We start from the raw sequence: 112,237 nt of genomic DNA, 5'->3' as shown, positions 1-112,237 counted from the left end.
ATTCGGGGTTCGGGACAAGCTTTGCCAGCTTTCGTGCCGCGGCGGCGCCGGCCATCACGCTCGCCACGGTCGGCGTCGCGCTAACGGCGGGACTATTGGGTCTGGCAGCATACCATGTGCTGGGCTTCAACTGGCTCGAAAGCTTTCTCCTCGGCGCGATTGTCGCTTCGACCGATGCTGCCGCCGTGTTCTTCCTGCTGCGCGTTGGAAACATATTCGTGCGGGACCGGGTGCGCTCGACGCTCGAAGTCGAATCCGGATCCAACGATCCGATGGCGATCTTCCTCACACTTACCTTGATCAGTCTGATCACCGCGGGCGCACCGCTGAATGCGGGTGAACTGGCCGAGGATGTCGTCTTCGGGTTCATGAGACAGATGGGAATCGGGTTTGCCGCGGGGATCGCCGGGGGATATCTGATTGTGCGGCTGGTAACCCGGCTGGATTTGGAAACCGGTCTTCTCCCGATTTTCGTGCTAGCGCTTTCCTTACTCGTCTTTGCCCTTGCGGGCGCGATCGGCGGCTCCGGCTTTCTGGCCGTCTATGTCGCCGGGTTGGTTGCAGGAAATGCGCAGATGCGTTCAACCAGCATGCTGAAGCGCTTCCAGGACGGTGTTACCTGGCTGGCGCAGATCATCATGTTTCTGGTGCTCGGCCTGTTCGCCACGCCCTCACAGTTCATCGATATTGCGCCGCATGCGCTGTTTCTCGGGCTATTTCTCATCTTTATCGCGCGCCCGGCAGCGGTCGCCATTTGCCTCGCCCCATTTCGTTTCTCACGGTCGGAGACCGCCTTCATCTCATGGGTGGGCTTGCGCGGCGCGGTCTCCATCCTGCTGGCGATCCTGCCTCTCATGGATACGCTGGAGCATGGCCGCGACATCTTCAATATCGTTTTCATTATTGTGCTTGTGTCCCTGATGATCCAGGGCTGGAGCATTCGCTCGATCGCGCGGCGGCTCAATATGATCGTTCCGGCGCGAACGGGGCCGGTGGACAAGGTGGAGTTGGAGTTGCCGGGCTCGGCCCACCACGAGCTTCTCGCCTATCGCGTCGTCGCGGGCAGCCCGGTGGAGCGAGGGGAACGGATTCCGCGGTGGGCGCGGCCATCGCTCGTCGTCCGCGACGGACGCTCCATGACCTATCAATATGCCGGCCGGCTCATGGCTGGTGACCGGGTCTATATCTTTGTGCCGGACCGCTATCCGGGGCTGCTCGACCGCCTCTTCGCCAGTCCGGCGCGGGTGGACCCCGAGGACGCGGAGTTCTTCGGGGCCTTTGCCGTCGATCCGGGTCGACCCGCCGCGGATATTGAGGCCGCCTATGCGCTTGATCTCAGCGACGAGGAGCAGGCACTCTCCATAGCCGATTTGGTGCGGAAGCGGCTGGGCGGCCGCGCCGAGCAGGGGGACCGCGTGCACATCGGAAGCATCGAGCTCATCGTGCGGGATGTGGAGAAGGGCGGGTGGATCACGGGTATCGGGCTCTCAGTCGATCCGCCGTCGCGTCCCTATGAGGTGCCGGTCTACATCAGCGCGGGCGAAGCATTGAGCCGGCTTTGGGCGTTCCTTCGCCGCTGGCGGGAAGAACGCCGCAAACGCGCAGCGCAAAAGGAGGATGAGATTGCCGGGGAATGAAGAAATTGACGCCCTTGTCTCCAAGGTCCGGCCCTGTATGTTCGCGGACACAAAGCGGATGAAGGAGCGGGAGCATGGCTGATCTAAAGACCCTCGACAATCTGTCGGATATTACGGGAAAGCGTGTGCTCGTGCGGGTCGACCTGAACGTGCCGGTCAAGGATGGCATCGTCACCGATTCGACGCGCATCGAGCGCGTTGCTCCGACAATCGCCGAATTGTCCGACAAGGGTGCGAAGGTCATCCTGCTCGCTCATTTCGGTCGTCCCAAGGGAAAGCCGGTTCCGGAAGCCTCGCTCCAGCCGGTTGCCAATGCAGTGGAGACGACACTCGACCGGCGCGTCTATTTTGCTCCGGATTGCGTGGGGGAAGCGGCTCGAAACGCGATTTCGGAAATGGCGGACGGCGATATCCTCTTGCTCGAAAATACCCGCTTTCATGCTGGTGAAGAGAAGAATGATCCCGCGTTCGCAAGATCGCTGGCTGACAACGGCGACATTTACGTGAACGACGCTTTTTCCGCCGCACATCGTGCCCACGCCTCCACCGAAGGATTGGCGCATTTGCTTCCCGCCTATGTGGGACGCACGATGCAGGCTGAGCTCGATGCGCTGGAGAAGGGGTTGGGCAATCCGAAGCGACCGGTTCTGGCCATAGTGGGCGGAGCCAAGGTTTCGACCAAGATCGACCTGCTTTTCAACCTGGTCCGGAAGGTCGACGCGCTGGTGATCGGCGGTGGTATGGCGAACACCTTTCTTGCCGCACGTGGCACGGAGGTTGGAAGCTCGCTTTGCGAGCACGACCTGTCAGAGACCGCCAAAAAGATCATGATCGAAGCGGCATCGAGCGGCTGCGCGATCGTCTTGCCCGTCGATGCGGTGGTGGCAGAGAAATTTGAGGCCGGCGCCGATAACCAGACGGTCGACATTTCAGCCGTTCCCGGCAATGCCATGATTCTCGACGTCGGGCCGGCCTCTCTTAAGAAGGTGGAAGAGGCGATCGATCGCGCCGATACGCTGGTCTGGAACGGGCCGCTGGGGGCGTTTGAGATACCGCCTTTCGACAAAGCGACAGTTGCTGCCGCCCGATATGCGGCGCGCGCTACGCGGGAAGGACGCCTCGTCTCTGTCGCTGGAGGCGGCGATACCGTCGCTGCGCTCAACATGGCTGGCGTTGCAGACGATTTCACCTATGTATCCACTGCAGGTGGCGCTTTTCTGGAGTGGATGGAAGGAAAGGAACTGCCCGGTGTGACGGCGCTTCGGCGCTAAAGCTGTTTTTTGTTACATTTCAATCGATTAGGGACTATTTGCCCACATTCCGTTTTGTTCTTTCTTCTGCTACGGAATTTGTAAATGAAACAGGAGGCAGGCAGAATGAGCGAGCGACTTGAAGATATCGCAGCCCGCATAGTGGCTGACGGCAAGGGCATTCTGGCAGCGGACGAAAGCACCGGCACCATCAAGAAGCGGCTGGACTCGATCGGTATCGAAGCCACCGAGGAGACCCGGCGCGATTACCGCGAGATGCTTTTCAGCGCCGAAGAGGCGATGCGAAACTATATTTCCGGCGTCATTCTCTTCGATGAAACCATTCGTCAGAAGGCAAAGGACGGCACACCGCTGGTGGACCTCATACGCCGCTCCGGTGCGGTGCCGGGAATCAAGGTCGATAAGGGCGCCAAGCCGCTGGCAGGGTTCCCGGACGAGAAGATCACCGAGGGCCTGGACGGTCTGCGCGAGCGGCTGAACGAGTATTACGAGCTTGGAGCGCGGTTTTCCAAATGGCGCGCTGTCATTGCCATTTCCGGATCTCTACCCAGTTGGGGTGCGGTGAAACAGAATGCGCAGGCCCTGGCCCGTTACGCGGCCCTTTGCCAGGAGGCCGGGATCGTGCCGATTGTCGAGCCCGAGGTGGTGATGGACGGGGCACCGGGCGACCATTCGATCAACCGCTGCTACGAGGTGACCGAATGGGTGCTGAACACCGTCTTCCACGAACTTTACGATGCGCGTGTCGCGTTGGAAGGCATGGTGCTGAAGCCCAACATGGTGATCGACGGCAAGGACGCGCGGAAGGCTTCTCGCGAAGAGGTGGCGGAGAAGACCGTACGCTGTTTGAAGGCGACGGTTCCATCCGCGGTTCCCGGCATTGCCTTTCTCTCAGGTGGCCAGTCGGACGAGGAGGCGACAGCGCACCTTTCTATTATGAACGCCACCTATGACATGCCCTGGGCGCTCACCTTCTCCTATGGCCGCGCGCTGCAGGCGCCGGCGCTGAAGGCTTGGGGTGGAAAGTCCGAAAACGTTGCCGCGGGGCAGCGCGCCTTCGCCCACAGGGCGAAGATGAACGGGCTTGCCACGCGCGGCGACTGGAAGGAAGAGCTGGAAAAGGCCGCTTGAGGCGAGCGTTCAGAACCGGTTCATCGGCCAGCTTCAGTTCCAGCCATGGCTGAGGCCGGCCGTCAGTCCGATCGCGACAAATGCCACGAGGGCCAGTTTCCAGAAGTCACTGCGTTTCTTGAGGCCGGGAAGTCCCAACGGCCTAATGAGATGCAGGACCATGGTGGCCAGGATCAGAAATGAGAAAATTTTGGTCATGGCCCACCGAGGATGTATCTTTTCATCGGTTTGGCGAATTTCCCGTCCCCTGTCAAAGTCTCTGCCTTGCGCTTTCTACGGAAAAGGTGTTCGCGGCCTTGACCTCGTCGGGGCGTCGGCTCAGTTTCCGATCAACGAAACTGGTGAGGTGAGACATGGCACTGGACGGAAAAACCGCGATCGTAACCGGCGCAGCGACAGGGATCGGTTATGCCGTTGCCGAGCGCTTCCTGCGCGAGGGCATGCGCGTCGTGGCCGCAGATATCAATGCAGAGAAGGGCGAAAAGGCAGCCTCGGATCTGGAGAAGCTGGGTGATGTCCGTTTCGTCAAGGCGGATGTCGGGAAAAGCCTCGACGTGCACAATCTCGTCGCATCCACCATCAACCTGCTGGGGGATATCGATGTACTCGTCAATAATGCAGGGATCGTGCACGGGGCGGACTTCCTGGACCTCAAGGAAGAGGATTTCGACCGTGTGCTTCAGGTCAATCTGAAGGGGACGTTCCTGGTCGGCCAAGCGGTCGCCCGTTACATGAAGGAAAAGGTGGACAATGGCGGGCCGGCGGGCGCCATCATCAACATGTCCTCAATCAATGCGGTCTTCGCCATCGCCAATCAGGTGCCTTATTCGGTGTCGAAAGGTGGTGTGAACCAGCTGACGAAAACCATGGCGCTCTCCCTTGCACCGCACGGGATTCGCGTGAACGCGATCGGGCCGGGTTCCATCATGACCGACATGCTGGCGAGCGTGAATGCGGATCCCGCCGCCCGGAACCGTATTCTGTCGCGCACGCCGATGGGCCGTATCGGCGACCCGCAGGAAATCGCTTCCATCGCCGCGTTCCTGGCCTCGGATGATGCCAGCTATATCACCGGCCAGACGATCTATGCCGATGGCGGACGCCTGCCACTCAACTATACAGTCGATGTGCCATCGGAAGAGTAGGAAATGCGGGACGTCCTGACAGCACGCTGTCATGGCCCTGTGAGATGATCCTCCGGCAATTTCGTCGGAGGATAGGATATGACTTTTCCTGTTTCAGCTACGCATGCGCTGAAAGGTTGGGTGTTGGCATTCCACAAAAATCGGCGCCGCAGAGTGGGCGAACGAATCATGAGCGAATTGCCGCCAGGCCTGCAGAAAGATATTGGATGGGAGCCGGGCGGAAGGGCACGCGGACGCTGAAAGGCATAAACGCGCTTTGCCGGGCCCGAGTGATGCGATTATCCAGATGCGTACCCTGTTTGCGCGCGAATATGGCGAGCTCTCCTTTTCGAGCATCCCGCTCCTGCTCCTGACATAGTGGTGTCAGGAGCAGTGTGGCATCCTTGCTCTTGTTCTGGATAAGGAGCCAGCGTATGTCGCATTTTGCGCCTGGGCATGCAGCCGCATGGTTTGAGATCCCGGCGACGGGTAGAAACAGGTCCAAGAAACTCTACGGCGCTGTGCCGCAGAACGAGCTTGCCGACGAGAACGCGCCGAATCCCATGGCGTTGTTCGCCGTGAAAGATAGTAAGACGGGGGGCACCGGTCATATTCATCCTGGGAAACCCGCGCCCGAAGGCACGGGGAACACGGTGCACCTTGCTGCTCCGGCACCGCTCGATGATGCTATGAATTGGGTGGAGGAAAATGGTGGAAAAGTCGTATCCTCCATCATAACGATTTCTGCAGGACGATTCGACCCTGGCGGCAACAGCATTGGACTGTTTGCGTGAGGAGCAAGCACCATGCGGCGCGCGGACCGACTTTTTCAGATTGTACAGCACTTGCGTGGCGGCCGGCTGGTTACTGCGCGGCTGCTTTCGGAGCGGCTCGAAGTTTCAGAACGCACCATCTATCGCGACATCGCCGATCTTCAATCGACGGGCGTGCCAGTCGATGGCGAAGCAGGTGTCGGATACTTGATGCGCGAAGGCTTCGAGCTGCCTCCGCTCATGTTCACGCGTGATGAAATCGTCGCGCTCGTCGCCGGGGCGCGTATGGTGCGCGCCTTTGGCGGGGCCACCATGGCGCGCGCAGCACAGGAAGCGCTGATCAAGATCGGTACTGTGCTGCCCGAAAGCGAGCGCGAACGCATTTCGCGAACCGAGATTCATACGCCGGACTGGGTCATCAACGAGGCCGACCGGCAGGCCATCGACGCGCTGGAGCAGGCCACGGAACAGCGCCGGGTCTTAACGCTTAACTATCGTGACGAGGCGGGCAGCGCGACCAAGCGGAACGTGCGGCCGCTCGGGCTGTGGTTCTGGGGCAAGGTTTGGACCCTTGTTGCGTGGTGCGAGTTGCGCAATGACTTTCGTACCTTTCGGATCGATAGGATTACGGTCATGGAGGATGCCGGCCGAACCTTCAAGCCGGAGCGCGGCAAGCAGTTGGCCGATTTTTATCGGCGGGTTGAGTTGCGCGAGGGATTGGGGAACGGGCATGAGTAACCCCGTCTGCTGTGGGTAGGCCGCTCGATTGAGGGGAGAGTGCTGATGGAACGAAAGTGGCGTCGGTTGGACGAGCCTGGTCTGGAGGTTTTTCAGATCATGCCGGAGGTTGACGGATTTCGCGCCGTCGCGACAGTCGTGCATGCGGGTGCCGATCCTTTCGGCTTGTCCTATGTCTGGTCACTCGACGAACATTGGCGCACGCGCCAGCTTGTATTGCGCTTGTCTCATCCAACCTTGCAAGAGATGAAGATCGAACGCACTTCCGGTGGATGGCTCGTCGACGGACAAGAAGCCGCCGAACTAGCGGCCTGCGACGAGATCGATCTGTCGGCGACACCCTTTTGCAATTCCCTGGCAATACGCCGGTTGAGGGGCTCAGGCGAGTTGACCGCGCTATACGTGGATCTTCCTTCGCTGCAATTGTCATGCTCCCGTCAGCGTTATCAGCCCCTTGGCGAAGGCCGGTGGCGATATATCGATCTCGGCGTGGCCAAAGGTTTCGAGGCGGATCTGAGCCTGGACGAAGACGGGCTAGTCGTCGACTATGAGGGTCTGTTTGAGACTATCAATCAGGACCTTCAATAGATTTCACCTACCCGCTCCCACGGTGTAAAGCGGTTTTCTCTTCAAGGTGAGACTATCCGAACAAAAAGGGCCGCCCCTCTAGGGGCGGCCCTCCGTGTCTTCGTTCCTGGCGCGGCCAAGTGGCGTTGGCGCACCGGCGCCACAGCCGCGCTTCATGCACTTAGCCGAGAGGCTGCTCCCGGAAAAGGCAATCCACCGAGGCCACGCTGGAACTGAATTCACTCGACATTGGATCACCTCCTTTCGTTTCGTTGCACATGTACCCAATGTGGCCGCTACTGGAGCCACATGCAAGGGCATTCAGCCTTTCTTATTCTGCCGGTTCTCGATCAAATCCTCCACAACCGCCGGGTCGGCCAGCGTCGAGGTGTCGCCGAGCGCCTCGAAATCATCTTCGGCTATCTTGCGCAGGATGCGTCGCATGATCTTGCCCGAACGCGTCTTGGGCAGGCTGGGCGTGAACTGCAGCTTGTCCGGCGTCGCAATCGGGCCGATTTCCTCGCGGACGTGGCTCACGAGCTCCTTCTGGAGATCCGCGGAGCCTTGCTCGCCCGCCATCAGGGTAACGTAGCAATAAATGCCCTGGCCCTTGAGATCGTGCGGGTAGCCGACGACGGCCGCCTCGGAGACCTTAGGATGAGCGACGAGAGCCGATTCCACTTCCGCTGTTCCGAGACGGTGACCGGAGACGTTGATCACGTCGTCGACGCGGCCCGTGATCCAGTAATAACCGTCCTCATCGCGCCGGCAGCCGTCTCCGGAGAAATATTTGCCCTTATAGCTGGAGAAGTAGGTCTGCACGAAACGTTCATGATCGCCGTAGACCGTGCGCATTTGACCCGGCCAGGAGTCTGTTATGCACAAATTGCCGGCCCCGGCGCCTTCGATAGGCTTGCCGTCATTGTCGACGAGCTGTGGCTGGACCCCGAAGAATGGCCGAGTCGCAGAGCCCGCCTTGAGGTCAATGGCGCCGGGCAGCGGCGTAATCATGATGCCGCCGGTTTCCGTCTGCCACCAGGTATCGACGACCGAGCAGCGCTCCTCACCCACGACCCTGTAGTACCATTCCCAGGCCTCCGGATTGATCGGCTCGCCGACCGATCCGAGAATTCGCAGTGAGTCACGTGAGGTCTTCTTCACGAACTGCTCGCCGGCGCCCATCAGCGCGCGAATGGCGGTCGGCGCGGTATAAAGGATGTTGACCTTGTGCTTGTCCACCACCTGCCAGATACGGGAAGCGTCCGGATAATTCGGCACGCCCTCATACATCATCGTAACAGCCCCGTTGGCCAGCGGGCCGTAAACGATGTAGCTGTGGCCGGTCACCCAGCCTACATCGGCCGCACACCAGTAGATGTCCCCGTCGTGATAGTCGAAGACATACTGGTGCGTCATCGAAACGTAGACCAGATAGCCGCCGGTGGTATGCAGGACGCCCTTGGGCTTGCCCGTAGAGCCCGACGTGTAGAGGATGAACAGCGGATCTTCCGCATTCATCTTCTCCGGCTCGCATTCGGGCTGCGCCGCCTCGACCTGCTCGTGATACCAAAGATCGCGGCCTTCGACCCAATCGACGCTACCGCCCGTGTGACGGACCACCAGGATGTGGCGCACCTTGGCGCCCGCCCTTTCAGCAATCGCGATGGCCTTGTCCGTGTTTTCCTTCAACGGAATCTTCTTCCCGCCGCGCACGCCCTCGTCCGCCGTGATGACAAAGTCCGACCGGCAATCCTCGATACGGCCGGCCAGGGCATCGGGTGAAAAGCCGCCGAAGACGACGGAATGGATGGCACCGATGCGCGTGCAGGCGAGCATCGCGTAGGCGGCCTCCGGAATCATCGGCATGTAGATGGTGATCCGGTCACCCTTCTTGACGCCGTTCGATTTCAGAACATTGGCGAGCCGGCAGACATGCTCGTAAAGTTCGTTGTAGGTGATCGTCTTGTCATCGGCGGGGTCGTCGCCCTCCCAGATGATCGCGGCCTGGTCTCCGCGATTCTTCAGGTGGCGGTCAATACAGTTATAGGCGACGTTCGTGACCCCGTCCTCGAACCATCTGATCGAGACATCCCCCTCGAACGTAGTGTTCTTCACTTTGGTAAAGGGCTCGAACCAGTCGATGCGCTTGCCATGCTCGGCCCAGAACGTCTCCGGATTCTCGATGCTGTCCTTGTACCACCTCTCATATGTGTCACTATCGATCAGCGCGCGCTCTTTCCACGCCGGTTTGACAGGATGAACATGCACGTCGGACATTTTACCTCCTCCGGATAGGTGCCGCCGGGCCGAAAACTCCGGCGTATTGAGCGATAGCGCCCGGCTTTGCGCGCTTGATAGCACTTTGTCAATGCCGGCAATATTAGACGATGGAAGGCCTTCCGACAACCATCAGCAGCACACCTCTATTGCTGCTAACATGCTGTTTTCGAAGTAACTTTTTTAAAAATTGGGCGTTATCCTGTTGCGTGACCGTGCAGGCGCGCGGCAAAATCGCGTCTGTGGATCATTGAAAGGGTCAAGATGAGCAATACGCGCGAAACTGAACTCATGTTGCAGGGCTACGGCCTGACCACGGCTCAGGTGCTCTATCATATGCCTGACCATCCGCATCTGCTGCAAACCTTTCTCTGGCAGCAGTACGATCTCGCGCCGGAATTTCCGGCTCTCAAAGGCTTCATCACGTTCTGGCGGGAGGAGCTCGACGGGCCTCTGCATTCCGTCACCTATGCTCACCGTCATCTCGTCAGTTCCGGGGAGTGGCGGAGTGTCACTGGCGAGCTTGTGCTGCATTGATCTGATACGGCCATCCAGAGTGCCGGATTGCCGCGTGGGCAAGGTGACGGTCGATTTTAGACGGCGGGCGGATTGATGCGCGCAAAGCCTTCCTGCCGACGATACGGGAAATATGGATAAGGCGAAGTGACCGCACTGGCGTTGTCCAGCCTAGCCGTTTGCTCGACAGATAAATTCCATCCGACCGCGCCCAGGTTGTCCCGAAGCTGTTTTTCGTTGCGGGCGCCAATAATTACGGATGACACTGTCGGCCGCTGCAGGAGCCAGTTCAGGGCAACCTGGGGGACGCTTTTATCGACTTCTTCCGCAATAATCTCCAGCATATCGACGATCTGGTACAGCTGATTTTCGTCCACTGGCGGCCCGAAGTCGGCAGTGTCATGCAGGCGGCTGCCTTCAGGAAGAGGGGAGCCGCGGCGGATCTTGCCGGTCAACCTTCCCCATCCGAGCGGACTCCATACGAGAGCGCTAACGTTCTGATCGAGGCCAAGCGGCATCAACTCCCATTCGTAGTCACGACCAACAAGCGAGTAGTAGACTTGGTGCGCCACATAGCGCGGCCAGCCATGACGCTCAGCCGTTGCAAGCGACTTCATGAGCTGCCAGCCGGAAAAGTTGGAAACGCCGACATAACGGATCTTGCCGTCGCGCACGAGCATGTCGAGCGTAGAAAGCACCTCTTCAATCGGCGTGCCTGCATCGAAGGCATGAAGCTGGAAAAGATCTATGTAATCCGTGCCGAGTCGACGCAGCGCATCTTCCACGGACTTCACCAGACGTGACCGGGACGAACCGGCATCGTTCGGCCCGTCGCCCATTGGTAATGTCATCTTGGTTGAAACAAGCAAGTCTGCCCGGCGCCCCTTGATTGCCCCGCCGAGCACTTCTTCCGAGGCGCCGTGGGAGTAGACGTCCGCGGTATCGAACAGGTTTACTCCTGCCTCCAAGCATATATCTAGCAAGCGGCGGGCTTCAACAATATCGGTTGTCCCCCAAGCGCCAAATAGCGGGCCAGTGCCGCCGAATGTTCCGGTTCCGAAACTAAGCTGGGGTACTTTCAGGCCGGAGGCGCCGAGACGTCGATATTCCATGTCGTTTCTCCATCTGCGTGATTGTTAGCGAAAGTTTATGCGCAGCCGCGGGGCGCCAGAGCCGCGACGCGTTCATGGCGGATGCTCGCCAGGACGACCGCTATCGCGGCGAGCGGTATGAACCCCGCCACCAAGGGTAGCGCAGCAAGTCCCGGACCGTGATCGATGACCACGCCGCCGACCCAGGCGCCAATGGCGTTGCCCAAATTGAAGGCGGCAATGTTAAAGCTCGAGGCAAGCCCCTGGCCCGCTCCCTCTGCCTTCCCCAGAACCCACATTTGTAACGGCGGAACGGTGGAAAACGCTGCCGCGCCAAACAGGCCGACGGCGATGACGGAAAGCACCGGACTATCAAGCGTAAAGCCGAGAAAGAGGAGGGCGGCGGAAAGAGCGACAAGCGTCCCGAGCACCGAGGGAACCAGCCAGCGGTCGGCAAGCCGGCCGCCGATGAGGTTGCCGGCGATGAGACCGCCACCGAAGACCAGCAGAATGGGTGAGACTGCAGCTTCCGGATAACCGGTGACCTGGGTCAGAATCGGCGCGATATAGGTGAAGGCGGCGAACACGCCGATCCAGCTCAGAACGGTGGTCAACAATCCGAGCAGCACCTGCGGGCGCGCCAGAACCGCGAGGGTGTTTCCGGAGCGCTCATCCGGCTCGGATTTTCCCTCGGATGGCACGAGCAGTGCGATTATCAGCAGCGCGACAATCCCGATGAGTGTCACCGCCCAAAAGGTGGCGCGCCAGCCGAAGGCCTGGCCGAGCCAGGTGCCGAAGGGCACGCCGAGAATGTTGGCGACGGTCAGGCCCGTGAACATGATGGCGATTGCAGAGGCCTTGCGGTGCGACGCGACGAGGCCGGTGGCCACCACAGAGCCGATGCCGAAGAAGGAAGCGTGCGCGAACGCGGTCAGCACGCGCGCCGCCATCAGTGTCCAGTAGTCGGGGGCGAGCGCACAAGCGAGGTTGCCGAGAGTGAAAACGACCATCAGCGCCATGAGCAGGGTCTTGCGCCGCCAGCGGCCGGTTAGTGCGCCAAGCAACGGCGCGCCCGCCACGACACCGAGCGCGTAGCCGGTGATCAGCAATCCTGCCGCCGAGATGGAGACGCCGAGATCGACGCTGACTTCCAGGAGCAGGCCCATGATGACGAATTCGGTAATGCCGATTCCGAAGGCGCCGGCTGTGAGGGCATAGAGAGCAAGTGGCATACAAGACATCCATCGCTTGATCGTGAGCGACCCCCATAGGAGGCGTGGCGGGAGGCCCGTAGATGGACGAGTTGTTATTGATGATATAGAGCGCAGGGAGGAAAATGATTTATGATTTGGTTTCACTAATGAGTCGGAACGAAACAAATCGCTTGCGAGAAATCGAGGTGTTCGTTCAGGTGGTGGAGGCGCAAGGCTTTTCGGCCGCCGCGCGCCGTCTGCGGATGACACCGTCAGCCGTCAGCAAACTTATCAGCCGGCTGGAAGAACGTTTGGGCGTACCGCTCATTCGCCGGTCAACACGCCGCCTGCGGGTTACGGCGGAAGGCGCGTCCTTCTACGAGTCCGGTACGCGCATCTTGAGCGAGGTCGCGGCAGCCGAGCGGGAAGTGGCGGCGGGAGCTGCGCCGCGCGGGCGTCTGCGCGTCAACAGCAATGTCCCGTTCGGGCATCACTGGCTGATACCCCTCCTGCCGAAATTTCAGGCCCTGTATCCGGAACTCACCGTTGATCTGGTGTTGACCGACCACGTCGTTGACCTGATCGAGGAGCGCGCGGATCTGGCCATTCGCACCGGGCCGCTCAAGACGCCGAATCTGATTGCGCGCAAGCTCATCAAGTCCCGCATGACCGTCGTCGCGGCGCCCTCCTACATTCAGACATACGGAACGCCGCGCTCGCCTGCAGAGCTGGAGCGTCACAAACTCCTTGGCTTCTGCTTTTCTCGAATCAACGCAGGCTGGCCGTTTCTCGGAAAACCAGAGCAGCCGATCGTCGTTCATCCAAGTGGCGGCTCGCTCATCAGCGATGGCGAGAGCATGCGGCTGGCCGCACTCGCCGGCGCGGGCATCGCCCGCCTTTCAGATTGGCATTTGCGAGCAGATATCGAAGCCGGCCGGCTGATTCCCTTGCTGGAAGAGTACAACCCCGGCGACGACGAAATCTTCTACGCCGTCTATGTCGGCCAAGGCAGATATCTGCCCGCCCGTGTACGAGCTTTTCTCGATTTCCTTGTGGCGAATGTTAAGGAGAACTGACGGAGCGGCCCGTCGGACACATCAGTACCGGCTGCCAAAAATCGCTGAGCCGACACGGACACTGGTGGCTCCAAACTGGATAGCGGTTTCGTAGTCGGCCGACATGCCCATGGACAGCTTTTCAACGCCCGCTTCCCGGGAGAGCTTTTCCAGAAGCGCGAAGTGCGGCCCGGGATTTTCGTCGATGGGCGGGATGCACATGAGCCCTTCGATCGTGAGCCCATGTACCTCCCGGCAACGGGTGACAAACTCCGCCGTTTCACGGGGATCAATCCCGGCTTTCTGTTCTTCTAGGCCGGTGTTCACCTGAACATAAAGATGCGGTTTGCGCTCCTGCTTTGCCATTTCGGCTGCAAGCGCGGCTGCAATCTTCTCCCGGTCCACTGTCTCGATCACGTCGAAGAGGGCGACGGCTTCCTTTGCCTTGTTCGATTGCAGCGGACCGATCAGGTGTAATTCGATACCCGGGTAGTCCTCTCTGAGCGCCGGCCACTTGGTCGCGGCCTCCTGAACGCGGTTTTCTCCGAAGACGCGGTGACCGGCCTGTAGCACTGGACGGATTTCGTCAGCGTCAAAGGTTTTCGAAACGGCGACAAGCACTACATCTTTGCTGCCACTACTTGCGTCTTGCGCCGCAATGGCGATCTTTTCCTGGACAAGTTTCAGGTTTTTGGAAGCATCGTTCATGGCTGGCGCAAGTCCTTTCGAATACGTGCCCGGGGCGGAAATGGCCGTGCGGAGTTGACGGTTTGTGAAAACCATGGTGAAGGTCCGCCGGAAAATTCTCTCTTTCTATGTGAAATGCAAGGCATGGCAACCGAACGTTACAATCCGCGCGAATCGGAACCTCGCTGGCAAAAGGCGTGGGAGGACGCGCGCCTTTTTGAAGCAAAAGACGACGAGAGCCTGCCCACCTATTACGTGCTCGAGATGTTTCCCTATCCATCGGGGCGCATCCACATAGGCCACACGCGCAACTATACGATGGGCGATGTGGTGGCGCGTTACAAGCGCGCCAAGGGCTTCAACGTGCTGCATCCCATGGGTTGGGACGCTTTCGGCATGCCGGCCGAGAATGCGGCGATGCAAAATAAGGTCCATCCCAAGGAGTGGACCTACCAGAACATTGCTACCATGCGCGCGCAGCTCAAGATGATGGGCCTGTCTCTGGACTGGAGCCGCGAGTTCGCCACCTGCGACGTTGATTACTACCACCGCCAGCAGATGCTCTTCCTAGATTTCCATGCGAAGGATTTGGTAACCCGGAAGACCTCGAAAGTGAACTGGGACCCGGTCGACCGGACCGTATTGGCCAACGAGCAGGTGATCGACGGGCGCGGCTGGCGCTCCGGCGCCGAGGTGGAAAGCCGTGAGCTGGCGCAGTGGTTCTTCAAGATCACGGATTACTCCGAGGATCTCCTCAATGCGATCGACCGGCTCGACGCGTGGCCTGACAAGGTGCGTTTGATGCAGCGCAACTGGATCGGCCGGTCTGAAGGACTTTCCATCCGGTGGCCGCTGGTGGAGGATACGGCGCCGGGCGGCGAACAGGAGCTCGAGGTTTATACGACCCGGCCAGACACGATCTTCGGCGCCTCTTTCATGGCAGTGTCAGCCGACCATCCGCTGGCGAAGAAGGCAGCTGAGAAGAATCCGGAACTTGCCGCTTTCATAGAAGAATGCCGCCGCGTAGGCACGTCGGCTGCATCGCTCGAGACAGTGGAGAAGAAGGGCTTAGACACGGGTATTCGTGTGCGTCACCCCTTCGATCCGGAGTGGACGCTGCCCGTCTATGTGGCCAATTTCGTGCTGATGGAGTACGGCACGGGCGCGATCTTCGGTTGCCCGTCGGGTGACCAGCGCGACCTCGACTTCGCCAACAAGTACGGGCTTCCCGTCACACCCGTCGTGATGCCGGAAGGGGCGGACCCCGAGGCCTTCCAGATCACGGAAGAAGCGTATACGGACGATGGCGTGATGATAAATTCGCACTTTCTCGATGGCCTGTCGAATGACGCTGCCTTCGAGGAGGTGGCCAAGCGGCTGGAGAACGAGACGCTTGGCGGCAAGCCTGTTGCCGAGCGCAAGGTGAATTTCCGCCTGCGCGACTGGGGCGTCTCCCGCCAGCGCTACTGGGGCTGCCCGATCCCCATGATCCACTGCGAGACCTGCGGTGTGGTGCCGGTGCCGAAGGAAGACTTGCCGGTGAAGCTGCCGGACGACATCGATTTCGAGCAGCCGGGTAACCCTCTCGACCGTCATCCCACGTGGCGGCACGTCAAATGCCCGAAATGCGGTGGCGACGCGCAGCGCGAAACCGACACGATGGATACTTTCGTGGATTCCTCGTGGTATTTCGCCCGCTTTACGACGCCCCATGCCGACACGCCGACGAAGCCTGAGGTGACAAACCGATGGTTGCCGGTGGACCAGTATATCGGCGGCATCGAGCATGCGATTCTGCACCTGCTCTACTCGCGCTTTTTCACGCGCGGCATGCGGGACACCGGCCATCTTGGTCTCGACGAGCCGTTCAGAGGCCTGTTCACCCAGGGCATGGTGGTGCACGAGACCTACCGTGCGAAGGACGGGCGCTGGCTCGCGCCGAGCGAAGTGCGGGTGGAAGGCTCCGGATCGGATCGAAAAGCCGTGGAAATCGCCACAAGCGAGGAAGTCTCCATCGGCTCGCTTGAGAAGATGTCCAAATCGAAGAAGAACACGGTGAGCCCGGAGGATATCATCGATTCCTTCGGCGCGGACACCGCGCGGTGGTTCATGCTGTCGGACTCTCCGCCCGACCGCGACGTGGAGTGGACCGACGAGGGCGCGGCAGGCGCGCATCGGTTCGTCCAGCGCGTTTGGCGCCTGGTTACCGAAGCGGCGCCGGCGATCGAAAAGCATAAGGCGCGGGCCGCGCGACAGGGCGATGCCGCAAGCATTTCCAAGAGCGCGCACAAGGCGCTGAAAATCGTCGGCAATGACATCGAGCGACTTGCCTTTAATCGCGCAATCGCCCGCATCCACGAGTTGGTGAGGGATTTGCAGGGGCCGCTTTCCAAGCTGGACACTGCCGGAGACGAAACCCGTGCCGCGGCCCGGGAAGCCATCGAGATCCTGATTCGGCTCATTGCGCCTTTCATGCCGCACCTGGCGGAGGAATGCTGGGCACAAATCGGCGGCAAGGGGCTCGTGGCCGAGGCGGTATGGCCGGAGTACGATCCGGCGCTGGTGGTGGACGAGGAGATTGTCCTGCCTGTGCAGATCAATGGCAAAAAACGTGGTGATTTGACAATCGCGCGCGATGCGGATCAAGCTGCGGTGGAGAAGGCGGTTCTCGAACTCGATTTTGTGCAGAAAGCGCTGAACGGCGCCGCGCCGCGCAAGGTGATCGTGGTTCCGCAGCGAATCGTCAATGTGGTCGCCTGAGGAGGGCAGGTTTTGAGGTCACTGATTCGCAGGGCGGGGCTGGCGGTCGCTGTCTCGGTGCTGGTGTTTGCCAGCGGCTGCACGGTGCGGCCCCTTTTGGCGACCGGACCGGCATCGCAGAATCCGGCGGCGCTTGATTCCGTCGCCATTGCGCCGGTCAATACGCGCCCGGCGCAGGAGGTTCGCAACCACCTCATTTTCCTCTTCGGCGGTGGGTCCGGCCAGCCGGAAAATCCAGACTACATCCTGAATTTGGCGGTGACGAGCAGAGCCAGTTCCGCAGCGGAGATTCAGCGGGCCGGAGAGAACGAGCCGACTGCGGGCATGGTCACCCTGACCGGAGATTACCGCCTGGAAGACACTGAAACCGGCGATGTCGTCGCGAGCGGTAAGCGGCAGATAAGCTCTGCGTTCGACCGGCCGCGCCAGGAATTTGCCAGGCTGCGCGCCGAGCGCGATGCCGAAAACCGTGCCGCCCGCGAGTTGGCCGAGCTTCTTCGCCTGACTGTCGCTCAGGACATCACCCGTCTGGACGCCCGATGAACAATCCGTGTTATAAGCTGTCTATGCTATTGTCTTTTTCGCAGGAACAAAGAACGTTCGCCTGTATTGATCGGGAGTAGTCATTGCGCCGTCACAGTTTTCGGTGAAACAGCCGCCAACGGAGTGCTTCGCCAATGAGCTTACATACGACGCTCATGTCGGTTGCCGGGGTCCTTGGAAGTCGTGTTTTGAAGCGTGATACGCTCGCAGCCGACGACACCCGGCATATCGTCGATCAGCTCATTGCGGAGCGGACGACGCATCTTTCGCAAAATCCGCTATGGCCCGTGGCGCGGCCGTTGCTTTACCGCTTTCTGCACTATCGGCACGCCGTCGCGATGGCCGACGAAATCGCCCAGCTCTCCGGCTGGGACGCGATGACCTATATCAGCGAACTGCTTTCGCTGAACATTTCCACCCGCGGAATCGAGCACATCCCGCAGAAGGGCTGCTTCATTCTCGCACCAACCCATCCGACCGGAATCGCCGACGGCGTCGCCATCTTCGATCTGATGAAGACCGTGCGGCCGGATATGGCGGTTTTTGCCAATCGCGATGCGCTGCGCGTCAACGCGCGATTCCGGGATCTCATCATTCCGGTGGAATGGCGTCCGAACGAGAAATCGCACGCGAAGAGCCGCGACACGCTGGAAATGACCGGCAAAGCCTTCGCCCAGGAAAAGGCGGTGGTCCTTTTCCCAGCCGGCCGTGTCGCTTTCTGGAACGTCGACAAGCTGACGGAGCGGCCCTGGCAGCCTTCCGTCATCGCGCTCGCGCGCCGATACGAGGTCCCGATCATTCCGGTCAATATGGCAGCCCGGAACTCGGGACTTTTCTATTTCCTGTCCAAGTATTCGACAGAACTGCGCGATATGACGCTTTTCCACGAACTTTTGAACAAGAAGGGCCGCGGCTTCGACATGACGATTGGAAAGCCGATCATGCCGAATCTGCTCGAAGGAGATCCGGCCGAATTGGCCGCCCGGCTACAGGATCATACGGTTCAAAAGCTTGCGGAAAATCCCCACACCGAGTTCGGAGGCTGAGCCGAAGCTCAGCCGATTTTCTGACCCGTTTTCGCCCAGTCGGCAAGGAACGCTTCCAATCCCTTGTCGGTCAGCGGGTGCTTGGCGAGAGATTTCAGCACTGCTGGGGGAACCGTGACCACATCCGCGCCGATCAAAGCGGCCTGCTTGACGTGGTTTGTCGTGCGGATAGAGGCCGCCAAAATCTCGGTGTCGAAATCGTAATTGTCGTAGATGGTGCGAATCTCCGATATGAGCTCCATACCGTCGATGCCCGTGTCGTCCAGCCGGCCGATAAAGGGTGAGATGAACGTGGCGCCGGCTTTCGCAGCAAGGAGCGCCTGATTGGCGGAGAAGCAAAGCGTGACATTGACTTTCCTGCCGCTCGAGGACAGCGCCTTACAGGCCTTCAATCCGTCCATCGTAAGCGGTACCTTGATGCAGACGTTCTCGGCGAGTTCTGAAAGAATATCGGCTTCACGCATCATCTCGTTGAACTCGACCGCGGTCACCTCGGCAGAGACCGGACCGTCGACAATGTCGCAGATTTCCTTGGTTACTTCCAAAATGGGGCGGCCCGATTTCATGATCAGCGAAGGATTGGTCGTCACTCCGTCCAGGAGCCCGGTGTCGCTGAGTTCGCGGATTTCGCTCACGTCGGCGGTATCGACGAAAAATTTCATTCAGTTTCTCCTTTCATGCGGCGGGGGGCGATCGGCGTACTCTACCCTCATCTAAGCTCGGCCTTGCTCTAAACCAAGAAACCGGCAAGGTCACGTCTGATGAATCGAGATTCGCCACGCAAAAACGTGATTCCCGTCATGGTGCCCGTCCCCACGGAGCGCCCTTACTCCTATGCCGTGCCGGAAGGGACCGATGTGCCGCCGGGTGCAATTCTGCGTGTGCCGTTAGGGCCGCGGCAAGTTGCGGGTGTTGCCTGGGATGGCGATGGCGAAGCGGTCGAGTCGAAAAAGCTCCGGGAGATCGCTCAGGTCTTCGACTGCCCGCCATTACAGACGGAGATGCGCCGCTTCATCGAGTGGGTCGCGAACTATACGCTTTCCGCACCGGGCATGGTCGCCCGGATGGCGCTGCGCGCACCTGCTGCTTTCGACCCCGAGCCGCCGAGCGAGGGACTGCGCCTGACGGAGCGTCGGCCCGATCGAATGACAGCGGCGCGCGAGCGCGTCCTGAGTCTTGCCGCCGACGGTCAGGCGTGGACCCGATCCGGCCTCGCCCACGCCGCCGGAGTTTCCTTGAGTGTCGTTGACGGTCTGGCGGGACAGGACGTGTTCGAGCGGGTGGAGATTCCACCCCGTCCGATCGTGCCTGTCCCCGATCCGACATTCGGGCGCGCCGATCTAACGCCAGACCAGGCAAAGGCAGCCGCGCACTTGCATCAAAAGACAAGGTCGGGTGGCTTTGGGGTCACACTGCTCGACGGGGTGACCGGCTCCGGCAAGACGGAGGTTTATTTCGAGGCGGTTGCGGCAGCTCTGGAGGCAGGCAAACAGGTGCTCATCCTGCTCCCCGAAATCGCGCTCACCCAGGCGTTTCTCGAACGCTTTCACGACCGGTTCGGTGCCAAACCCGCCGAATGGCACTCCGACCTAGCGCCCCGTAAGCGAGAACGTGTCTGGCGGCAAGTCGCCGAGGGGCAGGTGCGTGTGGTGGCCGGCGCGCGCTCCGCGCTTTTCCTGCCTTTTCGGGAACTCGGTCTTGTCGTCGTCGACGAGGAGCACGATCCCGCCTATAAGCAGGAGGATCGCATCTTCTACAGCGCCCGGGACATGAGCGTAGTGCGTGGACGCCTCGGTGATTTTACCGTCGTCCTTGCCTCCGCGACCCCGTCGCTGGAAAGCCGAGTCAATGCCGAACAGGGCCGATACGAGCGTATCGTGCTTCCCGCGCGCTTCGCCGATGCCGCACTGCCGGAACTCAGCAGCGTCGACATGCGCAAGGCCCCGCCGGAGCGCGGGGGCTTTCTTTCCCCGGTGCTCATAGAGGCGATGGGCCGGACGCTCGAGCGGGAGGAGCAGGCACTCCTTTTCCTTAACCGCAGGGGTTATGCGCCGCTGACGCTTTGCCGCGTCTGCGGACACCGCTTCCAGTGTCCGAACTGCTCGAGCTGGCTGGTCGAGCATCGTTTCCGGCGGCAGCTTGCCTGCCATCATTGCGGGCACAACGAGCCCCAGCCGGAGGCCTGTCCGGAATGCGGAACGCTGGATCACCTGGTGGCCTGCGGTCCGGGAATCGAACGTATCGCGGAGGAGGTCGACCGGCACTTTCCCGAGGCACGAACGATCGTTCTGTCATCTGATCTTTTGGGTGGGGTAAAGCGCCTGCGCCTCGAACTGGAAGCGATCGCAGAAGGTGAGGCGGACATTGTCATCGGCACGCAGCTTGTCGCCAAGGGACACAACTTTCCTTCCATGACGCTGGTCGGCGTGGTTGATGCCGACCTCGGCCTGGCGAATGGCGACCCGCGGGCAGCCGAGCGCACGTTCCAACTGCTCAGCCAGGTGACCGGGCGCGCCGGGCGCTCGGGCAAGAAAAGCACCGGACTTCTGCAAACCTATCAGCCCGAGCATCCGGTCATGCGGGCTCTCGTTTCCGGCGACGCCGAGACGTTCTACGAGCGTGAAGTTGCAGAGCGGGAGCGCGCGGGGCTGCCGCCTTTCGGACGCCTGGCGGCCGTTATCGTCAGTGCGGCTGCGCGAGCGGATGCGGAAAACCATGCGCGCGCTATACGCCGTGCTGCGCCCGGTGCGGATGAAATTGCCGTGCTTGGTCCGGCCGAAGCACCGCTGGCGCTCGTTGCCGGCCGTTATCGCTTCCGTCTGCTGGTGCAGGGCGGGCGGCGCGCCGATCTGCAGTCCTATGTTCGCCACATGCTTGAAACCGCTCCGAAGCCAAGGGGCTCGGTCCGTGTGCAGGTGGATATCGACCCGCAGAGCTTTTTGTGATCGCGTCCGGTATCATTACGGTGAATCGTGATTGCCAGTTTGGGGGAAAGAATCGATATGAACTTTGCTTTTCCATGGCCTTACAGCCAAGGTGAATGGCTCGCCTGGGGGGCGGCCATTGTGACGGTGCTGATGGGCATCGCATTCATGCTGTTCCCGCGGTCAAGTCTGCGCCGCGCCGGTGTCAACGTCGGGAGAGGTGAAGCTGCGGCGCTCGGCCTGACGCGGTCCTTGTTCGGAGGTTTTGCAGCGGGGATCGGTTTGTCGGCGATTCTGCTTGCCCAGCCGCTCCTTTATGTCGCCCTGGGACTGGGTTGGGCATTGGCCGCCCTGGGCCGGATCATCTCTATGCTGGCGGACGGCGATAACCAGCGGCCTGGCTGGATCGGATTGCTTATGGCTGTTTTGCTGTCGTTTTTCCCGCTGGCGTTTGCCTTCGGGTTGCTTGCTTAACAGGGACTGCGACAATGGGGACATAAATCCCCCGTTCCGGCGTGTTGCGAGTCCCGTAAGGCTGTGCTAGACGGCAATCGGCTTTCGGCCGGGGGACGGCGACGTCCGTTGCCTGTGTTGATAAAAACATCAATAAGGTTAGAGATTTAGCCTCGGGTCCAAACGACTCTAACGCAAAATCTATGACCCTCAAGCTGTGAGAGAGACCATCCCGTGGCAGAATCTGGCTCGATGATCTCCGGAGTGGCAGGCCGCTATGCGCGGTCGCTGTTCGATTTGGCTCAGGAATCCAACGCGGTCTCCGCTGTTGAGAGCGATCTCGCCCGTTTCGAGCGGATGCTTGAGGAGAGCCCTGACTTCCGGCGGTTGATCAAAAGCCCCGTATTTTCGGCGGACGAGCAATTCAAGGCGGTGGACGCAGTGCTCGGCAAGGCCGCGTTTGGCGGGCTCGTCGGGAACTTCATTCGTGTCGTCGCAAAAAACCGGCGGCTGTTCGCCGTGCCGCAGATGATTCGCGCATTTCGCGAGTTCGCGGCGCAGGCGCGTGGCGAGGCAACGGCAGACGTCATGTCCGCCCATGCGCTCACCGCGGCACAGGAGCAAGAGCTAAAGGCTGCTCTCAAGGAGGTGGTCGGCAAGGATGTCACGGTCAATGCCAGTGTTGACCCGTCCCTGCTCGGCGGTCTCGTCGTGAAGCTCGGCTCGCGCCAGATCGACACGTCGCTCAAAACCAAACTCAATTCGCTCAAGCTTGCACTGAAAGAGGTCGGCTGATGGATATCCGCGCGGCGGAAATTTCCGCAATTCTCAAGGACCAGATCAAGAATTTCGGCAGGGAGGCCGAAGTCTCCGAGGTCGGCCAGGTGCTCTCGGTCGGCGACGGTATCGCCCGCATTTACGGTCTCGATAATATCCAGGCCGGTGAAATGGTGGAGTTTCCCGGCGGTATTCGCGGTATGGCGCTCAATCTCGAGGTCGACAATGTCGGTGCCGTGATCTTCGGTTCCGACCGCGACATCAAGGAAGGCGATACGGTCAAGCGCACCGGTACGATCGTCGACGTTCCGGTCGGCCCGGAGCTTCTCGGCCGTGTGGTGGATGCGCTGGGCAATCCCATTGACGGAAAGGGGCCGATCAAGGCCAAGGAACGTCGCCGTGTGGATGTCAAGGCGCCGGGCATCATTCCTCGGAAGTCGGTGCATGAGCCCATGGCTACGGGTCTCAAGGCGATTGACGCGCTGATCCCCGTCGGCCGCGGCCAGCGCGAGCTGATCATTGGCGACCGCCAGACCGGCAAGACCGCCATCGTTCTCGACACTTTCCTCAACCAGAAGCCGCTCAACGAGGGCGACGACGAGAGCCAGAAGCTCTACTGCGTCTATGTCGCCGTGGGCCAGAAGCGCTCCACCGTCGCGCAGTTCGTGAAGGTTCTGGAAGAGCGTGGCGCGCTGGACTACTCCATCATTGTTGCCGCCACCGCATCCGATTCGGCGCCTATGCAGTTCCTGGCGCCGTTTGCGGGGTGTGCCATGGGCGAATATTTCCGCGACAACGGCATGCATGCCGTGATCGGCTATGACGATCTGTCGAAGCAGGCGGTCGCCTACCGTCAGATGTCGCTGCTTCTGCGCCGCCCGCCGGGCCGTGAAGCCTATCCGGGTGACGTGTTCTATCTGCACTCGCGTCTTCTCGAGCGCGCGGCGAAAATGAACGAGGACAATGGCGCAGGTTCGCTGACGGCATTGCCGATCATTGAAACCCAGGCCAACGACGTCTCGGCTTACATCCCGACCAATGTGATCTCGATCACGGACGGTCAGATCTTCCTGGAGACCGACCTGTTCTTCCAGGGCGTTCGCCCGGCGGTGAACGTCGGTCTGTCGGTCTCGCGCGTCGGCTCCTCGGCGCAGGTCAAGGCGATGAAGCAGGTCGCCGGCTCGATCAAGGGTGAGCTTGCCCAGTACCGCGAGATGGCTGCCTTCGCGCAGTTCGGTTCGGACCTTGATGCCGCGACCCAGCGCCTCCTTAACCGGGGCGCCCGGCTGACGGAGCTTCTCAAGCAGCAGCAGTTCTCTCCGTTGAAAACGGAAGAGCAGGTGGTCGTCATCTTCGCCGGCGTCCAGGGCTTCCTCGACAAGCTCGAGCTGAAGGACGTAACGCGCTTCGAGCAGGACCTGCTGACGCATATGCGTTCGGAGGGCAAGGACGTGCTCGACGCCATCCGCAAGGAGAAAGCTCTTTCGGATGAGTTGCGCGACAAGCTGAAGGCCGAGATCGAGGCCTTCGCAAAGAACTTTACCTGAGGCTGAACGCGCATGCCTTCACTCAAGGATCTCCGCAACCGGATCGCCTCGGTCAAGTCGACGCAGAAGATCACCAAGGCGATGCAGATGGTCGCCGCGGCCAAGCTGCGTCGCGCGCAGGACGCAGTCGAGGCCGCGCGGCCGTATGCCGAGCGGATGGATGAGGTGCTGGCCAATCTCTCCGGCTCGATCTCCGGTAGTGATGCGCCGCCTTTAATGGCGGGCACGGGCCGGGACGATGTCCATCTGCTCGTCGTGTGCACGGCAGAACGTGGCCTGTGCGGCGGCTTCAACAGTCAGATCGCGCGGCGTGCGCGCGAGCATACGCGCCGGCTTCTGAAAGACGGTAAGCAGGTGAAGATCCTCTGCATAGGCAAAAAGGGATATGATATCCTGCGCCGCGACTTCGAGCGTTCGATTATCGATCGCATCGATCTGCGAGAGATCAAGCAGATCGGTTTCGCCGATGCCAGTTCCATCGCTAGGCGTATCATCGGGCTGTTCGAGGAAGGCGAGTTCGACGTCTGTACCCTGTTCTATTCGCAGTTCAAATCGGTCATCAGCCAGGTTCCGACCGCCCAGCAGATCATACCGGCCGATGTCGAGAAGTCGGATGAGCAGGCGGACAGCGCCGAAGTCAAGTACGAGTACGAACCGGACGCGGCGTCCATCCTGGCCGATCTCATCCCGCGAAATATCGCGGTGCAGATTTTCCGGGCACTTCTGGAGAATGCCGCCGGCGAGATGGGCGCCAGAATGACGGCCATGGACAATGCCACGCGCAATGCCGGCGAAATGATCGACAAGCTGTCAATCAGTTACAATCGCCAGCGGCAGGCACAGATCACCAAGGAACTGATCGAGATCATTTCGGGCGCGGAAGCGCTCTAACGGACCAAGAGGGATAAGATGGCGAAAGCAGCGACCCCGAAGCGGGCCCAGTCAGGTGCCGCCAAGACGACGGAAGCCCCCAAACCGGCTGCGAAGTCGACGACCAGGCGGAGCACCACAACAAAGGCGGCGGCGACGCGGAAGACCCCGGCGGCCAGCGTCAATGCGTCCGGCTCGACCGGCACCGTCCGGCAGGTCATCGGCGCCGTCGTGGACGTGCAGTTCGAAGAGCATCTGCCGGCGATCCTGAACGCGCTTGAGACCGACAATCACGGCAACCGGCTCGTGCTTGAGGTTGCGCAGCATCTGGGTGAAAACACCGTCCGCACCATCGCCATGGATGGCACGGAAGGTCTGGTGCGCGGGCAGAAGGTGACGGATACCGGCGCGCCCATTTCCGTGCCCGTCGGACCCGAGATGCTCGGTCGCATCATTAATGTGATCGGTGAACCCACGGATGAGGCCGGCCCGATTGACGCGACGGAAATGCGCGGCATTCACCAGCCGGCCCCGGAATACATCGACCAGTCGACCGAGTCGGAAATTCTGGTCACGGGCATCAAGGTGCTCGATCTGCTCGCACCTTACGCAAAGGGTGGCAAGATTGGCTTGTTCGGCGGCGCCGGTGTGGGCAAGACGGTGCTCATTCAGGAACTGATCAACAACGTTGCCAAGGCCCATGGCGGCTACTCGGTTTTCGCCGGCGTCGGTGAGCGCACGCGTGAAGGAAACGACCTTTATCACGAGTTCATCGACTCGGGCGTGAACAAGGCCGGCGGTGGCGAAGGCTCCAAGGCCGCGCTTGTTTACGGCCAGATGAACGAGCCGCCCGGCGCCCGCGCCCGCGTCGGCCTGACCGGCCTGACGGTGGCGGAATATTTCCGAGACCAGGGACAGGACGTGCTGTTCTTCGTGGACAACATCTTCCGCTTCACGCAGGCAGGCTCTGAGGTGTCGGCGCTTCTCGGCCGCATTCCCTCGGCCGTGGGTTATCAGCCGACGCTCGCCACGGACATGGGCATGCTACAGGAGCGCATCACCACTACGACGACGGGCTCGATCACCTCGGTGCAGGCCATTTATGTGCCCGCTGATGACCTGACCGACCCGGCGCCGGCGACCTCCTTCGCCCATCTGGACGCGACCACGGTGCTCAACCGCGCCATCTCCGAGAAGGGGATTTATCCCGCCGTCGACCCGCTCGACTCTACCTCCCGCATGCTCGATCCGATGGTTGTCGGCGAGGAGCACTATCAAGTGGCGCGCGATGTGCAGCAGACGCTGCAGCGCTATAAGTCGCTGCAGGACATCATTGCCATTCTCGGCATGGACGAGCTTTCTGAAGAGGACAAGCTGACAGTGGCGCGCGCGCGCAAGATCGAGCGCTTCCTGTCGCAGCCTTTCTTCGTGGCCGAGGTCTTCACTGGCTCGCCGGGCGTGCTGGTCGACCTCGCTGACACGATCAAGGGCTTCAAAGGGCTCGTCGCCGGTGAGTACGATCACCTACCGGAAGCCGCGTTCTACATGGTCGGCACCATCGAGGATGCGGTCAAGAAGGCAGAGAAGCTGGCCGCGGAAGCTGCTTAAGGCGCTTGACACTCATCGCGGACAGGGTTGGGGAACCCTCATCTCTGTCCGCCGAACTTCGATCGGCAGAACATCATGGCTGAAACTTTCACCTTTGAACTGGTCTCTCCCGAGCGGCTTCTGGTTTCCGAAGAGGTCGAGCAGGTCGTTATTCCGGGAACCGACGGCGAAATGACCGTGCTGGCCGATCATGCGCCCACAATGACCAGTATCAGGCCGGGCATCATCACCATTGTCAAGCCTGGCGGCGATCAGGACCGGTATGTTGTGTTCGGCGGTTTTGCCGATGTGCTACCCAATGGATGCCGGCTGCTGGCCGAAACCGCAACGCACGTCTCGGAAGTCAATCGCGAAGATATTGCGCGTCGCATCGAGCAGGCGAGGTCCGAGGCTGAGAGTGCGCGTGACGAGGAAACGCGCAGCCGGGCGGAAGAATTCCTGGGGCAGCTCACCACACTGGAAGGCGCGATCATTCCCGCCTGATTGTAGTAGTAAGAGTTCAAAGTTTTCTGACACGCACCGCGCCCCTCGCGCCGCTACGAGTATGGGCGGAAACGTCGATATCGGTGCGGTTTGTATGCTGACGGTTGATCGGCCGTAGTCTTCTAGATCTGCGCACGGGCTCGATGAAAGTGCGGACGTGCAGCCGCAGCCAGCATTCTTATGAAACAATTCTCTCCAGGCCGTGTTCGGCGGTTGCAGCGGAGCCCTGCCCGCGGAACGTGTGACGGGCACTGCTGCAAAGAGGAATCGGTCCACAGGAGAGATCTTCATGCGTATTCCAGCCGCGGTAATCCTGGCGGCGCTGCTGCCCGTCTCCATTGCGGGAGCGCAGGAGCAGCAAGCCGCTGCCACCGTGGTCGACACGGACGAGAACGATGTCGGCACGGTGACCTTCAATTCGACCGCTTCGGGCATGGTGCATATCATGGTCGAGATGACGGACCTCCCGTCTGGTCCGCACGGCTTTCATATTCACGAAACCGGAGAGTGTGATGCTGCGGACGCCTTCGAGTCTGCGGGTGGCCACTACGCGGGGGACAGAGAACATGGTGTCCATAGCGAGGACGGCCCGCATCCGGGCGACCTGCCCAATGTGCACGTCGGCGAGGACGGCGTCCTGAGGGTCGAATTCTTTACGGATAGGGTCTCGCTTGAAGAAGGCGGGGACAACCCGCTCATGGACGAGGACGGCTCGGCCGTCGTCCTCCACGCAGAAGCGGATGATTACAGCAGTCAACCATCCGGTGAAGCGGGCGACCGTATCGCTTGCGGCGTAATCGAGTAGTCGGGCTACGGCCGGCGGATGAATTCGTGGAATTCCTCACGCCGGCCGGGCACGTCCTCGGCGACCACGAGCGCTAGCTTGCGCTCTTCGAACAGTCGGAACCAGGTTTCCCAGTCGGTAATCTGCACACCGCCGACCGGCTCGGCGCCACGGTCAGTATCCTGATAGGCGTGCTGACCAAACGCGAAGCAGAGCACAGGTTCGGTTTCAGTTGTCCCGAGAACGGGATCGTTCAGCGCGGGTTGGCCGGCACGTGCGGCCGCCCAATCGCGAATTTCTTGATGGTCAATTAGCATCCGCGTATCGGCCATTGAGACACTCCTTAGCATCTCGCAAACGCGTCAGGACAGGCGCGGTTCCGTAACGAGGCGGTACCGCCGTAACTCGTGCTCGCGCAGATAGTAAAGCGCGCGCGGCGGGGTCTCCAACGCATAGAGCCAAATGGCGGGATCGATACCCATTTCGCTGAGGTGGCGCGCAATACGCGCGGCCGTCATCTGCGCGTCCGCCGCCGCCTGCAACGGATCGGCGCTGCCTTCCATGCTGGAGTAGAACTGGTGGACACCGATAGCCGCCTGGGGGCTGACCATGCGCTCCCGTCCGCCAGCCAGAGCGAGCGGGCAGGAGGACGCGCAGACCGCACCACCTTCGACCACTGCCGTCAGACCCCGTTGCCGCAGAAGCCGGGCTATCGCCATGGCGTCGTTGAGCGTACCGCCGGGTGAGTTGAAACTGACGGTGCTTATCTGTTCCTCATTGTCGAGCGCTGCCGCTAGCCGGCTCGCTGCGCCCAGGTCTATGGTGCCCGTTGCCCGCAGCACACCACCGGGTGCCGGCCGGAACACCATGGGCTGGCGCAGGGCATCTTCATCGGCTGTAACAAAACTGCGCGGATCGGCTTGCGGGGGCACCAAATTCGCGTTTACGGCGGGCGGCAGGACTGCCGTCGCTGCTCCGCCTCCCGGCCAGAGGCCGTGCCGCTCCACCAAGGTGCGCAATTCCAGACCCAGGATAAACGCCGCGCCGAGCAGCGCGCTGACGAAGACCCACTGTTTCAGCGTTTCGCGGAGGCGGCTCATGAACATGCGTCCCTATCGACGACAGGGTGCGGTGAGCACCGGGACCACGCCGTCGGGCAGGCCATACATATAGCTGCGGCCCTTTACGAGTGCCCCATAGGGGCAATGAGAGCGTTCGTGCAGATAAATCCGGCCGCGCCTTCGCTCGACATAAGCTACGCGGTCATCTTCGGCTTCACGTTGCTCGTACGCCTGTGCACGATATTCACGGCCCACGAGGATGCGCTTGTAGCCGGAAGGACTATGGATGATCAGGTTGCCGAAGCTGTCGGCGTAGCGTGTCTCATCGAACCAACCGCCAGCGGACGCGGACCCGACGGCTAAGCCGAGCGCCACAAGTGCGCCCCCGAACCCGGCGCACCCGGCCGGCGAGATAAGTCTGCCAAAATCCATCGCCACGCTCCATTCGGCTCATCCCTCTCTAACTTAACGCTTAATTAACTTTTGTCACGGGTGCCGGTGAATCATCGCGATTGACAGGACGGGCGGATTTCGCCGAATGAATATAAAGGGAACCGACAATCCGGAATCGCCATGAGCGAGAACCATACAATCGATATCGCGCCGCTGGGGCTCCAGGAGGCTCCCGCACTGGCACCCCTCCTAGCGGCTCATGTACAATCATTAAAGCGCGGCGCGCCGCGCCGGCCCGATACCTTCTATGCAGAGACTCTGCTGCAGGATCCCGCAGTGGGGGTTCTGGGAGCGCGTGTCGACAGCGAGCTTGTGGGGTTCGCAATCTTCTATGATTTGCCCGACCCTCTTTCCGGGTTGCGCTACGCCCTGGTCGAGAACGTCTTCGTCCATCACGACCACCGCGGAAAAGGCATCGCCAAGGCGCTGGTAGACGTGCTGAGTGACCAGGCGGAGGAACGTGGCTGGGCCCGGCTGGTTCTCAATGCGCCGCGCCAACCGGCAGAAGGCCGAAGGCTATATGAACAGATCGCTGCGCCGGCCGACTGGACCAGTCATGTGATTCGTTTCGACGACCGCTGATCCGGCCCGGAAAATTTTCAACCGATTGAAGTTGCGCATGTTTCTCTAGCGGCTTTGACGCGTTGTAAAAACCGCATTAGAAAACCCCTGCCGAGGTTTTGGGGTGCGGTGCAGCAAAGCATGGCAGCACCCCGTCTGCCGGCAAGGAAACGGGAAAGCCATGAGCAAATCCACAGCCACCCGGGCGAGACCGCTCTCGCCGCATCTTCAAATCTACCGCTTCACCCCAACCATGCTGATGTCGATTCTTCATCGAATCACCGGGGGAGCGCTCTATTTCGGAACCGTGTTATTTGCCCTCTGGCTGCTTGCCGCGGCAGGCTCGGAGGAGCAATTTAGTTTCATCAACGGTCTGTTCGGTTCCATTCCCGGCCAATTGGTGATTTTCGGATACACTTGGGCACTCGTGCATCACATGCTGGGCGGGATACGTTATCTTGTGTGGGATACAATACACGGGCTGGAAAAAGGCACCGCGACGCGGATGGCTGTAGCCAATCTGATTGGTTCGATCGTGCTCACACTCCTCCTCTGGGGTGTCGCTTACGCGGTAAAGGGGGCATTCTGATATGGCGGACATGCGAACACCGCTGGGGCGCGTTCGGGGGCTCGGCGCGGCGCGATCGGGTACGGAACATTTCTGGCGGCAGCGGCTGACGGCGATTTCAAACCTGCCTCTCATCCTGTTCTTCATCGGCTTTGTCGCGGTCTATAGCGGCGCGTCTTATGAAGAGGTACGTGCGGCCCTGGCCAATCCGATAGTCGCGTTGCTCATCGCCTTCGCGTTCCTCTCGGTGCTCTATCATATGCGCATCGGCATGCAGGTCATCATCGAGGACTACGTGCATGGCGAGGCGGCAAAGATTACACTCATCGTCCTCAACACCTTTTTCCCTATCGTGGTCGGAGCGATCGCGCTCTACGCCCTCCTCAAAATCGCCCTTGGAGGCTGAACTTTGGCTGAAGCAGCAACAAACAAGGCCGGCGAGGCCTACAGCTATGTCGACCACGCTTTCGACGTCGTGGTCGTCGGTGCCGGCGGCGCCGGCTTGCGCGCCACGCTCGGCATGGCGGAGCAGGGCCTTAAGACAGCCTGCATTACCAAGGTTTTCCCGACACGATCACATACTGTCGCGGCGCAGGGGGGGATCGCCGCCTCACTGCGGAATATGGGTCCGGACCACTGGCAGTGGCATCTTTACGACACCGTGAAGGGCTCCGACTGGTTGGGCGACGTGGATGCCATGGAGTATCTGGCGCGTGAGGCGCCGGCGGCCGTTTACGAGCTGGAGCACTACGGCGTGCCCTTTTCCCGTACGGAGGAGGGCAAGATCTACCAGCGCCCCTTCGGCGGCCACATGCAGAACTTCGGCGACGGCCCGCCCGTCCAGCGCACCTGCGCGGCGGCGGACCGGACCGGTCATGCCATCCTCCACACGCTCTATGGCCAATCGGTCAAGCACCACGCCCAGTTCTTCATCGAGTATTTCGCGCTCGATCTGATCATGTCGGACGATGGCGTGTGCACGGGCGTGGTGGCCTGGAACCTGGACGACGGGACCATTCACCGCTTCTCCGCCAAGATGGTAGTGCTTGCGACCGGAGGTTACGGGCGAGCGTATTTCTCCTGCACGTCCGCACACACCTGCACGGGCGACGGCAATGGGATGCTCGCGCGCGCCGGGCTGCCGCTACAGGATATGGAGTTCGTGCAGTTCCACCCGACCGGCATTTATGGCGCCGGCTGCCTGATTACGGAAGGCGTGCGCGGCGAGGGTGGTTATCTCGTCAATTCCGAGGGTGAACGCTTCATGGAGCGTTATGCGCCTTCGGCCAAGGACCTCGCGTCCCGCGACGTCGTTTCGCGCTGCATGACCATGGAAATTCGCGAGGGCCGCGGTGTGGGCAAGAACAAAGACCACATCTACCTGCATCTCGACCACCTCGATCCGGATGTGATCCACGAGCGCCTGCCCGGTATTTCCGAATCGGCGCGTATTTTCGCCGGCGTGGACGTGACGCGCGACCCGATCCCGGTACTTCCCACGGTGCACTACAATATGGGTGGGATCCCCACCAACCACTGGGGCGAGGTCCTCAACCCGACGGCAGACAATCCGGATGCCGTCGCGCCCGGTCTGATGGCGGTGGGCGAGGCGGCCAGCGCCTCCGTGCACGGGGCGAACCGGCTCGGTTCGAACTCGCTCATCGATCTGGTCGTTTTCGGCCGCGCGGCGGCTATCCGTGCCGGCAGGGTCGTGGATCGCGACTCAAAGGTGCCGCCGATCAACGAGGCGGCGTGTGAAAAGATCATGGACCGCTTCGACCGCATCCGTCACGCCGATGGCGGAACGCCGACCGCGCAGCTGCGCGAGCGAATGCAGCGCATCATGCAGGAAGATGCGGCGGTCTTCCGCACGCAAGAGACGCTGGAGCAGGGCTGCCGGCGCATTTCGCAAGTCTGGGGCGAACTTGCCGATATAAAGGTTTTTGACCGCTCCATGATCTGGAACTCGGATCTTGTGGAGACGCTCGAACTGGAAAATCTAATGGCGAATGCGGTGACCACGGTCTACTCCGCCGAGGCACGCAAGGAGAGCCGGGGCGCACATGCGCGTGAGGATTTTACGGAGCGTGACGACAAGAACTGGCGCGAGCACACGCTGTCATGGGTCGATGAGAATGGAAATGTAAAACTCGGCTACAGGCCTGTTCACGCCGAGCCGATGCTGAAACATGAAGAAGGCGGGATCGATCCCGCCAAGATCGCGCCGAAGGCGCGCGTATATTGATTTGAGGGTATTATGGTCGAACTGACTCTCCCCAAGAACTCCAAGGTCAAGGAAGGCAAGGTCTGGCCGAAGCCCGAGGGCGCGACCAATCTGCGTGAATACCGAGTCTACCGCTGGTCGCCGGACGAGACTGAAAACCCGCGTGTCGACACCTACTACGTCGACTTGGACGATTGCGGGCCGATGGTTCTGGATGCACTGATTTGGATCAAGGATCACATCGACCCGACGCTGACCTTCCGGCGCTCCTGCCGCGAGGGCATTTGCGGGTCATGTGCCATGAATATCGATGGCGCGAATACGCTCGCCTGCACCAAGGGCATGGATGAAATCGATCATTCAGTGAAAATCTATCCGCTGCCGCATATGCCGGTGGTAAAGGATTTGGTGCCGGACCTTTCTGTGCCTTATGCGCAGCTTTCGTCCATTGAGCCATGGCTGCAGACGGTAACGCCGGAGCCCGCCAATGAGTGGCTGCAGAGCCACGAGGACCGGGAGAAACTCGACGGTCTATACGAGTGTATCCTGTGCTTCTGCTGTCAGACCTCGTGCCCCAGTTACTGGTGGAACGGTGAGCGCTATCTCGGGCCGGCCGTGCTTCTGCAGGCCTACCGCTGGCTTATCGATTCCCGCGACGAGGCGACCGGCGAGCGGCTGGACATGCTCGAGGATCCTTTCCGCCTTTATCGCTGCCACACGATCATGAATTGCACACAGACTTGCCCGAAGGGGCTGAACCCGGCCAAGGCGATCGCGGAAATCAAGCAGATGATGGTCGAACGGCAGATCTGAGCGCCTGTTCCGCGGCCTTCCTGGCCGCTCTTCACGTAAGCGTGTAGCAGGACCGGGTTTGCAAGGGCGATTGCGGCCGATAAATTCTTCGGAAAGGGAGAATTCCATGGTCCGTACCTTCGCCGCTGCCGCTGCGGTTTTCGCTTCCGTGTTCCTGGGCGCTGCCGCTTCTTCATCGGCCGAGACGGCAACCGCGATCTTCGCTGGCGGCTGCTTCTGGTGCGTCGAAGCGGATTTCGACAAGGTCCAGGGCGTTACTTCGACCGTCTCCGGCTATACGGGCGGGGAGACGGAAAGCCCGACGTACGGGAATTATTCATCAGGCGGCCACAGGGAGGCCGTGGAAATTACGTTCGATGATGCCCAGGTCACCTACGAAGAGCTTCTGGACGTCTTCTTCCATTCCGTTGATCCGACCGATCCGGATGGCCAGTTCTGCGATCGGGGTAAGGGTTACAGTACGGCCATTTACGTGCTCGACGATGCACAACAGGCGGCGGCGGAAGAAGCCAAACGGGCGGCCGAGGAAGAGCTCGGCCGCGAGGTCGTCACGCCCATCCTGCCGGCAAGCGAGTTCTGGCCGGCGGAGGATTACCACCAGAATTACTATCAGAGCGATGAGCGAATCTTTACGCGCTTCGGTCTGATAACGAAGGCGCAGGCCTATGAGGGCTATCGCGAGGGCTGCGGGCGTGACCTTCGGCTTCAGGAGGTCTGGGGCGAATCGGCCTTGCGAGGCATTGCCAAATAACTGCCCGTCGGGAATTACCCGTAAGCGACGCGTCCTGAGGCCGTGTTCACGGTTAGTTCCGCCACTGCAGCCCATGCTGCCGCAAGGCTCGGTGGTGGTGGAACAACCGTCGCTTAATCGGTTATCGCGGCCCGAATACGCTCCCAGGCGATGTCGGCCGCGACATCGTTCGTTGGCCTGCTCTGCGCTTCCGCACGCGAAAGAATGGCCGTAACGGCCTTCGGTATCTTGGCCACTTTCTGCATTGCAGCCTGGCGATTGTAGCCGCCGGGTGACAGATCGGTCGCTACGTTGATGAGTCCGCCCGCGTTTATCACGTAATCGGGAACGTAAAGCACCCGGCGTTCCATGAGCGCGCGGGCATCCTCGTGCCGGGCGAGTTGATTGTTGGCCGAGCCGGCTATGATCTGCGCTTTCAGTCCGGGAATGGTCTCATCGGAAATGACGCCGCCGAGGGCGCACGGCGCGAAGATGTCGCATTCGACGGCCGTGATCCTGTCGGCCGGGACCGGTGTTGCGTCAAATGCCTCGCGCGCCGATTGCATGCGTGTCTCATCGACATCGCAGACCGTTAATAAGGCTCCCTCCGCGCGAAGCTTTTCGCACAGGACCCAGCCGACCGAGCCGAGCCCCTGGACGGCCACGCGTACGCGCGAAAGATCGCCGGAACCGCGACGGTGTTTCAGCGCAGCCTTGAGGCCGAGGAAGACGCCCTCCGCCGTCGCCGGCGAAGGATTGCCGCTGCCACCCTTCGTCGTGCCGACCACGTTCGAGGTTTTCGAGCGCAGAAAATCGGCGTCAGCCAGCGTCATGCCGACGTCTTCGGCGGTGAAGAACTGGCCCTCCAGCGCGGACAGCATTCGGGCATAGGCGGTGAGAAGGTTCTCGTTCTTCTCGGTCTTGGGGTCGGCGATGATAACGGCCTTGCCGCCGCCGAGCGGGAGGCCGGCTACGGCGGCCTTGTATGTCATTCCGCGCGACAGGCGCAGCGCGTCAGTCAGCGCGGCCTCGAAGGTCTCGTGCCGCCATATGCGGGTGCCGCCCAAGGCCGGGCCCAGTGCGGTATTGTGGATTGCGACGATGGCGGTCAGGCCGCACGTTTCATCGCGGCCGCACCAGATGCGCTCGTGACCGTCGAATGCCGGAAGCTTGGAAGCTTCCTCGGTAATGTCGGAGATTGCCGGTCCAGCAGCGCCGGAGGGGCGCCTTAGAGTCCTCGGCTCGCGGGTATGCAGCATGACATCCTCCCGAATGTCTCATCTGCATTATAATCTAGGGCGTTTGGGGGACTTTTGGTTGCAATGTATCCCGCCCGCGCGACCTTCCATTGCGCGAGCGGGGCGATTTTATACCGAAACTGTCGTTATTATCCAAAACGTGCGTCAAGCGAGATGTCGATCGCCGCAAGCGCCTTGGAAACGGGACACGACTTCTTGGCCTTGTTGGCCATTTCCTTGAATTCTTCTTCCTCGAGCCCGGGGACCTTACCGATCATCGTCAAAGTGCTGCTCCGGATCTCAAACCCGCCTCCCTGTGCGGGCTGAAGATCGATCTCGGCCTTGGAGTAGAGCGTTTCGGCCGGGGTGCCGTTCTCGGCGAGCATATGGGCGAGCTGCATCGCAATACAGCTCGCATGAGCCGCCGCGATCAGTTCTTCGGGATTGGTCCCGGCCCTGCCCTCTTCGTCCTCGAAGCGGGCCTTGAAACTCAGCGGCAAGTCTCCGATTGCCTGACTCTGTGTATCCAGCCGCCCGGAACCGCTGGTGAGCGATCCTTTCCACATTGCATTTGCATGTCGCTTCATCCCTACACTCCCTTTCGTGTGCTCATATAGCTTCGCCGTGAAGCAAACGCGGTGCGCTACCCGTCAGCCCAGATGCCTGTCTGACGAAGAAACCCTTCATGCCGGGCATTCGGTCCACCAGCCCCAGACCGATGTCCCGCGCGGCGCGAAGCGGCATGAAATCGTTCGAAAAAAGGCGGTTCAGAACGTCTGTGGTCACGCCCATCTGAAGCGTATCGAAGCGACGCCAGCGCTCATAACGGTGGAGCACGCCAAGCGCGCCTATGTCCTCGCCCAGCCGGTCCGCTTCGACCACCACCTGCGCGAGCGCGGCCGCATCCTTGAAGCCCAGATTGAGGCCCTGCCCTGCTATGGGATGGATACCATGCGCTGCATCGCCGGCGAGCGCGAAGCGCGGGCGGACGAAATCGCGCGCCAGCGTCAAACCGAGCGGCCACGCGCGCCGCGGCCCTTCGACATGAATTTCGCCGAGCTTGAGACCGAAACGCTGCTCGAGCTCATGCTCGAAGACGAAATCGTCCTCGGCGACCAGCCGTTCCGCGTCCCCGGTCCGCTCCGTCCAGACGATGGAGGAGCGGTTGCCCTTCAGCGGCAGCGTGGCGAAGGGGCCAGCCGGCAGAAAATGCTCTTCCGCCCTTCCGTTGTGGGGACGTTCATGGGCTACCGTGCAGACGATCCCCGATTGGCCGTATTCCCAGTTGACCGTGCGGATGCCGGCCATTTCACGCAAGCGAGACTTCACCCCGTCGGCCGCGACCAGAAGGCGCGTGCGGCTTGTCCCACCGCCGGCGAAATGGATTGCCACGGAGCCTGGATCGGTATCGAACCCGTCCACGGCCGCATCCTGAACGATCTCGACGCCCAACTCGGCGGCACGCCGGCGCAGCGCTCCTGTCAGATCCCGGTTCATGACCATATGCGCGAAAGGCTCGCCGGGAGCGGCTTCACCGCCGAATGTCAGGAACACCGGCCGAACAGGGTCCGAGGTGCGCGAATCGGTAATCACCATATCGGTGATCGGCTGTGCTTCCGGCGCGATCTCATGCCAGCAGCCGAGCTGGTGCAGCATGCGTGCGGCGGCGGCGGCGATTGCGGAAGCGCGGCCGTCGCGCTGCCACACGCCTTCCGGCGCGGCGTCAACCACCAGGATATCGAGCTCCGGGCGGGCGTGACGCAGCGCAACGGCAACGGCGAGCCCGACATAGCCGGCGCCGGCGATCGTCACGTCAAATGGTCCTGAAAGCCGTGTGTCCCGAACCGTCTCACTCATGGCCGCCCACTCCGCTTCACGCCTTGCCGGCTTGACTTCGCGCCTGCCCTTCTGTTTGTCAACGTGGTCCGTAACGCTCCGGAGGAGCCGGTCCGATGACATCCGCGATGCAGGAGCTTCTCCACATACTTGATCTGGAGCGGATTGAACACAACCTGTTTCGTGGTCGCAGTCCGCAAGTCGGCTGGCAGCGCGTTTTCGGCGGACAAGTGATCGGCCAGGCGCTTGCCGCCGCCCAGCGGACCGTCGCTGCCCACCGTTTCGTTCATTCGCTGCACTGCTATTTCATGCGGCCCGGCGATCCGACCGTTCCGATCATCTACGAAGTGGACCGTATCCGCGACGGCGGCAGCTTTACGACCAGGCGTGTCGTCGCCATCCAGCACGGCCATGCAATCTTCTCCCTTTCCGCCTCTTTTCAGATCGACGAGGACGGCCTGGAACATCAACTTCCGATGCCGGATGGTGTTCCATCACCGGAGACGCTCGGCGCGATGAAAGAGTTCCTCGCCGCGTTCGGCGATCGGATTCCGGAAAATATTCGCCGATACTGGGAGCGCGAGCGTCCGGTTGAGATCCGCCCTGTCAGCTTGGAGCACTATACGACGCGGGACAAGCTTCCGCCCTTTCAGCATATCTGGCTACGCGCAACGGGCCCGGTGCCCGACGACCGCTGTGTGCAGGCCGCGGTGCTGGCTTATCTTTCCGACCTGACGCTGCTCGATACCGTGACATTCGCGCATGGGCGCTCGATCTTCGATCCCGAGCTGCAGATGGCCAGCCTCGATCACGCGATGTGGTTTCATCGGCCCGATCCGCTCGACGACTGGCTTCTCTATACGCAGGACAGCCCCTCTTCCCGCGGAGCACGCGGTCTTTCGCGTGGAAACATCTATTCGCGCGAGGGAAGGCTCATCGCCTCGGTCGCCCAGGAAGGGTTGGTTCGGCTGCGGAAGAAATAGGCAATATCGCAGATTTGCCTGCTCTTTGTGCAGGCGCGGGAATGCGACCGTCGCTCCGACCGACTAGTGTCGCTTGTTTCTCCTGTAATATCAGCACCTTGTGCTGCATGTCGTGAAACTGGCACGGCATTTGATTCTCCTTTGGCATAGCCGGCTCCGGCGGGGCGCCGGCTCACACGCAACGCGGTTCTTCCGCAAGCCGAGGTGAGATGATGAAACTCGTGGTGGCAATCGTAAAACCGTTCAAGCTGGATGCAGTGCGTGAAGCGCTGACTGGGCTTGGCATCCAGGGCCTGACCGTCACCGAGGTCAAGGGTTATGGGCGGCAGAAAGGGCACACTGAGATCTACCGTGGCGCCGAGTATGCCGTGAGCTTTTTGCCGAAGGTCAAGATCGAGGTGGCTGTCGATGCGGATCTGGTCGACCAGACTGTCGAAGCCATCGCCGATGCGGCCAAAACCGGACAGATCGGCGACGGAAAGATCTTCATCCAGAACATTGAGAAGGCGGTGCGGATTCGCACCGGTGAGACCGACACGGACGCGCTGTGAGCGATTTCGGGTCTTCAAGGAGAACGAGAATGAAACTTCCGAACTTTACAATCGCGAGCCGCTGGGTTGGGCTTGGGGGAATCGCCTTGGCCGTCTTCGCCGCATTGCCGGCTGCCGCTCAGGAGGCGGCTGAAGAAGCCGTGGAGGCGGGGACGACCGCGGCTAGCGTAAGCGGCGAGACAGCCTTTGTTTTCAACACGCTCTTGTTCCTCATGGGTGGCTTCCTCGTCATGTGGATGGCGGCCGGTTTTGCGATGCTCGAGGCCGGCATGGTGCGTTCGAAGAACGTATCGATGCAGCTCTTGAAGAATATAGCCCTCTATTCCATCGCCGGTCTGATGTATTGGGCGGTGGGCTACTCGCTGATGTATGTCGACGTGAACGGCTTCTTCGGCACGTTGTGGCCGTACAACTGGCCGGATGCAGGCGTGGCCAACGAAGGCGATTACGCGGTCGCTTCGGACTGGTTCTTCCAGATGGTCTTCGTGGCGACAGCCGCCTCGATCGTGTCGGGGACGCTGGCAGAGCGCATCAAGCTGTGGCCGTTCCTCATTTTCGTCGTCATCCTGACCGGGTTCATCTATCCGATTGCCGGATCATGGCAATGGGGCGGCGGCTGGCTCGCCGAGATGGGCTTTTCCGACTTCGCCGGATCGACGCTCGTCCATTCGGTGGGGGGTTGGGCGGCGCTTGCCGGCGCTATTCTGCTTGGCGCGCGCGAGGGCAAATACGGTCCGCAGGGACAAGTGCAGCCGATCCCCGGCTCCAATATGGCGCTCGCCACGCTCGGCACTTTCATCCTGTGGCTCGGCTGGTTCGGCTTCAACGGTGCGTCCCAGCTTGCGTTGGCTTCCAACGCCGACGCATCCGACGTCAGCCGCATCTTCGCCAACACCAATCTCGCCGCTGCCGGCGGTGTGGTCGCCACGCTTATTCTGACGCAGATCGTATACAAGAAGGTCGATATCACCTTCGTGCTCAACGGTGCGCTGGCCGGTCTCGTCTCGATCACGGCGGAACCTCTCACGCCCAGCCCGTTTGCCGCGATTCTCATCGGCGCGGTCGGCGGCGTGATCGTCGTCTTCACGGTACCGCTTCTCGACAAGCTCAAGATCGATGATGTGGTCGGCGCGATTCCGGTCCATCTGATCGCCGGTATCTGGGGCACGCTGGCCGTGCCTCTGACGAATGGAGATACGAGCTTCGGCGTCCAGATCGTCGGCATTGTCGCGTATGGCGTGTTCACCTTCGCCGTCTCGTTCGTCATCTGGATGATTCTCAAGGTGACAGTGGGCCTGAGAGTGAAGCCCGACGAAGAAGAAAGTGGGCTCGACGTTGGCGAAATCGGCGTCGAGGCTTATCCGGAGTTCGTCGCCTCGCGCGTGCGATAGCGCCACTCCTCAACAGTTGACCGCTTGGCCCGGAGAAATCCGGGCCTTTTTTTTTGGCCTTCTCTCCGCGAAAACGCACACAGCCCGGCCATGGTTAATGCCGCCTTAACCATGTGCCGCTAGGGTCGGCAGCGTCCAGGGCGCTCTCAGGCACGCCTATTTCGTGACCGATGGACGGGGAAAAGCGTATGAGTTCCGGGTCTTCCGCGATTGCATTTTATGATGATGGGTTTGGTGCGCAGGTCTTTCTGCGACGACAGGTCTGGCGTGGCGTGGGGCTTGCCACGCTGGTGCTTGCGGCGTTCTGTCTGGCAAGTCTGGGGACCTGGAATGTTGCCGATCCGAGCTTCAGCTACGCGACCGACAACCCCGTAACGAACGCGATGGGCTATCCCGGCGCGGTTTATTCCGACATAGCGATGCAGTTCTTCGGGCTTGCGGCCGTGGCCGGGCTCGTACCGGCTGTTTTCTGGGGCTTCTTTTTGCTCGCTGCGCGCGCGATCGACCATCCGCTGCGCCGTCTGGCCGCGTGGTTTACAGGCGCTGTGCTGGCAGCCGGTGTGGCGGGTTGCGTTACGCCGCCGCAAACATGGCCTCTGCCGACCGGCTTGGGCGGCGTGTTCGGCGACATGCTGCTGGCCGCGCCAGCGGTGGTCAGCGGCAGCTACCCGCAAGGATGGTTCGGAATCCTGGTGGGCGCCCTTCTCATAGGGCCTGCCATTGCGCTGACGCTCTATGGCGCAGGTGCAATCGGGCGGACGCCGGAGGCTGCGGATTCACACGAGAACGAGTCGGAAGCGTTTGACGCGCCCTATGATGATTTCGAGGATTCGGGGGAGAACGAAGGCTTCGTAGCCATCGGTGTGCTGGCGCATTGGTGGCTTTCCGCGCGTTCCTATTGGCGCCGGCACTTTGGTGTAAAGAACAGCGAGCTTCCGGAGGAACTCGACATTCCAATGCCTCAGCCGCCGGTATCGTCGGAGGAGACCGCGGAGCGCATCGAGCCGGACTTCCGCGAAGATGGCTTAGGCATCGATACTCTCGGTGAGGTTTACTCGCCGCAGCAGCCGCTGCAAACGGCCCCGCCGGCCGCGTCTCCGCCAGCAGACCCGGCCGCACGTGTCGAAAATCCGGCACCCCGACCTGCGCCCGGAACCCGGGTGCGGCGGGAAGCGCAGCCGTCCTTTCTTGATTCGGGCGAGTTCAAGCTGCCGTCGCTTCACCTTTTGTCCGAGCCGAAAGCGACCGGCCGGGACCCCAGTCTCGCCAAAGATGCGCTGGAGCAGAATGCCCGGCTTCTTGAAGGCGTGCTGCAGGATTTCGGGGTCAAGGGCGAGATCATTCACGTACGCCCCGGTCCGGTCGTCACCCTTTATGAACTGGAGCCCGCCCCGGGTATCAAGTCTTCCCGCGTTATCGGACTGGCCGACGATATCGCCCGCTCCATGAGCGCGATCGCCGCGCGTGTGGCGGTGGTCCCCGGCCGCAACGCGATCGGGATCGAACTTCCCAATTTGACGCGCGAGACGGTTTTCCTGCGTGAGCTGCTTGCCAGCCGCGAGTTCGAGACCACCAAGTCCCGGCTGGCGCTCACCCTCGGAAAGACCATCAATGGCGGGTCCGTGATCGCCGATCTTGCGAAGATGCCGCACCTGCTTGTTGCCGGCACGACCGGGTCGGGTAAATCGGTTGCCATCAATACCATGATCCTGTCGCTGCTCTACCGCATGACGCCGGAGCAGTGCCGGGTGATCATGATCGACCCGAAAATGCTGGAGCTGTCCGTTTATGAGGGGATTCCGCATCTTCTCACGCCCGTCGTCACGGATCCGAAGAAGGCGGTGGTAGCGCTGAAATGGACCGTGCGGGAGATGGAAGACCGCTACCGCAAGATGTCCAAGGTCGGCGTGCGCAACGTCGAAGGATTTAATCAGCGCGTCAATGCGGCGAAGAAAAAGGGTGAGCCAATCACCCGTACCGTGCAGACCGGCTTCGACCGCCAGACGGGCGAGGCGATCTACGAGACGGAGGAACTCGAACTCGAGCCGATGCCCTTCATCGTCGTCATCATCGATGAAATGGCCGACCTGATGATGGTGGCCGGAAAGGACATCGAAGGCGCGGTGCAGCGCCTGGCGCAGATGGCGCGCGCCGCCGGCATTCACGTTATCATGGCGACACAGCGACCGTCCGTGGATGTGATCACCGGCACGATCAAGGCCAACTTCCCCACGCGCATTTCCTTCCAGGTCACGTCGAAGATCGACAGCCGCACCATTCTCGGCGAGCAGGGGGCGGAACAGCTCCTGGGCATGGGTGACATGCTCTATATGCCCGGCGGCGGCCGCGTACAGCGCGTGCACGGCGCGTTCGTCTCGGATGGAGAGGTCGAACAGATCGTCGAGCACCTAAAGGCCCAGGGTGTGCCGGACTATCTCGACGAGGTGCTGGAAGACGATGGCGATGGCGACTCGGGGGATGGCGGTTCCGTGAGCAATCTCTCCGAATCGGATGATCCGTACGACCAGGCGGTTGCGGTCGTTCTGCGAGACGGCAAGGCGTCGACCAGCTACATCCAGCGCCGGCTCGGTATCGGCTATAACCGCGCCGCCTCCATCATCGAACGCATGGAGCAGGAAGGGATCGTCGGTCCGGCCAACCACGCCGGCAAACGTGAAATCCTCGTTCCGACGGAACAGGATGAGGCGTGAAATTTTTCCGATGGGGGGATTCATGTCGGGCGGCCGTCTAACTTTGGCCCTGCTGGTGCCCTATCTGTTGGGCTGAAAGAGTTCGGAGAACGTAGCTCATGATGAAAACCGTCGGTTTCAGAACCGCCAATTCCGTGATGTTTGCACTCGCCTTCGCGCTGGCCGTTATGGCGGCGGGCAGTGCGCATGCCGCATCGGAAGTGGTGCAAAACATCGCCAACCATTTCTCGAATGTACGCACCATGACCGGCGACTTCGTGCAGTTCGGCCCGCGCGGCGAACAAACGGGCGGAACGTTCTATCTCGAGCGTCCCGGCAAGATCCGCTTCGACTACGATCGCTCGACCGGTCTTCGTGTGATGTCGGACGGTACGTCCGTGGTTGTTGAGAACAGGAAGCTCAACACGGCCGACGTCTATCCGCTTTCCCAGACGCCGTTGAAGCTTCTTCTGGACGAGCGAATCGATCTTTCCGCAAACACGGTGCAGAGCGTGCAGGAAGAGGAAGACCTCATCACGATCGCGTTGGCAAACCGTCAGGCCTTCGGCAGTTCGACCATCACCATGATGTTCGATGCGGACAGCTATGACCTGCGCCAGTGGACGATTACCGATGCGCAGGGGCGGGATACGACCGTGATGGTCGACGGCGTCCGGCAGGGCGTTACGTTCGACCCGAGCGTGTTTCAGATCGATCATCGTCGCATCAATTCGTTGAATCGCGACGCTCGATAGGCGCTTCCGAAATCCCGGCCTGCGGCACCCTTGCACGCCTCCTCGCCGCAAGCTATTCCGGCTTCTGCCCTAGAAGCCGGATCGTGCCCAATGCCTTTGAAAGTCGCCACCTGGAATATCAATTCCGTTCGCCTGCGCCTGCCTCTGGTGCGCCGTTTTCTCGAGGAATACCAACCGGACGTCTTGTGTCTGCAGGAGACCAAATGCCCGGATGACCAGTTTCCCTCGGCGGCGTTCCGGAAGCTGGGATATGAGCATATCGCGATGAACGGCCAGAAGGGTTATCACGGGGTGGCGACGGTCTCACGCCGGCCCATGACCCTGGTGGAGAAACGCGATTTCTGCTCCAAGGCGGACTGCCGTCACGTTTCGACAGCGGTAGCACTCAACGGGCAGCGCATCCTCCTGCACAATTTCTATGTGCCCGCTGGCGGCGACGAGCCGGACCCAGAGGTCAATCCGAAATTCCGGCACAAACTGGACTTCCTGAAGGAAATGCATGATGTGCGCTCCGTCGGCGACGTCAAGGACGCCTCACTTCTGGTCGGTGATTTGAACGTCGCGCCGCTGGCCACGGATGTCTGGTCGCACAAGCAGCTTCTCAACGTGGTCAGCCATACCCCGGTGGAGACCGATGGGCTTGAAGGCGTTCGCGGCAAGGGCGGCTGGGTTGATCTGGTGCGCCAGCACATCCCGCCGGAGGAAAAGCTCTTTTCCTGGTGGAGCTATCGGGCAAAGGATTGGAACATTCCCGACCGCGGGCGCCGGCTCGACCATATCTGGTCGTCGGACGACCTCGTCCCGGCATTGTCCCGGGTGGAGGTGCTTCGCGAGGCGCGCGGCTGGGAGCGCCCCTCCGACCACGTTCCCGTCATAGCCGAATTCGGCTAAGGGCGTGCGTCCGGAGCTCTACACGAAGGGTCTGGCGACAGGATAGCGCCGCGGCAAAAGCCTTTGCAGATAGGCGCGGCACGCATCGGACACGTGATTTTCTTCGTTGCGCAGGAATTCTGCAGGCATGTGCCGGGTCTTGCCCGCAACGTCCGACAGCGGTACGCGCCGGAAAACAGTCCCTTCGCCATCATATTGGAGCGCAACCGAGCCGCTTCCTTCCTCAAGCATTTCGACGGCAAACGCGCCCGCCTCGAAGGCCTCCTTTGCGTCCGTGTCATCGATGGTGGCGATGTTTCCGCGCGGCAGATAGCCAAACGTATCCACGCGGGCACGCCTGCCGGGGAGATCGTTCGCCAGCACGTTTTCGATCGCCTGGCCGAGATCCGTGCCCGAAAGGCGGATATTGCCGTGCTGGTCACGCTCCTGCATGTGCTCGGGCACGATGGTTTCAACCAGCGAACGGCCGTCCGGGCCGACGACTCCCTCGGACATGGACACGATGCAGCGTCCGTGCCGGTCGAACACGGAACGGACGTCTTCGACGAAACGCGCGCGTTCGAACGGCCGCTCCGGCGCATAGACCAGATGCGGCCCACTGTCTTGGTCCAGAGCCCATGCGGTTGACGCGGCGGTGAGAAAGCCGGCATGGCGGCCCATGACAATTCCCACATAGATGCCGGGCAAGGCCCGAAAATCCAGGTCGATGCTTTGGAAGGCGCTCGCGACGAACAATCCGGCCGATATGAACCCCGGCGTGTGATCGTTCTCGACAAGATCGTTGTCGATCGTTTTGGGAGCATGGATGCAGGCGATTCTGCCGGCGGAGGCGTCCGAAAGAATGGCCTGGGTGCCGGCCGTGTCATTCCCGCCGATATAGATAAAGGCATCGGCGGACACGTCCTGCAGCGCCTTCAAGATCGCGTCGCAATAGGCCTCGTCCGGTTTGTCGCGGGTGCTGCCAAGTGCGGCGCTCGGGGTCGCGGCGATGGCGCGCAGTTTTTCTTCCGGTATGTCGGAAAGATCTACGAATCGCCCTTCGCGCAGGCCGCGCACCCCGTGCAGCGCGCCGAGCACGCGCGCGCCCGGGTAGCGGTTACGGGCCTCCAGAGCCGTACCGGCGACCGTCTGGTTGATCACGGCGGTTGGGCCGCCGCCCTGTGCAATGACGATTGTCCCGGCCATGTCGGCTCCCGCTGAAATAGAGGTTCAAAAGAACGATAGGGCGATAAACCCACGAGAAACAAGACCCTCCCGAGTCGGATTAGCGTACCTTTGTTCCGTCCTCCTTGCGGAAGGATTCAACTGCTCCCTCCGGCAAGAGCTCCAGAACCGTTTCGGAGGGGCGGCAGAGCTTCGTCCCGCGCGGTGTCTCGACGATCGGCCGGTTAATGAGAATCGGATGTTCGAGCATGAAACCGACGATTTCGTCGTCGCTCCATTTGGGATCGCCCAGACCTAGTTCGTCATAGGGCGTTCCCTTGCGGCGCAGGAGATCGCGCGGTGTCGTGTCCATGGCCGCAAGCAGCGCCACAAGCTTTTCCCGGCTGGGCGGGTTTTTGAGATACTCGATCACCTCCGGCTCCTCTCCCGCCTGGCGGAGGATGGCGAGCACATTGCGCGAGGTGCCGCACTTCGGATTGTGGTAGATAGTGGCGGTCATGGCTTTCCCTCGTGTGCGACGTTGTCCTCTTTCGTCAGCTAGCCCGACCCGATCCGGCGTTGCAAGTATATTTCCATGAACGCGGATATATCTGTCGATGCGGTCCGGTCTCCGTCGCGAACGGGTTGCCAAGCCGTGCTGTTCGTTCCACCTTCCTGTATATCCCGCCCAACCGACGGCACCGAGGATCGGAGAAACAGTATGCCAGCCGAAGCGCTCATCGTTATCGATGTTCAGAATGATTTTTGCCCAGGCGGTGCGCTTGCGGTGGAAAACGGGGACGAGGTCGTGCCGATCATCAACGATCTGATCACCGGGTTCGACCATGTGCTTTTGACCCAGGACTGGCATCCTGCCGGACATTCGAGCTTCGCCTCCCGCCACCAGGGGAAAAATCCATTCGAGATCGTGGAGATGCCCTATGGCGATCAGGTTCTGTGGCCGGATCATTGCGTGCAGGGGACATTCGGCGCCGCCTTCCACAAGGATCTGGATTGGACCCCCGCCGAGCTGGTCGTTAGAAAGGGTTTTCGCGCCGACATCGACAGTTACTCGGCCTTCTTCGAGAACGACCACGAAACGCGCACCGGGCTTACCGGCTATCTGCGGGAGCGTGGAATCGACCGGGTGGCATTCGCCGGCCTTGCGACCGATTTCTGCGTTGCCTACTCCGCGCTCGATGCACGCAAGCAGGGGTTTGGGGCGCGTGTTCTGCTCGACGCGTGCCGCGGAATCGATCTCAACGGCTCGCTGAATGCGATGATGGAGAAAATGAAGCAGGCCGGTGTCGAATTGCAGTGAAGGCGGCTAACGCGTCTCGACTTCCCGGTTTGCCGCCCCGAGGATGGGGCCGGGATTTCCCGGCTCTCCAACGCTCTGGAGCAGGACGGCGCAACCGCCACCCTTCTTCTTTACCTGGGACATCGGCAGCTCGAGCCGCAGCGGCTCACCGTGCCACATCCCGACGGTCTGGAAGTCCGTTACGATGTTGCGATAGACGATCTCCCGCCCCGCATTCTCGCCTTCGCGAATCGCCACGGCCTGTCGGGGGCGGTAATAGACCAGAACGACATGCGTGTCCGCAGCCGGTTCCACGGTCGAAGAGCTGCCTACATCGATGACGAGGCTTTTTTCCTTGTATGACAGTTCGACGTCGACCGGCAGCGGAGCATGCGTTTCGAGCAATGAAAGCAAGGCCTCGCGGTCGGAGCCCACTTCGCTGAAACCGCCGTTTATTACGGCCTGCGGCGTATAGACCGAGGTGTTTAAGACGTTCTCATAGTCGCGTTGCCGCGCCGTGTTCTCAGGCGTGGCGAATTCATCCTTCCAGCCGAGATAGTCCCAGTAGCTGACGTGATAGGCCAGGACCACCATGTCCTTGCGCTCAGCTAGTTCGGAAAGAATTTCGTCGGCGGGCGGGCATCGGCTGCAGCCCTGGCTGGTGAACAACTCCACCACGCCGGCAGTTTTTCCCTCCTCGGCGAATGCATCGGGTGAGAACGGCGGCGCCACCAGAAGCATGCCAAACAGCAGCCATTGGTAACCTTTCAGGGCGCAAAAGCCCTTTCGGCTTCTTATCATTTTACTTCCGCTCTCGGCCCGTCCGAAACATTGCGTTAATCGAGATGGCAACCTAGCGGCTGTCTCGTCTCAAGGGAAAGTCACATTGCGGTGAAACAAGCCCCGCGGGGTATAAAGAGACCGCCGGCACAGCCGGCGGTCTGAGGATTCGATAAGGCCAGGTTCAGGCGACAAGATCGCGCAGCACATACTGCAGGATGCCGCCGTTCCTGAAATATTCCAGCTCATCGACCGTATCGATCCGGCAAAGTACGGGAACGTCTTTCACCGTGCCATCGGAATAGGTGATCTTCGCCGTCAGGGTGACGCGGGGCTTGATGTTGTCGAGCCCTTCGATCGTCACTGTTTCCTCGCCCGTGAGACCCAATTCCCGCCAGCTCGTCTCTTCGGCGAAGACAAAGGGGATGACGCCCATGCCGACGAGATTGGAGCGGTGGATGCGCTCAAAGGATTGAGCGATAACGGCGCGTACGCCAAGCAGGTTTGTGCCCTTGGCCGCCCAGTCGCGCGAGGAGCCGTTGCCGTATTCCGCGCCGGCGAAGATGACCAGCGGCACGTTTTCCTGCTTGTACTTCATGGCGGCGTCGTAGATCGACATCTCCTCCTTGGAAGGATAGTGGATCGTATAGCCACCCACCGTGCCGTTTTCACCCAGCATGTGGTTGCGGATACGGATATTGGCGAAGGTGCCGCGCATCATCACCTCATGATTACCGCGCCGCGTGCCGTACTGGTTGAAGTCCGCCACACCGACGCCGTGATCCATGAGATACTTGCCGGCCGGCGATTGGGCCTTGATGCCTCCTGCCGGCGAAATGTGATCCGTCGTGATCTTGTCGCCGAACAGGCCCAGGATGCGCGCGCCTTTGATGTCGCCACCGGGCTGCGGCCGCGGCTTCATGCCTTCGAAGTAGGGCGGATCCTGAACATAGGTCGATTCCGAATCCCAGGAATAGGTCTGGCCGCTGGGAGCTTTGACTTCCCGCCACAGCTCGTCGCCCTTGAAGACATCCGCGTATTTGGAGGCGAAGAGCTTGCGCGTGACGTTCTCCTCGATGAACTTCTGCACTTCCTGATTGGAGGGCCAGACGTCCTTCAGATATACGGGCTTGCCGTCCTTGTCCTCGCCGAGGGGCTCACTGGTCAGATCCTTCGTCACCGACCCGGCCAGCGCATAAGCAACGACCAGCGGCGGCGAAGCGAGATAATTCGCCTGTACGTCGGGTGAAACGCGGCCCTCGAAGTTGCGGTTGCCCGAAAGCACCGAGGCAACGATCAGGTCCTTGTCGTTGACCACCTTGGCGATCGGCTCCGGCAGCGGGCCGGAGTTGCCGATGCAGGTCGTGCAGCCGAAACCGACCAGGTTGAAGCCGAGTTGGTCGAGCTCCTTCTGAAGGCCGGCGTTCTCCAGATATTGAGCGACGACCTGGCTGCCGGGCGCCAGCGAGGTCTTGACCCATGGCTTCTGCTTGAGGCCCAGACGATTGGCGTTGCGTGCCAGGAGTCCGGCGGCAATCAGCACGCTCGGATTCGAGGTGTTGGTGCACGACGTGATGGCCGCGATCGCCACATCCCCGTGGCCAAGGTCGTAATCCTCGCCCTCGACGGGGTAGCGTTTCGAGGTGCCGCCCGTCTTCTTGTATTCTTTCTCCAGCGCGTCCTGGAACCCGGTGGCAATGTCACCCAGCGCGATGCGGCCCTCGGGGCGCTTCGGCCCGGCCATGGAGGGCACGACGTCGCCGAGATCGAGTTCCAGCATGTCGGTGAAAACCGGATCCGGGCCATCCGCCTCGCGCCACATGCCCTGCTCCTTGGCATAGGCTTCGACGAGCGCGATACGTTCCTCGCTGCGGCCGGTCGTGCGCAGATAGTTGATGGTCTCGCTGTCGACTGGGAAGAAGCCGCAGGTGGCGCCGTATTCCGGTGCCATGTTGCCGATAGTCGCCCGGTCGGCGAGCGTCATCGAATTCAGGCCCGGGCCGAAGAACTCGACGAACTTACCGACAACGCCTCTCTGGCGCAGCATCTGGGTGACGGTGAGCACGAGGTCGGTCGCGGTCACGCCTTCCTTGAGCTTGCCGGTCATCTTGAAGCCGATGACTTCCGGCAAAAGCATTGAGATCGGCTGGCCGAGCATGGCGGCCTCGGCTTCGATGCCGCCGACGCCCCAGGCAAGCACGCCGAGGCCGTTGATCATGGTCGTGTGCGAATCAGTCCCCACGCAGGTGTCCGGATAGGCAACAGTCTCGCCATCCTCGTCCTTCGACCAGACAACCTGGCCCAGATATTCCAGGTTCACCTGGTGACAGATGCCCGTGCCGGGCGGCACGACGCGGAAATTTTCAAACGCCTGCTGACCCCATTTCAGGAAGCGGTAGCGTTCGCCATTGCGCTCGTATTCCAGTTCCACATTGCGCTTGAAGGCCTTGGGCGAGCCGAATTCGTCGACGATGACTGAGTGGTCAATGACGAGATCGACTGGCACGAGCGGGTTGATCTTCTGCGGGTTGCCGCCCAGCGCGGCCATTGCATCGCGCATCGCGGCGAGATCGACGACGGCCGGAACGCCGGTGAAATCCTGCATCAGCACGCGCGCTGGCGAATAGGCGATTTCGACTCCGGCGCTACCGCGATCTTCGAGCCATGCGGCGACCGCTTGAATGCTTTCCTTCGTAATCGAGCGCCCGTCTTCCTTGCGCAAAAGGTTTTCCAGAAGAACCTTCATGGAGAAGGGCAGCCGGGAAACGCCGGCAAGTCCGTTGTTTTCCGCTTCCTTCAGGTCGAAATAGGTGTAGTCCTTATCCCCCACTTTCAGGGTTTTGCGGCATTTATAGCTGTCGAGAGAAGTCGTCACGAGCGATCCTATCCTGTCTGTTCAACCGAAAACGGGAACGGACTCCTGAGGCGACAGGCGCTTAGGTGCGGGTGCGATCACTTCCGCTTGTCCGCTTCCCTGCGTCGGCCGTTCAAGGCGGCGCGCGCGAGTATCGGCACAATGTTTTCCACGCCGACCGCTGGCATGGTTGTCCGCGGTATAGTGATTTTCGTAGAAGAGTTCCATAGTGAGTTTGCCGAAATGGCTGCATTGCATATTTCAGGGATAATAATTTGCCCCAAGTACCGGAAGCCACAGAACTCGCCGTAAAGGGCCTGGCCGGCGAGCGCGGCGGAGAAGTCATCTTTTCTGAAGTCTCCTTCTCTTTGGCGCCGGGCGAGGCGCTGTTGGTCACCGGCCCCAATGGATCCGGCAAATCAACGCTTCTGCGCATCCTGGCGGGATTGCTTCAGCCGGCGGATGGAAGTGTCTTGTTCAGAAACGGTGGTGAGGCGTGGCCGAATCTCGGGGCCGCCTCCCATTATCTCGGACATCTCAATGCCATGAAGCCTGCATTGAGCGTCGAGGAGAACCTTGTCTTCTGGCAAAAATTTCTGGGTAATGCGCTTACCTCGCCGCTCAAGGCGCTCGAATCGGTCGGGCTCGACGGGATAGGCCACATCCCTTTCGGCTATCTTTCCAGCGGTCAGAAGCGGCGCAGCGCCATTGCCCGGCTCCTCGTTTCCTACCGTCCCGTCTGGCTGCTCGACGAGCCGACGGCGGGTCTGGACCGCTCTTCCGGTATGCGACTGCAAGAGCTTATGCGCGCGCACCTTGGCGAGGGCGGTTTCATCGTGGCCGCGACCCATCTTCCCCTTGGCCTTGAGGGAGCGCGGGAGATCAGCATGGCGGCCTCGGCCTGATGCTCGCGCTTTACCACCGAGACCTGACGCTGGGATTGCGCACCGGCAGCGGGGCGATGACGGGTGTTCTCTTCTTTCTCGCAGTCATAGCGGTCATTCCTTTCGGGGTGGGCCCCGACCTCGATCTCCTGGCGCGAATCGGCCCGGCGGTCCTCTGGCTTGGCGCGCTGCTTTCGAGCCTTCTCGGCCTGGAACGGCTGTTTCAGGCGGATCGGGAGGACGGTTCGCTCGATCTCCTGTTGATTTCCGATACCCGGCACATGCTGGCCGTGACGGTCTTCGTCAAATGTCTTGCCCACTGGACCGTCAGCGTCCTGCCGCTGGTGATCGTCGCTCCGCTGCTCGGCATGTTCATGAATATGCCGGCGGAGGGGATTGCCGTGACGACGCTAACATTGCTTGCCGGAACGCCGGCCATCACCTTCATCGGCGCTGTCGGGGCCGCGCTGGTGGTCGCGCTGCCGCGCGGCGGCCTGCTTATTTCGGTGCTCGTTCTGCCCCTGACGATCCCGGTGCTCATATTCGGAGTGGCTGCCGGCCGTGCCGCGGTGGTCGAGAACGATCCTTTCCTGCCGCCCTTTCTCATTCTGGCGGCACTGGCACTTTTCTTTGCTGTCCTCGGGCCGGCGGCGGCGGCACTGGCGCTTCGCTCGGCGGATGACTAGCGCATTGGGGTGAGAATGAAGGTATGATATATCTGTGATATATCATCACTCCAGTACTCGCGATCAGCCGGAAACACCGGCTGCGGCGATCACAATCCGTTCAGGCAATTGCCTGCGGCAAACACGGTCAATTGCGGAGGAGCGAAGAGCGCTCTATTTACAGTGTCATGAGTGAGAGCAGCCGAGCGACAGCGCGCGTGACCGCGCTTGCCAATCCGACGCGTTTCCTCGCGTTTACGGGCCGCGTTCTGCCCTGGCTCGGCAGCGCGGCGGTCCTCATCATCGCGCTGGGGCTATTCATGGGCTTTACAGCACCTGAGGACTACCAGCAGGGCATCACCGTGCGGATCATGTATATCCATGTGCCGTTCGCGTGGCTTTCCATGTTCTGCTACACGATCATGGCGGCGTCCGCTCTCGGCACGCTGGTCTGGCGACATCCGCTGGCCGATGTTTCCCTGAAAGCCGCTGCGCCCATCGGGGCGACCTTCACAGCACTGGCGCTGGTTACGGGCTCGATATGGGGCAAGCCCATGTGGGGAACGTGGTGGGTCTGGGATGCGCGGCTTACGTCGGTGTTCGTGCTTTTCCTGATGTATCTCGGGATCATCGCGCTGACGCGCGCAATGGACGATCCGGGACGCGGGGCGCGGGCGGCGGCGATCCTGACGCTGGTCGGGTTCATCAACATCCCGATTATCAAGTTTTCAGTCGATTGGTGGAACACGCTCCACCAGCCGGCATCGGTGATGCGTCTCGATGGGCCGACGATCCATCCCAGCCTGTTGTGGCCGCTGCTGGTTTCGGCGCTCGGTTTCACGCTGCTCTTTCTGACGCTCCATCTGATGGCGATGCGCGCGGAGATCTGGCGCCGACGGCTCGCGGCGATGCGCCGCGTTTCGGCGCGCGCGGTGGACGGACTCGCAGTGCAGGAGAACGCCTCGTGAGCCATCTTGCCTATGTCATAGCGGCCTACGCCGCGTCCGCTTTGGCCATTTGCGGGCTGGCGGCGTGGATTTTGGTGGACCAGCGCGCGCAAAAGCGTGCTCTGGAAGAGCTGGAAGCGCGGGGTTTTCGCCGGCGCTCGGCAGGGAGGGGTGAATGAGCACCGTGGAAGATCGTGCCCCCCGGTCGCGCAAGCTTCTGCTCCTGTTGCCGCTTCTGGCCTTCTTGGCGCTTTCGGCCGTGTTTCTGGTCCAGCTGGTCTCGGGGCGGGACAGCTCCGTCGTGCCGTCTGCGCTGATCGACGAGCCCGCCCCGCAGATCGAGCTCCCGCCGCTCGAAGGCAGCAACCTTCCCGGCCTTTCTCCCGAGGATTTCAGCGGCAACGTCACGCTGGTGAATGTCTGGGGGTCATGGTGCGTCCCCTGTCGCCAGGAACATCCGCTCCTGATGCAGCTCGCCGAAGACGAACGGATCCGGATCGTGGGCCTCAACTACAAGGACCAGCCGCAAAACGCTCTCCGGTTTCTCGGGGATCTCGGAAATCCGTATGACGCAATCGGCGTGGACCGAAACGGCCGGGCGGCCATAGAATGGGGCGTATACGGCGTGCCGGAGACCTTTTTGGTCGGTCCCGATGGCGCCATCCGCTATAAGCATGTCGGCCCGTTCACGCCGGAAAGCATCCGAAACGATTTGCAGCCGCGGATTGAAAGGATTCTGGCGGGTACTTCCTGATATTCTCGGCCGCGCCAACGAATGGAGGACCCGTCATGATGCAGGAGCACTTCAACAGGCAGGCGCAGGCTTGCGATCGGCTGGGCTCTCCTTTCACGGCGCGGCTGTGCCGGTTGCTGCCGCAGCTTCTGGAGGCTGCCAGCCGGACGGGGCAGCGCGTAAACCTCTGGCCCGGCGATCCGCGCGAGGACGCGCTCGCGCTCAGGCTTTGCGGTGCTCTTCACCGGCTGGTCCTCAGTGGCAAGGATGATGATCTGGCCGCTGCCTACCCACCGCACCAGGTGTCGGACGAGACCGTGCGGAAGGCACTTTCGGCGGCGCTGGCCCGTCATGACGGCTGGATTTGCGAGGCGCTCGATTCACCGCCCCAGACCAACGAGATCGGGCGCTCGGCGATGCTGCTGCCGGGTTTTCTTCATGTCGGGCAGGAGACCGGCATGCCGCTGGCGATCCGCGAGATCGGGGCTAGCGCCGGCCTCAATCTCCTCTTCGACCGCTTTTCCTATCGCTACGGTGAAGCCTGCTGGGGTGACGAAGCTTCACCGGTCAAGATGGAGCCGGAAGTTCGCGGTAAGGTACCGCCGCTCGGCGGCTTTCTCGATATCGCCTCGCGCGAAGGCAGCGACATTGCGCCTGTCGCGATTTCCGATCCCGAGCAGCGGCTGAAACTGAAAAGTTTCATCTGGCCCGACCAACCGGCCAGATTGCAGCGCCTGGACGCCGCCCTGTCCCTTGCGGATGAAACGCCGTTTCGCCTGCACAAAGCCGATGCCGCCGATTTCGTGGGTTCACAGCTTGTCCGGCGGAGCGACAGCGAGGTCTTCGTCCTCTTTCACTCCATCATGTGGCAATACACGCCGGCGTCCACGCGGGCTCGGATAGAAACCATGCTGGACGAGGCCGGCAACACTCCGGCCTCCGCGCCGGTCGCCTGGCTGCGCATGGAGCCCATCGCCACCGCCGATCCATTTGCCACACTCCGGCTGACGCTTTGGCCACAAGCGGAGACACGTGACCTCGCCCGCTGCGATTATCACGGGCGCTGGATCGAATGGCTCTAGCTGCGGGTGGCGATTGCCGCTGCAGCACCGGCCATTAACGAAGCGCTGATCCGGTTGGCCATGCGCATTGCGCGGGCGCTTTTGAGTACGCGGCGCGCCTGCGCGGCTGCGAATGCCCAGCCGAGATCCACGGCAATCAGGACTGACAGCATTGTGAGGGTCAGTTCCGCCCAGCCGAGCAGGCTTACGGCTGACAGGTCGATGATGGTCGGCAGGAGAGCCAGGTAGAACATCATGATCTTGGGATTGCCGAGTGTGACTGCCATGCCGGTGAGGAAAAGCTTCCAACTTTTGTCGCTCGACGGAAGAACGTCCTGACCGACCGACACCGGCGCAGCCCACATCTTCCAGGCCAGATAAAGCAGATAACCGACTCCCAGATATTTTACAGCGAGAAAGACGAGGTGGAACGTCTCCGCTATGAAAGCCAGCCCAAAAATCGCGCAGGAAAGCCAGATAGCCTCACCGATCCACATGGCCAGCAAGAATGGAAACACATCCCGCAGTCCGCGCGCGACAATGCGCGCTACGAGGGCGGCGATGCTTGGGCCCGGCGAGCCGGCGGCCACAAAGAGCGCGCCGGCAAAAATAATCAGAGACGAAAGTTCCATGGAGCGACATCCGTTTTGGCCGGACGATCATAGCGGCTCACGGGCAAACGGGAAGGGTCTCGGTGATCCGCTCCGCAGAGGATGGCGAAGTGAGGGTATTTCGGAGATGCTATCGCGCAAGCGGATCGCCAACGCGTAGAGGCGCGGCTGTATCGCTCTAAAACGGGGATAAAATCTGCCCCCACGAATTTTTTCTAGGTGATCAACCCTTTGTTTTCGCTTGGTATCAGAAAAAAGTTCGAACTTTTCTCGGCTGATCTTATCCTACAACGTCCAGCCGCTCTTATCATTCAACCCATCGCCCTCACGGGAACCGGATGCGCACCGGGTGTTCGGGAGGGCGGCGGCAGCCTCCCCCTCCAGGGGTCCGGTACCTGGAGGCATGTGAGGGCCCGCAACAGGCCGGCGGCGCCGGGGGGCTGGGTGACAGACAGCATCGCCGGAAAAACCGGGCACCGGGTTCCAGACGGTGTCGGGCAGCCGCGGAGAAGCCGCTAGGGTTTCTTCTTCGGCCCGGCCAAGACCACCCCCTAATTGGGTGCAGCCGGGAAGGAGAGAGAAGCCCGAGTGACCGGCCAACCGCGGGACAGCGGCCGGCGGGGCGCGTGGAACGCGCCACATACATTAATAGAGAGGCTCGGACCACGCGCCCCGTTTCCCGATCTTTGACAAACCCCGGCGGACCACCGCGCGGGAAGGAATAGGTATGCCTTCACCTCATGCTGAGGTGCGGAGACTCGGAGGGCGCGATGAAGACAGGCACGAGCGGGGGTGGCGACACGCCCCCTCCCCCTCGACGGGGGAGTTGCCGACCGCCGCGAGGCGGAGGAGACGCGCCAACAAGAACAGCAGGATGAGCCTGCCTCGTCAGGCGCTGGCGGTCGCCCTTTGCTTCTCGAAACGCTTGCGCTCGTGGGGGTCGAGGTAGAGCTTGCGCAGGCGGATGGATTTCGGCGTGACCTCGACCAGCTCGTCGTCCTGAATCCAGGACAAAGCGCGCTCGAGCGTCATGCGAACGGGCGGTGTCAACTTTACCGCTTCGTCCTTGCCGGCGGCGCGCACGTTGGAGAGCTTCTTGCCTTTCAAGACGTTCACTTCAAGATCATTATCCCGGGAGTGAATGCCGATGATCATGCCCTGATAGACCTTTACGCCGGGATCGATGACCATCGGGCCGCGGTCTTCGAGGTTCCATAGGGCGAAAGCCACTGCCTCGCCCGAATCGTTGGAAATCAGAACACCGTTGACGCGTCCGTTGATCTCGCCCTTGTAGGGCTGATACTCGTGAAACAGTCGGTTCATGACGGCGGTGCCGCGCGTATCGGTCAGCAGCTCCGACTGATAGCCGATCAGGCCGCGCGTCGGTGCGTGGAAGACGAGCCGCTGACGGTCGCCGCCAGAAGGTTTCAGCTCGACCATTTCCGCCTTGCGCTCGGACATCTTCTGGACAACCGCTCCGGCATGGTCCTCGTCCACGTCAATGACCACCTCCTCGATCGGCTCGAGGAGCTGCCCGTTTTCGTCCTTCTGCATGACGACCCGCGGGCGCGAGACCGCAAGCTCGAAGCCTTCGCGGCGCATGGTTTCAATGAGGACGGCAAGCTGAAGCTCGCCGCGGCCGGAGACATGGAAGGAGTCCTTGTCAGCGGATTCTTCGATCTTCAGCGCGACATTGCCTTCCGCCTCCTTGAGGAGACGGTCGCGGATGACGCGGCTCGTCACCTTGTCGCCTTCGGTGCCGGCCAGCGGCGAATCGTTTACCAGAAAGCTCATGGTGACGGTGGGCGGATCAATCGGCTGGGCCGGCATCGGCTCGCCCACCGAGGGATCGCAGAAGGTATCGGCGACCGTTCCCTTGGAAAGTCCGGCGATAGCGATAATGTCACCGGCATGAGCTTGCTCGATGGGCTGGCGCTCCAGGCCGCGGAACGCGAGAATCTTGGAGACGCGGCCCTGTTCCAGCACCTTGCCGTCGCGCGAGAGGACCTTGAGCGTCTGGTTCGATTTCAGCGAGCCGGAGGTGACACGGCCGGTGATGATACGGCCGAGAAACGGGTCGGCTTCGAGGATCGTCCCGATCATGCGGAACGGCCCCTCGTCCACCGTCGGCTCAGGCACATGCTTCAGGACGAGGTCGAAAAGCGGCGTGAGACCAGCGTCCTTTGGGCCGTCGGGATCGTAATTCATCCAGCCATCGCGGCCGGAACCGTACAGGATCGGGAAATCGAGCTGCTCGTCGTCCGCGTCCATGGCGGCGAAAAGGTCGAAGACCTCGTTGATCACTTCATCGGCACGCGCATCGGGCCGGTCGATCTTGTTGACCGCCACGATCGGCTTCAGACCGATCTTGAGGGCCTTGCCGACTACGAACTTGGTCTGCGGCATGGGGCCTTCCGCGGCGTCGACCAGGAGCACCGCTCCATCGACCATGTTGAGAATGCGTTCCACCTCGCCGCCGAAGTCGGCGTGGCCGGGGGTGTCGACGATATTGATGCGGACATCGTTCCAGACCACCGACGTCGCCTTGGCGAGAATGGTGATCCCCCGTTCCTTTTCCAGGTCGGTGGAGTCCATGACGCGGTCGTCGACACGCTGATTTTCACGCACCGAGCCGGACTGCCTGAGCAGCGCATCGACAAGGGTCGTCTTCCCATGGTCCACATGGGCGATAATTGCGATATTACGGAGTTTCATTATTGCTCTTCGAAAATTGGCGGAAACGCTCGATGCGCAACCCGCATCACTTTGTCCGTGCTCATACAGGTTTTTTCGCCAATGCAAAAGGACAAGCCGCTTGCACCCATATGGGTACGCGGGCCCCTTCGGGAAAGGGGCTCTGCGAAATCAGCCCCAGGCCGCATCAAGTGCATTCAGCGGGAGCTTGAGATAGCGCTTGCCGTTTTCTTCGGGCGGGGGAAGGCGGCCGCCGTTCATGTTCACCTGGAGCGCGTGGAGTATGAGCTTGGGCATCGGCAGCGTCCGGTCCCGTTGCTCGCGCATTTCCACGAAAGCTTCCTCGGACTTGCAGCCGGTCAGGTGGATATTGCCGGACCGCTGTTCTCCAATCGTGCTTTCCCAACGCGGCTCGCGGCCGCCGGGCTGGTAATCATGGCCGGTGAACACACGGGTATCGTCGGGTAGGGAGAGAATATTCCGGATCGACTGCCAGAGCGCGGCCGCATCGCCGCCCGGAAAATCCGCGCGCGCCGTGCCGCCATCGGGCATGAAAAGCGTGTCGTGAACGAAAGCGGCATCCCCGATGACGTAAGTGATCGATGCAAGCGTATGGCCGGGCGAAAAGATCACGCTTACCGGCATTTCGCCGATGAAGAAGCGCTCACCGTCGGCAAAGAGCTTGTCCCATTGCGAGCCGTCCGCCGGAAAATCTGGTAAATTGTAAATGTCCTTCCAGAGTTTTTGAACCGCGACCACCTTTTCGCCGATCGCCATGGGCGCACCCGTCTTTTCTTTCAGATAAGCGGCGGCGGAAAAATGGTCTGCGTGGGGATGGGTGTCCAGAATCCATGATACACTCAGGTTCCGCTCCCGAATGTAATCCAGGATCCTGTCGGCATTGCGGGTCGCGGTGGCACCGGATTTCTCATCGTAGTCCAGCACGGGATCGATGATCGCGCATTCGCCGCTTTGCGGGTCGGCGGCTACATACTGGATGGAAAAAGTCCTCTCATCGAAAAACGCTTCGACTCTCGGTCGAGCCTGCTTACTCATTGTGCTTTCCTCGGCGACATTCCGGTCTGCTACTTTATCACGGCGCGAGGTTATTTTTTCCAGAGAATCGCACGTAAATAAACCGATCTCCTAACATTTCAGGAAATCACGCAATCCAATGTGTCTTGCGGAGAGATGGGTGGAACGGCCGGTTCGTACCGGCCGCCCACAGAGGAGCCTTTCTCAAGCGGTGCGCGCCGGATCAAGCGTGACTTTATAGAGCTCGTTGTCATCACGATCCATCAGCCGGACCGTCATCTGCTCGCTTCGGCCGTCGATGTCGACCAGACCGAAGAACTGCAACCCCGCGGACGGCGGCAGGTTGGCGCCCTGTTCTTCGGTCGGCGCCTTGACGTAGCGGACTTCGGGGCCGAACGTGCCGTCGAGCGCGTTGGGGCCGAAGGTGCCCGCATGGAGAGGCCCGGAGACGAACTCCCAGAACGGGTTAAAGTCCTGGAACGCGGCCTTGTTGGGATCGTAGTAATGGGCGGCCGTGTAGTGCACGTCGGCAGTGAACCAGACTGTATTCTCGATGCCGGCGTTCTTGATGAAGCGCAGGAGATCGGCGATTTCGAACTCGCGCCCTTTTGGGCCGCCGTCATTGCCGTTCGCAATGGCCTCGATCCTATCGCCGTCGGGCACGACGAGGCCGACCGGCATGTCCGATGCGATCACTTTCCAGGTCGCCTGCGAATTGGCCAGTTCCCGCTTGAGCCAGCGAAGCTGCTCCTCGCCCATGATGCGGGCCTCCGCGGAGAGTTCCTCTTCCATCGAGTCGCCGTTCGGCCCGCGATAAGAGCGCAAGTCGAGGAAGAACACGTCGAGAAGCGGTCCATAGGCGATCTTGCGATAGACCCGCCCGGGCTCGGCGGGCGTGAAGCGGATCGGCGACATTTCGTGGAACGCACGGGCCGCGCGCGCCTGCAACAGCGGCACGGATTTTTCGGTATAGCGATCATCCTCGCTGAGATCCTTCGAGGACGACCAGTTGTTGACGACTTCATGATCGTCCCACTGGACGAATGTCGGGCAAACCGCGTTGAGCGCGCGCACATGTTCGTCCATCATGTTGTACTTCCACTGGCCGCGAAACTCGTCCAGCGTCTCGGCCACCTTCCGTTTCTCCTCGATCAGCACCTTGTTGATCCATCTGGACCCGCCGGGAAGGTCGACCTCTTCAGACATCGGGCCGTCGGCATAGATCGTATCGCCGGAATGCAGGAAGAAGTCGGGCGTGTGGCGGGCCATGGTGGCATAGGTGAGCATGCCGTCATCATCGATGCCCCAGCCCTGACCGGCGGTATCGCCCGACCAGGCGAAGCGGATATCGCGCCGCGACATGGGCGCTGTCTTGAAGCGGCCGACAATCGGCTCAGAAACGGCGTTGATGTCGGAAAGATCGGCAAGCCGCATGCGGTAGAAGATGTCCTGATCGGAAGGCAGGTCCGTCAAAAGCCGCTTCACCGCGAAATCACTGTCGGGAAGGGCATCGAGCGAGGGAAGCTGGCGCGCGTTGGCAAAGCTCTCGGTCGTGGAGACCTCAAAGAAAACCCGGGAGGGCCGGTCCGCCCGGGTCCAGATCATGCCCGTGCTGGCATCGACATCGCCCGATTGTACGCCGTGCGTGAAGGCGGGGCGCGTGTTGGCGCGCGAGTAGAAGGGAAGCGCGAGGCCGGAGCCGGCAACAAGCCCGGCGGCACTGGCCGATGTGATAAAAGCGCGACGCGTAAGAGCATTTCTGTTCATGGCTGTCTCCCTGAGATGGCATAGAACCTGATGCTGCTGCATCGCGCGGGACTGTTTCAGCCACGCTGCGCTTTTATGAACTTTTGCTGACATCCCCGGCTTTCCCGATGGGCCGGGCATAACGCGGCGACTTGACTTCGCGGCGAGGGCGACTAGGTTTCCCGAAATAGTAAGCTTTACTTATCATCGGGTCCCATGAATCCTCGTATCGATCCCGAAACCTTCGGATTTCTCGTCACCGACCTCGCACGGCTGATAAAAGCCGATCTCGATCGGCGCATCAGCGCTGCGGGCATTGGTGTTACGCCCGGTGAGGCGCGCGCGCTCCTGCATGCGGCCCGCGCGGGCGAGGTGCGCCAGAATGTTCTGGCTGAGCGTATGGGACTCGAGCCGATGACGCTCAGCGCCTATCTCGACCGGCTCGAGGCCAGCGGCCTCGTCGAACGTCCGTTCGATCCGTCGGACCGGCGCGCCAAGCTCGTGAAACTGACGGAAAAGGCAGACGGAGCGCTGAAGTCGATCACGCGGGTCGCACGCGACGCCCGGCGCGAGGCGCGCGGCGGAATCAGCGACGAGGAATGGGCCTTGCTGGGCGAGCTTTTGAAGAAGGTCCGCGGCAATCTCCAACGCGGCACATAGTGCAAGACATGCAGGGTGGCAGGGTGGTGACACGCCTGCGGCCATGCGGAAGCGAGAGCGATGAACGTTCACGAGAACATAGAACGGCCGAAAGCGACACCGGTCATGAGCGAGCGGCGCGTCAGCCTGATCGGCGCGATGCTGGTTGCGGTCGGGCCCATTTCGCTTGCGCTCTATACGCCGGCCATGCCGCAGATCGTTGAGGCCTTCGGCACTACCGAAGCCGCGGTGAAGATGACGCTGTCCGTCTACTTCGCGGGTTTTGCCGTCTCGCAGCTCTTCTGCGGCCCGCTCTCAGATGGCTTCGGGCGCAAGCCGGTCACCTTCGTTTTCATGGCGATCTATGCGGCGGCCAGCCTGCTGGCGTTGGTCGCACCCACGGTGGAGGTGCTGATCGCGGCGCGCTTTCTGCAGGGGTTCGGTGCCGCGGTCGGGGTCGCGGTATCGCGTGCGCTGGTGCGCGACCTCTTTACGCATGAGCGCTCCGCGCGCGTCATGAACCTGATCGGGATCATTCTCGCAGCCGGCCCGGCGCTGGCGCCGACAATCGGCGGCCTGACCATGGAAGTCGCCGGTTGGCAGGCCATTTTCCTGCTGATGCTGGCGTTCGGCTTCATGCTTACGCTCGTCGTTCGCTTCTTCATGCACGAGACGGTAACGCGCGACCTTTCGCGAATACGACCGCGTGGACTGGTGCAATCCTATGGCGCCTTGGTCAAAAGCCGCTACTTTCTGGCTTCAGCGCTGGTTGTCACTGGCAGTGTCGGCGCGCTCTACACCCAGGCAACACTCTTGCCGTTCCTGCTGATGGAGCGGGTGGGTCTCACTCCGTCCCAGTTTGGCGTGGGCATGCTGATGCAGTCCGGGATGTTCTTCCTCGGCTCGCTTTCGGTGCGCTTTCTCATGCGCCGCTTCAGCGCTTTTTCACTCGTTCCCGTGGGACTTTCGTTTATCGGCATCGGCAGTCTGGCGCTCATTTACACGCTTAACGTTCTTCCTCTCAGTTTCCTCAGCGTTATGGGGCCGGTGGCAAGCTATGCGTTCGGGATCGCCTTCGTAAATCCCGCCATGATGACAGCATCCGTCGCTCCGTTTCCGCACATGGCCGGCGCTGCGTCGTCATTGGCAAGCTTCATGCAAATGAGCGGCGGTCTCCTGGGCGGGTCGGTCGCTGCGCTTATTGGCGATCCCGTCGTGGCGATGAGCCTGATCGTTCCGACAATGGGCGCCACGGCGATTCTGTCGTGGCTCCTATGGCGGCGTCTTCCCGAGCCGGTGCTTGCCTCACAGGCCCGCGTTGAGCCGGAAAGTCCGGCCTGAGGGCGCACGTGCTACTCCGCAGGCCCTAGCATGACAATTATGAACCGGCATGGCGCAAGAGCGCAGAGATATAGATACAAATAGCTGTAAAGCTAAATCGGGTCTGGGCGCGCGAAATCGCCGGTTTCGGGATCCATGACCCACAGCTCGCCGCTCGAGATATCGAACCAGGCGCCGTGGAGGCTTAACCGTCCCTTGTCCTCGAGGATCTTGACGCAGGGGAAGGTGCGCAGGTTTTCCACCTGGTGGCGTATGGAAATGCGCTCCAGGGCGGTCTGCCGTTCGGAGGCTGTCATGCTGTTGCCGGAAAGCGACTCGGCCGCGGGGGCGAGGAGATTCATCCACTTGCCGATGAAGTCGCCGGGCGAGAGCGGTTCGGTCGAAGGATTGAGCGCCGCATTGATGCCGCCGCAGCGGCCGTGACCCATGACGAGGATGTGCTTGACCTTCAGGCTCTGAACGGCGAATTCAAGCGCAGCCGAGGTGCCGTGGTGCCCTTCATCCGGAGCATAGGGCGGCACGAGATTGGCCACGTTGCGCACCACAAAAAGTTCGCCCGGACCGGTGTCGAAGATCGTCTCCGGCGCGGCGCGTGAATCGCAGCAGGCGATCACCATGACTTCCGGCGACTGGCCTTCCCGCGCAAGCGTTTGATAGCGCTCGCTTAAGGTCGTGTAGCGCCCGTTCATGAAATTGCGGTATCCGGCAAGAAGCCGGTCTGGCAGATGGATCATGAGTATGCGAATAGCCGGGAAGGATGCGCTTCGCAAGTGTTTCGCTTGGAAGGCTGGGGCCTTGGCATGGAGCCTGCACCTCTAAAGGTCGCGGACGGAAACTGTGGTGGCCGGATTGTGAAAGACCTCCGCATCCCGTTCCAGCATAAGCTCGTCGGCACCGCTCGCAGCGGCGAGCGCCAGTATATCGAACACGGCGGCTGTCGCGCGCTGAAGCGCGTGCCGTGGGACTGCTCCGTCCAGGAGCCAGGACAGGAACAGCGCGGACGTCAGGTCCCCCGGCCCCTTACAGGGGTCTTCAATGGCGCGATGCTGCGCCAGGAAGGCAGATCGCGGGGTCAGTAGCAGGTTGGCAGTATCACCCGGCACCTCCGCGGGGGCGGACGTGACCAGCATGGTCTCGGGCGGGACGCTTTCCGCTGCTTGCCTGACGTCGTCGAGCGTCGCCAACTCCTTCCCCGCCATCCAGGCGAGCTCGTAACGATTCGGCGTCGCGATATCGGCCAGCGGCATGAGCTTGTCACGAATGGCACACGCGGTAGCCTGGGGGACGTACAGTCCATTTTCCTCGCCCATCACCGGATCGCACAGATAGAGCGCCTCGGGGTTCTCTTCCTTCAGTCTATTCACGAGCCCGGCTACCGCGTCAGCCTGGGACGGGTCGCCGAGATAACCCGACAGCACCGCCGAAACCTCGCCGAGCCACGGTGCATATTCGAGGTCGCGCATGAGCGCGGCGAAATCTTCCGCCGCAGGCACGATTCGTGTGCCGCGCCCGTGACCGGGGTGCCATGGAAGCACGACGGTCGGCACCGCCCAGATGCCGTGCCCCATCGTCTCGAGTGCGAACACGATGGCTCGGTTGCCGACCGAGCCGCGGACCACATGGCTCGATATGACAATTACGCTTTGCCGGGCGTGGCGGGGCCTATCCGGCGCGGTCATCAAATGCTGCCCATGAAATAGGCGACCAGCCAGGCGAGGAGAGCAATTCCGACAATCACCGAGGATATGCGGCCGATGCGCCGGCCCCAAAGCTCGGTCCAATCCGCATTTTCCGCCTCGCGGGCCGACAAGTGATTGCGCGCCTGCGATGTCGCACGGAGAATGAACGGCTCGGTTTCCTGATCGATCCGTTCCAGAATCCGGCGGGACTCTTCCTGGTCCTGCTCGTTGTGGTTCCGTTTGCCCATCTTCGTTCCGTAGCGGCGGTTCGCGCGTATCGGCAGGCAAATAGCACCAATTCACATTTACGTCGATTGGAACAGCGAACGTGAAGAGCCTCAGAACACCACGGCTTGCCGGTTACGCTTGCCAGGGGTGGGTGGTCGCGGGTATGGTTAACCCACTATGAAAACCCTTTCGATCGATATCAGAAGAGCCGATCCGCAGGATGCGGATGCTATTGCCACCGTCCACGATCGCGCTTGGCGCGGCGCATATGCGGGTATTATTCCGCACAGGCCGCTCAATGCGATGATCGGCCGGCGTGGGCCGCGCTGGTGGGCCAATGCGATTCGCCGCTCGGCCACTGTTCTCGTCATGGAGATCGGGGGAGAGATCGCCGGCTATGCCACGCTCGGGCGCAACCGCGCGTCCGAACTCAAGCAGAACGGTGAAATCTACGAGCTTTATCTCAGTCCGGAATACCAGGGTATAGGTCTCGGGCGGCGCCTCTTCGAAGCGGCGCGGGAGATGCTGGTCGCCCATGGCTTCCAGGGCCTGGTGGTCTGGGCCCTGGAGGAGAATATCGGCGCGATTTCCTTCTACGAGGGCGCCGGTGGCCGTGATGCCGCGGAAGGTGTTGAAGTGTTCGACAGCAAGGCGCTGAAGAAGGTCGCCTTCGTCTGGGATTGAGCCGGGCGAATCAGCTTTGCCCGGCACCTTTCGAGGTCCCAGCGCTTAACGTTCATAGACCCCAATGAGCGTGGCCTCGTCGAGCTTGTGTTTTTCCACTTCCCGCCACAGCTCGGCAATACCGGCCACCGATGGCAGGTTGATATCCGGCACGTCCAACGCAGCAAGGCGGAAATAATAGCGGTGAGGCCCGTGTCCCGCCGGTGGCTCCGGGCCGTCATAATAGGTGTTGCCGAAGTCGTTTCCACAAATATGCAGAGTCGCCTTGTCCGGCCCGGTCTCCACACTCTCGGGCAGATTGTCGCGATCCGGCGGAATGTTGAAAAGCCCCCAATGACGGAACGTCCCGCTCGGCGCATCCGGATCTTCAACGATGAGAACAAAGCTGCGGGTACCTTCCGGTACGCCGGTCCACTTGAGGGGTGGTGAGATGTTCTCACCATCTCTTGTATGTTTTTCCGGGATAGGGTCGCGATCGGCGAACGCGGGACTCATGAGCGTTAAGGGCATCGCTTTATCCTCTGCTCGGCTATGAAATTCTACGGCTGGAGCCATTCGCTGGCAGCACCCAGCAACCGCACGACTTCCGCGTCACTCGTCTGGCCGAAGTCCTCGTAATGGAGGCCCACTGCGCGAAAGTCGACCGGCGCGCTGAGGCATATCACCTCGTCGGCATCTTCGTGGAGAATGTCGAGGACTTCCCGCGGTGCCACGGGAACGGCGAGCGCAATCGAGGCCGCCTTCGCCCGGCGCAGCGCGTTCAGTGCAACACGAATCGTTCCTCCCGTTGCTATTCCGTCATCCACGACAATCGCGGTGCGCCCGGCAAGCGGTATTGGCCTACGCCCGGCCAGATATTCCGCCCGGCGCCGCTCGATCTCGGCGAGTTGCCGCTCCTTCTCGGCCTCGACGTATTCACGCGGTGGCCTGACTATTTGCATGGCCTCTTCGTTGAGCACCACCTGTGGGTCGCTTCCATCCACCACGGCGCCGATGCCGTATTCGGGATGGTTCGGCGCGCCGAGCTTGCGCACCATCAGAACGTCGAGAGGTGCCTTCAGCGCCTTGGCCACCTCGAAGGCGACGGGCACGCCGCCGCGCGGCAACGCCAGCACAACGGGGTTCACGTCACTAAAGTGTTCGAGTTCGCGCGCGAGACGCTCGCCGGCGTCCGTTCGGTTCTTGAACTCGGTCCGGGTACCAAACATCGTGGCTATCCCGCTTTCGGCTCCTGTGTCATGTAATCCAGAAACCAGTTTGCCGCATGTCGGACTACTTCATCCAGCTTGCCCGGTTCCTCGAACAAATGTCCTGCACCTTCGATCATGACGAGATGCTTGTCACATAGCAACGCTTCATAGGCCTGTCGGTTCAGATCGATCACCGCGTCGTCGAGACCGCCGACAAGAAGCAGGGTCGGTGCCCGGACCAAGGGCAGGGCGCCGGATGCGAGATCGGGACGGCCGCCGCGCGAGACGATTGCGACCACGGGTGAGTGGGGGCTGGCGGCGGCCATCAGAGCCGCACCCGCGCCCGTGCTGGCGCCGAAATAGCCTTGGGGGAGGTCTTTTGACTCCGTGTAGTCGAGCGCCCACGCGGTCGCCTGCTCCAGACGCGAGGCCAAGAATGGAATATCGAACACGTTGCGCCGGTCCGCCTCCTCATCAGGTGTAAGCAGATCGAGCAGAAGCGTTGCGAGGCCTGCGTGCCGGAACTCGGCGGCAACGCGATTATTGCGTGGGCTCAGGCGTCCGCTGCCGCTGCCATGGGCAAAAATGATCAGCCCGCAGGCGCCTGGAGGCACTTCCAAGAACCCTTTCAGGCCTTCGGGCTCTATGCGGATCTCTTTGGCATCGCTGGCCGGTGTGTGACACCGCTACACTCCAAAGGGGTAGGTTTCGGCAACACCATCTGGCCGCTCCGTTGGAAGCGGTGTCACCGCACTAGTCTCATCAAACCAAATGTAGGCATCGAACTGATCCGGCAGGACAGCCTGGAAGTAGTGGCTGTAGAACTCGGATTCCGGCCGGTAGATAACACCGATGGCCCGTTCCAGGCGTGGCTCGCCGAGGGCATCCCGCAGCTCCCGGTTAGCCGGGATGCGCAAATCGGACAGTGACATCGAAATTCCGGATTGCCGGAAAAGGTGTTCGTATGAGTCCGGGCGTGACGGGTTGACTGCCTTGATGCGCATTGATCCGCCCCAATCGTCAGCAGCGGCGACCGTGCCGCGGTCCGTTCCGAAGCCGATTAGGACAGCACTGTCGCCATACGCGGTGCGGCAGAGTTCGCCGATATTGAACTCGCCCTGCCAGCCCATCGCCGTGGCGGCGGCGTTGCCGACATGGGAATTATGAGCCCAGACCACCGCCTTGGCCTTCTCGCCACGCGCCGCGATCAGCGTCTGCAGCGTATCAAACATATGCCGGTCGCGCAGGTTCCAGGATTCCGTCGAACCCTGGTACATGATGCGGTAGTAGTGCTCCGCCGCGCGCACGATGCGTGCATTCTGCGCTGCATCGAAATAATCTTCGCTCTCGGCTGCCACATCCAGCCGCTTGTCGAGCAACTCTTTGAGTTGTGCGGCGACCTCGTCCTCGCACGTGTCGCGCCCGCCCCGCAGCATTGCGTGGCCATAATACTCCGGCTCGTTCTGCCATGGAGTGAGGCAGCCGTACCGTTCCCGCGCCCTCGCGGCGGCCTCGGGATCGACCCTGTCGAGATAATCGACCACTGCGGCGATCGAGGTTCCGAGCGAGTAAACGTCGAGCCCACGAAACTCGGTCCTGTCTTCCCTCCGCCGGTCAGCGTTATGATTCCGGAGCCATTCTATGAAGTCGGCGAACTCCCGATTGCGCCACATCCATGTGGGAAACCGGGCGAAGGTCTCCTCATCATACTGTCCGGCCGGGCGATGGCGAACATAGCGGTCAACTCGGGCGGCGTCGGGCCAATCGGCCTCCACAGCGACTATATTGAACCCGTGCTTTTCAACAAGCCGCCGTGTGATCGCCGCGCGGGCACGATAAAATTCCGCGCTGCCATGGGTGGCCTCGCCGAGCAAAACGACGCGCGCGTCGGCAAAGCGGTCGCACATCGCGCCGAACTGATCGCTCTTCTCCAGCGGCGGTAACGGCTCGCAGCGGTCCCGAATCCAGCTGGCCGCCTCGTCGGCGTGGCGCGCCCGCGCGCGCTCGCTGGCCGTGCTGCCGACCATGGCTCAAACACCAACGCTTTCCGGCCAAAGCGCCTGGATGTCCTTGGGCAGTGCGTCTCGCACCTTGGCAGATTGCCCGAGGTCTATACGATGCGCAATGACGTGAAAAACGCTACGCGTCGCTTCGACGGAGTCGACCGGCCTTGTCGATGTCAGTCCCTCTTTCACACGCTCGAGGAATGCATCCAGCGTGCGCGTGACGTCGGGTTGCTTCGACGGTTCATACTGATCGTAGTACAGGCCACGGATCAGCAGGGGTAATTCGGCGCCGAGATGAGCGGACAAATCCGCCGGCAGACGGTCGCGCAGGGCGTGCAGAACGGCGCCCAGGATATGCCAGGCGACCTGGCGGTCGTCGCCATGGTCGGCCATTATCTCGTTGAGCCAGATATTCGTGGTCTGGACCGTCTTGTCCAGGACGTCTAGGCCTGTCGCGGTCATGATTGCACCCTTTGTGCTTTCCGGTTTGACGGGGCATCGCCCGTGCTTCCCGCCAAACGTCCGCCGCCAGAGAAAGTTCGCATCTCAAGAGCGAAAAACGAAACCCGCCGCCGAGATTGTGGCGAGGGTAGTATGTCGTCTATAAGGCGTCACTCATCGGAGGTAGCGGGAGATATTTGTTGGCATCCGAGATCACCGAAAAACCGCCGCGTCGAGAGCGGCGGAAAGCTATCCGAGATCCGGAGCGGACGCAGGCGGCAATCCTCCAGGCAGCGACAGCGGAATTCGCCGAAAAGGGCATAGGCGGCGCGCGCGTGGACACGATCGCCGCGCGCGCCGGCACCAACAAGCGCATGCTTTATCACTATTTCGGGGACAAGAGCGGGCTTTACATCGCCGTGCTTGAGGAAACCTATGCCGCGATCCGCTCGGCCGAACGCGAGCTGGACCTCACGCATAAAACGCCGGAGGAGGCGCTTTCGGAACTGTCGCGCTTCACCTGGCGCTATTTCCTGGAGCATCCGGAGTTCATCAGCCTGCTGAACACGGAAAACCTGTTTAAAGCCGAACACCTGAAGGGCTCCCGCAAGCTCACGGAAATGCATTCGCACTTCGTGACCGAACTCGCTGACGTCCTGAGGCGTGGTCGGGAAGAAGGAGTCTTCCGGCCCGGCATCGATCCGGTCAATGTGTACATAACCATCGCCGCGCTCGGTTATTTCTATCTATCGAACCGCTACACGCTTTCCGCCATTTTTGATCGGGACCTCACCAATCCCGCACGTCTCAAGGAATGGGAGGAGCACGTGGTCAACACGGTGCTGGCAACCGTCAGGACCTGAACTTCAGGAAATTGAGGACCATCTCGACCGCATGCGCTTCGCGGGTGGCGATCTGTTGGCTTTCAGACAGATCCGTCTCGAAGATCACCGACAGCGTTGCGTTGTTGGAGACGTAGAAATAGCCGAGCGCGGCGATGGAGATGTAGAGCTGCACGGGATCGACGCCGGGGCGGAAGACTCCGGCTTCGCCGCCACGGTGTATCAGCTTGCGAAGCTGACCGACCAAGGGCGAGTGCAGGCCGTGCATTTCGGGGAGTGTGCGCAGATAGCGCGCCTTGAGCAGGTTTTCGTTTGTCAGGAGGGCGATAAACCACGGGCATTCCAGAAAATGCCGGAAGGTAAAGCGTACGAGCCGTTCGACCGCTTCGACCGGCTCGTACTGGTCGAGCTGCAGGGCTCGCTCGCCCTCACGTATCTCCCGATAGGCTTCCGCCAGCACCGCGCAATAAAGCGCGTCCTTGCCTCCGAAGTAGTGATAGAGCATGCGCTTGTTGATCGACGCCCGGTTGGCAATGGCATCGATCCGCGCGCCTTCAAGCCCCCTCTCGGCGAACTCCGCACGTCCGGCCGCCAGAATGGCCGCACGCGTGCGAACCGGGTCGCGCGTGCGATTGGCCCGGCTGCCGCCGGCCGCTTCAGCCTGTGCGGCTTTGCGGGTCGAGGCGCTTGAAGAGGTTTGTGACACGACGGTTTACCGTTGGCAGACTCATGACAAGGGTCAGCACGATCACCGTGCACAGCACGGCGCTGATCGGCCGGGTGAAGAAGGGCGAAACGTCGCCATCGGTAATGTGCAGGCCGCGGCGCAGGTTGATGTCCAAAAGCTCGCCGAGGATGATGCCCAGCACCAGCGGCGCCATAGGATAGCGCATTTGCCTCAGCACGAAGCCGATGAGCCCGAAGGCGATCATCACATAGACGTCGAACATGCGTTGGGTGATGGCGAAGGAGCCGACGACGCACAGCACATAGACGACCGGCATCAGCTTTTCGCGGGGGACCAGAAGCACGCGGACGAGCAGCTTGGTGAGGGAAAGGCCGAAGATCGTGATAGCGACGGTTGAAAGAAGCAGGATGCCGACGATCTGATAAAGGAACTCAGGGTTTTCCTGCATCAGCATGGGGCCGGGCCGAATACCGTGGATGAACATGGCGGCGATCAGCACGGCCGCCGCGGCCGAGCCGGGCAGCGCCAGGGTGAGCGTCGGGATCATGGCGCCGGGGATGACGGCGGAATTTCCCGTCTCGGCGGCCACCAGCCCCTCGACGGAGCCCTTGCCGAACTGATCGGCTTCCTTGCTCTTGCGCCGCGCGGCCGCATAGGAGGCCCAGGAGCCGATATCCTCGCCAACACCCGGAATGATACCGGCAATCGTGCCGACGAAGCCGGAGCGCAGCGTTGTACGCCAATAGCGCGTGATGTCCGCCAAACGCGGCAGAACCCGGTCGTTACTCGTGACGAGCGTAGGTGTGACGCGCTGCTTCATGACAACCAGAATTTCGGCAAAGCCGAACGCACCGACCATGGCGGGGATCAGGTCTATACCGCCGCCCAAGCCCGAGATTCCAAAGGTGAAGCGCTGATATGCATGCAGGCTCTCCATGCCGATCATAGCGGCTAAAAGCCCCAGGATGCCGGCGATGTAGCCCTTCAGCGGGTTGTCGATAGAGGTCAGCCGCCCCGAAATGAGGACACCGAAAAGTGCCAACCAGAAGAATTCATAAGAGCCGAAACGGAGCGCGAATTCAGCCAGCCAGGGTGCGATCAGGGCGAGGAAAACAATGCCGACCAGCGTCCCCAGCGCGGAGGATGTCGTGGCAATGCCCATGGCCATACCGGCTTTGCCGGCGCGTGCTAATGGAAAGCCGTCCAGTGTGGTGGCAGCACTCGCCGGCGTTCCCGGAATGGCGAGCAAAATGGCCGAGCGGCTGCCGCCATATATCGACCCAACATAAAGCGCCATCAGGCAAAGGATCGCCTGGTCGGGGGGCATCTTGTAGGTCAGCGTGACGAGCAGAGCCACCCCCATGGTCGCCGTCAGGCCGGGCAGCGCACCGACAACGATACCGAGCAGGCTCGCCCACGCAATGTTGAACAGCGCTTCCCATGTCAGGAAATGCGCAATGCCGGAACCAAGGAGCCAAAGGCCTTCAAACATCGACAGGTATCTCTCAGGGCAAGCGGACGAGGAAGCCGTATTCGAAAACGAGCGTGACGACGATGCCGACGATCACCGCCTGGACGAGTGCCCAGAACGCGGAGCGGAGAAGCGGCTTCGGCGCGGAGGACAGCCACGTCTCGAATGCGAGAATAAAAAAGAAGAGGAATACGGTGGTGGCGAGCCAGAAAGGCATGAGACCCACCAGCACGAGCGAATAGACCAGGGCAAGTCCCGCCGCGACGAGAACCCGTCCTATCTCGGCCGTGTAAAAGATATGCAGAAAATCCCGCCAGCCCTCTTCCTGGCGTCCTTCGCGCCAGGCCTTGATGCCGAGTACGGCTCCGCAGATGGCGAGTGCCAGGCCAAGGAGCCCGGGGACCAGGCCGGGCACAGTGGCCGGGTGAATGCCGCGGACTTCCAATCGGGGCATCGACCAGGAAAAGTAGACGATGGCCAGCCCAAGGATCGTGAGAACGCAACCGGTAGCGAGATCGGCGCGGTTCATGCGCCGGCGCTCGACATTTGAATCCGCCGAATGCTCACTCATGGTGTTTACTGTCCTCCGGTGGAGAATGCCGGCACCCGAGGTGCCGGCATTCTTCGATGGCAGCGCGGATGCTTCTTACATCTCGCTCATCGTTTCGCAATCGATCCCGATGGTCGAAGGTTCGTTGACCATGGTGCCGCGCTCTTCCGCCGAGCAGGCCTCTTCGATAACGATCGGCATCGCCCGTTCGCGCGCTTCTTCGCCATAAGAAGGGGCAAAGACCGCGCCGTTCGTCTCGGCATATTCGCGCAGCGCGTCCGAGTTCATCACCTTTTCTTCCCAGATGCGGTCCATGGTCGCCACGACCTCATCGGGAACGCCGCGCGGAATGAAGATGCCGAAATAATCCGGTGCAATCGGCATGTCCGGCAGCCATTCGGTGATCGGCGGGATCGGGTCGGCTCCCTCGATCGTCAGCGGCTCATCGCTGATTACCGCAAGCGCGCGCAGCCGGCCGCCGCGAATAAGCTCTGCCTGCTCGACCGCCAACTGAGTGGTCACCATGGCTTCACCGGAGGCCGTGGCGATCGCGGCCGGCCCGCCGCCGTCATAGGTCACCATGCGGTATTCAAAATCACCCTCCTGGGCGAGCCCGGCAATCGCCGTGCCGCCGGAAGAGGTCACTCCGGCCGTGCCGACGGTGATTTCCTCACCGCGCTCCTGGAAAGCCTCGAGCAGCTGCCCGAAATCCTCGAATTCGCTGTCGGCGGGTACGGAAACCACCGGCACGTTGGCAACAGAGAGATAGATGTGCCAATCATCGATGTTGGTATCCTCCACCAGCCCCGAAACGTGGTAGGTGGCGTTGTTGGCGATCGCGTTGGCCGTCCAGGTGTAGCCGTCCTTCGGTGCATTCAGCACCTCCTGCGTTCCGACAGCGCCGGAAGCGCCGGGCTGATTCACGACCACCACCGACTGTCCGAGCGCTTCCGAGATGATCGGAACCGTGACGCGAGTCACCTGATCGGTGGAGCCTCCCGCACCCCAGGGCACGATGATGTTGATGGGGCGGTCAGGCTCCCATTCCTGTGCGATGGATGGCGCGGCGGACAGGGCGAAAGCTGATGCGGCCACTGCAAACGTGGCCTTGGTTATAAGACCCATGGTCTCCTCCCTATGTGGTGTTCGAATACGCCGCGGCCTATTTTTCGACCTGGCGTCGGCTCGAAACTGTGGAGTCACTTGCGCGCGCTGTCAAGAAGTAAGTAACTGGTTAGTTCCCATGCGTCGGCTACGCACACTGCCCGCGCTTTTTTACGATGGCTTCTTGACGAGACGAATGGCGGGTTGTAAGTAACTGGATAGTTACAACAACGTTTCGGTCTTGGGAGGACATATGCCCCAAAGGCGCATTGGCATCATCATGCACGGTATCACCGGGCGGATGGGCTATAATCAGCACCTCGTACGCTCCATTCTGGCCATCCGCGACCAGGGCGGCCTCGCGCTTTCCAACGGTGACACGCTTCAGGTGGACCCGATCTTGGTCGGCCGCAATCTGGAAAAGGTGGAGGCGATTGCGAAGAGGCACGGCGTGGAGCGGTATTCCGACGACCTTGATGCGGCTCTCGCCAATAAAGACGACGAGATATTCTTCGACGCAGGCGCCACCAAGATCCGCGCCGGCCTCCTGGAGAAGGCTCTCGCCGCCGGTAAGAACGTCTATTGCGAAAAGCCGACCTCCGACGAACTCGACGTCGCCGTCGATATCGCCAAGAAGGCCCGTGCTTCCGGGCTGAAGCACGGTGTGGTGCAGGACAAGCTGTTCCTGCCCGGTCTCATGAAGCTGAAGATGCTCCGCGACTCAGGCTTCTTTGGCAAGATTCTCTCAGTGCGCGGCGAGTTCGGCTACTGGGTCTTCGAAGGCGACTGGCAACCCGCGCAGCGCCCCTCCTGGAATTACCGTAAGGGCGATGGCGGCGGCATCATCATCGACATGCTGTGCCACTGGCGCTACGTGCTCGACAACACCTTCGCGCCGGTCAAGGCGGTCTCCTGCCTGGGCGCGACCCACATCCCCGAGCGCGTGGACGAGCAGGGCAAGCCCTACGAGGCCGACGCCGACGATGCTGCCTATGCCACCTTCGAGCTCGAAGGCGGCATTGTTGCCCACATCAATTCGAGCTGGGCGGTGCGCGTACGCCGCGATGACCTCGTGACCTTCCAGGTCGACGGCACGCACGGCTCGGCCGTTGCCGGTCTCCACAAGTGCTGGACGCAGCACCGTGTCAATACGCCGAAGCCCGTGTGGAACCCGGACCAGCCGCAGACCATGAACTTCTTCGACGACTGGGAGGAAGTGCCGGACAACTGGCCTGCCGACAACGGCTTCAAGGTGCAGTGGGAACAGTTCCTGCGCCACGTGTCCGAGGACGCTCCTTGGCCCTATGGCCTCGAGGCCGGTGCCAAGGGCGTGCAACTCGCCGAGCTGGGTCTGAAGTCGTGGGCCGAGCGCCGTTGGCTCGACGTGCCGGAGCTGGAGTTCTGAGGAACGGACGGCATGTTCGGAAATGAGGCGCCTGCCGCGCCTTCTGTCCCGTTCAGTCAAACGCGGTTGCACAGACACAGTTCTAGGAGCCCTCATGCTCAATCTCCCCAACCCTGACCGAACCATCTCGCCTTACGCGCTTGAGAACGCCCCGGCCGAGACCGCCAAGCGCGGCGCCTCCGGTTTCAACCGAATCGCCTACGCCGCCGCCCACGTGGTGGCTGATCCGCTGGCCGACAATGACCCGTGGCTTGCCCCCGCCATCGACTGGGAAAGGACGATGGCCTTCCGCCATCACCTGTGGGATCTCGGCTTCGGGGTGGCGGAAGCCATGGACACCGCCCAGCGCGGCATGGGCCTTGGCTGGCCCGAGGCGCGCGAGCTGATCGAGCGCGCCTTGAAGGAGGCCAAGGGCTGCCCCGGCGCGCTGATCGCCTGCGGTGCCGGCACCGATCATCTCGCCCCCGGTCCCGAGGTGACCATTGACCGCATCATCGCCGCTTACGAAGAGCAGATCGAAGCGATCGAGGCTCACGGCGGGCGCATCATCCTGATGGCGAGCCGGGCGCTCGCCGCCGCGGCAAAGAGCCCGGACGACTATGCCCGCGTCTATGACCGTATCCTCGGTCAAGTGAAGGAGCCGGTTATCATCCACTGGTTGGGCGAGATGTTCGATCCAGCGCTCGAGGGCTACTGGGGCGCTCCAGACCACATGGCGGCGATGGAAGTGGCGCTCGGTGTGATCGCCGCCCATGCGGACAAGGTGGACGGCATCAAGATCTCGCTTCTGTCGAAAGAAAAGGAAATCACCATGCGCCGCCGTCTGCCCGCGGGCGTGCGCATGTATACGGGCGACGACTTCAACTACGCGGAACTGATCGCCGGCGATGTGGAGGGTCATTCGGACGCGCTTCTCGGCATCTTCGACGCCATCGCGCCGGCGGCCTCCACCGCACTTGCCGCGCTCGGCGCCGGCGAGGAGAAGAAGTTCTTCGATCTGCTCGATCCGACCGTTCCGCTCTCGCGACACATCTTCAAGGCGCCGACGCGCTTTTATAAAACGGGCGTCGTCTTCCTCGCCTATCTCAACGGCCTGCAGGACCATTTCACCATGATCGGCGGTCAGGAATCGACGCGCTCGACACTGCATCTGGCCGAGCTCTTCCGGCTCGCCGACCAGGCGCGTGTGTTGATCGATCCCGAGCTTGCCACGGACCGCATGCGCCAGGTGATGGCCGTGCACGGCGTTGCGCAGCAATAGGGGAAGTCGGACCATGGCGTCGGCGCATCCGCGAGTAACTGTGACGGCCCCCACGCCGCTCTCCGGACAAGTGAGCCAATGCCCGTGACTAGCACGCCCCGCATACGCCTGATCGCGGCCGACGCCTTCGAGCGGCCCGTGCCCTTCCGCTTCGCCTTCCGTTTCGGCGCAGCCGAGGTGACGTCGGCGGCCCAGGCGTTCCTGCGCGTGCGCATCAAGGACGAGGCGGGGCGCGAGGCTGTGGGCTGGTCGGCGGAAATGATGATGCCGAAGTGGTTCGATAAGTCTCCGGAGCTTTCGCCGGACGAGAACACGGATCAGCTCAGAACCTCCCTGCGGCTCGCCAAGAATGTCATGCTGACCGCTGGCGCTGACACGGCCTTCGGGTTGCATGCGGCGGTGGAACCTGCCCATCACGCGGCATGCGAGCGCGCCGGCCTCAACGGCCTCATCGCCTCCTTCGGCCTGGCGCTTGTCGACCGCGCCGTCATCGACGCGCTCGGCCGGCTCCGGGGAGTGTCCGCGCAGAAACTTGTGAACGACAACAGCCTCGGCATCGACGCCCGAACGGCTCCGGACCTCGCTGGCTTTGACCTCGACGCCTTTTTTGCCGACCTGTCCGTGCCGGATACCATCGAGGTCCGCCACACGGTCGGTCTCGGCGATGCGCTGGAAGCCGGCGACCTTGCCAGACACCTCAACGACGGCCTGCCGGAGACGCTTGAAGAGGTTGTCGCCGCCTACGGCCACCGCTATTTCAAGCTGAAGATCTCCGGGGACGTGATGGCCGACGTCGCCCGCCTCACCCGCATCGCCGCCGTGCTCGACCGCCTCCTGCCCGACTACCGGGCGACCCTGGACGGCAATGAGCAATATGAAGACGAGGCGCACGTTCTGGCGCTGCTCGACGCCGTTGAGGCCGAACCGAAGCTGGCCCGGCTGCGCGAGCGCTTGCTCTTCCTCGAACAGCCCATCGCCCGTGCCACGGCACTCGCCTCCCCCGTCACGAAGCTTGCTGCGCGCATCGCCGTGGAGGTTGACGAGTCCGACGCCGACATCGGATCGTTCGTGACCGCGAAGGGCCTCGGCTACACCGGTATATCCTCGAAATCCTGCAAGGGCTTCTACCGCGCACTGCTCAATCGCGCCCGCATGGCGAAATGGAACGCGGAGGCCGGCTCCGAGGCATATTTCATGTCGGCGGAAGACCTCACCACGCAGGCCGGCATCGGCATCCAGCAGGACCTCGCGCTGGCCGGCCTGATCGGCGCCGAACACATCGAGCGCAACGGCCACCACTTCGTCGACGGCATGGCTGGCGCGCCGGAAGTCGAGGCCACAAGCTATCTCGCCGCGCACGGCGATCTTTATCGCGAGGCGGACGGCCGCACGCGGCTCAACATCCACGGAGGCCGTCTGTCGCTCGGCACGCTTGCCGGTGCCGTGGGCCTCGGTTCGGCGGTGGAGCCGGAATGGTCGGCCATGCAGCCATTGGCATAGTAATTTCAGGATAACAGGAACCATAATAGTTACAGGGAGGAGCCGCGCCATGAGCCTTGAAGGCCGTCTTTCGATCAATCTTGCCACAACGCGCGGCAGCTGGGGCTTTGCCGAGGCTGTCGACGGCTGTCTGCGTCACGGCATCACCGCCATCGCTCCCTGGCGTGACCAGGTGGAGGCGATCGGGCTGAAGGAAGCCGCCCGCATCGTCGAGACGAACAAGCTGCAGGTGACAGGGCTTTGCCGGGGCGGCATGTTTCCCGCCGAGGACAAAGCAGGCTTCCAGGCGAACATCGACGACAACAAGCGTGCCATTGATGAGGCGGTGGCGCTCAACGCCGATTGCCTGGTGCTCGTGGTCGGCGGGTTGCCGGGATCTTCGAAGAACATGCCGGAAGCACGCAAGCAGGTCGCTGACGGCATCGCCGCCATCCTTCCCTATGCGCGGGAAAACAAGATGCCGCTTGCCATCGAGCCGCTGCACCCGATGTATGCGGCGGACCGGGCCTGCGTGAACACGCTTTCGCAGGCGCTGGACCTGTGCGTGGAGCTCGGCGAAGGCGTCGGTGTGGCCGTCGACGTCTATCATGTCTGGTGGGACCCGGAGCTTGCCACGCAGATCGCGCGGGCCGGCCAGATGGGGGCCATTCTCGCGCACCACATCTGCGATTGGCTGGTGCCCACCGCCGACCTCCTGCTCGACCGCGGCATGATGGGTGACGGCGTCATTGACCTGCCGGAAATCCGCCGCATGGTGGAGGCGGCCGGCTTCCACGGCGCCCAGGAAGTGGAGATCTTTTCCAAGGAAAACTGGTGGAAGAAGCCGGGCGATGAAGTACTCGCCACCTCCGTGGAGCGTTTCCACACGGTGTGTTGACTTGCGCGGCGCACTTTGTTGTCGCCTTGTATCTCATATGGGAACGTATGCCAGGGCCTTGTGATTGACCCGTTTTGGACAGGAGTCGGTCATGGCAGACAAGAACGAACGCCAGCATGTGAAAGTCGAAACGGATCTTCGTAAAGCCAGCGGCACAGAGAGGGTTCACGAGCGCATGAAGGCACAGCCCGACGCGCAGGACCTCTCCGATCCCAAGGAAGTCTGGAAAGACTTAGAGACGACACCGGCAGCCGACGTGGACGAGGAGATCGCCGAGGGCGGTGCTGGTCGCGTGGCCGACGCCGGCGATGTCGGCGTGGGGCAGGCTTCGCCCTATGGGACCGAAGCGCAGGCCGATGCGCTTGCGCGGCAGACCAAGCGCACGGGCGAGCCGCGCGGTGTGGAAAAGCCCAAACGGGATTAGCTTTACAGCTACGGCTTACCGTCGCGACAGGGCGCTGACTATCTTTGAATGCCTGTTGCAACTGTAACGAGCCTGTGGACAGTTGCGGCCGTCTGGTAGCCGCCACATTTGCTTGCTAACGGCTGGTGCATGACTGGCGATCGTATACTCTCTCGACGATGGTTCGCGGCGGCTTGCCTGCTCCTGGTGAGTGTTCTGCTGGCCGGTTGCGCTACGCGGCCGACCGCCGATCATACATTGAGTGAAATCGTCAATGTTTCCGCGCTGCGCGCGGAAGCGTTGGCCATGGTCAACCAACAGCGCCGGGGAGAAGGGCTTGCTGCCCTGCAACCTTCTGCGCGGCTCAATGCCGCTGCCCAGGCGCATGCGGAGGATATGGCGCGGCGCGGCTTTTACAGCCACCACTCACCCGAGGGGCAGGACGCGCAGGCCCGTTACCGGGCACAAGGCGGCAGGGACTGGCGCATCATCGGCGAAAACATTGCGTCCTGCCGCAATTGTGCGTCGCCATCCGAACAGCTCCGGCTGTTCCAGCAGAGCTGGATGCGGAGTGCGGGGCATCGCCAGAACATCCTGGAGGCGCGTTACGAGGAGTTCGGCTTCGGTATTGCATCGGCGAATGGCAGATACTATGTGGTGCAGACTTTTGTCGGTCACCGGTAGGGCGGCAGCGCCGTGCGATAAATGGATAGCCGAAGCGCAGGATGGCTACGTCATACCAAAGAGCACCTGCAGATCTTCGTCCGCGTGACGCCCGGCTCGTCCGCGGACGCCATCGACGGGATGTTCGAGGCGGGTGACGGGCGCCATTATCTCAAAGTGCGGGTCCGCGCGGCGCCGGAGAACGGAAAAGCAAACCGGGCCCTCGAAAAACTGCTTTCCAAAACGTTCCGGCTTGCCAAAAACGCCGTGAATGTCACCGGCGGCACGACCTCACGTTTCAAGACCGTTTCGATAGCGGGCGATCAATCTGAGATTTCACGGAAAATCGCCGCTGTCGTAGATCCGTAGGGGGAGGTCTATGATGCGTGGCTGCAAGTACGCGGTTGCCATATATCCGGGATGGCTGCAGCCTAGCTACGGCCGCCTTCCTATCCCGGATAGTCGCCGCTAAGCCTTTTTCTTGGCCCGATCGATCGCCTCGGTGATCAGACGGCGGGCTGCCCCTGCATCCATCCAATCACCGATCTTTACCCATTTGCCGGGCTCGAGATCCTTGTAGTGCTCGAAGAAGTGCTGGATCTGCTGAAGCGTAATCTCCGGCAGATCGGAATAATTGTGCACGCTCTCGTAGCGTCGGGTAAGCCCCGGCGACGGGACGGCAATGATCTTTTCGTCCTGGCCGGAATTATCCTCCATGACGAGAACGCCGATGGGGCGCACATTGATAACGCAGCCGGGAATCAGCTGGCGTGTGTTGCATATCAGCACGTCGATCGGATCGCCGTCGTCGGACAGCGTATGCGGCACGAAGCCGTAATTCCCGGGATAGGTCATCGGGGTGTAGAGAAACCGGTCGACAACGAGCGTGCCGGCTTCCTTATCCATTTCGTACTTGATCGGCTGTCCACCGACCGGCACTTCAACGATGACGTTTACGTCTTCTGGTGGATTGTCGCCTATGGAAATAGCTTCAATGCGCATGGGTCTTCCGAAATCCGTCGATCTTTATTGCCGCGGTCCGTAGCGCCTGCCGCCTATGCTGGCAATGCGGCGGATCAACCCATAGCCGAATTTCTGTGGAAGGCGAAGCTGATTGTCCTTCCGCCGAATTTTCGCGCAGCGCTCCTTTGAGCTTTCATCAACCCTGCTCCCTGAGTCCCTCGGCGCGGTGACGATACGCGGGCTGAGCCTGCCGCAAGGGCAGCTTGATCGTCCTGCAGCTGGTGGATTCGGAGATCGTTGTACAGGTGCTGGATCGCTACAGCGATATCGAGGGTCACTACGACGTACTGCCAGAACGCTGCACCGGGTCGCCACACGCTGGGAACAAGCCGCCCTCTGGTGTGTTGATTTGCAAACATCGGATGGACAGAATGGCCCTTTCACGTCGAACCGTACTCAAGGCATCCGGGGTGGCCGGCTTTGCATTTGCTGCCGACACCTCAGTATGGCAAGCGTCGGCACAAGCACCTCTTGGCGAGCCCGGCAGTTGGCCTTGGGTGCGCGACCTTTTCGATTTGTCGCCCGACACTGTTCATATGAGCACGATGCTGATCGCCTCCCATCCCCGGCCGGTCCGCGAGGCAATCGAGGAGCATCGCAGCGGGCTGGACGCCGATCCCGTGCGTTATCTTGAGCGTAACAACAATCGCCTCACCGATGCCGCACGGCAGGCTGCGGGCGACTATCTCGGCGTTCACCCTTCGCATATTGCGCTGACCGATAGCACGACGATGGGCATCGGCCTCGTCTACACGGGGTTGAAGCTGCAGCCGGGCGATGAGGTTCTAACGACCGAGCACGATTATTACGTTACCCACGAGTCCCTTCGCCTCATGGCGGAACGCACGGGCGCCGGAGTACGCAAGATTACGCTTTTCGAGGATCCGGCGGAGACGAGTGAAGACGAGATCGTCAGTCGAATCGTCGACGCAGTGCGCCCGGCAACGCGCCTCGTCGCGCTGACCTGGGTTCACTCGAGCACCGGTCTGAAAATGCCCGTAAGCGCGATCGCGGCTGCCTTGCGTGAGGTGAATGCCGAGCGGGACGCGGAGGATCAGGTTCTGCTGGGCATCGATGCCGTGCATGGTTTTGGCGTCGAAGATACTAATTTTCTGCAGCTTGGCTGCGACTTCTTCATGGCAGGGTGTCATAAATGGCTGTTCGGGCCGCGTGGCACTGGCATCGTAGCCATCAGTGAGCGCGGGCTGGATGCCGTACGCCCCACCATTCCCAGCTTCACGGACGATGCCGTCTTCAGCGCCTGGCTGGAGGGAGCCGACGAACCGCCCGGTGGCAATACGGGGCCGCGGATGACGCCCGGGGGATTCAAGCCGTTCGAGCATCGCTGGGCCCTGTCGGAAGCGTTCGCGCTGCACCGGCAGATCGGTCGCGCGCGTGTTGCTGAGCGAACCCATTTTCTTGCGACGTCCTTAAAGGACGCTCTTGCGGAACATCCGGGCGTGACGCTGCGCACGCCGCGCGATAGCCGGTTTTCCGCGGGAATTGTCTCGTTCGACGTCGATGGCGTGCATCCCAACGCTGTGGTCTCCCGACTGCGGCAGCACGAAATTATCGCTTCCGTGGCGCCCTATGCCGTGCCGCACGTGCGACTTACTCCCAGCATCCGCAACAACGAGCAGGATATAGAGCGCGTCGCCGCAGCGCTGCGATCCATCGCCTAGGATACTATATACGCCGGGAGCGCAGCAGCGCAGGTGTCAACCCCTTGTGCTTGCGCATGGCCGAGGTGAGATGACTCTGGCTCGAAAACCCCGTCAAATAAGCGATGGCCGCGATCGTCAGTTCGGTCTCGACCAGCATCTTCTCCGCGCGGGCGAGGCGCAGATTCAAAAGATACTGATGCGGAGAAATGCCGAAGGTCTTGGCAAAGGCCTGAATGAAATGTCCGGGTGAAAGTTCGCATATTGCGGCAAGGTCGGCGACGGCGAGCTTACGCGCAAAATTCTCATGAAGAAATTCATCGATGCGTCGCGCGGCGCGCAGGGAAAGCCCTCCGGCGACTTTGGACGTGGAGCCCTGGATGTTGGTATAATTGCGCAGCAGGTGGATGCCAAACAAGGTTACCAGTGAATCTATGTAGAATTCGCTGGTTGGCTCGTGGCCGCTCAGTTCAGCCTTCAGCATCTCGGCAATACGGAGCGCGGTGGGATCGATCGTTCCGAAAGGCGGTGCCTGGAGTTCGAGTCCCGTTCTGTCGAACTCCTGTTCGGCCAGTTCCTGCAGGCTTTCCGGTCCGATCGCCACCACCGCATTTTCCCGCATTGCATGCCATTTTGTGCGGCTATCCACATTCGCGGGATTGACAATGATCATCCCGACCGGCGCATCAAACCTTCTCATGGAATCGCTGGCGATTGCCGCCTCGATACCCCGACAGGGCGCGAGCATGACGGCCGCGAAGTGACTCTCGGAAAGGAATTCTTGAGAGCCAGGCTCGCGCACGGAATACACCGCACCGCCCCTGCACGTCGACGCGCGCGGCCCTGCATTTTCCGGAATAAGGTCCAAAGCCTGGGCATGTGCCGACCGCCGCATCTCCTCGACGCGACGATCGGAAGAACCATAATGGCTTTGCATTGATGCCGCCCCCCGACGCATTCATATCGTTTTTTGACTGGATTATTTTCTTGGTATTCGCAAGTGGAAGAGGGGTTGGCCACGGACTTCGCGGTTCACAGTGGCTATTTGGTTACATGGACGGTTGTGTAGGGAAAGCCGGTTAGTTGCGACTTTCCTTGTAGAGGCGTTCATCCTGCAGCGCCCGCAACGCCGCGATTTTTGAGCCCTTTGGTGGCGCGGCGTTATTGTAGGTGATCAGGTCGCCCCTGCGGATCGGCTGCAATACCGTTCCGCGCTCGAGAAGCCCGCAAGGTATGGCCTTTTCCGCGCGTGCGTCGCCTACCGCCATAATCCAGGCACGGTAGGTGTACTCACCGATGGCATCGAGGCGGTCACCCGGCGAGAGATCCTTCTTTGCCACGGCGCAGACCTCGGCGACCGGTGTTTTGAGCGGGACCATGTCCGCCTTGCCGTAAAGTACGACGCGCGCGCAAGTCAGCGGCACTTCCAGCGAGGTGAGGTGATAGGGCCTGTGAAATGTGAAATAGGGCCCGGTGCCCATCTTGAGGTCCTCCATCCGCTCGCGGATGCGCGGATGACCCATCTCGGCGATGACGAAGACGCCGGGGGCCACGCCCTTACCGACGGAATAGTCCACCACGCCGGCGCGTGAGAGCACACCGCCATCCTCCCGAGGTATCAGCGTGGAGGAAAGCTGGTCGAGCGTTGAAGAAGGGCCGTGCATGCCCGGCCTGTCGGGCACAAGGCCGGTCGCGTTGGCGATGGCGGCCATCTCGACCATGGTCTTGGAGCCGTCGACGAACTCGACCAGCATACGCTTGTTCATGTTCCGACGCTTTGCCTCTTCGGCGTAATCGTCGGGCACAGCGTCGATGTTGAGCGGATTGTTCTTGCCTTTGCCCGCGGCCACGATCGGATGGCCCATGGCGGAGACGAACTCGATCAGTTCCATGCAGGCTGAAGGCTCGTCGCCAGCTCCCAGCGAATAGGTAACGCCCAGGCGGTCCGCCTCGCTCTTCAGATACGCGCCGATAGTCACGTCGGCCTCGACGTTCATCATGACGAGATGCTTGCCGTGCTGCATTGCCGACAAGCCGATCTCGGCGCCGACAGAGGGCACGCCCGTGGCGTCGACCACCACGTCGATCAGTTCGCTCTCGACGAGCATTGCCGCGCTCTCGGCAACAGCGATCCTGCCGCTTTCCATGGCTGCCGTCATTGCCAATCCGCTGTCGACGCAGCGGGCGCGGCCGTCCTCGCCATAGGCGATTTTGACAGCTTTCATGGCCGCCTCGACCTTGTGCTCGGCAATGGCACCGACTTCGATTCCGGACATATGCGCAACCCGAGCGACGATGTCGGTCCCCATTTCGCCCGCGCCTACAAGACCGATCCGCACCGGCTTTCCCGACCTGGCGCGTTCGTCCAGGTCGCGTGCCAGTCCGACGGGCGCTACATTCGTGGTCATGATTTTCTCCCGGTGCGGGCCAATGTGTTACAGCCCGTTCTATTCCCGGTAGCCGGTTTGTCAAAGGCCGCGCGCGAATGCCGCAGATTTTCAAACCAGATATGCGGTGATTGCACTTTAACCGGACCGGCCACCGCCTTATGTAGCGGCCAAGTTCTCGGCGCGGCCTTCCTCCTCCCAGGCTCGCCGAGCCGGCCAGCAGTTCTCCTCCCTAGTGCTGGTCGTATTCAGAAGCACCCGCCGGACCTCCTCCCCCGGCGGGCGTTTTTTATGGTTCAAACGCTTTCGGCAGCGCGGAACAATCCTCGCCGGCAAATGGTTCGTGCACCCAAGACGCGGGTCCCACCGCGATGGAGTGTTTCATGCATCACCGACATCACGAATATAGAAACGGACGCGCCATTGCCGCCGTCGTCCTCGGTACCGCGGCGGGTGTGGCGATCTTGGCGGTCGCGCGCAAGGGCATGCGCAAACGCACAATCGTGCAGCCCGAGGATTCACCACGGCGCCTGTGGCGCCGCACCGGAGCGGTAGCCGCGTTGGTCGGCCGCACGGTCACGATCAATCGCCCGCGAGAGGAAGTCTATGCGCGCTGGCGCGATTTTGCCCGGTTTCCCGAATTCATGGAGAATGTTCGCTCGGTCACGCCGATCGACCGGATGCGTTCGCGCTGGGTCATCGAAGCGCCGGCCGGCAGCAGCGTCACGTTCGAGACGAAGATTACCGAGGAGCGCGAGAACGAGTTGATTGCATGGGAAACGGATGCGGATTCGGAAGTGAGCAACAGCGGCCGTGTCCTCTTCCGCGATGCTCCGGGCGGGCGCGGCACGCAGGTCGAGGCGACCATCGCCTACGAACCGCCGGCAGGCGCGGTCGGACGTGCGGCGGCGAAGGTCATGCAGCGCGAACCGCAGATCCAGGTTCGCCGCGAGCTACGCCGCTTCAAGCAATTGATGGAAACGGGCGAGATCGCCACCGCCGCCACGGAGCTTACCGCGCCCCGCGCATAAGGGAGAGTCCATAATGCGAGCGCTTACCTGGCATGGAAAGAGGGACGTCCGCGTCGATACGGTGCGCGACCCGGAAATCGTCAATCCGCGCGATGCCATCATCAAGGTCACCTCGACCGCTATCTGCGGGTCCGATCTTCATCTTTACAACGGCCTCATTCCGGCGCTTACGCCAGGCGATATTCTTGGCCATGAATTCATGGGCGAAGTGGTTGACGTCGGAAAGGACAACAAGAAGCTGAAGAAGGGTGACCGCGTGGTGGTGCCCTTCGTGATTGCATGCGGGCACTGCTTTTTCTGCGAAAAACAGCTCTATGCCGCTTGCGACAACTCCAATCCGGCCGACAAGGCCGACATCTCGGAAATGCTTTACGGGCACCGTGCCGGCGGTTTCTTCGGCTATACGCACCTGACCGGAGGTTATGCCGGTGGGCAGGCGGAATATGTCCGGGTGCCTTATTCGGATGTCGGTCCCATCGTCGTCCCCGATGGCATGGAGGATGATGAGGTGCTCTTCCTCTCCGATATCCTGCCGACAGGCTGGATGGCGGCGGAAAATTGCGAGATCAAAGAAGGCGATACCGTCGCCGTGTGGGGCTGCGGCCCGGTTGGGCTGTTTGCGGTGCAAAGCGCATTAATCATGGGCGCCGGGCAGGTGATTGCGATCGATCACTATCCCCACCGGCTGGAGTTGGCCCGGAAATTCGGCGCCAAGGCCGTCAACTTTAGAAATACCCATGTCTACGAGGCGCTGGTGGAAATGACGGGCGGGATCGGCCCGGACGCTGTCATCGATGCGGTCGGCATGGAAAGCCATGGTTTCGCGGTCGACAATCTCTACGATTATGCCAAGCAGAAGGTGATGCTCGAGACGGACCGGCCGCATGTGCTGCGCCAGGCACTTTATGCGTGCCGGAAGGGCGGGCGTGTGTCCGTGCCGGGTGTCTATGGCGGGTTTGTGGACAAGTTCCCCGCGGGTGCGTTCATGCAAAAGGGGCTGACGCTGCGCACCGGGCAGACGCACATGCAGCGCTATATGCCAAAGCTCTTGGATCTGATCCGCGAAGGCAAGGTGGACACCACCTTCCTGATCAGCCACCGGCTTCCGCTTGAGCAGGCGCCGAAGGGATATCACAAGTTCGCCTTTGAACAGAACGAAACCACCAAGGTCGTGCTGAAGCCCGGTATGCAGTAAAGCGGCGCCGCCGCGTTAATATTCGATGGTTCGACGCGACAGTTGTGAACTGCCATTCATGGCAGTCAGCGCTCTTTCGTGCCCTCTGCCCGGCAGGGTAGGGTGGACACCCAGCGTAAAGCGCAACTGTAAAGTCAATGGCATCGCAGCTTGATTTGCGCAGAGCTTGTGCTAACCCGTGGCCAACCTGCCGAGGAAGATGCCTGCTCATGTCCGTATCGTCAAAAAAAGTCCCACCCCCCGATCTCATCCCGATCAAAAAAGCGCTCCTGTCTGTTTCCGACAAGTCGGGCATTGTCGATCTCGCCCGTGCGCTGGCGGAGCATGAGATCGACCTCGTCTCCACGGGCGGTACGGCGCGGGCACTGACCGGAGATGGGCTCATGGTGCGTGACGTATCAGACCTGACGGGCTTTCCGGAAATCATGGATGGGCGCGTGAAAACGCTTCACCCGAACGTCCATGGCGGTCTCCTGGGCATTCGCGATGACGAGGAACACCGTGCGGCCATGGAGGCCCATGCCATCCAACCCATCGATCTCATCATCATTAATCTCTATCCCTTCGAGGAGGTCCGCTTTGGCGGCGGGGATTACGCAACGACGGTCGAAAACATCGATATCGGCGGTCCAGCCATGCTGCGCGCCGCCGCCAAGAACCACGCCTACGTGACCGTGGTGACCGACCCGGCGGACTACGAACGCGTGCTTCAAGCCTTGAACGAGCACGACGGCGCCGTGCCCTATCGCCTGCGCCAGGAACTGGCGGCAAAAGCCTATGCGCGCACGGCGGCCTATGATGCCGCGATCTCGCAATGGTTCGCCGAAACGCTGCAGATCGAGCAGCCCGAATGGCAAAGCTTCGGCGGCCGGCTGAAACAGGTGATGCGCTATGGTGAAAACCCGCACCAGAAGGCCGGCTTCTACGTGACTGGTGATCGGAGACCGGGCGTGGCGACCGCCAGCCAGACCCAGGGCAAGCAACTTTCCTACAATAACATCAATGATACGGATGCGGCCTTCGAACTCGTCTGCGAATTCGATCCGCAGAAAACTGCGGCAGTCGCCATCATCAAGCACGCCAACCCCTGCGGCGTGGCGGAGGGGGCGTCGCTTGCCGAGGCTTACAAGCAGGCTCTCGCCTGCGATCCGGTCTCGGCCTTCGGTGGCATCGTGGCCCTAAACCGTCCGCTTGACGCGGAAGCGGCGGAGGAGATCGCAAAGATTTTCACCGAGGTTATCATCGCCCCTGACGCGACGGACGAGGCTCAGGCGCTGATCGCCGCCAAAAAGAACCTGCGCCTGCTTCTTACGAACGGTGTCGCGGACCCGCGTCAGCCAGGCCTCACTGCAAAGACCGTTTCCGGCGGACTGCTTGTCCAGACCCGCGACAACGGCAGTGTTGACGATCTTGATCTCAAGGTCGTCACGAAACGCGCTCCGAGCGATAAAGAGATGGCGGACCTGAAATTCGCCTTCCGCGTGGCCAAGCATGTAAAGTCGAACGCAATCGTCTATGCGCGCGACGGTGCGACGATCGGCATAGGGGCCGGCCAGATGAGCCGGGTGGATTCGGCACGTATCGCCGCACGGAAGGCTGAGGACGCGGCCGAAGCCGCGGGGCTGGGGGAGCCGCTCACCAAGGGTTCGGTCGTGGCGTCCGACGCCTTCTTCCCCTTTGCCGACGGGCTTTTAAGCGCCGTGGAGGCAGGCGCGACCGCCGTTATCCAGCCCGGCGGCTCCATGCGTGACGAAGAGGTGATTGCCGCCGCCGACGAGAACGGTATCGCCATGGTGTTCACTGGGATCAGGCATTTCCGGCACTGAGGCTACACCCTCAAGGTTCCACGCGACTGCGGATCATCGGGAGCAGAATCAACCCCAGAACGAACAGCGCGAGAATGGGCGTGACGCCCAGACGTTGTGCCGTTTCGGGCGAAAAGGAGAATGCAGCGTTGGAAAAATAACCCGTTGCCGCGGCCACCGCGAGCGGGCCGATAAAGGTGGTGGCCTTGCCTGAAAGGGCATAAAGGCCGAAGCCCTCGGCGATATGCCCATGGGGCACCTGGTCGACAAGAAGTGTGCGCGAGGAGGCTTGAATCGCCCCGCCGGCCGCCCCGATGAGCCCGCCGGCAACAAAGAAAATCACGTTCGGCAGAGGGCTTGCCGCGTCGAGCGGCATGAAGAAGATCTCCTCGGGCGTGGTCGAGATAACCATAAGGCAGGACAACACGAGAATGAGGATGGAGGCCGTCACAACGGTTTTCGGCCCGAAAGCCTGGTCGACGCGCCCTCCGGCCCAAGCGCCGACCGCACCGGTCGCGGCGGCGATAATTCCGAAGATTCCGATTTGAGTGGTCGACCACCCGAGAACGCCGGCGGCATAAATACCGCCGAAAATATAGAGCGCGTTGAGCGCATCGCGATAGAGCATCGAAGAGATGAGAAAGCTAAAATAGCTGCGCTCGGAAGGCAGGCGGCGAAGCGTTGCGCCAAGCCGCCGCAAACCTTCCCGAACTGCGCCAACCGTTCTGCGGCGCGGCTGGTCGGGTGTGAAAAGAAACATCGGCAGGACGAAGACAACATACCAGAGCGCCGTGAACGGCCCCGATGCTCGGTCGCCTTCTCGCGCGGCCGGATCGAGCCCGAGGATCGGCTCGAGACCGAGCAGCGTACCCCCCGTTTCCGGCGTGGCCGCCATGAGACCCAACACAAGCACGAGCGAGACAAGCCCGCCCACATAACCAAGGCCCCACGCGGAGCCGGAAAGCCGGCCCAGTTCGGATCGTGGCACGAGATTCGGCATCATGGCGTTGTTGAAGACGGCGGCGAACTCCATCCCGAAAACGCCGAGCGCTACCGCAATCAATACGAATGTGAGATTCTCTGTGTCGGGTGTAGCAAACCACAATGCCGAGCAGGCCAGGACACCAATGGTCGAAAGGGCGAAGATCCACGGCTTGCGCGGTCCGGATGCATCGGCGATGGCGCCGAGCACAGGTGACGAAAGCGCAATCAGAAGACCGCCGATGCCGGTCGCTAGCCCCCATAATTCCTGACCTCGTGCCGAGTCCGAGGCGACAGCGGCAGCGAAATAGGGGCCGAAGACGAAAGTAAGAACGAGCGTGTGAAAAGGCTGCTGCGCCCAATCGAAGAACATCCAGCCCCAGATACCGCGGCGGTTCACCGTCAGGCCACTGCCCGTCGGCACGACTCCCTCAGCCTGATTCAAGTGTTCAGATCCGCAATCAGTCCCGCGGCAACCGTCAGGCGCGAGATGGAAAGGTCGCCCGTATCTATCAGCGACTGCAGCCGCTCGCGTACCCGCGCCACGCGCGAATCGCCTGCCTCGACCCACCGCTGGGCCGGGTTATCCGCATCGGGATAGGTTGAGAGGGCGGTGATCGTGATGTCGCGCCTGGCGGCGTCGATGGTATCCATGGCCCGGGCTCGCGCCAGGCCGTCGTAGTAATCGGCCGGCGTGAGCGAGTCCGCTGCCGCCTCTATGCGGCTCAACCGAAACGCCTCGCTGATCGCGAAGAAGGTCGACGCCGCCCTGGACAGTTCCGCCTTGGCGGTGTCTGCGGCATGCGCGATATCGGGAACGAGCACCGCGACGTCGAGGAAGGCAAGCTGCCTTGCCAGATCCGCCGGCACATCCTCTCCTTCGAGAGTCCTGACGGTCTCGTTCATGCCGTTCTTGAGGAAGTCGGTCATGACGGTATCAAGCTGCGGCTCGAGCGTCCGGCGCGCCTCGGCCAAACGGCGGATCCGCTCGCCCGTGTTGCCTTGTCCGGCCCCGGTCTTCAGCTGCCAGGCGGTTGCCGTGACGATCAGCTTCCAAACACGCTGGTAGAGCCCAAGCTGTACCTGGCCGTCGATCCGGTTGTCCAGCGCATCGATGGCTGCATAGAGGGATCGCAGGTCAAAGCCGTCGCGCACGACCGCGTAGGCAGCGACGATCTCCGACGCCGGGCGGCCGGTCATGTCCTGTAGCTGGGTAATGAAGGTAGGCCCACCCCGATCGATAACGTCATTGGCAAGCTCGGTGGCGATGATCTCGCGCCGCAGCCGATGGTCGCGGATTTCCCCCGCATACTGCTCGCGCATCTGCGTCGGGAAATAGTCGAAGAGGTCGCTCTCGAAATGAGGTTCGTCAGGCAGGCCGCTTTCGACCAGCTCATCGAACAGCACGATCTTGGCATAGGCGAGCAGAACCCCGATTTCCGCTCTTGTCAGGCACTCGCCACGACCTTGCCGTTCGGCGATCGCTTCCGGACCGGGGAGGAACTCCACGGCCCGGTCCAGGTGCCCCTGGTTCTCGAACATCGTCATCATGCGCGCCTGATGCGGCAGCTCGGAAACACCTCGCCGCTCGACCATGGAGATGGCCAGAGTCTGGCGGTAGTTGTTCTGGAGCACGAGCCCGGCCACATCCTCGGTCATCGCAGCAAGCAGCTCGTTGCGGTCGGGGCGCGTAAGACGGCCGGAGCGCATGGCCGCTGCGAGCGCGATCTTGATGTTAACCTCCATGTCGGAGGAATTGACCCCGGCGGAATTATCGATCGCGTCGGAGTTGCAGCGCCCGCCATGCAGATCGTACTCGATCCGCGCGCGCTGGGTCAGACCGAGGTTAGCCCCCTCACCAATCACCTTGGCTCCGACTTCGGGGGCGGTGATGCGGACGGCATCGTTGGCGCGGTCGCCTACATCCTGGTTGGACTCGCCGGCTGCGCGTACATAGGTGCCGATGCCGCCGAACCACAACAGGTCGGCGGGTGCCTTCAGGATCGCGCGTATGACCTCCGCCGGGGACCCGGTGGTCTCCTCCATGCCGATGGCGTCGGCCGCCTCCCGGCTCAACGTGACCTGCTTCTGTGCACGGGAGACGATGATGCCGCCCTTGGAAAGCTTGGATTTGTCGTAATCCTGCCAGGTGCAGCGGCCCATGCCGAACAGCCGCTTCCGCTCGGCATAGGAAATCATCTCGTCCGGATCGGGGTCGATGAAAATGTCCCGGTGATCGAATGCGGCAATCAGCTTTGTACACGGGGAAAGCAACATGCCGTTTCCGAACACGTCGCCCGACATATCGCCCACGCCGACGGCAGTGAACGGCTCGCTCTGTATGTCGCGGTTCATCTCACGGAAATGCCGCTTCACCGCCTCCCATCCGCCGCGCGCTGTAATTCCCATCTTCTTATGATCGTATCCGGCAGAACCGCCGGAAGCGAAGGCGTCGTCCAGCCAGAAATCATGCGCCTGGCTGATCTCGTTGGCCGTGTCGGAGAAGGTGGCCGTGCCCTTGTCGGCGGCAACGACGAAATAGGGATCGTTGTTGTCGTGGCGAACCGTGTTCTCAGGCGGCACGACCCTGTCCGCGTCAAGATTGTCGGTGATCGACAAGAGGGAGGATATGAAATTGATATAGGCCCGCCTGCCCGCCTCGAAGACAGCCTGCCTGTCACTGCCGGCCGGCAGCCGCCGCGGATAGAACCCACCCTTTGCGCCGACCGGCACGATGACGCCATTCTTCACCTGCTGCGCCTTGACGAGACCCAGCACCTCCGTGCGGTAATCCTGCGCCCGGTCCGACCAGCGCAGCCCGCCGCGCGCCACTGGCCCGTAGCGCAGATGCACACCCTCCACGTCCGGACCGTAGACGAAGATCTCGCGCCAAGGCCGCGGCTGCGGCAGACCTTCGACTGCGCGCGAGTCCAGCTTTAACGCCAGCGATGTTTGCGCAAATTGCGCGCTGTCTGCGAAATAATTGGTGCGCAGTGTGGATTTGATGAGGTTTAGGAAGCGGTTGATGATCGTGTCGTCATCGAGGCTCGGTACACTCTCGAGTGCCTCTTCGATCTCCGTTTCAATTTTACGAGCCTGTTCCCCCGCCGAAGCGTCTCCCGCTTGGGCGGGGTCGAAGCGCGCCACGAACAAAGCGAAGAGCTTGGCGGCGATGTGGGGATAGCGATTGAGGGTATTGGCGATGAAGCCCTGGCTTTGCGGAATGCCCGACTGATGCAGGAATCGGCTGTAAGCGCGCAGAACGGAGATCTCGGAGGCTCTGAGCCGCGCCGTTTGCGCCAATGCATTCAACCGGTCATTGTCGTGATCCTGGCGCCAGACCGCGTGGAAGACCTCCTCGAACAGAGCGCCGTCATCCGAAAGATCGATCTTACTGTCATCGAACGCGCTCTCCAGTTCCATGTCGTGCAGAAAGACCTGATCCTCGCCGGGCTCGCCGATCTCGAAAGTGCGCTCGCTGATGACGCGGAATCCCATATTCTCCAGAAGCGGCACGCGCCGGCTAAGCGCCACCGGCGCGCCGAAGTGATAAATCTTCAGCGCCGCCTGATCGGGCTCTTGATCCCCGCGGCGGTGGAAATCGATAGCAATGGGATTTTCCGCTGACAGCGTCTCGATGCACGCTGCATCCGCCAGCGCCGTCTTAGGTTCGAAGCTGTTGCGGTAGCTCTCCGGGAAGGCGGCGGCCAGGGCGGCGATATCGTCCCTGGCGCCCGAAACCTCCACCGCGTCCTGCAGCGCATCATCCCAGGTGCGCACGATGTTCCGAACGGCAGATTCCAGCTTCTCCGGCTCGATCCGTGGTGTCTTGCCACCTGAACGGCCGATGATGAAATGAACCCGCGCCAGCGAACCTTCCGGAAAGGCCGGATAATAGGCTGAGACCCGCCCATCGAACGCGGTTTTCAGGTATTCTCCGATCTCGGCGCGAGCCTGGGAATCGTACCGGTCGCGCGGAACGAAGACGATGACCGAGACGAAACGGTCGAACCTGTCGATGCGGTAGAGCACGCGAACGCGCGGGCGGTCGCCGAGGGCCAGGATTGCCTCGGCATGTTTGCGCAGTTGCGTGACGCTGATCTGGAAAAGCTCGTCGCGGGGATAGGATTCCAGCACATTGATCAGCGCCTTACCCGAGTGGTCGGTCGGCGCAAATCCGGAGCGCGCGATCAAGGCCCGCGTCTTGGACCGCAGATACGGGATTTTCATGACCGAGCGCGTGTAGGCGGTCGAGGTAAAGAGACCGACGATGCGCAACTCGCCCGTCAGCTCGCCTTCCTCGCTAAATGTCTTCACCCCTATATAATCCAGATGGACACGGCGATGGACCAGCGAGCGTGCGTTCGCCTTGGTGACGATGAGCGGGTCGGGCCCGTGCAGGAACGCGCGAATTTCAGGGGTGGTAGATACCGGCTCGCCGCCCCGGCGCAGCACAAGGACGTTCGGGTCAGCTAGGATGCCCAAGCCCTTTTTGTCGGCGCGCTCGAGCGTCCCGTCTTCTTCGCTGCCGGTGTAGCGGAACTCGCGCATCCCGAGGAAGGTGAAGTTGTCGTCGCGCAGCCATTCCAAAAACGCGACGGCCTCGGCGACCGCATCTTCCTCCAGCGGGATGGGCGCATAGCGCAGGCGCGTTATCTCTTGGTCGAGGCGCGCCAGCATCGGTTTCCAACCAGTAACGGCCGCCCGGACCTGCAAGAGGATACGAGCCAGCCCCTCCCGCAGCTTTTCGCATCGCTCGGGCGAAATGCGCGGCACATGCACGTGCACAAGGCTCACACGCCCGACATCGCCCGACATCTTTGCGCTTCCATCGCCCACCACCCCGCCGCGGCCGGCACTGTGATCGCGAACCGCGACAATCGGATGCAGCACCAGCGTCGGTTCGGGCGTGGACCCGGTGATCTCGGCCATCACCGAATCGAAAATGAAGGGCATATTGTCGTTGACGATCGTGACCGTCGTGACGGCGCGCCCGGCGCACTCAATGCCGGGATCGGCTTCCACATGGATGGTGCTTTTCCCGGGGGCATGCTCCGTCAGGGCAGCCAGAGCAAGCTCGACGGAGCGATCTATGGCCGCCGCGTCATAATTCGCCAGATCTTCCGCCGGCGCGCGCGAAACGAGGAGTTCCCGCAAACGCGCTTCATCCGACGTGGCGGGCTGTTCTGCGTGTGAAATCTTCGCCGACTTTGCTTTCACGCCCATGCGGGGACCCTCCCGAAAAACTTGCTGTATGTTTGGCACAGATACGTCATTTTGACGAGCCCGTGGACTTGCCGTCCACCTGCTATGTTACCGATGGAGGTGTAAACATAATGACGACCCGCGTAACCGCACTTGATCTCCCCAAACCCGAACTTGGTGAGGAGACACGCGCATATTTCGCTAAATGCGAGGAGAAGCTGGGCCTCGTGCCGAACGTCCTGCGAGCCTACACATTCGATGAAGCGAAGCTGCGCGCCTTCACCGACATGTACAACGACATGATGCTGGGCGAATCCGGGCTCAGCAAGCTTGAGCGCGAAATGATCGCAGTCGCGGTCTCCAGCGCAAACCACTGCTATTACTGCCTGACGGCCCACGGCGCGGCGGTGCGCCAGCTCTCGGGCGATCCGGCGCTCGGCGAAATGATGGTGATGAACTATCGGGCGGCTTCGCTGACGACGCGCCATAAGTCCATGCTGGATTTTGCCGTGAAGCTGACTGAAACGCCGGAAAAGGTCGAGGAACCCGACCGGGAAGCGCTCCGCGAGGCAGGCTTTACCGAGCGGGATATCTGGGACATTGCGTCCGTTGCCGCCTTCTTCAACATGACGAACCGCGTGGCCACGGCGGTCGATATGCGCCCCAATGATGAATACCATTCCATGGCCCGATGATTTGACTGCTATCGCGATACGATGATGCGCGCCTGCGTTGAAAGTGCCGGCAGCAGGCGACCCATGACGGTAGGCGAAACGGCAATACAACCTTCCGTGGGTGAAAAGCTTGGCTTTGCGATGTGCAGGAATATAGCGCTGCCCAGGTTCCGGCCGCGCGATGTGATGTTCCAATCCAGAACCACGCAGACATCGTAAAGCCTGTCCTCGCGCAGCATCGCTTCATGGCTGGCGGCGAAGGGCAGCCGCACCGGCCGGTTGTAATTGGCGTTGTCCGGCGCGTCGCACCAGCCAAGATCCGGTCGGATGGGAAACGCGGGAAGACGGACCGGACCAACCCCTGACTTGCGGCGATCGGAACGGTAGTAAATCCTCAACGGACGCATGGAGGCAAGCGGCGTGGCCCCGTCCCCCTCGCGTTTGCGCGATTCGATGCCGCCGCGCCCAAGTGCGCAGGGATAAACGACGCCGTTATAACTAATCAGCCCCTCCTGCGGTTTTCCGGGACGGGGACGCACCGTAAAAACGGCGCCTTTGGTCTTCCGCGTCAGCATGTGGTAGCCTGACCATGTTTTAGGAACAAAATCGCCATAATGAACAATTATTTGTTGCTGGCTTTCATACTGGTCTTATTACCTCTACACAAAGCAATATGGGGGCTGGTTTAAATCTGTCGGGTTAAAAATCAACGGACTGAAACATGACGCCACGCACCATCCTGATCGTCGACGACGACGACGATCTTCGGTCAACGCTGGTCGAGCAGCTTGCCCTGTACGAGGAATTCGAGCTGCTCGATGAAGCCGCGGCCTCCAAAGGTATTCAGGCCGCCCGCAACGGCATGGTCGATCTTACGATCATGGATGTCGGCCTGCCTGACATGGATGGCAGGGAAGCGGTTAAGATCCTGCGCAAGGGCGGCTATCGCGCTCCCATTATCATGCTGACGGCCCAGGACACCGATTCGGATACGATTCTGGGGCTGGAAGCTGGGGCTAACGACTATGTGACGAAGCCCTTCCGCTTTGCCGTGCTTCTGGCGCGTATCCGCGCCCAGCTGCGCCAGCACGAACAGAGCGAAGACGCCCGCTTTTCCGTCGGTCCGTATACGTTCAAGCCGAGCCAGAAACTTTTGGTGGACGAGCGTGGCAGCAAGATCCGCCTTACTGAGAAAGAAGCCGCCATCATCCGCTATCTCTATCGGGCCGAGCAGAAGGTGATCACGCGCGATGTTCTGCTCGAGGAGGTGTGGGGCTACAATTCCGGCGTGACCACACACACGCTCGAAACGCACGTCTATCGTCTGCGGCAAAAGATCGAACGCGATCCTTCCAAAGCCGAAATTCTTGTGACAGAAAGCGGCGGATACAAGCTCGTGCCCTGATTCTGCGGCATTTTCACCGCAGGTTGCAGGGATCGGGACGGGGACGATCGCATGGCGCTGGATGACGATATCCGCGTGCTGGCCGCGGTAAAGCTTTTCCGTGGCTTTACACGCGAACAGTTGCGCCTCATGGCTTTCGGGGCCGAGACAATCACGCTCGCCGCCGGGCGTAAACTCTATGCCGAGGGTGCCGTGGCGGACTGCGCCTTTGTCATTGCCTCCGGCACCGTCGCCCTTTACCGCCAGGACGGTGACAAACGCACCACGCTATCCACACACGGGCCCGGAACAATCCTCGGTGAGCTGGCCCTGATCGCTGAATCCGAACGTCCCACGAGCGCCTCGGCGCAAACCGAGATGACGGTCATCCGACTCAGCCGCACCATGTTTCGCCGCATTCTGGAAGAGTTTCCCGAGACGGCCGTCGAGCTGCACCGGCGCATCACCGCCGACCTGGAATCCATGCTGGAGCGGATGCGGGCCGCGGCCGAAAGATCCGGCAACGGGAAATAGCGGACACAAGGCTAAAAAGAAAAGACCGGCACAATGGCCGGTCCCTTCAAAGGTTGCCTGAGAGCGGAAACTACGATTCTTTCGGCTCCAGAACCTGGCGGCCGCGATACATGCCCGTCTTCAGATCGATGTGATGCGGACGGCGCAGCTCGCCGGAGTCCTTGTCTTCCACATAGGTCGACTGCTTGAGCGCGTCGGCCGAACGCCGCATGCCGCGCTTCGACGGTGTCGTTTTTCTTTTCGGTACAGCCATTGCACTCTCCGGTAAATCTCGACGACCCCTCGCGGCCCTCACAAGGAGCTTCCGCAAATCCGGCCATGTTCAGAAAATTCCGCGCTCCTATACACGGGAAGGAGCGCCTTGGCCAGTAGGTAGGCCCATTTTTTGAATTCCGCAAGCCCGCGCTCAATCGGGGTCGTCCGTCTCGGCACGAATATCGTACCGGGAAACGAGCTCGGGATGGATAAGCCCGGCGTGCAACATGAGCAGAATGAGCTTGGCGTCCTCACTCTCGCCTTGCTCCAGCGCCGCTTCCAGGCGCTGCGTTGCCGCGGAAAGCCGACCCTGCGTATTTTCCCGCGCAAACTGATCCGCCCCCAACACGCACAGCGCCATCAACTCGCCTGCGGGAGGATAGGCCGTCGGCGACGGTTCTTCCGTCCGCTCGCCTCCGATTACGCTGACGGCGGCGAGCTTCACCCCTTCGGGAATTTGCAGGGGGTGGAGCCCGGCCTCTCGCAACGCCGCATCGAGCCGCCGCAAATTCTCGGACCGCCCGAACCGGCCGAAGAAGCCAATGGAGGTGCCGCGCCTGACCATCTTTGTCACTCCTTCGGCTGCAGGCAGGAAATATAGGCACCGGCCTTGCTTGCGCGTTCCTGAATAATCCGGGCTAGTCGACTGAGGTTGTTTGAAGGACGGGCTGGATTGCGCCCGGCCGGATTCGGCAAGGTAACGGCGAGCAAGGCGGCTTCCCGCGCCGTGAGATTCTGCGCAGCCTTGCCGAAATGATGCCGTGCCGCTGCTTCAATGCCATAGATACCCGGCCCCCATTCCGCGATGTTGAGATAGATTTCCATGATGCGCCGCTTCGGAACAACGGCATCGAAATAGATCGCCAATGGCGTCTCGATAGCTTTCCGCGCGAAAGAGCGTCCCGGCCACAGGAAGAGGTTTTTTACGGTTTGCATGGGGATGGTGGACGCACCGCGCGGTTGTGCACCTGAAAGTGCATCCTGCACCACCGTCTTGACGGCGCCCCAATCCACCCCGCCATGGCTACAGAACTGGCCGTCTTCCGACATCATCACCGCGTAGATGGCGGTATTGCCCGCCTCGTCGAGCCGAACCCATTGCCTGTCATAACCGTGCAGAGCGGCCAGGTCGGCAAGCATGAGTGTGGAAACAGGTTGGACCATCGGGAGGCGGTAAAGAAGTGTCAGCCCCAGCGGCAGGAGGAGAACGATGACGAGCACTGCCGCGAGCCCGCGCAGCAACCTTGCGCGCAGACGCCGCCTACGCCCCTTGTTTCGGCGGCGCCCGCCCTCCTTCCTTTCTGCATCCACTGTCGGTGCAGGCAATCCCACTCTCCCAACTTTCAGTCCCTTTCGCATAGCTTCCGGTTGCGACGCTGGCAAGCAAAGCCGAGGCCCTTGACCGCGGCGCCGATTAGGGCCATCGCTCGCCGCATGGAAGAACCGACCGCCTTTCCCTTCGAAGAATTGCTCGCCCTGCGTGCCGAAGAAGTCGAGAGCCAGTTGCGCCTGCTGCTGGATACGCGACCCCGCGAAGGTGAAATCGCCAGACCGGAAGACCTGGTCGCGGCGATGCGGCACGGCGTGCTCAACGGTGGAAAACGTCTCCGGCCCTTTCTGCTGATGGAGACTGCCGCCCTGTTTGATGCCGGCGGTGAAGCCGTGCTGCGGGCCGCCTGCGCGCTTGAATGTGTGCACTGCTATTCGCTCATTCATGACGACCTGCCTGCAATGGACGACGACGACCTGCGCCGCGGACAGCCGACCGTTCACCGCCAGTTCGACGAGGCCACCGCGATACTGGCCGGCGACAGTCTGCTGACCTACGCCTTCGATATCATCGCCGATGCGGAGACGGATCTGCCTGCCGCAACGCGGCTTGCGCTCGTGAAGGGGCTTGCGCGCGCCGCCGGCCTGGGCGGCATGGCCGGCGGCCAGGCACTCGATCTCGCGGCAGAGCGCGAAACGCCGGGCGAACAGGAGATCGTGCTGCTACAGGCCATGAAGACCGGCGCACTCATTCGTTACGCCTGCGAAGCCGGCGCGATTGTCGGCGAGGCGGGGGCGGCCGAACGGGAGCGGCTGTCGGCATTCGGTGAGGCGATCGGGCTCGCCTTCCAACTTGCCGACGATCTTCTCGACCTCACCGCCAGCCCGGAAACGATGGGCAAGGCGACCGGCAAGGACGCCGCCGCGGGAAAGGCAACACTCGCCGGGCTCCATGGTGAGGATTGGGCTCGCAGCCAGCTATGCGGTCTGGTCGCCCAGGCGGAGGAACTGCTGGAGCCGTTTGGCGAAAAGGCAGCCATTCTGCGCCATACGGCACGTTTTGTCGCCCACCGGGACCGGTAGGAACATGAGTTAGTCCGGATCGAGCAGGCGTGGCCCTGGGCCGGTCTCGGCCAATTCGTCGAAAGGGTTGCGCAGCGGACAGCTCTCCACCGAAAGGCAGCCGCAGCCGATGCACTCGTCCAGATGATCGCGGAGCTGCGTGAGCTTTCGGATACGCGCATTTAGATCGGAGCGCCAATGCTCGGAGAGTTTGCGCCAGTCACTTGCATTTGGGGTTCTCTCTTCAGGAAGCGTGTTGAGCGCTTCCCGGATCGTCGCAAGCGGTATTCCCAACCGCTGCGCAACTTTGATCACCGCCACCCTCCGCAGAACGTCACGGCCATAGCGCCGTTGATTGCCTGCAGTACGATGACTCAAGATGAGCCCCTTCGATTCATAAAAGTGCAGTGCGGAAACGGCAACACCGATGCGCCGCGCCACTTCTCCCACACTCAATTCCCGCGAAATTCGCGGACGGATTTTCTCCGGCATAAAAACTCCAATTTGTTCCTTGACCTCAATTAAGCTTGAGGAATTACACCCTGTGCGTCAATCCGATGCAAGGAGAAAATCATGTCGGAAAAAATCTCTGTTGCGGTCATATACGGCAGCACACGCGCGGGACGCTTCTGCGAAACTGTGGCACGCTGGGTTTTGCGCCAGCTGGAAGGCGATAGCAGGTTCGAGGTCGATATCATCGATCCAGGCGGCAAGACACTGCCAATGGCACCGGGCGACCCGATCGCTCCGGAACTCATGCAGAAGCTGGAAAGAGCGGATGCATTTATCGTCATCACGCCGGAGTACAATCGCAGCTATCCGGCCGCGTTGAAGGCTCTTATCGACTCGGCGCATCGCGAGTGGCAATCCAAGCCCGTTGCCTTTGTCTCCTATGGCGGCATTTCGGGCGGGCTGCGTGCGGTCGAGCATCTGCGCCCAGTTTTCGCCGAACTCCATGCCGTGACGTTGCGCGACACGGTCAGCTTTGCCAATCCCTGGCAGCGCTTTGCGCCGGATGGCACGATGCAGGACGACTCCGCACCTGCGGAAGCCATCGCGCGCCAACTCGCCCACCTCGACTGGTGGGCGCGCGCGCTCAAGAATGCGCGGCTTGCCACTCCGTACGAGGAGATTGCGGCATGACGGTCCATATTTCCAAAGCCGGCGCGGAGATCGAAAACGCACTTGCGCCCACACCCGCCGTTCTCATCAATACCTTTGTCGCGAAGCCGGGGAAGCTCGATGCATTCCTCGCAGTGCAAGCGGCCGAGCTTAGCCGCTTAACGGAGCAGAGCCCGCCGGCGGGATGGCGAGGCAGCCGACTGCATCGTTCGCTAGACGATGACAAGGCGGTGATGGTGACCGTGTTCGACACCGTCGAGGATCACCAGCGCTGGCTTCGAACCGACGAGTTCCTCAACCATGTGAAGATCATCGAAGATTTTCTCGAGGATGGCAGTCCCGGCTACTACGAAATCGTGGCGAGCGCCGGACACTTGTAGCTAGGGATTGGGCGAAGGCCGGTGCGGACCGAGGCACCGGCTCTCGCCCGTTTACATTAATTCAAGATTAATGCCGATCATCGATTTTAACCAAAGGGGTAAGATTCGTTGGGGGGCCTTGATGTCGACCGTGATGACACGTCGATATATGCATCGCAGGATGGTTGCGGTTCTGGCCGGCGTTGTGCTTGTCGTCGTCGCGGGCACGGGGGTTTTGCTGTGGCAGGCCGAAAACGCAAAAAAGCAGGCCCGCTTCAGCGCGTTGATTTCCCACATGGCAGACGCCACCAGCGATGTCATCTACAGTGCGTTGCGGCTGGAGCACATGAGCGCGCATGGCCTGGGGAGCGGGCATTCGGCACCAGGCCACAATCCGCGCCATGGCGAAGCGGCTGCCGGTGGCAGTCCGCAGATCCCGAGCGATGCTCATGAGCAGTTGACGGAGGCCCTGACGCGCCTGGAAGCGGCTTACAACGCAATGGAAAAGGCCGCGAAGGGCGATCTCACGATGCTGGAAAGCCGGCGTAACTCCGATCCCGAATCGGTTGCCGATGAGGGAAGCGACCTGCTTTTCGACGGCATCTCGGAGACGAACGCGCCGCAGTCGGTCCTTGAGTTCTGGACGGGCGAGAACGGCCATACGCCGCTTCGCGTCGAATTGAACAGCATCATGTCGCTTGCCAAGCGGGCCGACATGTTCAGCAATCATTCCGTGCCCGCTGCCCGGCGCGTCTTTACCGATCTCCAGCAACTGGCGAACACGAAAGTCAGACCGCGCCTCAATACGATTTCCGATACGCTTAACCGCCAGATGGTGACCACCTACGGTGCGTTGCAAATCATCCTGGTGATCGTCGGGTTCGGGATCGTTCTGGCGACGCTGGTGGTCGGGGCGCGCATTTTCCTCCCCATGGTGCGGCGTATCCATGACGCGCACCAGGAACTCCATGACACCAACGTTTCCCTGGCAGCCGAAAAACAGCGCGCCCAGTCCGCCGACAAGGCCAAGTCCGAATTCCTGGCCAATATGAGCCATGAAATCAGAACGCCGATGAACGGCGTCATGGGGATGGCGGAGCTACTGGCCAACACCGAACTGGATCAGCGCCAGACCACGTTTGTCGACATTATCGTGAAATCGGGCACGTCGCTTCTCACGATCATCAACGACATCCTGGATTTTTCCCGTATCGATGCCGGCCAGTTAAGCCTCGAATCCGCACCCTTCCGCCTCGGCGAGGCGATCGAGGACGTGGCCACGCTCGTCTCGCCCCGCGTGGCGGAAAAGGACCTGGAACTGATCGTGCGCGTCGATCCGGAGCTGCCTCTGTCCTTTGTCGGCGACATGGGGCGCTTCCGTCAGATCGCCACCAATCTGGTTGGCAACGCCGCCAAATTCACCGAACGCGGCCACATCCTGATCGATGTCTCGGGCGAGGTAGTTGGAAATCAGGCGGAAATCATGGTCCGTGTGGAAGACACCGGCCCGGGAATTCCCGACGAAAAACTCGAAACGGTGTTTGAGAAATTCGCTCAGGTGGATTCCTCCTCCACGCGTCGCCATGAGGGCACGGGCCTGGGCCTGGCCATCGCCGCACGTCTGGTCGAGCTGATGAGCGGGCGCATCGGTGTGGAAAGTACGGTTGGCGAAGGTTCCACCTTCTGGTTCACCCTGCCGCTGGAAGTCGACCGCGAGCACGCCCGGCCGAAGCCGGTCCCCGTCGATGTTTCCGGGGCACGGGTGTTGGCGATCGACGATAACGCCATCAACCGCGACATCCTGCAGGAGCAGCTGAGAAGCTGGGGCTTCGACAGTGCGGCCGTGGACAGCGGCGAACTCGGGCTGGCCTTTCTGCATCACACGGAGAAACTTGGTTCACACGTGGACTGCATCATCCTCGATTATCAAATGCCCGGGCTGAACGGCGCCGAGGTTGCCCGGCGAATACGGGCGAATCCGGGCAGCGCTCATATTCCCATAGTCCTGCTGACCTCCGTGGACCAGGCCGAGACCAGCCGCTTGGCGGTTGATTGCAGGATTGCCGCCGTTTTGCACAAGCCGACCCGGTCCTCAGCTCTTCTGGAAACGATCGTCGCCGCCATGCAGGCCTCCCGCTCCGCCACCGGCCCGGAAACTCCTCCACAACCAACTCCGGCACCGCGTCTGGTCAGCCGCACCGAGGCCACGCCGCGCCGCTCGGAAACAAAAAGCCGGATCGACGTGCTCGTGGCCGAGGACAATGAGGTGAACCAACTGGTCTTCAGCCAGGTGCTTGACGAGCTCGGCTTCAACTATCGCATTGCCGGAAACGGGCGGACCGCGGTGAAAATGCATCGCGCCCTGCAGCCCCGCCTCGTGCTGATGGATATTTCCATGCCGGAGATGAACGGGATCGAGGCAACCGAGGCTATCCGTGAGGCAGAACGCCCGATGAGCAGCTACACACCAATTATCGGCATCACCGCCCACGCACTCACTGGAGATCGGGAAAAGTGCCTGGAATCCGGGATGGACGATTACATGTCGAAGCCGATCTCACCGGAAAAACTGGCGGCGAAGATCGAACGCTGGCTGGACGAGGAGGCCATGGTGGCAACAGCGTGACGGACACGCCGCACGAGGAAATGCTGGTCTACTCTTATTGATGCACGGCGGGCCGCAATTTCACCAAAGATCATCTTGAAATCTCCACGCCGGCAGTGGGAGATTCGCAATGGGAAAAATTCTGATTGGCCTTCTTCTGATCGTGGTTGCGGTCTATTTCTGGAATGCTTCGTGGCTTGCGCCGCTTCCGGAAAATCCAGCGATACAGGTCATTGCGCATCGCGGGGTGCATCAGACCTTCAACCGTGCCGGGATCGGCAACCAGACCTGTACCGCCAAGCGCATTTTCCCTTCCACCCACTCTTTCATAGAGAATACAATTCCCTCGATGCGGGCGGCATTCGAAGCAGGCGCGGATGTCGTAGAGATCGACGTGCATCCCACGAAGGATGGAAAGTTTGCCGTAATTCACGACTGGACTCTCGACTGCCGCACGGACGGCAGCGGCGTGACGCGCGAACACGATATGGAATCGCTCAAGGCGCTCGACGTCGGCTACGGCTACACGGCTGACGATGGCCGGACATATCCCTTGCGCGGCACGGGCGTGGGTCTGATGCCGGCGCTATCAGAGGTGTTGGAGACCTTTCCGGATCACCGCTTCCTCATCAACTACAAGAGCCGAGAGGCCCGCGAGGGCGATATGCTGGCGGCGAAACTCGCCGAACACCCGGAGTGGCGGAGCAGCATATGGGCCGTCTATGGCGGCGATGCGCCGACGAACCGCGCTGTGTCGCTCATCGACGGTCTCAAAGGGTTCGGCGCGTCCGCTGTAAAGACCTGCCTGATGCGTTACATGGCGCTTGGCTGGACGGGACACGTGCCGCAAGCCTGCCGCGACACCTATGTGATGGTCCCGCTCAATCTCAGAAGACTGATGTGGGGCTGGCCCGACCGCTTTCACGCCCGTATGAAATCCGTCGGGAGCGAGATCATACTGATCGGGCCGTATTTCGGCGGCGATAGCGGCACGTCCGGCATTGATACGCTCGATCAGTTGGAGCAAGTGCCGGAAAATTTCAACGGATATGTGTGGACCAACCGCATCGAGGTGATCGGCCCGGCGCTGGCCAAGCGATAGGCTACTCAGCGGCGGCTTTGCCTTGACCGAAGCGGTATTCGATGTAATCGGCCACCATCTTTTCGAAGTCGCCGGCAATATTCGGCCCGCGCAAGGTGGCAGCCTTTTTGCCGTCGATGAAGACCGGCGCGGCCGGCGTTTCGCCTGTTCCGGGAAGCGAAATGCCGATATTCGCGTGTTTGGATTCTCCCGGCCCGTTGACGATGCAGCCCATCACGGCCACCTGCAGCGCCTCGACGCCCGGATATTTTTCGCGCCAAACGGGCATATTCTTGCGCAGATCCCCCTCAATCTTCTGCGCCAGTTCCTGGAACACCGTCGAGGTGGTGCGTCCGCAACCCGGGCAGGCCGCCACGACCGGCACGAACTGCCGGAAGCCCATCGTCTGCAGGAGTTCTTGGGCGACCTGCACCTCGCGGGTGCGGTCGCCGCCGGGCTCCGGCGTCAGCGAAATGCGGATGGTGTCGCCGATGCCTTGCTGGAGCAGGATTCCCATGGCGGCGGAAGAGGCCACAACCCCCTTCGTACCCATGCCGGCTTCGGTCAGACCCAAGTGCAGCGCATGGTCGGAGCGGCGCGCAAGCTCCGTGTAGACGGCGATCAGATCCTGCACCTGGCTCACTTTGGCCGACAGGATGATGTGGTCGCGAGCCAAACCGATCTCCTCGGCGAGTTCTGCCGACAGGAGTGCCGATTGGACGATGGCCTCGCGTGTGACCTCCTGGGCGGTCAGGGGCGAGCCCTTGGCCTGGTTTTCGTCCATGAGGCGTGTGAGAAGCTCCTGGTCGAGCGAGCCCCAGTTTACGCCAATGCGCACTGGCTTGTCGTACTTTATGGCCATTTCGATAATGGCCGCGAACTGTCGGTCCTTCTTTTCCTTAAAGCCGACATTGCCGGGATTGATGCGGTATTTCGCCAGCGCTTCGGCGCAGGCCGGGTGATCGGCAAGCAGCTTATGGCCGATATAATGAAAGTCGCCCACGAGCGGCACGTCGTGCCCGAGCCGATCCAGACGCTCGCGGATCTTCGGCACAGCGGCAGCGGCCTCGTCGCGGTCCACGGTAATGCGCACGATCTCCGAGCCCGCGCGGTGGAGCGCGGCAACCTGGGCGACGGTGGAATCCACGTCCGCCGTGTCCGTGTTGGTCATCGACTGGACGACGACAGGGGCCTCGCCGCCGACCGAGACGCCGCCGACACCCACCCCGACGGAATGCCGGCGCGGGAAAGGAGAGGAAAAGTAACCAGCCATTTCGGCAGCTCCTGCAGGGACGTTATAGGCCTAGCGTTCAGGTGTATAATCCCAATCCCTATGTCAATCCCGGTGGAACCCTAAGTCGGCATTCGGTACGCGCGAGATCAGCTGAACGCTTCGGCTTCTGCCTTACTTTCCGCGGGCCTGCCAGACACCTGGCGATGGCGCCAGATGCCGAACACGACACTGGGCAGAACCAATGCGCCAACATAGACCGCCAGCATGTCATCCGGATGAAAGATAACGACAAAGGACAGCAGCGCGAGGCAAATACGCATTGCGCTGTCGAGGCCGCGCCCCGTCATGAAGCGCCCGAACGTCGCGAAAGTTACGCCGCACGTTCCCACTGCCACAATCAGTGTATCGCGAACCTGCAGCCAACCGGGCTCGACCACCATGTTCTCGCGCACGAAGATGGCGAAGCTCATGAAGGTGATCGGCAGACAGATCTTCAACGCCTCCCACATAGTTCGCATGAAGGACACGTTGGCGATACGCGAGGCGACGGCGGCCGTGAGTGAAGTGGGTGGCGATAATTCGCCCCAGATCGCCAGGAGAAAGGCAAAGAAATGTGCCACCCAGGGATCGATGCCGAGCTGGCGTAGCGGCGGTACGACTATGATGGCCACGATGATGTAGGTCGCCGTCGGCGGCAGGCCGGTGCCGGCCAGCCAGCCGAAGATCCAGCCCATGACGACAGTGATGACGATACCGGGTATGACGATCGCCGTGACCCCGAGGCTCAGCGTCATGTCCAACTGGCCGATCTGCAGGAGCATCGAGCCCATTCGATTGATGAAGCCGGTGACAGTGAAAAGACCGATCATGATGCCGAGTGTAGCCATCAGCAGTGTCAGATAGGCAGTCATCTCCGCATGGGTTTCGATGGTGACGCGAATGCGCCTGAGAAGGGACGGCACAATAAACGTCACGATGCCGAAGCCGAGCGCCGCCGCAATCCAGATCGTCGCCCCCCAATTCGTGTCGCGATAGGCATAGGCAAACAGGAGACATCCCACGATCAGCAATAGACCCACGATATAATCCGGCTCCCCGCGTGCGTCCTTGGTGACCTCGGGATCCTTTAGAACGAACATGAACAGCATCCATGCAGCCATCAGCGCGGCGAACAGGAAACCGGCTGTAAAGAGCGCAGCCCGCAGTGCGCCGTAACCGTACCATCCCATGAGAACCATGAGCAGAATGATGCCGGCGAAGAAGATCGCCGTCTTGCACCAGTCGTAGAGCGGCACGTTCGGCGCGGTGATCGGATCACGCGGCAGAAGCCGCACGCTCAGAAGGTAGACCGCCAGAATGAGCGAGGCGAAATAGACGAACGCGATCGCGAAGCCGCGAAGGACCACGTCCCAGTAGGGAACGCCGAGGAACTCCGCCATCAGAAATCCGGCGACCGCCATCAAGGGAGGCATGATGAGACCGCCCATGGAAGCGGCCGTCTCCACGGCACCGGCGAATGTGCCCGGAACACCGTAGCGCATCATCAGCGGAATCGTGAAGCTGCCCGTCACAGCGGTGTTGGCCGCACCCGATCCGCTGACCATGCCGACGGAGACCGAAGCCAGTACCGAGGTCTGCGGTATGGTGTGGCGCGAGCGGCCCGCTATCCGCTGCATCACGTGAACCAGCGCACCCTGCGCCCCGAATCCGCGTGCTGCGGCGGCAAGCAGCAAGAAAGCAGCGATCAGCGTTAACGCAAGCTGCGCGTATCGGCCATAGACGCCAGTGGCAAGTTCCACCGTACTCGACGTCACAACCCGATAAAGCGAAGTGCCAGGATGCCAGAAAAAATCGATCGGGCTTAGATGGCCCCACAGGGTGTAGCCCATCAGGACGACATTGACCCAGAACAGGAGGGGGTGTGCCAGCCGCGACAACTCCATGACAACCAGGAGCACCATCAGCCCGACGATAAAGTCATGTGTGGTGTAGCGGCCCTGTCGCCAAATCGCGATCTGCTCGTAATTGAGGTAGAAATAATAGACAGAATAGAAACAGGCGGCGGCGTAAATCAGCACCAGCCCGTAATTCAGCCAGCGCGGCAGGCGCGGATAAAGGCCGCCATTCTGGTGCATGACCAGCGTTTGGATGACCAGCGCCATCGGCACAAGCAGAACGGCTAGGTGTCGCCCCCCGCCAGCCCCCGTGAAAAAATAGTTCAGCAACATCGCGAACAGGCCGACCGACAAAATGAAGGTCGCGTTGCGCAGGGTCAGCTGGGCCTTAAACGTATTATTCATCGGCCTGATCCATTCGTTCAGGCAAGGATCCGGTCGATCGGTTACGGATCATATCTGAAACTTTGCGATAGCACGCGTTCACAGCAGCGCTGATGGCGCTTGCCATCCGCGCTGCTGCAAATGCCCAAATGGAAGCAAAATCAGCTCTGGTCGTCGGCGATCGTCCAGCTATCGTCCCAGGCGTCATGTTCCTGGAGGAAACGGGCCAGGCCAGGATGAACGGGTATGTCTGGATTGCCCGCGACACCTGCTGCCTGCGTACCCACAAAATCCTCTGCCAGCGGCCGGAACCCCGGATCTCCTTCAACCAGCGCGTCTATGTTGTCGTGGAATACCGTCAGCATATCGTAGACGATTTCCTCATCCATATCGGCGCGCACATTGTAGCCGAAGAAGATCGGCACGGCATAAACGGTATCGACGCCGAGATCCTGGCTGAAGGCAGTCGACGGATTGATCTCCACCACTGAAAGCCCGGCAGCCCTCATCCGCTCGATTTCCTCATCCGTCGGATTGACCGCTGTGACGTCCGCCCTGAGCTCCGCCTCGCGCCAATAGGTGGGTAGCGATGCGCCGGCGGTCGTATAGGCAGCGGCACCGACGATGGAGCCAGCCTCGAGCGCGTCGGCCGTAGTGGCGCTGTCGATCTCGACATGGTTCTGGTCAAGTTCGAGCGCGTTGAAGATGCGCCCCATGTTGAGCCAGTTCATGAAGCCGGCTGGCGTATAGAAAACCGGCTCGCCCGCAAAGTCCGACCACGAATCGAACTCGTCGGCTCTATCCGAGGACACGACCAGAAAAGTCTCCATCGGATATGCGTAGAATGTGTGTACCAACTCTCCGGTTGTCGGCTCGTAACCCTCGAAAGGGCCCGAACGATCGTAGAGCTGCCGCATTCCGACATCGGCCGTGTAGGAGATCTCGCCATCACCATCCATGGTCGCGATTTTTGCTGCGGTGGTGGACGGGTACGGGTGAACCGTAACGGTGTACTCGTCACCAAGCGCCTGGTCGAGCAGATCGACCATGCTCGATGCGACCGCGTAGCCATAGGAGCCGACGTCTGAAGTATTCCAGCGCATGGATTGACGCTGCGCGTCGGCTGGCTGGATCGTGGCCAGAGTCACAGCACTCACCGCGGTCGTGGCCGCTGCAAGATACAAGGCGTTCCTGAGCTTCATCATTTTTCCTCCTCCTCATCTCACCGCCCTCCCGGTGAAACTATCCCCCATACTGCACTCGATTTCCTGCATTTTACAAGAAGTGAACCAAATTCACGGTTCACCGCGTTTGAGCGCTGGCGACAAGGATGCCAGCGGATTGGCAGTCGGTCTTATTTTCCGAGTCGCAGGAACTCCGGCTTCATCTCCGCTTCACAGGATTCCATGTAGCGCCAGGCGCTCAGCATGTGCTTGTACATGATGGAGCGTACCGTTTCGGCATCTTGTTCCCTCAACGCCTCGAGCAATCGTGTCTGATAGGAGAGTCCCGTCTCACGCAGCTCCGGATTCGGCTGATCGTAGATGCGGCGGCACACGGTGAGATTGCGCAAGAGGTTTTGCAGAAAGCTGCACATGAAACCCAGCACCGGATTGGGGCAAAGCTCGGCCAGAGCGGTGTGGAAATCGAGTTCGGCCATACGCTGCTGATACTCCTCGCCCACCGTTTCGGGTGGATGGTCATAAACGCGCATGGTTTCTTCCAGCCGTTGATAGTCCTCCTCCTGCATATGACCGACGAGGCTTGCCGCGAGCTCCGGCTCAAGCTGGCAACGCACGGTATAGATGTCTGAAATCGAGGGCTGGCGGAAGAAGAAGTAGTTGGCGAGCAATTCCATTGCCCGGTTCTCTCCCAGTGCAGCGACGAATATGCCGCCGCCCGGTCCGGTGCGCGTGGTCACCAACCCTTGCGCTTCTAGCGCCCGCAGCGCTTCGCGCATCGTCCCCTTAGAGGCGCGAAAGCGCTCGATCAGCATCTTTTCCTGTGGCAGCCGATCGCCGGGTTTCAGACGCTGAGTAACGATCCAATCCTTGATCTCATTGCAGATCACGGCGGGACGCTTTGGACCGCGCGGCGCTTTCGCGCTGTTCTTCTTGACCATGCCCGTCACGCCGTCCTCTCCAGCACCGCATTTTCAAGCGGATGGAAGCACGCGGCGCGCCGGCCTTCATCCTTCGTCTCCAGGGGCGGGCGCTTTGCTTGGCAGTCCGCTTCGGCACGCGTGCAGCGCGGCGCAAAGGAACAGCCGGGCGGCGGATTGAGCGGATCGGGAAGCTCGGCGAGGCCTTTCTCTCCCCTGAGCCCCTTCTTGCCTGGAACGGGCGCGGAATCGAACAGAAGACGCGTATAGGGGTGGCATGGCCGGGCAAAAAGCTCCTTCGAGGCCGCTTCCTCCACGATCCGTCCGAAATACATCACCGCCACGCGGTCGGACACGCTTTCCACCACCGACAGGTCGTGGCTGATAAAGACGTAGGTGAGTCCGAACCGGGCCTTGAGATCGTCAAGCAGGTTCAAAACCTGCGCCTGCACGGACACATCCAATGCCGAAACCGGCTCGTCAAGCACAAGTATGTCTGCTTCCGCTGCAAGCGCGCGGGCAATACCAATGCGCTGAGCCTGGCCGCCGGAGAATTCATGCGGATAGCGGTCGAGGAACTCGCGCCTCAGGCTCACCGCGTCCATCAGTTCGTCAAGCCGCTGCTTTCGGTTTCCGGCATCTAAGCCGAGCAGGTGCCTCATCGGCGATTCGAGAATGCGGCGGATGGTCTTGCGCGGATTGAGCGAGGAGACCGGGTCCTGAAAGACGTATTGAATGCTGCGGGCGAGTCCACGAGGCGAGCCTTTGGCGAGTGCTGTCACATCCTCGCCTTTCAGGTGGATCGTACCTTCGGTCGGGGCGTCGAGACCGACCAGCATGCGCGCCAGTGTGGACTTGCCGCAGCCCGATTCGCCGACGATGCCCAGCGTCTCCCCCTCATGGAGCTTGAGATCGACGCCTTGTACCGCGTGCACCTCGGGCTTCTGCTTGCCAAACAGCGTGCG

The 112,237-nt window shown here is 61.4% G+C and carries 109 protein-coding genes (2 of these 109 cut by a window edge); 62 read left to right on the top strand and 47 right to left on the bottom strand.

All coding sequences use genetic code 11. The features are described from left to right. The 3 genes from LY631_RS01890 to LY631_RS01880 all read left to right on the top strand — a co-directional run. Positions 1 to 1,637 carry the 3' portion of a potassium/proton antiporter gene (locus tag LY631_RS01890; RefSeq protein ID WP_274423413.1) on the top strand. It extends 217 nt beyond the left edge of the window, so only the last 1,637 of its 1,854 coding nucleotides appear in the window; the start codon falls outside the window, past its left edge; it ends in the stop codon at positions 1,635 to 1,637. Positions 1,638 to 1,711: 74 nt separating this feature from the next. Next, a complete protein-coding gene (locus LY631_RS01885; RefSeq protein WP_274423412.1) occupies positions 1,712 to 2,908 on the top strand; it encodes a phosphoglycerate kinase in 1,197 nt (398 codons plus the stop codon). Between the two features lie 105 nt (positions 2,909 to 3,013). After that, positions 3,014 to 4,039 (top strand): class I fructose-bisphosphate aldolase, encoded by a 1,026-nt coding sequence (locus LY631_RS01880; protein WP_274423411.1) that lies wholly within the window; start codon positions 3,014 to 3,016, stop codon positions 4,037 to 4,039. A gap of 33 nt (positions 4,040 to 4,072) precedes the next feature. Here LY631_RS01880 and LY631_RS01875 read toward each other — a convergent pair whose 3' ends face one another. Further along, positions 4,073 to 4,237 (bottom strand): hypothetical protein, encoded by a 165-nt coding sequence (locus tag LY631_RS01875; protein ID WP_274423410.1) that lies wholly within the window; start codon positions 4,235 to 4,237, stop codon positions 4,073 to 4,075. 155 nt (positions 4,238 to 4,392) lie between these two features. Between LY631_RS01875 and LY631_RS01870 the strand changes: the two genes are divergently transcribed. From LY631_RS01870 to LY631_RS01855, 4 genes are all read left to right on the top strand, one after another. Beyond that, on the top strand, positions 4,393 to 5,184 hold the full coding sequence (locus tag LY631_RS01870) for an SDR family NAD(P)-dependent oxidoreductase (RefSeq protein WP_274423409.1): 792 nt from the start codon (positions 4,393 to 4,395) through the stop codon (positions 5,182 to 5,184). Between the two features lie 413 nt (positions 5,185 to 5,597). Continuing rightward, the gene (locus LY631_RS01865) at positions 5,598 to 5,957 is read left to right on the top strand and encodes a VOC family protein (RefSeq protein ID WP_274423408.1); all 360 of its coding nucleotides are present in this window, start codon (positions 5,598 to 5,600) and stop codon (positions 5,955 to 5,957) included. Positions 5,958 to 5,969: 12 nt separating this feature from the next. Beyond that, positions 5,970 to 6,674, top strand: a complete 705-nt coding sequence (locus LY631_RS01860; RefSeq protein WP_274423407.1) for a helix-turn-helix transcriptional regulator — start codon at positions 5,970 to 5,972, stop codon at positions 6,672 to 6,674. 45 nt (positions 6,675 to 6,719) lie between these two features. Further along, positions 6,720 to 7,262 carry a putative glycolipid-binding domain-containing protein gene (locus LY631_RS01855; protein ID WP_274423406.1) on the top strand — a complete coding sequence of 181 codons (543 nt, stop codon included), beginning with the start codon at positions 6,720 to 6,722 and terminating at the stop codon, positions 7,260 to 7,262. 300 nt (positions 7,263 to 7,562) lie between these two features. Here the strand turns inward: LY631_RS01855 and acs are convergent, their stop codons facing one another. Then, complete coding sequence (gene acs / locus LY631_RS01850) at positions 7,563 to 9,518, bottom strand: acetate--CoA ligase (RefSeq protein WP_274423405.1); 1,956 nt, start codon at positions 9,516 to 9,518, stop codon at positions 7,563 to 7,565. Positions 9,519 to 9,782: 264 nt separating this feature from the next. Here acs and LY631_RS01845 point away from each other — a divergent pair, with 264 nt between their 5' ends. Then, positions 9,783 to 10,055 (top strand): usg protein, encoded by a 273-nt coding sequence (locus LY631_RS01845; RefSeq protein WP_274423404.1) that lies wholly within the window; start codon positions 9,783 to 9,785, stop codon positions 10,053 to 10,055. A gap of 56 nt (positions 10,056 to 10,111) precedes the next feature. Here LY631_RS01845 and LY631_RS01840 read toward each other — a convergent pair whose 3' ends face one another. Continuing rightward, complete coding sequence (locus LY631_RS01840; protein ID WP_274423403.1) at positions 10,112 to 11,146, bottom strand: aldo/keto reductase; 1,035 nt, start codon at positions 11,144 to 11,146, stop codon at positions 10,112 to 10,114. A gap of 35 nt (positions 11,147 to 11,181) precedes the next feature. After that, positions 11,182 to 12,357 (bottom strand): MFS transporter, encoded by a 1,176-nt coding sequence (locus LY631_RS01835; RefSeq protein WP_274423402.1) that lies wholly within the window; start codon positions 12,355 to 12,357, stop codon positions 11,182 to 11,184. A gap of 128 nt (positions 12,358 to 12,485) precedes the next feature. Here LY631_RS01835 and LY631_RS01830 point away from each other — a divergent pair, with 128 nt between their 5' ends. Then, a complete protein-coding gene (locus tag LY631_RS01830; protein WP_274423875.1) occupies positions 12,486 to 13,394 on the top strand; it encodes a LysR family transcriptional regulator in 909 nt (302 codons plus the stop codon). Between the two features lie 21 nt (positions 13,395 to 13,415). Here LY631_RS01830 and LY631_RS01825 read toward each other — a convergent pair whose 3' ends face one another. Next, complete coding sequence (locus tag LY631_RS01825) at positions 13,416 to 14,081, bottom strand: YggS family pyridoxal phosphate-dependent enzyme (protein WP_274423401.1); 666 nt, start codon at positions 14,079 to 14,081, stop codon at positions 13,416 to 13,418. Between the two features lie 123 nt (positions 14,082 to 14,204). Between LY631_RS01825 and leuS the strand changes: the two genes are divergently transcribed. The 3 genes from leuS to LY631_RS01810 all read left to right on the top strand — a co-directional run bounded on the left by leuS (position 14,205) and on the right by LY631_RS01810 (position 18,409). Continuing rightward, a complete protein-coding gene (gene leuS, locus LY631_RS01820) occupies positions 14,205 to 16,820 on the top strand; it encodes a leucine--tRNA ligase (protein ID WP_274423400.1) in 2,616 nt (871 codons plus the stop codon). 12 nt (positions 16,821 to 16,832) lie between these two features. Next, a complete protein-coding gene (gene lptE / locus LY631_RS01815) occupies positions 16,833 to 17,363 on the top strand; it encodes an LPS assembly lipoprotein LptE (RefSeq protein WP_274423399.1) in 531 nt (176 codons plus the stop codon). A gap of 134 nt (positions 17,364 to 17,497) precedes the next feature. After that, positions 17,498 to 18,409, top strand: a complete 912-nt coding sequence (locus LY631_RS01810) for a GNAT family N-acetyltransferase (RefSeq protein ID WP_274423398.1) — start codon at positions 17,498 to 17,500, stop codon at positions 18,407 to 18,409. Positions 18,410 to 18,417: 8 nt separating this feature from the next. Here the strand turns inward: LY631_RS01810 and fsa are convergent, their stop codons facing one another. Further along, positions 18,418 to 19,071: a fructose-6-phosphate aldolase gene (gene fsa, locus LY631_RS01805; RefSeq protein WP_274423397.1), complete on the bottom strand. Its 654-nt coding sequence runs from the start codon at positions 19,069 to 19,071 to the stop codon at positions 18,418 to 18,420. A 99-nt stretch (positions 19,072 to 19,170) separates the two neighbouring features. Between fsa and LY631_RS01800 the strand changes: the two genes are divergently transcribed. The 8 genes from LY631_RS01800 (at position 19,171) to LY631_RS01765 (ending at position 27,876) form a co-directional block, all read left to right on the top strand. Continuing rightward, positions 19,171 to 21,354, top strand: a complete 2,184-nt coding sequence (locus LY631_RS01800; RefSeq protein ID WP_274423396.1) for a primosomal protein N' — start codon at positions 19,171 to 19,173, stop codon at positions 21,352 to 21,354. Positions 21,355 to 21,381: 27 nt separating this feature from the next. Then, positions 21,382 to 21,807, top strand: coding sequence for an AGROH133_08824 family phage infection protein (locus LY631_RS01795; RefSeq protein ID WP_274423395.1), 426 nt, complete (start codon positions 21,382 to 21,384; stop codon positions 21,805 to 21,807). Positions 21,808 to 22,020: 213 nt separating this feature from the next. Then, positions 22,021 to 22,581 carry a F0F1 ATP synthase subunit delta gene (locus LY631_RS01790; RefSeq protein WP_274423394.1) on the top strand — a complete coding sequence of 187 codons (561 nt, stop codon included), beginning with the start codon at positions 22,021 to 22,023 and terminating at the stop codon, positions 22,579 to 22,581. Further along, positions 22,581 to 24,110, top strand: a complete 1,530-nt coding sequence (gene atpA / locus LY631_RS01785) for a F0F1 ATP synthase subunit alpha (protein ID WP_274423393.1) — start codon at positions 22,581 to 22,583, stop codon at positions 24,108 to 24,110. Before LY631_RS01790 ends, atpA begins: the two co-directional genes overlap by 1 nt. 12 nt (positions 24,111 to 24,122) lie before the next feature. Further along, entirely contained in the window at positions 24,123 to 25,001 is an 879-nt protein-coding gene (locus LY631_RS01780) for a F0F1 ATP synthase subunit gamma (protein ID WP_274423392.1), read from the top strand. 18 nt (positions 25,002 to 25,019) lie between these two features. Beyond that, positions 25,020 to 26,588: a F0F1 ATP synthase subunit beta gene (gene atpD / locus LY631_RS01775; RefSeq protein ID WP_274423391.1), complete on the top strand. Its 1,569-nt coding sequence runs from the start codon at positions 25,020 to 25,022 to the stop codon at positions 26,586 to 26,588. A 75-nt stretch (positions 26,589 to 26,663) separates the two neighbouring features. Further along, positions 26,664 to 27,071: a F0F1 ATP synthase subunit epsilon gene (locus LY631_RS01770; protein ID WP_274423390.1), complete on the top strand. Its 408-nt coding sequence runs from the start codon at positions 26,664 to 26,666 to the stop codon at positions 27,069 to 27,071. Between the two features lie 289 nt (positions 27,072 to 27,360). Further along, positions 27,361 to 27,876: a superoxide dismutase family protein gene (locus LY631_RS01765; RefSeq protein ID WP_274423389.1), complete on the top strand. Its 516-nt coding sequence runs from the start codon at positions 27,361 to 27,363 to the stop codon at positions 27,874 to 27,876. A 5-nt stretch (positions 27,877 to 27,881) separates the two neighbouring features. Here the strand turns inward: LY631_RS01765 and LY631_RS01760 are convergent, their stop codons facing one another. From LY631_RS01760 to LY631_RS01750, 3 genes are read right to left on the bottom strand one after another with little or no spacing between them, the layout of a single operon-like run. Next, positions 27,882 to 28,187: a hypothetical protein gene (locus tag LY631_RS01760; RefSeq protein ID WP_274423388.1), complete on the bottom strand. Its 306-nt coding sequence runs from the start codon at positions 28,185 to 28,187 to the stop codon at positions 27,882 to 27,884. 30 nt (positions 28,188 to 28,217) lie between these two features. Beyond that, complete coding sequence (locus LY631_RS01755) at positions 28,218 to 28,955, bottom strand: ATP-dependent Clp protease proteolytic subunit (protein WP_274423387.1); 738 nt, start codon at positions 28,953 to 28,955, stop codon at positions 28,218 to 28,220. Between the two features lie 12 nt (positions 28,956 to 28,967). Then, positions 28,968 to 29,348: a hypothetical protein gene (locus tag LY631_RS01750; RefSeq protein ID WP_274423386.1), complete on the bottom strand. Its 381-nt coding sequence runs from the start codon at positions 29,346 to 29,348 to the stop codon at positions 28,968 to 28,970. Positions 29,349 to 29,489: 141 nt separating this feature from the next. Here LY631_RS01750 and LY631_RS01745 point away from each other — a divergent pair, with 141 nt between their 5' ends. From LY631_RS01745 to msrA, 6 genes are all read left to right on the top strand, one after another. Then, the gene (locus LY631_RS01745; RefSeq protein WP_274423385.1) at positions 29,490 to 29,951 is read left to right on the top strand and encodes a GNAT family N-acetyltransferase; all 462 of its coding nucleotides are present in this window, start codon (positions 29,490 to 29,492) and stop codon (positions 29,949 to 29,951) included. Between the two features lie 160 nt (positions 29,952 to 30,111). Next, positions 30,112 to 30,519: a succinate dehydrogenase, cytochrome b556 subunit gene (gene sdhC, locus LY631_RS01740; protein ID WP_274423384.1), complete on the top strand. Its 408-nt coding sequence runs from the start codon at positions 30,112 to 30,114 to the stop codon at positions 30,517 to 30,519. Position 30,520: 1 nt separating this feature from the next. Then, complete coding sequence (gene sdhD / locus LY631_RS01735; RefSeq protein ID WP_274423383.1) at positions 30,521 to 30,904, top strand: succinate dehydrogenase, hydrophobic membrane anchor protein; 384 nt, start codon at positions 30,521 to 30,523, stop codon at positions 30,902 to 30,904. Positions 30,905 to 30,907: 3 nt separating this feature from the next. After that, the gene (gene sdhA / locus LY631_RS01730) at positions 30,908 to 32,743 is read left to right on the top strand and encodes a succinate dehydrogenase flavoprotein subunit (protein WP_274423382.1); all 1,836 of its coding nucleotides are present in this window, start codon (positions 30,908 to 30,910) and stop codon (positions 32,741 to 32,743) included. A gap of 12 nt (positions 32,744 to 32,755) precedes the next feature. Further along, complete coding sequence (locus LY631_RS01725) at positions 32,756 to 33,535, top strand: succinate dehydrogenase iron-sulfur subunit (protein WP_274423381.1); 780 nt, start codon at positions 32,756 to 32,758, stop codon at positions 33,533 to 33,535. A gap of 106 nt (positions 33,536 to 33,641) precedes the next feature. Next, complete coding sequence (gene msrA, locus LY631_RS01720; protein ID WP_274423380.1) at positions 33,642 to 34,286, top strand: peptide-methionine (S)-S-oxide reductase MsrA; 645 nt, start codon at positions 33,642 to 33,644, stop codon at positions 34,284 to 34,286. Positions 34,287 to 34,399: 113 nt separating this feature from the next. On the opposite strand, the gene LY631_RS01715 is transcribed toward msrA, so the two are convergent. The 3 genes from LY631_RS01715 to LY631_RS01705 form a co-directional block, all read right to left on the bottom strand. Beyond that, a complete protein-coding gene (locus LY631_RS01715; RefSeq protein ID WP_274423379.1) occupies positions 34,400 to 35,524 on the bottom strand; it encodes a Glu/Leu/Phe/Val family dehydrogenase in 1,125 nt (374 codons plus the stop codon). A gap of 128 nt (positions 35,525 to 35,652) precedes the next feature. Next, positions 35,653 to 36,090 (bottom strand): OsmC family protein, encoded by a 438-nt coding sequence (locus tag LY631_RS01710; protein ID WP_274423378.1) that lies wholly within the window; start codon positions 36,088 to 36,090, stop codon positions 35,653 to 35,655. A 22-nt stretch (positions 36,091 to 36,112) separates the two neighbouring features. Beyond that, positions 36,113 to 37,360: a ubiquinone biosynthesis hydroxylase gene (locus tag LY631_RS01705; protein WP_274423377.1), complete on the bottom strand. Its 1,248-nt coding sequence runs from the start codon at positions 37,358 to 37,360 to the stop codon at positions 36,113 to 36,115. 95 nt (positions 37,361 to 37,455) lie between these two features. Between LY631_RS01705 and tesB the strand changes: the two genes are divergently transcribed. From tesB to LY631_RS01675, 6 genes are all read left to right on the top strand, one after another. Beyond that, the gene (gene tesB / locus LY631_RS01700) at positions 37,456 to 38,322 is read left to right on the top strand and encodes an acyl-CoA thioesterase II (protein ID WP_274423376.1); all 867 of its coding nucleotides are present in this window, start codon (positions 37,456 to 37,458) and stop codon (positions 38,320 to 38,322) included. A gap of 212 nt (positions 38,323 to 38,534) precedes the next feature. Further along, a complete protein-coding gene (locus LY631_RS01695) occupies positions 38,535 to 38,873 on the top strand; it encodes a P-II family nitrogen regulator (RefSeq protein ID WP_274423874.1) in 339 nt (112 codons plus the stop codon). A gap of 29 nt (positions 38,874 to 38,902) precedes the next feature. Then, positions 38,903 to 40,264: an ammonium transporter gene (locus LY631_RS01690; protein ID WP_274423375.1), complete on the top strand. Its 1,362-nt coding sequence runs from the start codon at positions 38,903 to 38,905 to the stop codon at positions 40,262 to 40,264. A 188-nt stretch (positions 40,265 to 40,452) separates the two neighbouring features. After that, positions 40,453 to 42,975 (top strand): DNA translocase FtsK, encoded by a 2,523-nt coding sequence (locus LY631_RS01685; RefSeq protein WP_274423374.1) that lies wholly within the window; start codon positions 40,453 to 40,455, stop codon positions 42,973 to 42,975. Between the two features lie 98 nt (positions 42,976 to 43,073). Further along, positions 43,074 to 43,709, top strand: coding sequence for an outer membrane lipoprotein carrier protein LolA (locus tag LY631_RS01680; protein WP_274423373.1), 636 nt, complete (start codon positions 43,074 to 43,076; stop codon positions 43,707 to 43,709). A 90-nt stretch (positions 43,710 to 43,799) separates the two neighbouring features. Further along, positions 43,800 to 44,600: an exodeoxyribonuclease III gene (locus LY631_RS01675; protein ID WP_274423372.1), complete on the top strand. Its 801-nt coding sequence runs from the start codon at positions 43,800 to 43,802 to the stop codon at positions 44,598 to 44,600. A gap of 18 nt (positions 44,601 to 44,618) precedes the next feature. Here the strand turns inward: LY631_RS01675 and LY631_RS01670 are convergent, their stop codons facing one another. Next, positions 44,619 to 45,785, bottom strand: coding sequence for a diphosphate--fructose-6-phosphate 1-phosphotransferase (locus tag LY631_RS01670; protein WP_274423371.1), 1,167 nt, complete (start codon positions 45,783 to 45,785; stop codon positions 44,619 to 44,621). Positions 45,786 to 45,864: 79 nt separating this feature from the next. Continuing rightward, positions 45,865 to 46,263, bottom strand: coding sequence for an arsenate reductase (glutaredoxin) (gene arsC / locus LY631_RS01665; protein WP_274423370.1), 399 nt, complete (start codon positions 46,261 to 46,263; stop codon positions 45,865 to 45,867). A gap of 201 nt (positions 46,264 to 46,464) precedes the next feature. Here arsC and pncA point away from each other — a divergent pair, with 201 nt between their 5' ends. Beyond that, a complete protein-coding gene (pncA, locus tag LY631_RS01660) occupies positions 46,465 to 47,064 on the top strand; it encodes a bifunctional nicotinamidase/pyrazinamidase (protein ID WP_274423369.1) in 600 nt (199 codons plus the stop codon). A 6-nt stretch (positions 47,065 to 47,070) separates the two neighbouring features. On the opposite strand, the gene LY631_RS01655 is transcribed toward pncA, so the two are convergent. Beyond that, a complete protein-coding gene (locus LY631_RS01655; RefSeq protein ID WP_274423368.1) occupies positions 47,071 to 47,844 on the bottom strand; it encodes a DUF1223 domain-containing protein in 774 nt (257 codons plus the stop codon). Between the two features lie 163 nt (positions 47,845 to 48,007). Further along, positions 48,008 to 50,698, bottom strand: coding sequence for an aconitate hydratase AcnA (acnA, locus tag LY631_RS01650; protein WP_274423367.1), 2,691 nt, complete (start codon positions 50,696 to 50,698; stop codon positions 48,008 to 48,010). 254 nt (positions 50,699 to 50,952) lie between these two features. Here acnA and ccmA point away from each other — a divergent pair, with 254 nt between their 5' ends. From ccmA to LY631_RS01620, 6 genes are all read left to right on the top strand, one after another. Beyond that, positions 50,953 to 51,582, top strand: a complete 630-nt coding sequence (ccmA, locus tag LY631_RS01645; protein WP_274423366.1) for a heme ABC exporter ATP-binding protein CcmA — start codon at positions 50,953 to 50,955, stop codon at positions 51,580 to 51,582. Beyond that, positions 51,582 to 52,247 carry a heme exporter protein CcmB gene (gene ccmB, locus LY631_RS01640; protein ID WP_274423365.1) on the top strand — a complete coding sequence of 222 codons (666 nt, stop codon included), beginning with the start codon at positions 51,582 to 51,584 and terminating at the stop codon, positions 52,245 to 52,247. Before ccmA ends, ccmB begins: the two co-directional genes overlap by 1 nt. A gap of 167 nt (positions 52,248 to 52,414) precedes the next feature. Then, on the top strand, positions 52,415 to 53,194 hold the full coding sequence (locus LY631_RS01635) for a heme ABC transporter permease (protein ID WP_274423364.1): 780 nt from the start codon (positions 52,415 to 52,417) through the stop codon (positions 53,192 to 53,194). Then, positions 53,191 to 53,352 (top strand): heme exporter protein CcmD, encoded by a 162-nt coding sequence (gene ccmD / locus LY631_RS01630; protein ID WP_274423363.1) that lies wholly within the window; start codon positions 53,191 to 53,193, stop codon positions 53,350 to 53,352. The genes LY631_RS01635 and ccmD overlap by 4 nt, the downstream gene beginning before the upstream one ends. Beyond that, positions 53,349 to 53,927 (top strand): DsbE family thiol:disulfide interchange protein, encoded by a 579-nt coding sequence (locus LY631_RS01625; RefSeq protein WP_274423362.1) that lies wholly within the window; start codon positions 53,349 to 53,351, stop codon positions 53,925 to 53,927. The genes ccmD and LY631_RS01625 overlap by 4 nt, the downstream gene beginning before the upstream one ends. 35 nt (positions 53,928 to 53,962) lie before the next feature. Further along, positions 53,963 to 54,988 (top strand): DUF2332 domain-containing protein, encoded by a 1,026-nt coding sequence (locus LY631_RS01620; protein ID WP_274423361.1) that lies wholly within the window; start codon positions 53,963 to 53,965, stop codon positions 54,986 to 54,988. On the opposite strand, the gene LY631_RS01615 is transcribed toward LY631_RS01620, so the two are convergent. The 4 genes from LY631_RS01615 to LY631_RS01600 all read right to left on the bottom strand — a co-directional run bounded on the left by LY631_RS01615 (position 54,985) and on the right by LY631_RS01600 (position 61,074). Then, complete coding sequence (locus LY631_RS01615) at positions 54,985 to 55,599, bottom strand: LysE family translocator (protein ID WP_274423360.1); 615 nt, start codon at positions 55,597 to 55,599, stop codon at positions 54,985 to 54,987. The two genes, LY631_RS01620 and LY631_RS01615, sit on opposite strands and share 4 nt — an antisense overlap. A gap of 867 nt (positions 55,600 to 56,466) precedes the next feature. Then, a complete protein-coding gene (gene typA, locus LY631_RS01610; protein ID WP_274423359.1) occupies positions 56,467 to 58,293 on the bottom strand; it encodes a translational GTPase TypA in 1,827 nt (608 codons plus the stop codon). 150 nt (positions 58,294 to 58,443) lie between these two features. Then, positions 58,444 to 59,328 (bottom strand): MBL fold metallo-hydrolase, encoded by an 885-nt coding sequence (locus LY631_RS01605; RefSeq protein WP_274423358.1) that lies wholly within the window; start codon positions 59,326 to 59,328, stop codon positions 58,444 to 58,446. Between the two features lie 183 nt (positions 59,329 to 59,511). After that, positions 59,512 to 61,074: an alkaline phosphatase D family protein gene (locus LY631_RS01600; RefSeq protein ID WP_274423357.1), complete on the bottom strand. Its 1,563-nt coding sequence runs from the start codon at positions 61,072 to 61,074 to the stop codon at positions 59,512 to 59,514. A 195-nt stretch (positions 61,075 to 61,269) separates the two neighbouring features. Between LY631_RS01600 and LY631_RS01595 the strand changes: the two genes are divergently transcribed. Both LY631_RS01595 and LY631_RS01590 read left to right on the top strand, forming a co-directional pair. After that, positions 61,270 to 61,713, top strand: a complete 444-nt coding sequence (locus tag LY631_RS01595) for a MarR family winged helix-turn-helix transcriptional regulator (protein WP_274423356.1) — start codon at positions 61,270 to 61,272, stop codon at positions 61,711 to 61,713. Between the two features lie 60 nt (positions 61,714 to 61,773). Next, positions 61,774 to 63,033 (top strand): multidrug effflux MFS transporter, encoded by a 1,260-nt coding sequence (locus tag LY631_RS01590; protein ID WP_274423355.1) that lies wholly within the window; start codon positions 61,774 to 61,776, stop codon positions 63,031 to 63,033. 92 nt (positions 63,034 to 63,125) lie between these two features. Here the strand turns inward: LY631_RS01590 and LY631_RS01585 are convergent, their stop codons facing one another. From LY631_RS01585 to LY631_RS01575, 3 genes are all read right to left on the bottom strand, one after another. Then, positions 63,126 to 63,767, bottom strand: a complete 642-nt coding sequence (locus LY631_RS01585; protein WP_274423354.1) for a carbonic anhydrase — start codon at positions 63,765 to 63,767, stop codon at positions 63,126 to 63,128. A gap of 81 nt (positions 63,768 to 63,848) precedes the next feature. Beyond that, positions 63,849 to 64,712 (bottom strand): pyridoxal kinase PdxY, encoded by an 864-nt coding sequence (gene pdxY / locus LY631_RS01580; protein ID WP_274423353.1) that lies wholly within the window; start codon positions 64,710 to 64,712, stop codon positions 63,849 to 63,851. Then, positions 64,712 to 64,960, bottom strand: a complete 249-nt coding sequence (locus LY631_RS01575; protein ID WP_274423352.1) for a hypothetical protein — start codon at positions 64,958 to 64,960, stop codon at positions 64,712 to 64,714. The genes pdxY and LY631_RS01575 overlap by 1 nt, the downstream gene beginning before the upstream one ends. A gap of 157 nt (positions 64,961 to 65,117) precedes the next feature. Between LY631_RS01575 and LY631_RS01570 the strand changes: the two genes are divergently transcribed. Next, positions 65,118 to 65,624, top strand: a complete 507-nt coding sequence (locus LY631_RS01570; RefSeq protein WP_274423351.1) for a GNAT family N-acetyltransferase — start codon at positions 65,118 to 65,120, stop codon at positions 65,622 to 65,624. Positions 65,625 to 65,669: 45 nt separating this feature from the next. On the opposite strand, the gene LY631_RS01565 is transcribed toward LY631_RS01570, so the two are convergent. From LY631_RS01565 to LY631_RS01545, 5 genes are all read right to left on the bottom strand, one after another. Then, entirely contained in the window at positions 65,670 to 66,134 is a 465-nt protein-coding gene (locus LY631_RS01565; protein ID WP_274423350.1) for a YbhB/YbcL family Raf kinase inhibitor-like protein, read from the bottom strand. Positions 66,135 to 66,163: 29 nt separating this feature from the next. Further along, positions 66,164 to 66,832, bottom strand: coding sequence for a phosphoribosyltransferase (locus LY631_RS01560; RefSeq protein WP_274423349.1), 669 nt, complete (start codon positions 66,830 to 66,832; stop codon positions 66,164 to 66,166). Positions 66,833 to 66,837: 5 nt separating this feature from the next. Further along, positions 66,838 to 67,428 (bottom strand): dienelactone hydrolase family protein, encoded by a 591-nt coding sequence (locus LY631_RS01555; RefSeq protein WP_338000414.1) that lies wholly within the window; start codon positions 67,426 to 67,428, stop codon positions 66,838 to 66,840. Positions 67,429 to 67,500: 72 nt separating this feature from the next. After that, positions 67,501 to 68,841: an erythromycin esterase family protein gene (locus LY631_RS01550; protein ID WP_274423347.1), complete on the bottom strand. Its 1,341-nt coding sequence runs from the start codon at positions 68,839 to 68,841 to the stop codon at positions 67,501 to 67,503. 3 nt (positions 68,842 to 68,844) lie between these two features. Next, entirely contained in the window at positions 68,845 to 69,282 is a 438-nt protein-coding gene (locus LY631_RS01545; RefSeq protein ID WP_274423346.1) for a DUF2267 domain-containing protein, read from the bottom strand. Positions 69,283 to 69,461: 179 nt separating this feature from the next. Here LY631_RS01545 and LY631_RS01540 point away from each other — a divergent pair, with 179 nt between their 5' ends. Then, complete coding sequence (locus tag LY631_RS01540; RefSeq protein WP_274423345.1) at positions 69,462 to 70,124, top strand: TetR/AcrR family transcriptional regulator; 663 nt, start codon at positions 69,462 to 69,464, stop codon at positions 70,122 to 70,124. Here the strand turns inward: LY631_RS01540 and LY631_RS01535 are convergent. From LY631_RS01535 to LY631_RS01520, 4 genes are all read right to left on the bottom strand, one after another. Then, positions 70,114 to 70,809 (bottom strand): TetR/AcrR family transcriptional regulator, encoded by a 696-nt coding sequence (locus LY631_RS01535; protein ID WP_274423344.1) that lies wholly within the window; start codon positions 70,807 to 70,809, stop codon positions 70,114 to 70,116. The genes LY631_RS01540 and LY631_RS01535 overlap by 11 nt on opposite strands. After that, on the bottom strand, positions 70,760 to 72,283 hold the full coding sequence (locus LY631_RS01530) for a tripartite tricarboxylate transporter permease (RefSeq protein ID WP_274423343.1): 1,524 nt from the start codon (positions 72,281 to 72,283) through the stop codon (positions 70,760 to 70,762). Before LY631_RS01530 ends, LY631_RS01535 begins: the two co-directional genes overlap by 50 nt. A 13-nt stretch (positions 72,284 to 72,296) precedes the next feature. Beyond that, positions 72,297 to 72,833 (bottom strand): tripartite tricarboxylate transporter TctB family protein, encoded by a 537-nt coding sequence (locus LY631_RS01525; protein ID WP_274423342.1) that lies wholly within the window; start codon positions 72,831 to 72,833, stop codon positions 72,297 to 72,299. Between the two features lie 75 nt (positions 72,834 to 72,908). Then, complete coding sequence (locus LY631_RS01520) at positions 72,909 to 73,937, bottom strand: tripartite tricarboxylate transporter substrate binding protein (RefSeq protein ID WP_274423341.1); 1,029 nt, start codon at positions 73,935 to 73,937, stop codon at positions 72,909 to 72,911. Positions 73,938 to 74,169: 232 nt separating this feature from the next. Between LY631_RS01520 and LY631_RS01515 the strand changes: the two genes are divergently transcribed. The 7 genes from LY631_RS01515 to LY631_RS01485 all read left to right on the top strand — a co-directional run bounded on the left by LY631_RS01515 (position 74,170) and on the right by LY631_RS01485 (position 80,394). Beyond that, positions 74,170 to 75,321: a Gfo/Idh/MocA family protein gene (locus tag LY631_RS01515; protein ID WP_274423340.1), complete on the top strand. Its 1,152-nt coding sequence runs from the start codon at positions 74,170 to 74,172 to the stop codon at positions 75,319 to 75,321. Positions 75,322 to 75,415: 94 nt separating this feature from the next. Beyond that, on the top strand, positions 75,416 to 76,582 hold the full coding sequence (locus LY631_RS01510; protein ID WP_274423339.1) for a dihydrodipicolinate synthase family protein: 1,167 nt from the start codon (positions 75,416 to 75,418) through the stop codon (positions 76,580 to 76,582). An 84-nt stretch (positions 76,583 to 76,666) separates the two neighbouring features. Further along, entirely contained in the window at positions 76,667 to 78,082 is a 1,416-nt protein-coding gene (locus tag LY631_RS01505; RefSeq protein ID WP_274423338.1) for an enolase C-terminal domain-like protein, read from the top strand. Positions 78,083 to 78,131: 49 nt separating this feature from the next. Further along, a complete protein-coding gene (locus LY631_RS01500) occupies positions 78,132 to 78,959 on the top strand; it encodes a sugar phosphate isomerase/epimerase family protein (RefSeq protein WP_274423337.1) in 828 nt (275 codons plus the stop codon). A 91-nt stretch (positions 78,960 to 79,050) separates the two neighbouring features. Further along, a complete protein-coding gene (locus LY631_RS01495; protein WP_274423336.1) occupies positions 79,051 to 79,383 on the top strand; it encodes a hypothetical protein in 333 nt (110 codons plus the stop codon). A gap of 129 nt (positions 79,384 to 79,512) precedes the next feature. Further along, positions 79,513 to 80,046, top strand: a complete 534-nt coding sequence (locus LY631_RS01490; RefSeq protein WP_274423335.1) for a CAP domain-containing protein — start codon at positions 79,513 to 79,515, stop codon at positions 80,044 to 80,046. Between the two features lie 21 nt (positions 80,047 to 80,067). Further along, entirely contained in the window at positions 80,068 to 80,394 is a 327-nt protein-coding gene (locus tag LY631_RS01485) for a DUF167 family protein (RefSeq protein WP_274423334.1), read from the top strand. A gap of 99 nt (positions 80,395 to 80,493) precedes the next feature. On the opposite strand, the gene ppa is transcribed toward LY631_RS01485, so the two are convergent. Then, entirely contained in the window at positions 80,494 to 81,027 is a 534-nt protein-coding gene (gene ppa, locus LY631_RS01480) for an inorganic diphosphatase (protein ID WP_274423333.1), read from the bottom strand. A gap of 392 nt (positions 81,028 to 81,419) precedes the next feature. Between ppa and LY631_RS01475 the strand changes: the two genes are divergently transcribed. Continuing rightward, the gene (locus LY631_RS01475; RefSeq protein ID WP_274423332.1) at positions 81,420 to 82,730 is read left to right on the top strand and encodes an aminotransferase class V-fold PLP-dependent enzyme; all 1,311 of its coding nucleotides are present in this window, start codon (positions 81,420 to 81,422) and stop codon (positions 82,728 to 82,730) included. Positions 82,731 to 82,734: 4 nt separating this feature from the next. On the opposite strand, the gene LY631_RS01470 is transcribed toward LY631_RS01475, so the two are convergent. Both LY631_RS01470 and LY631_RS01465 read right to left on the bottom strand, forming a co-directional pair. Beyond that, positions 82,735 to 83,646 (bottom strand): helix-turn-helix domain-containing protein, encoded by a 912-nt coding sequence (locus LY631_RS01470; RefSeq protein WP_274423331.1) that lies wholly within the window; start codon positions 83,644 to 83,646, stop codon positions 82,735 to 82,737. Positions 83,647 to 83,788: 142 nt separating this feature from the next. Continuing rightward, a complete protein-coding gene (locus LY631_RS01465; RefSeq protein WP_274423330.1) occupies positions 83,789 to 85,117 on the bottom strand; it encodes an NAD(P)H-dependent oxidoreductase in 1,329 nt (442 codons plus the stop codon). Between the two features lie 362 nt (positions 85,118 to 85,479). On the opposite strand from LY631_RS01465, the gene LY631_RS01460 reads away from it, so the two are divergent. The 3 genes from LY631_RS01460 (at position 85,480) to purH (ending at position 89,148) form a co-directional block, all read left to right on the top strand. After that, positions 85,480 to 86,127 (top strand): SRPBCC family protein, encoded by a 648-nt coding sequence (locus tag LY631_RS01460; protein ID WP_274423329.1) that lies wholly within the window; start codon positions 85,480 to 85,482, stop codon positions 86,125 to 86,127. Between the two features lie 13 nt (positions 86,128 to 86,140). Continuing rightward, entirely contained in the window at positions 86,141 to 87,322 is a 1,182-nt protein-coding gene (locus LY631_RS01455; RefSeq protein WP_274423328.1) for a zinc-dependent alcohol dehydrogenase, read from the top strand. Between the two features lie 209 nt (positions 87,323 to 87,531). Further along, on the top strand, positions 87,532 to 89,148 hold the full coding sequence (gene purH, locus LY631_RS01450; protein WP_274423327.1) for a bifunctional phosphoribosylaminoimidazolecarboxamide formyltransferase/IMP cyclohydrolase: 1,617 nt from the start codon (positions 87,532 to 87,534) through the stop codon (positions 89,146 to 89,148). A gap of 10 nt (positions 89,149 to 89,158) precedes the next feature. Here the strand turns inward: purH and LY631_RS01445 are convergent, their stop codons facing one another. Continuing rightward, positions 89,159 to 90,481, bottom strand: a complete 1,323-nt coding sequence (locus tag LY631_RS01445; protein ID WP_274423873.1) for an MFS transporter — start codon at positions 90,479 to 90,481, stop codon at positions 89,159 to 89,161. A gap of 68 nt (positions 90,482 to 90,549) precedes the next feature. After that, positions 90,550 to 95,334: an NAD-glutamate dehydrogenase gene (locus LY631_RS01440; protein ID WP_274423326.1), complete on the bottom strand. Its 4,785-nt coding sequence runs from the start codon at positions 95,332 to 95,334 to the stop codon at positions 90,550 to 90,552. 110 nt (positions 95,335 to 95,444) lie between these two features. Here LY631_RS01440 and LY631_RS01435 point away from each other — a divergent pair, with 110 nt between their 5' ends. Continuing rightward, a complete protein-coding gene (locus LY631_RS01435) occupies positions 95,445 to 96,008 on the top strand; it encodes a peroxidase-related enzyme (protein ID WP_274423325.1) in 564 nt (187 codons plus the stop codon). Positions 96,009 to 96,016: 8 nt separating this feature from the next. Here LY631_RS01435 and LY631_RS01430 read toward each other — a convergent pair whose 3' ends face one another. Next, the gene (locus LY631_RS01430; RefSeq protein WP_274423324.1) at positions 96,017 to 96,562 is read right to left on the bottom strand and encodes a L,D-transpeptidase family protein; all 546 of its coding nucleotides are present in this window, start codon (positions 96,560 to 96,562) and stop codon (positions 96,017 to 96,019) included. 146 nt (positions 96,563 to 96,708) lie between these two features. On the opposite strand from LY631_RS01430, the gene LY631_RS01425 reads away from it, so the two are divergent. Beyond that, on the top strand, positions 96,709 to 97,392 hold the full coding sequence (locus LY631_RS01425; RefSeq protein WP_274423323.1) for a response regulator transcription factor: 684 nt from the start codon (positions 96,709 to 96,711) through the stop codon (positions 97,390 to 97,392). Between the two features lie 51 nt (positions 97,393 to 97,443). Beyond that, positions 97,444 to 97,905, top strand: a complete 462-nt coding sequence (locus tag LY631_RS01420; RefSeq protein ID WP_274423322.1) for a cyclic nucleotide-binding domain-containing protein — start codon at positions 97,444 to 97,446, stop codon at positions 97,903 to 97,905. 70 nt (positions 97,906 to 97,975) lie between these two features. On the opposite strand, the gene rpmF is transcribed toward LY631_RS01420, so the two are convergent. The 3 genes from rpmF to LY631_RS01405 all read right to left on the bottom strand — a co-directional run bounded on the left by rpmF (position 97,976) and on the right by LY631_RS01405 (position 99,519). Then, positions 97,976 to 98,158, bottom strand: a complete 183-nt coding sequence (rpmF, locus tag LY631_RS01415; RefSeq protein WP_274423321.1) for a 50S ribosomal protein L32 — start codon at positions 98,156 to 98,158, stop codon at positions 97,976 to 97,978. A gap of 153 nt (positions 98,159 to 98,311) precedes the next feature. Continuing rightward, positions 98,312 to 98,725, bottom strand: a complete 414-nt coding sequence (locus tag LY631_RS01410) for a hypothetical protein (RefSeq protein WP_274423320.1) — start codon at positions 98,723 to 98,725, stop codon at positions 98,312 to 98,314. A 5-nt stretch (positions 98,726 to 98,730) separates the two neighbouring features. Continuing rightward, positions 98,731 to 99,519, bottom strand: coding sequence for a biosynthetic peptidoglycan transglycosylase (locus tag LY631_RS01405; protein ID WP_445082820.1), 789 nt, complete (start codon positions 99,517 to 99,519; stop codon positions 98,731 to 98,733). A gap of 75 nt (positions 99,520 to 99,594) precedes the next feature. Between LY631_RS01405 and LY631_RS01400 the strand changes: the two genes are divergently transcribed. Further along, a complete protein-coding gene (locus tag LY631_RS01400) occupies positions 99,595 to 100,512 on the top strand; it encodes a polyprenyl synthetase family protein (RefSeq protein WP_274423319.1) in 918 nt (305 codons plus the stop codon). A 9-nt stretch (positions 100,513 to 100,521) separates the two neighbouring features. On the opposite strand, the gene soxR is transcribed toward LY631_RS01400, so the two are convergent. Further along, the gene (gene soxR / locus LY631_RS01395; RefSeq protein WP_274423318.1) at positions 100,522 to 100,983 is read right to left on the bottom strand and encodes a redox-sensitive transcriptional activator SoxR; all 462 of its coding nucleotides are present in this window, start codon (positions 100,981 to 100,983) and stop codon (positions 100,522 to 100,524) included. A gap of 81 nt (positions 100,984 to 101,064) precedes the next feature. Between soxR and LY631_RS01390 the strand changes: the two genes are divergently transcribed. The 4 genes from LY631_RS01390 to LY631_RS01375 all read left to right on the top strand — a co-directional run bounded on the left by LY631_RS01390 (position 101,065) and on the right by LY631_RS01375 (position 105,679). Then, entirely contained in the window at positions 101,065 to 101,634 is a 570-nt protein-coding gene (locus LY631_RS01390; RefSeq protein ID WP_274423317.1) for an NADPH-dependent FMN reductase, read from the top strand. Then, positions 101,631 to 101,993, top strand: a complete 363-nt coding sequence (locus LY631_RS01385; protein ID WP_274423316.1) for an antibiotic biosynthesis monooxygenase family protein — start codon at positions 101,631 to 101,633, stop codon at positions 101,991 to 101,993. The genes LY631_RS01390 and LY631_RS01385 overlap by 4 nt, the downstream gene beginning before the upstream one ends. A gap of 133 nt (positions 101,994 to 102,126) precedes the next feature. After that, entirely contained in the window at positions 102,127 to 104,598 is a 2,472-nt protein-coding gene (locus tag LY631_RS01380; RefSeq protein WP_274423315.1) for a response regulator, read from the top strand. Positions 104,599 to 104,707: 109 nt separating this feature from the next. Next, positions 104,708 to 105,679: a glycerophosphodiester phosphodiesterase family protein gene (locus tag LY631_RS01375; RefSeq protein ID WP_274423314.1), complete on the top strand. Its 972-nt coding sequence runs from the start codon at positions 104,708 to 104,710 to the stop codon at positions 105,677 to 105,679. Between the two features lies 1 nt (position 105,680). Here LY631_RS01375 and ispG read toward each other — a convergent pair whose 3' ends face one another. From ispG to LY631_RS01350, 5 genes are all read right to left on the bottom strand, one after another. Next, positions 105,681 to 106,931 carry a flavodoxin-dependent (E)-4-hydroxy-3-methylbut-2-enyl-diphosphate synthase gene (gene ispG, locus LY631_RS01370; RefSeq protein ID WP_274423313.1) on the bottom strand — a complete coding sequence of 417 codons (1,251 nt, stop codon included), beginning with the start codon at positions 106,929 to 106,931 and terminating at the stop codon, positions 105,681 to 105,683. A gap of 107 nt (positions 106,932 to 107,038) precedes the next feature. Then, positions 107,039 to 109,192, bottom strand: a complete 2,154-nt coding sequence (locus LY631_RS01365) for a TRAP transporter permease (RefSeq protein WP_274423312.1) — start codon at positions 109,190 to 109,192, stop codon at positions 107,039 to 107,041. 140 nt (positions 109,193 to 109,332) lie between these two features. Continuing rightward, positions 109,333 to 110,376 carry a TAXI family TRAP transporter solute-binding subunit gene (locus tag LY631_RS01360; protein ID WP_274423311.1) on the bottom strand — a complete coding sequence of 348 codons (1,044 nt, stop codon included), beginning with the start codon at positions 110,374 to 110,376 and terminating at the stop codon, positions 109,333 to 109,335. A gap of 149 nt (positions 110,377 to 110,525) precedes the next feature. Then, on the bottom strand, positions 110,526 to 111,293 hold the full coding sequence (locus LY631_RS01355) for a FadR/GntR family transcriptional regulator (RefSeq protein ID WP_274423871.1): 768 nt from the start codon (positions 111,291 to 111,293) through the stop codon (positions 110,526 to 110,528). Positions 111,294 to 111,298: 5 nt separating this feature from the next. After that, on the bottom strand, positions 111,299 to 112,237 hold the 3' portion of the coding sequence (locus tag LY631_RS01350; protein WP_274423310.1) for an ABC transporter ATP-binding protein. 54 nt of this gene lie beyond the right edge of the window; the window shows 939 of its 993 coding nt (coding positions 55-993); its start codon lies beyond the right edge, outside the window — the gene reads right to left on this strand; its stop codon occupies positions 111,299 to 111,301.

It is taken from the genome of Chelativorans sp. YIM 93263, from assembly GCF_028767125.1.
Classification (GTDB): Bacteria; Pseudomonadota; Alphaproteobacteria; order Rhizobiales; family Rhizobiaceae; genus Chelativorans.
The sequence above is the reverse complement of the archived record's forward strand: the minus strand, read 5'-3'. Positions and strand labels throughout refer to the sequence as shown.

Coding starts and splice junctions, on each gene's coding strand:
- LY631_RS01885 (WP_274423412.1), top strand. CDS start 1,712: ATGGCTGATCTAAAGACCCTCGACAATCTGTCGGATATTACGGGAAAG.
- LY631_RS01880 (WP_274423411.1), top strand. CDS start 3,014: ATGAGCGAGCGACTTGAAGATATCGCAGCCCGCATAGTGGCTGACGGC.
- LY631_RS01875 (WP_274423410.1), bottom strand. CDS start 4,237: ATGACCAAAATTTTCTCATTTCTGATCCTGGCCACCATGGTCCTGCAT.
- LY631_RS01870 (WP_274423409.1), top strand. CDS start 4,393: ATGGCACTGGACGGAAAAACCGCGATCGTAACCGGCGCAGCGACAGGG.
- LY631_RS01865 (WP_274423408.1), top strand. CDS start 5,598: ATGTCGCATTTTGCGCCTGGGCATGCAGCCGCATGGTTTGAGATCCCG.
- LY631_RS01860 (WP_274423407.1), top strand. CDS start 5,970: ATGCGGCGCGCGGACCGACTTTTTCAGATTGTACAGCACTTGCGTGGC.
- LY631_RS01855 (WP_274423406.1), top strand. CDS start 6,720: ATGGAACGAAAGTGGCGTCGGTTGGACGAGCCTGGTCTGGAGGTTTTT.
- acs (WP_274423405.1), bottom strand. CDS start 9,518: ATGTCCGACGTGCATGTTCATCCTGTCAAACCGGCGTGGAAAGAGCGC.
- LY631_RS01845 (WP_274423404.1), top strand. CDS start 9,783: ATGAGCAATACGCGCGAAACTGAACTCATGTTGCAGGGCTACGGCCTG.
- LY631_RS01840 (WP_274423403.1), bottom strand. CDS start 11,146: ATGGAATATCGACGTCTCGGCGCCTCCGGCCTGAAAGTACCCCAGCTT.
- LY631_RS01835 (WP_274423402.1), bottom strand. CDS start 12,357: ATGCCACTTGCTCTCTATGCCCTCACAGCCGGCGCCTTCGGAATCGGC.
- LY631_RS01830 (WP_274423875.1), top strand. CDS start 12,486: ATGAGTCGGAACGAAACAAATCGCTTGCGAGAAATCGAGGTGTTCGTT.
- LY631_RS01825 (WP_274423401.1), bottom strand. CDS start 14,081: ATGAACGATGCTTCCAAAAACCTGAAACTTGTCCAGGAAAAGATCGCC.
- leuS (WP_274423400.1), top strand. CDS start 14,205: ATGGCAACCGAACGTTACAATCCGCGCGAATCGGAACCTCGCTGGCAA.
- LY631_RS01810 (WP_274423398.1), top strand. CDS start 17,498: ATGAGCTTACATACGACGCTCATGTCGGTTGCCGGGGTCCTTGGAAGT.
- fsa (WP_274423397.1), bottom strand. CDS start 19,071: ATGAAATTTTTCGTCGATACCGCCGACGTGAGCGAAATCCGCGAACTC.
- LY631_RS01800 (WP_274423396.1), top strand. CDS start 19,171: ATGAATCGAGATTCGCCACGCAAAAACGTGATTCCCGTCATGGTGCCC.
- atpA (WP_274423393.1), top strand. CDS start 22,581: ATGGATATCCGCGCGGCGGAAATTTCCGCAATTCTCAAGGACCAGATC.
- LY631_RS01780 (WP_274423392.1), top strand. CDS start 24,123: ATGCCTTCACTCAAGGATCTCCGCAACCGGATCGCCTCGGTCAAGTCG.
- atpD (WP_274423391.1), top strand. CDS start 25,020: ATGGCGAAAGCAGCGACCCCGAAGCGGGCCCAGTCAGGTGCCGCCAAG.
- LY631_RS01770 (WP_274423390.1), top strand. CDS start 26,664: ATGGCTGAAACTTTCACCTTTGAACTGGTCTCTCCCGAGCGGCTTCTG.
- LY631_RS01765 (WP_274423389.1), top strand. CDS start 27,361: ATGCGTATTCCAGCCGCGGTAATCCTGGCGGCGCTGCTGCCCGTCTCC.
- LY631_RS01760 (WP_274423388.1), bottom strand. CDS start 28,187: ATGGCCGATACGCGGATGCTAATTGACCATCAAGAAATTCGCGATTGG.
- LY631_RS01755 (WP_274423387.1), bottom strand. CDS start 28,955: ATGAGCCGCCTCCGCGAAACGCTGAAACAGTGGGTCTTCGTCAGCGCG.
- LY631_RS01750 (WP_274423386.1), bottom strand. CDS start 29,348: ATGGATTTTGGCAGACTTATCTCGCCGGCCGGGTGCGCCGGGTTCGGG.
- LY631_RS01745 (WP_274423385.1), top strand. CDS start 29,490: ATGAGCGAGAACCATACAATCGATATCGCGCCGCTGGGGCTCCAGGAG.
- sdhC (WP_274423384.1), top strand. CDS start 30,112: ATGAGCAAATCCACAGCCACCCGGGCGAGACCGCTCTCGCCGCATCTT.
- sdhD (WP_274423383.1), top strand. CDS start 30,521: ATGGCGGACATGCGAACACCGCTGGGGCGCGTTCGGGGGCTCGGCGCG.
- LY631_RS01725 (WP_274423381.1), top strand. CDS start 32,756: ATGGTCGAACTGACTCTCCCCAAGAACTCCAAGGTCAAGGAAGGCAAG.
- msrA (WP_274423380.1), top strand. CDS start 33,642: ATGGTCCGTACCTTCGCCGCTGCCGCTGCGGTTTTCGCTTCCGTGTTC.
- LY631_RS01715 (WP_274423379.1), bottom strand. CDS start 35,524: ATGCTGCATACCCGCGAGCCGAGGACTCTAAGGCGCCCCTCCGGCGCT.
- LY631_RS01710 (WP_274423378.1), bottom strand. CDS start 36,090: ATGAAGCGACATGCAAATGCAATGTGGAAAGGATCGCTCACCAGCGGT.
- LY631_RS01705 (WP_274423377.1), bottom strand. CDS start 37,360: ATGAGTGAGACGGTTCGGGACACACGGCTTTCAGGACCATTTGACGTG.
- tesB (WP_274423376.1), top strand. CDS start 37,456: ATGACATCCGCGATGCAGGAGCTTCTCCACATACTTGATCTGGAGCGG.
- LY631_RS01695 (WP_274423874.1), top strand. CDS start 38,535: ATGAAACTCGTGGTGGCAATCGTAAAACCGTTCAAGCTGGATGCAGTG.
- LY631_RS01690 (WP_274423375.1), top strand. CDS start 38,903: ATGAAACTTCCGAACTTTACAATCGCGAGCCGCTGGGTTGGGCTTGGG.
- LY631_RS01685 (WP_274423374.1), top strand. CDS start 40,453: ATGAGTTCCGGGTCTTCCGCGATTGCATTTTATGATGATGGGTTTGGT.
- LY631_RS01680 (WP_274423373.1), top strand. CDS start 43,074: ATGATGAAAACCGTCGGTTTCAGAACCGCCAATTCCGTGATGTTTGCA.
- LY631_RS01675 (WP_274423372.1), top strand. CDS start 43,800: ATGCCTTTGAAAGTCGCCACCTGGAATATCAATTCCGTTCGCCTGCGC.
- LY631_RS01670 (WP_274423371.1), bottom strand. CDS start 45,785: ATGGCCGGGACAATCGTCATTGCACAGGGCGGCGGCCCAACCGCCGTG.
- arsC (WP_274423370.1), bottom strand. CDS start 46,263: ATGACCGCCACTATCTACCACAATCCGAAGTGCGGCACCTCGCGCAAT.
- pncA (WP_274423369.1), top strand. CDS start 46,465: ATGCCAGCCGAAGCGCTCATCGTTATCGATGTTCAGAATGATTTTTGC.
- LY631_RS01655 (WP_274423368.1), bottom strand. CDS start 47,844: ATGATAAGAAGCCGAAAGGGCTTTTGCGCCCTGAAAGGTTACCAATGG.
- ccmB (WP_274423365.1), top strand. CDS start 51,582: ATGCTCGCGCTTTACCACCGAGACCTGACGCTGGGATTGCGCACCGGC.
- LY631_RS01635 (WP_274423364.1), top strand. CDS start 52,415: ATGAGTGAGAGCAGCCGAGCGACAGCGCGCGTGACCGCGCTTGCCAAT.
- LY631_RS01625 (WP_274423362.1), top strand. CDS start 53,349: ATGAGCACCGTGGAAGATCGTGCCCCCCGGTCGCGCAAGCTTCTGCTC.
- LY631_RS01620 (WP_274423361.1), top strand. CDS start 53,963: ATGATGCAGGAGCACTTCAACAGGCAGGCGCAGGCTTGCGATCGGCTG.
- LY631_RS01615 (WP_274423360.1), bottom strand. CDS start 55,599: ATGGAACTTTCGTCTCTGATTATTTTTGCCGGCGCGCTCTTTGTGGCC.
- typA (WP_274423359.1), bottom strand. CDS start 58,293: ATGAAACTCCGTAATATCGCAATTATCGCCCATGTGGACCATGGGAAG.
- LY631_RS01605 (WP_274423358.1), bottom strand. CDS start 59,328: ATGAGTAAGCAGGCTCGACCGAGAGTCGAAGCGTTTTTCGATGAGAGG.
- LY631_RS01600 (WP_274423357.1), bottom strand. CDS start 61,074: ATGAACAGAAATGCTCTTACGCGTCGCGCTTTTATCACATCGGCCAGT.
- LY631_RS01595 (WP_274423356.1), top strand. CDS start 61,270: ATGAATCCTCGTATCGATCCCGAAACCTTCGGATTTCTCGTCACCGAC.
- LY631_RS01590 (WP_274423355.1), top strand. CDS start 61,774: ATGAACGTTCACGAGAACATAGAACGGCCGAAAGCGACACCGGTCATG.
- LY631_RS01585 (WP_274423354.1), bottom strand. CDS start 63,767: ATGATCCATCTGCCAGACCGGCTTCTTGCCGGATACCGCAATTTCATG.
- pdxY (WP_274423353.1), bottom strand. CDS start 64,712: ATGACCGCGCCGGATAGGCCCCGCCACGCCCGGCAAAGCGTAATTGTC.
- LY631_RS01575 (WP_274423352.1), bottom strand. CDS start 64,960: ATGGGCAAACGGAACCACAACGAGCAGGACCAGGAAGAGTCCCGCCGG.
- LY631_RS01570 (WP_274423351.1), top strand. CDS start 65,118: ATGAAAACCCTTTCGATCGATATCAGAAGAGCCGATCCGCAGGATGCG.
- LY631_RS01565 (WP_274423350.1), bottom strand. CDS start 66,134: ATGCCCTTAACGCTCATGAGTCCCGCGTTCGCCGATCGCGACCCTATC.
- LY631_RS01560 (WP_274423349.1), bottom strand. CDS start 66,832: ATGTTTGGTACCCGGACCGAGTTCAAGAACCGAACGGACGCCGGCGAG.
- LY631_RS01550 (WP_274423347.1), bottom strand. CDS start 68,841: ATGGTCGGCAGCACGGCCAGCGAGCGCGCGCGGGCGCGCCACGCCGAC.
- LY631_RS01545 (WP_274423346.1), bottom strand. CDS start 69,282: ATGACCGCGACAGGCCTAGACGTCCTGGACAAGACGGTCCAGACCACG.
- LY631_RS01530 (WP_274423343.1), bottom strand. CDS start 72,283: ATGTTTGAAGGCCTTTGGCTCCTTGGTTCCGGCATTGCGCATTTCCTG.
- LY631_RS01525 (WP_274423342.1), bottom strand. CDS start 72,833: ATGAGTGAGCATTCGGCGGATTCAAATGTCGAGCGCCGGCGCATGAAC.
- LY631_RS01520 (WP_274423341.1), bottom strand. CDS start 73,937: ATGGGTCTTATAACCAAGGCCACGTTTGCAGTGGCCGCATCAGCTTTC.
- LY631_RS01515 (WP_274423340.1), top strand. CDS start 74,170: ATGCCCCAAAGGCGCATTGGCATCATCATGCACGGTATCACCGGGCGG.
- LY631_RS01510 (WP_274423339.1), top strand. CDS start 75,416: ATGCTCAATCTCCCCAACCCTGACCGAACCATCTCGCCTTACGCGCTT.
- LY631_RS01500 (WP_274423337.1), top strand. CDS start 78,132: ATGAGCCTTGAAGGCCGTCTTTCGATCAATCTTGCCACAACGCGCGGC.
- LY631_RS01495 (WP_274423336.1), top strand. CDS start 79,051: ATGGCAGACAAGAACGAACGCCAGCATGTGAAAGTCGAAACGGATCTT.
- LY631_RS01490 (WP_274423335.1), top strand. CDS start 79,513: ATGACTGGCGATCGTATACTCTCTCGACGATGGTTCGCGGCGGCTTGC.
- LY631_RS01485 (WP_274423334.1), top strand. CDS start 80,068: ATGGATAGCCGAAGCGCAGGATGGCTACGTCATACCAAAGAGCACCTG.
- ppa (WP_274423333.1), bottom strand. CDS start 81,027: ATGCGCATTGAAGCTATTTCCATAGGCGACAATCCACCAGAAGACGTA.
- LY631_RS01475 (WP_274423332.1), top strand. CDS start 81,420: ATGGCCCTTTCACGTCGAACCGTACTCAAGGCATCCGGGGTGGCCGGC.
- LY631_RS01470 (WP_274423331.1), bottom strand. CDS start 83,646: ATGCAAAGCCATTATGGTTCTTCCGATCGTCGCGTCGAGGAGATGCGG.
- LY631_RS01465 (WP_274423330.1), bottom strand. CDS start 85,117: ATGACCACGAATGTAGCGCCCGTCGGACTGGCACGCGACCTGGACGAA.
- LY631_RS01460 (WP_274423329.1), top strand. CDS start 85,480: ATGCATCACCGACATCACGAATATAGAAACGGACGCGCCATTGCCGCC.
- LY631_RS01455 (WP_274423328.1), top strand. CDS start 86,141: ATGCGAGCGCTTACCTGGCATGGAAAGAGGGACGTCCGCGTCGATACG.
- purH (WP_274423327.1), top strand. CDS start 87,532: ATGTCCGTATCGTCAAAAAAAGTCCCACCCCCCGATCTCATCCCGATC.
- LY631_RS01445 (WP_274423873.1), bottom strand. CDS start 90,481: ATGTTCTTCGATTGGGCGCAGCAGCCTTTTCACACGCTCGTTCTTACT.
- LY631_RS01440 (WP_274423326.1), bottom strand. CDS start 95,334: ATGGGCGTGAAAGCAAAGTCGGCGAAGATTTCACACGCAGAACAGCCC.
- LY631_RS01435 (WP_274423325.1), top strand. CDS start 95,445: ATGACGACCCGCGTAACCGCACTTGATCTCCCCAAACCCGAACTTGGT.
- LY631_RS01430 (WP_274423324.1), bottom strand. CDS start 96,562: ATGCTGACGCGGAAGACCAAAGGCGCCGTTTTTACGGTGCGTCCCCGT.
- LY631_RS01425 (WP_274423323.1), top strand. CDS start 96,709: ATGACGCCACGCACCATCCTGATCGTCGACGACGACGACGATCTTCGG.
- LY631_RS01420 (WP_274423322.1), top strand. CDS start 97,444: ATGGCGCTGGATGACGATATCCGCGTGCTGGCCGCGGTAAAGCTTTTC.
- rpmF (WP_274423321.1), bottom strand. CDS start 98,158: ATGGCTGTACCGAAAAGAAAAACGACACCGTCGAAGCGCGGCATGCGG.
- LY631_RS01410 (WP_274423320.1), bottom strand. CDS start 98,725: ATGGTCAGGCGCGGCACCTCCATTGGCTTCTTCGGCCGGTTCGGGCGG.
- LY631_RS01405 (WP_445082820.1), bottom strand. CDS start 99,519: ATGCGAAAGGGACTGAAAGTTGGGAGAGTGGGATTGCCTGCACCGACA.
- LY631_RS01400 (WP_274423319.1), top strand. CDS start 99,595: ATGGAAGAACCGACCGCCTTTCCCTTCGAAGAATTGCTCGCCCTGCGT.
- soxR (WP_274423318.1), bottom strand. CDS start 100,983: ATGCCGGAGAAAATCCGTCCGCGAATTTCGCGGGAATTGAGTGTGGGA.
- LY631_RS01390 (WP_274423317.1), top strand. CDS start 101,065: ATGTCGGAAAAAATCTCTGTTGCGGTCATATACGGCAGCACACGCGCG.
- LY631_RS01385 (WP_274423316.1), top strand. CDS start 101,631: ATGACGGTCCATATTTCCAAAGCCGGCGCGGAGATCGAAAACGCACTT.
- LY631_RS01380 (WP_274423315.1), top strand. CDS start 102,127: ATGACACGTCGATATATGCATCGCAGGATGGTTGCGGTTCTGGCCGGC.
- LY631_RS01375 (WP_274423314.1), top strand. CDS start 104,708: ATGGGAAAAATTCTGATTGGCCTTCTTCTGATCGTGGTTGCGGTCTAT.
- ispG (WP_274423313.1), bottom strand. CDS start 106,931: ATGGCTGGTTACTTTTCCTCTCCTTTCCCGCGCCGGCATTCCGTCGGG.
- LY631_RS01365 (WP_274423312.1), bottom strand. CDS start 109,192: ATGAATAATACGTTTAAGGCCCAGCTGACCCTGCGCAACGCGACCTTC.
- LY631_RS01360 (WP_274423311.1), bottom strand. CDS start 110,376: ATGATGAAGCTCAGGAACGCCTTGTATCTTGCAGCGGCCACGACCGCG.
- LY631_RS01355 (WP_274423871.1), bottom strand. CDS start 111,293: ATGGTCAAGAAGAACAGCGCGAAAGCGCCGCGCGGTCCAAAGCGTCCC.